General features: G+C 68.0%; 87 protein-coding genes, 1 tRNA gene and 4 pseudogenes (1 of these 92 running past the window's edge). 50 read left to right on the top strand and 42 right to left on the bottom strand.

Going from position 1 to position 106840, the window contains the following annotated elements; all coding sequences use genetic code 11:
- Positions 1-819: 819 nt before the first annotated feature.
- Positions 820-1863 (bottom strand): serine/threonine-protein kinase, encoded by a 1044-nt coding sequence (locus AC5Y5V_RS13920; protein WP_499935845.1) that lies wholly within the window; start codon positions 1861-1863, stop codon positions 820-822.
- 202 nt (positions 1864-2065) lie between these two features.
- Between AC5Y5V_RS13920 and AC5Y5V_RS13915 the strand changes: the two genes are divergently transcribed.
- Together AC5Y5V_RS13915 and AC5Y5V_RS13910 are read left to right on the top strand one after the other, a co-directional pair.
- Complete coding sequence (locus tag AC5Y5V_RS13915) at positions 2066-3052, top strand: NAD-dependent epimerase/dehydratase family protein (RefSeq protein WP_499935843.1); 987 nt, start codon at positions 2066-2068, stop codon at positions 3050-3052.
- 118 nt (positions 3053-3170) lie between these two features.
- Positions 3171-4211: an NAD(P)-dependent alcohol dehydrogenase gene (locus AC5Y5V_RS13910; protein WP_499935841.1), complete on the top strand. Its 1041-nt coding sequence runs from the start codon at positions 3171-3173 to the stop codon at positions 4209-4211.
- On the opposite strand, the gene AC5Y5V_RS13905 is transcribed toward AC5Y5V_RS13910, so the two are convergent.
- A complete protein-coding gene (locus tag AC5Y5V_RS13905; RefSeq protein WP_499935839.1) occupies positions 4200-4616 on the bottom strand; it encodes a DUF3349 domain-containing protein in 417 nt (138 codons plus the stop codon). The genes AC5Y5V_RS13910 and AC5Y5V_RS13905 overlap by 12 nt on opposite strands.
- A gap of 116 nt (positions 4617-4732) precedes the next feature.
- On the opposite strand from AC5Y5V_RS13905, the gene AC5Y5V_RS13900 reads away from it, so the two are divergent.
- Entirely contained in the window at positions 4733-5269 is a 537-nt protein-coding gene (locus tag AC5Y5V_RS13900) for a restriction endonuclease (RefSeq protein ID WP_499935837.1), read from the top strand.
- Here the strand turns inward: AC5Y5V_RS13900 and AC5Y5V_RS13895 are convergent.
- Complete coding sequence (locus AC5Y5V_RS13895; protein WP_499935835.1) at positions 5266-6540, bottom strand: glycosyltransferase; 1275 nt, start codon at positions 6538-6540, stop codon at positions 5266-5268. The genes AC5Y5V_RS13900 and AC5Y5V_RS13895 overlap by 4 nt on opposite strands.
- A 169-nt stretch (positions 6541-6709) precedes the next feature.
- On the opposite strand from AC5Y5V_RS13895, the gene AC5Y5V_RS13890 reads away from it, so the two are divergent.
- Positions 6710-7333, top strand: coding sequence for a DUF732 domain-containing protein (locus AC5Y5V_RS13890; protein WP_499935832.1), 624 nt, complete (start codon positions 6710-6712; stop codon positions 7331-7333).
- 6 nt (positions 7334-7339) lie between these two features.
- Here AC5Y5V_RS13890 and AC5Y5V_RS13885 read toward each other — a convergent pair whose 3' ends face one another.
- On the bottom strand, positions 7340-7639 hold the full coding sequence (locus tag AC5Y5V_RS13885) for a hypothetical protein (RefSeq protein WP_499935830.1): 300 nt from the start codon (positions 7637-7639) through the stop codon (positions 7340-7342).
- 354 nt (positions 7640-7993) lie between these two features.
- Between AC5Y5V_RS13885 and AC5Y5V_RS13880 the strand changes: the two genes are divergently transcribed.
- Positions 7994-8278 (top strand): hypothetical protein, encoded by a 285-nt coding sequence (locus AC5Y5V_RS13880; protein ID WP_499935828.1) that lies wholly within the window; start codon positions 7994-7996, stop codon positions 8276-8278.
- Positions 8279-8348: 70 nt separating this feature from the next.
- Here the strand turns inward: AC5Y5V_RS13880 and nrdF are convergent, their stop codons facing one another.
- Together nrdF and AC5Y5V_RS13870 are read right to left on the bottom strand one after the other, a co-directional pair.
- Complete coding sequence (gene nrdF, locus AC5Y5V_RS13875; protein ID WP_499935826.1) at positions 8349-9323, bottom strand: class 1b ribonucleoside-diphosphate reductase subunit beta; 975 nt, start codon at positions 9321-9323, stop codon at positions 8349-8351.
- 245 nt (positions 9324-9568) lie between these two features.
- The gene (locus AC5Y5V_RS13870; RefSeq protein WP_499935824.1) at positions 9569-9976 is read right to left on the bottom strand and encodes a GlcG/HbpS family heme-binding protein; all 408 of its coding nucleotides are present in this window, start codon (positions 9974-9976) and stop codon (positions 9569-9571) included.
- On the opposite strand from AC5Y5V_RS13870, the pseudogene AC5Y5V_RS13865 reads away from it, so the two are divergent.
- Positions 9885-10364: pseudogene (locus AC5Y5V_RS13865) on the top strand (hypothetical protein); the annotation flags it as partial. The gene AC5Y5V_RS13870 and the pseudogene AC5Y5V_RS13865 sit on opposite strands and share 92 nt — an antisense overlap.
- Before the next feature lie 153 nt (positions 10365-10517).
- Positions 10518-10997 (top strand): annotated as a pseudogene (locus AC5Y5V_RS13860) (NHL repeat-containing protein); the annotation flags it as partial.
- Positions 10998-11018: 21 nt separating this feature from the next.
- Here AC5Y5V_RS13860 and AC5Y5V_RS13855 read toward each other — a convergent pair.
- Positions 11019-12581 carry a flavin-containing monooxygenase gene (locus AC5Y5V_RS13855; RefSeq protein ID WP_499935822.1) on the bottom strand — a complete coding sequence of 521 codons (1563 nt, stop codon included), beginning with the start codon at positions 12579-12581 and terminating at the stop codon, positions 11019-11021.
- Between the two features lie 118 nt (positions 12582-12699).
- Positions 12700-13443: a TetR/AcrR family transcriptional regulator gene (locus AC5Y5V_RS13850; RefSeq protein WP_499935820.1), complete on the bottom strand. Its 744-nt coding sequence runs from the start codon at positions 13441-13443 to the stop codon at positions 12700-12702.
- A gap of 163 nt (positions 13444-13606) precedes the next feature.
- Here AC5Y5V_RS13850 and AC5Y5V_RS13845 point away from each other — a divergent pair.
- Both AC5Y5V_RS13845 and AC5Y5V_RS13840 read left to right on the top strand, forming a co-directional pair.
- A pseudogene (locus AC5Y5V_RS13845) lies at positions 13607-14479 on the top strand (PPE family protein); the annotation flags it as partial.
- Between the two features lie 188 nt (positions 14480-14667).
- Positions 14668-15063, top strand: a complete 396-nt coding sequence (locus tag AC5Y5V_RS13840) for a VOC family protein (protein WP_499935819.1) — start codon at positions 14668-14670, stop codon at positions 15061-15063.
- Positions 15064-15081: 18 nt separating this feature from the next.
- Here the strand turns inward: AC5Y5V_RS13840 and nrdE are convergent, their stop codons facing one another.
- From nrdE to AC5Y5V_RS13820, 4 genes are all read right to left on the bottom strand, one after another.
- Positions 15082-17247 carry a class 1b ribonucleoside-diphosphate reductase subunit alpha gene (nrdE, locus tag AC5Y5V_RS13835; protein WP_499935818.1) on the bottom strand — a complete coding sequence of 722 codons (2166 nt, stop codon included), beginning with the start codon at positions 17245-17247 and terminating at the stop codon, positions 15082-15084.
- Positions 17217-17708 (bottom strand): class Ib ribonucleoside-diphosphate reductase assembly flavoprotein NrdI, encoded by a 492-nt coding sequence (gene nrdI / locus AC5Y5V_RS13830; protein WP_499935896.1) that lies wholly within the window; start codon positions 17706-17708, stop codon positions 17217-17219. Before nrdI ends, nrdE begins: the two co-directional genes overlap by 31 nt.
- A gap of 73 nt (positions 17709-17781) precedes the next feature.
- Complete coding sequence (locus AC5Y5V_RS13825; RefSeq protein ID WP_499935816.1) at positions 17782-18021, bottom strand: redoxin NrdH; 240 nt, start codon at positions 18019-18021, stop codon at positions 17782-17784.
- Between the two features lie 518 nt (positions 18022-18539).
- Positions 18540-25490, bottom strand: a complete 6951-nt coding sequence (locus tag AC5Y5V_RS13820; RefSeq protein WP_499935814.1) for a PE family protein — start codon at positions 25488-25490, stop codon at positions 18540-18542.
- An 833-nt stretch (positions 25491-26323) separates the two neighbouring features.
- On the opposite strand from AC5Y5V_RS13820, the pseudogene AC5Y5V_RS13815 reads away from it, so the two are divergent.
- Positions 26324-27457, top strand: a pseudogene (locus AC5Y5V_RS13815) (PPE family protein); the annotation flags it as partial.
- Between the two features lie 24 nt (positions 27458-27481).
- Positions 27482-30631 carry a beta strand repeat-containing protein gene (locus AC5Y5V_RS13810; protein WP_499935892.1) on the top strand — a complete coding sequence of 1050 codons (3150 nt, stop codon included), beginning with the start codon at positions 27482-27484 and terminating at the stop codon, positions 30629-30631.
- A gap of 87 nt (positions 30632-30718) precedes the next feature.
- Here the strand turns inward: AC5Y5V_RS13810 and AC5Y5V_RS13805 are convergent, their stop codons facing one another.
- The gene (locus tag AC5Y5V_RS13805; RefSeq protein WP_499935811.1) at positions 30719-31279 is read right to left on the bottom strand and encodes an NAD(P)H-dependent oxidoreductase; all 561 of its coding nucleotides are present in this window, start codon (positions 31277-31279) and stop codon (positions 30719-30721) included.
- 81 nt (positions 31280-31360) lie between these two features.
- Between AC5Y5V_RS13805 and AC5Y5V_RS13800 the strand changes: the two genes are divergently transcribed.
- Together AC5Y5V_RS13800 and AC5Y5V_RS13795 are read left to right on the top strand one after the other, a co-directional pair.
- The gene (locus tag AC5Y5V_RS13800; protein WP_499935889.1) at positions 31361-31963 is read left to right on the top strand and encodes a TetR/AcrR family transcriptional regulator; all 603 of its coding nucleotides are present in this window, start codon (positions 31361-31363) and stop codon (positions 31961-31963) included.
- An 18-nt stretch (positions 31964-31981) separates the two neighbouring features.
- On the top strand, positions 31982-33052 hold the full coding sequence (locus AC5Y5V_RS13795) for a DNA polymerase IV (RefSeq protein WP_499935809.1): 1071 nt from the start codon (positions 31982-31984) through the stop codon (positions 33050-33052).
- On the opposite strand, the gene AC5Y5V_RS13790 is transcribed toward AC5Y5V_RS13795, so the two are convergent.
- Positions 33015-33878: an SDR family oxidoreductase gene (locus AC5Y5V_RS13790; protein WP_499935807.1), complete on the bottom strand. Its 864-nt coding sequence runs from the start codon at positions 33876-33878 to the stop codon at positions 33015-33017. The genes AC5Y5V_RS13795 and AC5Y5V_RS13790 overlap by 38 nt on opposite strands.
- A gap of 52 nt (positions 33879-33930) precedes the next feature.
- Entirely contained in the window at positions 33931-34584 is a 654-nt protein-coding gene (locus AC5Y5V_RS13785; protein ID WP_499935804.1) for a TetR/AcrR family transcriptional regulator, read from the bottom strand.
- A gap of 116 nt (positions 34585-34700) precedes the next feature.
- Between AC5Y5V_RS13785 and AC5Y5V_RS13780 the strand changes: the two genes are divergently transcribed.
- Positions 34701-36182: a cytochrome P450 gene (locus AC5Y5V_RS13780; RefSeq protein WP_499935800.1), complete on the top strand. Its 1482-nt coding sequence runs from the start codon at positions 34701-34703 to the stop codon at positions 36180-36182.
- Between the two features lie 192 nt (positions 36183-36374).
- The gene (locus AC5Y5V_RS13775; RefSeq protein ID WP_499935884.1) at positions 36375-38165 is read left to right on the top strand and encodes a CocE/NonD family hydrolase; all 1791 of its coding nucleotides are present in this window, start codon (positions 36375-36377) and stop codon (positions 38163-38165) included.
- A 20-nt stretch (positions 38166-38185) separates the two neighbouring features.
- On the opposite strand, the gene AC5Y5V_RS13770 is transcribed toward AC5Y5V_RS13775, so the two are convergent.
- The 5 genes from AC5Y5V_RS13770 to AC5Y5V_RS13750 form a co-directional block, all read right to left on the bottom strand.
- On the bottom strand, positions 38186-38674 hold the full coding sequence (locus AC5Y5V_RS13770) for a homocitrate synthase (protein ID WP_499935796.1): 489 nt from the start codon (positions 38672-38674) through the stop codon (positions 38186-38188).
- A gap of 174 nt (positions 38675-38848) precedes the next feature.
- Positions 38849-39253 (bottom strand): DUF302 domain-containing protein, encoded by a 405-nt coding sequence (locus AC5Y5V_RS13765; RefSeq protein ID WP_499935794.1) that lies wholly within the window; start codon positions 39251-39253, stop codon positions 38849-38851.
- Between the two features lie 364 nt (positions 39254-39617).
- Positions 39618-40598 (bottom strand): anti-sigma factor RsbA family regulatory protein, encoded by a 981-nt coding sequence (locus AC5Y5V_RS13760; protein WP_499935792.1) that lies wholly within the window; start codon positions 40596-40598, stop codon positions 39618-39620.
- Between the two features lie 143 nt (positions 40599-40741).
- Positions 40742-42205 (bottom strand): FadR/GntR family transcriptional regulator, encoded by a 1464-nt coding sequence (locus AC5Y5V_RS13755; protein ID WP_499935790.1) that lies wholly within the window; start codon positions 42203-42205, stop codon positions 40742-40744.
- Positions 42206-42212: 7 nt separating this feature from the next.
- Entirely contained in the window at positions 42213-43406 is a 1194-nt protein-coding gene (locus AC5Y5V_RS13750) for a thiolase family protein (RefSeq protein ID WP_499935788.1), read from the bottom strand.
- A 66-nt stretch (positions 43407-43472) separates the two neighbouring features.
- Between AC5Y5V_RS13750 and AC5Y5V_RS13745 the strand changes: the two genes are divergently transcribed.
- Complete coding sequence (locus AC5Y5V_RS13745; RefSeq protein ID WP_499935786.1) at positions 43473-43817, top strand: Zn-ribbon domain-containing OB-fold protein; 345 nt, start codon at positions 43473-43475, stop codon at positions 43815-43817.
- Between the two features lie 23 nt (positions 43818-43840).
- On the opposite strand, the gene AC5Y5V_RS13740 is transcribed toward AC5Y5V_RS13745, so the two are convergent.
- Positions 43841-44677 carry a class I SAM-dependent methyltransferase gene (locus AC5Y5V_RS13740; protein WP_499935784.1) on the bottom strand — a complete coding sequence of 279 codons (837 nt, stop codon included), beginning with the start codon at positions 44675-44677 and terminating at the stop codon, positions 43841-43843.
- A gap of 112 nt (positions 44678-44789) precedes the next feature.
- On the opposite strand from AC5Y5V_RS13740, the gene AC5Y5V_RS13735 reads away from it, so the two are divergent.
- On the top strand, positions 44790-45473 hold the full coding sequence (locus AC5Y5V_RS13735; RefSeq protein WP_499935782.1) for a winged helix-turn-helix transcriptional regulator: 684 nt from the start codon (positions 44790-44792) through the stop codon (positions 45471-45473).
- A gap of 66 nt (positions 45474-45539) precedes the next feature.
- Here the strand turns inward: AC5Y5V_RS13735 and AC5Y5V_RS13730 are convergent, their stop codons facing one another.
- From AC5Y5V_RS13730 to AC5Y5V_RS13720, 3 genes are all read right to left on the bottom strand, one after another.
- Positions 45540-47714, bottom strand: a complete 2175-nt coding sequence (locus AC5Y5V_RS13730) for an acyl-CoA dehydrogenase family protein (protein ID WP_499935779.1) — start codon at positions 47712-47714, stop codon at positions 45540-45542.
- A 75-nt stretch (positions 47715-47789) separates the two neighbouring features.
- A complete protein-coding gene (locus AC5Y5V_RS13725) occupies positions 47790-48548 on the bottom strand; it encodes an SDR family NAD(P)-dependent oxidoreductase (protein ID WP_499935777.1) in 759 nt (252 codons plus the stop codon).
- A 122-nt stretch (positions 48549-48670) separates the two neighbouring features.
- Complete coding sequence (locus AC5Y5V_RS13720) at positions 48671-49312, bottom strand: chemotaxis protein CheB (protein WP_499935775.1); 642 nt, start codon at positions 49310-49312, stop codon at positions 48671-48673.
- Positions 49313-49406: 94 nt separating this feature from the next.
- Between AC5Y5V_RS13720 and AC5Y5V_RS13715 the strand changes: the two genes are divergently transcribed.
- From AC5Y5V_RS13715 to AC5Y5V_RS13690, 6 genes are all read left to right on the top strand, one after another.
- On the top strand, positions 49407-50114 hold the full coding sequence (locus tag AC5Y5V_RS13715) for a Crp/Fnr family transcriptional regulator (protein WP_499935773.1): 708 nt from the start codon (positions 49407-49409) through the stop codon (positions 50112-50114).
- Between the two features lie 53 nt (positions 50115-50167).
- Positions 50168-51709 (top strand): ATP-dependent DNA ligase, encoded by a 1542-nt coding sequence (locus AC5Y5V_RS13710; RefSeq protein ID WP_499935882.1) that lies wholly within the window; start codon positions 50168-50170, stop codon positions 51707-51709.
- A 78-nt stretch (positions 51710-51787) separates the two neighbouring features.
- A complete protein-coding gene (locus AC5Y5V_RS13705; protein WP_499935771.1) occupies positions 51788-54004 on the top strand; it encodes a carbon starvation CstA family protein in 2217 nt (738 codons plus the stop codon).
- Positions 54005-54113: 109 nt separating this feature from the next.
- Positions 54114-54407 (top strand): hypothetical protein, encoded by a 294-nt coding sequence (locus AC5Y5V_RS13700; RefSeq protein WP_499935769.1) that lies wholly within the window; start codon positions 54114-54116, stop codon positions 54405-54407.
- Between the two features lie 152 nt (positions 54408-54559).
- A complete protein-coding gene (locus tag AC5Y5V_RS13695) occupies positions 54560-56086 on the top strand; it encodes an Hsp70 family protein (RefSeq protein WP_499935767.1) in 1527 nt (508 codons plus the stop codon).
- Positions 56073-56738: a nitroreductase family protein gene (locus tag AC5Y5V_RS13690; protein ID WP_499935765.1), complete on the top strand. Its 666-nt coding sequence runs from the start codon at positions 56073-56075 to the stop codon at positions 56736-56738. Before AC5Y5V_RS13695 ends, AC5Y5V_RS13690 begins: the two co-directional genes overlap by 14 nt.
- On the opposite strand, the gene AC5Y5V_RS13685 is transcribed toward AC5Y5V_RS13690, so the two are convergent.
- Entirely contained in the window at positions 56735-57211 is a 477-nt protein-coding gene (locus AC5Y5V_RS13685) for a 2,4'-dihydroxyacetophenone dioxygenase family protein (RefSeq protein ID WP_499935763.1), read from the bottom strand. The two genes, AC5Y5V_RS13690 and AC5Y5V_RS13685, sit on opposite strands and share 4 nt — an antisense overlap.
- 115 nt (positions 57212-57326) lie before the next feature.
- Positions 57327-58619 carry a PucR family transcriptional regulator gene (locus AC5Y5V_RS13680; RefSeq protein WP_499935761.1) on the bottom strand — a complete coding sequence of 431 codons (1293 nt, stop codon included), beginning with the start codon at positions 58617-58619 and terminating at the stop codon, positions 57327-57329.
- A 73-nt stretch (positions 58620-58692) separates the two neighbouring features.
- On the opposite strand from AC5Y5V_RS13680, the gene AC5Y5V_RS13675 reads away from it, so the two are divergent.
- Positions 58693-59523, top strand: coding sequence for an oxidoreductase (locus AC5Y5V_RS13675; RefSeq protein ID WP_499935759.1), 831 nt, complete (start codon positions 58693-58695; stop codon positions 59521-59523).
- A 165-nt stretch (positions 59524-59688) separates the two neighbouring features.
- On the opposite strand, the gene AC5Y5V_RS13670 is transcribed toward AC5Y5V_RS13675, so the two are convergent.
- Positions 59689-62418 carry a PE family protein gene (locus AC5Y5V_RS13670; protein ID WP_499935757.1) on the bottom strand — a complete coding sequence of 910 codons (2730 nt, stop codon included), beginning with the start codon at positions 62416-62418 and terminating at the stop codon, positions 59689-59691.
- Between the two features lie 284 nt (positions 62419-62702).
- Here AC5Y5V_RS13670 and AC5Y5V_RS13665 point away from each other — a divergent pair, with 284 nt between their 5' ends.
- On the top strand, positions 62703-63479 hold the full coding sequence (locus AC5Y5V_RS13665; protein WP_499935755.1) for an enoyl-CoA hydratase/isomerase family protein: 777 nt from the start codon (positions 62703-62705) through the stop codon (positions 63477-63479).
- Between the two features lie 16 nt (positions 63480-63495).
- Positions 63496-64788, top strand: coding sequence for an acyl-CoA dehydrogenase family protein (locus AC5Y5V_RS13660; RefSeq protein ID WP_499935753.1), 1293 nt, complete (start codon positions 63496-63498; stop codon positions 64786-64788).
- A gap of 26 nt (positions 64789-64814) precedes the next feature.
- On the opposite strand, the gene AC5Y5V_RS13655 is transcribed toward AC5Y5V_RS13660, so the two are convergent.
- Positions 64815-65519 (bottom strand): MspA family porin, encoded by a 705-nt coding sequence (locus AC5Y5V_RS13655; protein ID WP_499935880.1) that lies wholly within the window; start codon positions 65517-65519, stop codon positions 64815-64817.
- 129 nt (positions 65520-65648) lie between these two features.
- On the opposite strand from AC5Y5V_RS13655, the gene AC5Y5V_RS13650 reads away from it, so the two are divergent.
- Positions 65649-65954 (top strand): hypothetical protein, encoded by a 306-nt coding sequence (locus tag AC5Y5V_RS13650; protein WP_499935750.1) that lies wholly within the window; start codon positions 65649-65651, stop codon positions 65952-65954.
- Here AC5Y5V_RS13650 and AC5Y5V_RS13645 read toward each other — a convergent pair.
- Genes AC5Y5V_RS13645 through AC5Y5V_RS13635 form a run of 3 tightly spaced genes read right to left on the bottom strand, consistent with a single transcriptional unit; the run spans position 65951 to position 68141 of the window.
- Positions 65951-66892, bottom strand: a complete 942-nt coding sequence (locus AC5Y5V_RS13645) for a phosphotransferase family protein (RefSeq protein WP_499935748.1) — start codon at positions 66890-66892, stop codon at positions 65951-65953. The two genes, AC5Y5V_RS13650 and AC5Y5V_RS13645, sit on opposite strands and share 4 nt — an antisense overlap.
- A gap of 10 nt (positions 66893-66902) precedes the next feature.
- Entirely contained in the window at positions 66903-67703 is an 801-nt protein-coding gene (locus tag AC5Y5V_RS13640) for an SDR family NAD(P)-dependent oxidoreductase (RefSeq protein ID WP_499935745.1), read from the bottom strand.
- A 12-nt stretch (positions 67704-67715) separates the two neighbouring features.
- Complete coding sequence (locus AC5Y5V_RS13635; RefSeq protein ID WP_499935743.1) at positions 67716-68141, bottom strand: DoxX family protein; 426 nt, start codon at positions 68139-68141, stop codon at positions 67716-67718.
- A 145-nt stretch (positions 68142-68286) separates the two neighbouring features.
- On the opposite strand from AC5Y5V_RS13635, the gene AC5Y5V_RS13630 reads away from it, so the two are divergent.
- From AC5Y5V_RS13630 to AC5Y5V_RS13620, 3 genes are all read left to right on the top strand, one after another.
- Entirely contained in the window at positions 68287-69009 is a 723-nt protein-coding gene (locus AC5Y5V_RS13630; RefSeq protein WP_499935740.1) for a C39 family peptidase, read from the top strand.
- A 129-nt stretch (positions 69010-69138) separates the two neighbouring features.
- On the top strand, positions 69139-69552 hold the full coding sequence (locus AC5Y5V_RS13625; protein WP_499935736.1) for a hypothetical protein: 414 nt from the start codon (positions 69139-69141) through the stop codon (positions 69550-69552).
- 173 nt (positions 69553-69725) lie between these two features.
- Positions 69726-72233 (top strand): glycogen/starch/alpha-glucan phosphorylase, encoded by a 2508-nt coding sequence (locus AC5Y5V_RS13620; protein WP_499935733.1) that lies wholly within the window; start codon positions 69726-69728, stop codon positions 72231-72233.
- A gap of 17 nt (positions 72234-72250) precedes the next feature.
- Here AC5Y5V_RS13620 and AC5Y5V_RS13615 read toward each other — a convergent pair whose 3' ends face one another.
- On the bottom strand, positions 72251-72457 hold the full coding sequence (locus AC5Y5V_RS13615; protein WP_499935729.1) for a long chain fatty acid-CoA synthetase Faa4p: 207 nt from the start codon (positions 72455-72457) through the stop codon (positions 72251-72253).
- Between the two features lie 393 nt (positions 72458-72850).
- Here AC5Y5V_RS13615 and AC5Y5V_RS13610 point away from each other — a divergent pair, with 393 nt between their 5' ends.
- Together AC5Y5V_RS13610 and AC5Y5V_RS13605 are read left to right on the top strand one after the other, a co-directional pair.
- Entirely contained in the window at positions 72851-73465 is a 615-nt protein-coding gene (locus AC5Y5V_RS13610) for a TetR/AcrR family transcriptional regulator (protein WP_499935726.1), read from the top strand.
- Positions 73462-74130: a response regulator transcription factor gene (locus tag AC5Y5V_RS13605; RefSeq protein ID WP_499935723.1), complete on the top strand. Its 669-nt coding sequence runs from the start codon at positions 73462-73464 to the stop codon at positions 74128-74130. The genes AC5Y5V_RS13610 and AC5Y5V_RS13605 overlap by 4 nt, the downstream gene beginning before the upstream one ends.
- Here AC5Y5V_RS13605 and AC5Y5V_RS13600 read toward each other — a convergent pair.
- Complete coding sequence (locus AC5Y5V_RS13600) at positions 74112-75464, bottom strand: HAMP domain-containing sensor histidine kinase (protein WP_499935721.1); 1353 nt, start codon at positions 75462-75464, stop codon at positions 74112-74114. The genes AC5Y5V_RS13605 and AC5Y5V_RS13600 overlap by 19 nt on opposite strands.
- 85 nt (positions 75465-75549) lie before the next feature.
- Between AC5Y5V_RS13600 and eno the strand changes: the two genes are divergently transcribed.
- On the top strand, positions 75550-76824 hold the full coding sequence (gene eno / locus AC5Y5V_RS13595; RefSeq protein WP_499935718.1) for a phosphopyruvate hydratase: 1275 nt from the start codon (positions 75550-75552) through the stop codon (positions 76822-76824).
- A 21-nt stretch (positions 76825-76845) separates the two neighbouring features.
- Here the strand turns inward: eno and AC5Y5V_RS13590 are convergent, their stop codons facing one another.
- On the bottom strand, positions 76846-79635 hold the full coding sequence (locus AC5Y5V_RS13590) for a DUF2232 domain-containing protein (RefSeq protein WP_499935715.1): 2790 nt from the start codon (positions 79633-79635) through the stop codon (positions 76846-76848).
- Positions 79636-79869: 234 nt separating this feature from the next.
- Between AC5Y5V_RS13590 and AC5Y5V_RS13585 the strand changes: the two genes are divergently transcribed.
- From AC5Y5V_RS13585 to AC5Y5V_RS13540, 10 genes are all read left to right on the top strand, one after another.
- The gene (locus AC5Y5V_RS13585; RefSeq protein ID WP_499935712.1) at positions 79870-80304 is read left to right on the top strand and encodes a hypothetical protein; all 435 of its coding nucleotides are present in this window, start codon (positions 79870-79872) and stop codon (positions 80302-80304) included.
- Between the two features lie 12 nt (positions 80305-80316).
- Positions 80317-80760, top strand: a complete 444-nt coding sequence (locus tag AC5Y5V_RS13580; RefSeq protein WP_499935710.1) for an MmpS family transport accessory protein — start codon at positions 80317-80319, stop codon at positions 80758-80760.
- A 35-nt stretch (positions 80761-80795) separates the two neighbouring features.
- Positions 80796-83570 carry an MMPL/RND family transporter gene (locus tag AC5Y5V_RS13575; RefSeq protein WP_499935705.1) on the top strand — a complete coding sequence of 925 codons (2775 nt, stop codon included), beginning with the start codon at positions 80796-80798 and terminating at the stop codon, positions 83568-83570.
- 39 nt (positions 83571-83609) lie between these two features.
- Positions 83610-83999, top strand: coding sequence for a DUF7882 family protein (locus AC5Y5V_RS13570; RefSeq protein WP_499935701.1), 390 nt, complete (start codon positions 83610-83612; stop codon positions 83997-83999).
- Positions 84000-84049: 50 nt separating this feature from the next.
- Positions 84050-85405, top strand: a complete 1356-nt coding sequence (locus AC5Y5V_RS13565; RefSeq protein WP_499935697.1) for a WS/DGAT/MGAT family O-acyltransferase — start codon at positions 84050-84052, stop codon at positions 85403-85405.
- A gap of 45 nt (positions 85406-85450) precedes the next feature.
- Positions 85451-86458, top strand: a complete 1008-nt coding sequence (locus AC5Y5V_RS13560) for a glycoside hydrolase family 6 protein (RefSeq protein WP_499935694.1) — start codon at positions 85451-85453, stop codon at positions 86456-86458.
- Positions 86459-86628: 170 nt separating this feature from the next.
- Entirely contained in the window at positions 86629-89808 is a 3180-nt protein-coding gene (locus AC5Y5V_RS13555; RefSeq protein ID WP_499935691.1) for an AAA family ATPase, read from the top strand.
- Positions 89809-89870: 62 nt separating this feature from the next.
- Positions 89871-91457, top strand: a complete 1587-nt coding sequence (locus tag AC5Y5V_RS13550; protein ID WP_499935877.1) for a pyruvate, phosphate dikinase — start codon at positions 89871-89873, stop codon at positions 91455-91457.
- Positions 91450-92058, top strand: coding sequence for a winged helix DNA-binding protein (locus AC5Y5V_RS13545; RefSeq protein WP_499935687.1), 609 nt, complete (start codon positions 91450-91452; stop codon positions 92056-92058). Before AC5Y5V_RS13550 ends, AC5Y5V_RS13545 begins: the two co-directional genes overlap by 8 nt.
- Before the next feature lie 61 nt (positions 92059-92119).
- Entirely contained in the window at positions 92120-92755 is a 636-nt protein-coding gene (locus AC5Y5V_RS13540; RefSeq protein WP_499935684.1) for a TetR/AcrR family transcriptional regulator, read from the top strand.
- Positions 92756-92763: 8 nt separating this feature from the next.
- On the opposite strand, the gene AC5Y5V_RS13535 is transcribed toward AC5Y5V_RS13540, so the two are convergent.
- The 3 genes from AC5Y5V_RS13535 to AC5Y5V_RS13525 all read right to left on the bottom strand — a co-directional run bounded on the left by AC5Y5V_RS13535 (position 92764) and on the right by AC5Y5V_RS13525 (position 96297).
- Positions 92764-93819, bottom strand: coding sequence for a hypothetical protein (locus tag AC5Y5V_RS13535; RefSeq protein WP_499935682.1), 1056 nt, complete (start codon positions 93817-93819; stop codon positions 92764-92766).
- Positions 93820-94342: 523 nt separating this feature from the next.
- The gene (locus AC5Y5V_RS13530) at positions 94343-95257 is read right to left on the bottom strand and encodes an alpha/beta hydrolase (protein ID WP_499935680.1); all 915 of its coding nucleotides are present in this window, start codon (positions 95255-95257) and stop codon (positions 94343-94345) included.
- 425 nt (positions 95258-95682) lie between these two features.
- Positions 95683-96297 (bottom strand): TetR/AcrR family transcriptional regulator, encoded by a 615-nt coding sequence (locus tag AC5Y5V_RS13525; RefSeq protein ID WP_499935677.1) that lies wholly within the window; start codon positions 96295-96297, stop codon positions 95683-95685.
- Positions 96298-96484: 187 nt separating this feature from the next.
- Between AC5Y5V_RS13525 and AC5Y5V_RS13520 the strand changes: the two genes are divergently transcribed.
- The gene (locus tag AC5Y5V_RS13520) at positions 96485-97051 is read left to right on the top strand and encodes a nuclear transport factor 2 family protein (RefSeq protein ID WP_499935673.1); all 567 of its coding nucleotides are present in this window, start codon (positions 96485-96487) and stop codon (positions 97049-97051) included.
- Between the two features lie 158 nt (positions 97052-97209).
- Here the strand turns inward: AC5Y5V_RS13520 and AC5Y5V_RS13515 are convergent, their stop codons facing one another.
- Positions 97210-98238: a hypothetical protein gene (locus tag AC5Y5V_RS13515; protein ID WP_499935669.1), complete on the bottom strand. Its 1029-nt coding sequence runs from the start codon at positions 98236-98238 to the stop codon at positions 97210-97212.
- 667 nt (positions 98239-98905) lie between these two features.
- On the opposite strand from AC5Y5V_RS13515, the gene AC5Y5V_RS13510 reads away from it, so the two are divergent.
- Together AC5Y5V_RS13510 and AC5Y5V_RS13505 are read left to right on the top strand one after the other, a co-directional pair.
- Positions 98906-99082: a hypothetical protein gene (locus AC5Y5V_RS13510; RefSeq protein ID WP_499935665.1), complete on the top strand. Its 177-nt coding sequence runs from the start codon at positions 98906-98908 to the stop codon at positions 99080-99082.
- Positions 99083-99204: 122 nt separating this feature from the next.
- A complete protein-coding gene (locus tag AC5Y5V_RS13505; RefSeq protein ID WP_499935662.1) occupies positions 99205-100458 on the top strand; it encodes a flavin-containing monooxygenase in 1254 nt (417 codons plus the stop codon).
- A 577-nt stretch (positions 100459-101035) separates the two neighbouring features.
- Here the strand turns inward: AC5Y5V_RS13505 and AC5Y5V_RS13500 are convergent.
- The 3 genes from AC5Y5V_RS13500 to pgm all read right to left on the bottom strand — a co-directional run bounded on the left by AC5Y5V_RS13500 (position 101036) and on the right by pgm (position 104049).
- A complete protein-coding gene (locus AC5Y5V_RS13500) occupies positions 101036-101698 on the bottom strand; it encodes an LLM class flavin-dependent oxidoreductase (RefSeq protein ID WP_499935659.1) in 663 nt (220 codons plus the stop codon).
- Between the two features lie 512 nt (positions 101699-102210).
- A tRNA-Ala gene (locus AC5Y5V_RS13495) sits at positions 102211-102283 on the bottom strand.
- Between the two features lie 137 nt (positions 102284-102420).
- Complete coding sequence (gene pgm / locus AC5Y5V_RS13490; RefSeq protein ID WP_499935656.1) at positions 102421-104049, bottom strand: phosphoglucomutase (alpha-D-glucose-1,6-bisphosphate-dependent); 1629 nt, start codon at positions 104047-104049, stop codon at positions 102421-102423.
- Positions 104050-104130: 81 nt separating this feature from the next.
- Here pgm and crcB (AC5Y5V_RS13485) point away from each other — a divergent pair, with 81 nt between their 5' ends.
- The 3 genes from crcB (AC5Y5V_RS13485) to AC5Y5V_RS13475 are packed head-to-tail and all read left to right on the top strand — an operon-like array spanning position 104131 to position 105991.
- Complete coding sequence (crcB, locus tag AC5Y5V_RS13485) at positions 104131-104529, top strand: fluoride efflux transporter CrcB (RefSeq protein ID WP_499935651.1); 399 nt, start codon at positions 104131-104133, stop codon at positions 104527-104529.
- A complete protein-coding gene (gene crcB, locus AC5Y5V_RS13480) occupies positions 104526-104900 on the top strand; it encodes a fluoride efflux transporter CrcB (RefSeq protein ID WP_499935647.1) in 375 nt (124 codons plus the stop codon). Before crcB (AC5Y5V_RS13485) ends, crcB (AC5Y5V_RS13480) begins: the two co-directional genes overlap by 4 nt.
- Entirely contained in the window at positions 104897-105991 is a 1095-nt protein-coding gene (locus AC5Y5V_RS13475) for a DUF190 domain-containing protein (protein WP_499935643.1), read from the top strand. Before crcB (AC5Y5V_RS13480) ends, AC5Y5V_RS13475 begins: the two co-directional genes overlap by 4 nt.
- Positions 105992-106061: 70 nt before the next feature.
- Here AC5Y5V_RS13475 and AC5Y5V_RS13470 read toward each other — a convergent pair whose 3' ends face one another.
- Positions 106062-106661 carry a TetR/AcrR family transcriptional regulator gene (locus AC5Y5V_RS13470; protein WP_499935639.1) on the bottom strand — a complete coding sequence of 200 codons (600 nt, stop codon included), beginning with the start codon at positions 106659-106661 and terminating at the stop codon, positions 106062-106064.
- Positions 106662-106767: 106 nt separating this feature from the next.
- Between AC5Y5V_RS13470 and AC5Y5V_RS13465 the strand changes: the two genes are divergently transcribed.
- Positions 106768-106840 carry the 5' end (the start) of a phosphotransferase gene (locus tag AC5Y5V_RS13465; RefSeq protein WP_499935873.1) on the top strand. It continues 947 nt past the right edge of the window, so 73 of the gene's 1020 nt are visible here — the first part of the coding sequence; the start codon lies at positions 106768-106770; its stop codon lies off the right edge, out of view.

Genomic DNA, 106840 nt, shown 5'->3' with positions numbered 1-106840 from the left:
TCGAGAAGCATGCGCGGTCAGCGCAGAATCAACGGGCTCGCGCGGCCTGGCCGCGCTGCCGCATCGCCGACTCTGCGTCCACTGCGCAAAAGTTCGAGAAGCATGCGCGCTCAGCGCAGAATCAACGAGCTCGCGGTGCCTGGCCGCGCTGCCGCATCGCTGACTCTGCGTCCACTGCGCAAAAGCTCGAGAAGCATGCGCGCTCAACGCAGAATCAACGAGCTCGCGCGGCCTGGCCGCGCTGCCGCATCGCCGACTCTGCGTCCACTGCGCAAAAGCTCGAGAAGCATGCGCGCTCAGCGCAGAATCAACGGGCCGGTAGCACCGGCGCTAGTGCAATCGCGAAAGCCTTGCTCAACGTCGCGGGGACACGCGAATGCCGGCGTCCATTCGCGTCCGGCACATGGCAATCCCGAGGATTAAGAGTGGGATCAGCCAAAGGCATCCGAGAAGGTGGAATCTCGAATAGGTGTGGTACCGCATTGCGTATGCATAAGAAAATGCCCCAAATGGCAGAAGAACTCCTAAAGAAAAGAGTAATCCCGCAGCAACTGCCGGAACTGACCACCACCATCCGAACGGCCGGCGTGCGGCAATTCCGAACGCGATGAGCGCCAGAAACGTGGGGGCCAGCACCACCCGCGCCACCATGAGGCTCGGAGCCAGCAATACCGCTGCTCCACCTAGCAGTGTGGCTACGCACGCCAGCAAAGCTGTGATCGCCACCGGCCGCACACTGCCCCAGCAGCGCTTGGCGAGAATGCCGAACGCGGTCGCGAAGATGACCCACGACAGCGCAGGGAAAATCGGGATCAACAATTACACCACCCCAAAAGACATTGCGTAAAGTATGCTGAGCACCACAAAAATGATGACAAGAATTCCTGGCGCAATAAAATTCGTCGGCCGCGGTAATTGCTGGTCGCGGAACTGCATTGCGGCCGGATTCGCAGGCGCCTGCCCGACGAATGCCGGCACGGCCTGCTGCGTCGCCGCCACCTGCGTCGGCGCGACCTGCGTCGGCCCCAGCCGTTGCACGGTCGGACGGGGTTGATGATCCAGGGCCGCCCGCGCCCCTTCCGCCAAGGCCAGCACCGTGGGGTACCGCTCGCGCGGCCCCTTGGCCAGCCCTTTGCCGATAACAGCGTCGAAAGTCAACGGCACACCCGCCACGGCCAGCGACGGACGCGGCGGCGGCTTGGATAAGTGCCCGACGATCTGCTGCTGCAGGCTGTCGCCGGGGAAGGGCAACGCGCCGGTCAGGCATTCATACAGCACACAGGCCAGCGAATAGATGTCCGACGACGGCCCGCCCTGCCCGGTGTCGATCCGCTCCGGCGCCATGTAGGCGAACGTCCCGATCGCCATCCCCGTGCGGGTGATCCGAGTGGCATTGACGTCCTGCGCGATCCCGAAGTCGATGAGGTACACGAAATCCCGTCGTCCCAGCAGGATGTTCGACGGCTTGATGTCGCGGTGCACCAGGTTTATGGCGTGCGCCGCGTCCAGCGCGTCGGCGACCTGCTCGATAATCCCGACGGCCCGGGCGGGCGCCATCGGTCCCGACTCCGCCAGCACCGATGCCAAGTCACGTCCGGCGATCAGCCGCATGTCCACGTACAACTTGCCGTCGATCTCGCCGTAGCTGTGGATCGGCACGACGTGCGGCTCGCTCATGCGCGCCGCAATATGCGCCTCACGCCGGAATCGCTGCTCGAACGACGGGTCCTGCGCGACGTGGGGCGCCAGCACCTTGAGCGCCACTTCCCGATCGTGGACGGTGTCGTAGGCCCGGAACACCTGACCCATCCCGCCCTGCCCTAGGGATTCCAGCAGCCGGTAGGGACCGAACTCCGCTTCCACTGCATCAACTCCCCACACCGGCCGCATACGTGTTCCATAGGTTACGGGCTCGCGCGGCCGGACATGGATAGTCGTCAAGACTCGTCATCAGCCGGTGCACGCCCCCCGGGCGCGAGAGTTGTTCCGGGCCAAGCGGGCGAGCTCCGCGTGAACGCACCGACCCAGGTGTTTCGCGCGCCACAGGCCGGGAACTGCACGATTCATGTCGTTGCGCATCGCCGTCACCGGGCCCACAGGTGAGATTGGCATTTCGGCAATCGAGGCACTCGAGGCTCATCCCGACGTGACGCACATCGTCGGCATGGCGCGACGACCGTTTGATCCGGCGGAACAGGGCTGGTCAAAGACGGTTTACCGGCAGGGCGACATCCTTGATCGCGAGGCCGTCGACGCGCTGGTCGGCGATGCCGACGTGGTCGTGCACCTGGCCTTCATCATCATGGGCTCGCGAGAGGAAAGCGCACGGGTCAATCTGGAGGGCACCCGCAATGTCTTCCAGGCGTGCGTCGACGCGACCCTGGCCGCCGGCCGTCCGCGACGGCTGGTGTACACATCGTCGGTTGCCGCCTACGGCTATCACTCGGACAATCCGAGTCCGATCACCGAGGATGTTCCGGCGCGCGGGTCCCCCGAGCACTATTACTCCGAGCAGAAGGCCGCGTGTGAGGCGGCGCTGGCCGAGATCACCGCGGGCTCCTCGCTCGAGGTCTTCGTGCTGCGCCCCTGCATTGTCGCCGGACCCAAAGCCCCGGCCCTGGCCGACGCGATGCCGTGGAATCAGCTTCCCCCGCCGGTCCGCCGAATCGCGCAAATCGTCAAACCGCCGTTCCCGGACCCGGGGACACCATTACAACTGATCCACCACGACGACGTCGCGGCCGCGATCGCGTTGGCGGCCACCACGTCGGCGCCGGCGGGCACATACAACATCGCCGGCGACGGCGTGCTGTCGATCTCTGAGCTGGCCGCAGCACTGGGAGGCAGGCCGGTGAAGGTGCCGCGCGCCGCGGCGGTGGTCACTTCGGAGGTGATCTCCCGGCTGCCCTTCGTCCCGTCGGCGCTGGAGTGGCTGCACGCTGCGCGGGCCGCGGTGGTGATGGACACCACCAAGGCCAGGAGCCAGCTCGGGTGGGAGCCTAAATATTCTGCGGCGCAAACTCTTTCGGCACTGGCCGACAGTCTGAAATGACCGGGCTCCGTTCGCCATAAGCTGATGGTTACGTCACTTCCGACGCGCCCGGCTGGAAAAATAACTTTAACCTAACTAAACTTTTCGAAGACTGTCGAGATCGAAGAGGAATCACAAGATGAGCACTGTTAATGCCTATGCCGCCACCTCGGCGACCGCGCCCCTGACCAAGACCACCATCGAGCGCCGCGACCCCGGCCCGCACGACGTCGCGATCGACATCAAGTTCGCCGGCATCTGCCACTCCGACATCCACACCGTCAAGGCCGAGTGGGGTGTCCCCAACTACCCCGTCGTACCGGGCCACGAGATCGCCGGCGTGGTGAGCGCCGTCGGCTCCGAGGTCACCAAGCACAAGGTGGGCGACCACGTCGGCGTCGGCTGCATGGTCAACTCGTGCGGCCACTGCACCAGCTGTGCGGCCGGGCTGCAGCAGTACTGCAAGAACGGCGCGACGTTCACCTACAACTCCATCGACAAGGACGGCACCCCGACCCAGGGCGGGTACAGCCAGGCGGTCGTCGTGAACGAGCACTTCGTCCTGCACATCCCCGACGCGCTGCCGCTGGACAAGGCCGCTCCCCTACTGTGCGCGGGCATCACACTGTTCTCTCCGCTGCGGCACTGGAAGGCCGGCGAGGGCACGCGGCTGGGCATCATCGGCCTCGGCGGCCTGGGCCACATGGGCGTCAAGCTGGGCGCGGCGATGGGCGCCGAGGTCAGCGTGCTGTCGCAGTCGCTGAAGAAGATGGAAGACGGGCTTCGCCTGGGCGCGAGCAACTACTACGCGACCTCCGACCCGAGCACCTTCAAGAAGCTGCGCAGCAGCTACGACCTCATCCTGAACACCGTCTCGGCCAACCTGGATCTGGGCCAGTACCTGAACCTGCTCGACGTCGACGGCACCATGGTCGAACTGGGCATTCCTGAGCACCCGATGGAGGTGCCGGCGTTCGGGCTGGCGCTCGCGCGGCGCAGCCTGTCCGGATCCAACATCGGCGGCATTCCCGAAACCCAGGAGATGCTGGATTTCTGCGCCGAACATGACGTCACACCCGAAATCGAGGTCATCGAAGCCGACTACGTCAACGAGGCCTACGAGCGGGTGCTGGCCAGCGACGTGCGCTACCGGTTCGTGATCGACATCTCAAGCCTGTGAGGTAACCCGCGACTGCCAGGCGACTTCTTCGGCGGCCTCGCCGTCTTCGTCACCGGGAATCACCTCGCTCACGTCGATACCGGCCAACGGCCACCCGGCGGCGGCCAGCGTGGCGGCGACCCGTCGCACGTTCTCCGGGCCGGGGTCGCGGTGGGTCAGCTCGGCGATGGACTCGGCGATCTCGTTGCCGTCGATCACGCCGTCGGTAACCGCGGGCGAGTCGCTGGCGGTGAGGTTCTTGACCACTTCCTTGAGCTGATCGCTGCTCAGCGGCGTGCTGCGGAGCAGCGCCAGCAGGGGCACCCGATCGGGCCCGGGCACACCCTCGGGGTAGCCGGCCTGCAACCAGCGGATCACCGACCGCAGGAAGTGCGGGTGATTGCAATCAGAACGGTCTTTCGTCACCCCCACAGTGTCGTGGCTCGGCGATCACCCGCGCTATCCGCGGCGTCACACCGACCCCACTATTCATGTGGAGTTCAACGCCTCGACTTGTCAGACCTCGTCCCTATCATCGGCTCGTGCTCCTGGTCGCGCTCATCGTCCTGCCGCTCGTCTGTGCGGTGGTCGTCGGCATCGTCAGGCACAGCGTCGGGGCCGGCTTCATGGCGTTCTACCTGCTCTTGCTGTTCGAGGTCCTCGTGGGATGGGCGACCAGGCGGCGGTGGCCGCGCGGCGGACGGTTCGACGACAGCATGATGGCGATCGACGCCATGGACGGTGTCGAGTTTGAGGGCTACGTCGCGGGCCGCCTCGGACGGGCGGGCTGGCAGGTCAAGTTCACTCCGCCAGTGGGTGATTACGGCGTCGACCTGATCGCCGAAAAGGACGGCCAGTGTGTGGCGATCCAGTGCAAGCGCTACGGCAAACCCGTCGGCGTCGCGGCCGTCCAGCAGGTGGTCGCCGGCGCTCGGCACCACGGCTGCACCAGAAGCGTCGTGTTCAGCAACCAGGAATTCACTTCCGCCGCAAAGCAATTGGCGGGCACACACCGTTGCCAATTGATCGGTCGCAAAGTCTTGGAGAACTGGGTGCAGCCGCCGCAGCGTCCGCCTTAGGCGATCAGGCCTGTCGGCGACGGCGCGCTTCCGGCGACGAGGCCCAGCCCACTCTCCAGGTGCTGGGCAAGTCCCGCGAAGTCGCGTGCGTAGGCTTCGGCGAGTCGCTGCGCGGCCCGACGGTAGTCGGGCTGGTTGATCGCCCGCATGACGGCGTCCGTCACCCGGCGGTTGTTGAGCCAGTCCGTGCGCAGCAGGATGCCGGCGCCGGCCCGCTCGATGGCCTCCATGTTCAGGTGCTGATCCAGGTTCGAGGCGACGCCGACCACCGGCACTCCGGCGACGAACGCCTGTTGCGTCGACAGGCTGCCGCCGTTGCAGACGACGACGGCGGAGCGGGCCGCGGCGGCCTCGCCCGGCAGGTAGTCGGCGACAAAGGCGTTGGCGGGAATGTTCGTCAGGTCGCTGCGGTCCGCGGTGGCCGCGATCACGGTCACCGGCTGGTCGGCCAGCGCGTCGAGCACCAGCTGCAACAGGTTGCGCCCGCCGGAGGTGCCCAGGGTCGCGTAGACGATCGGCCGGTCAGTCGGCAACGAGTCCCACCAGTCGGGCAACTCCACCGCCGGCGACCACAGCACCGGGCCGAGATACTGATGGTTGGCCGGTCGGTCGTACGTCGGCATCAACTCCGGCACGTCGGCATACAACGTGTAGTCGCCGTCGGTGAAGATGCGGCAGAGGTCCCAGCCCAGAATGGGCAATCCGCGCCGCCAGCGCAGCCAGTTCAGCGGGAGGCACTGCATCGCGAACAGCAACGGGCGCTCGAAGCGGAACATGAAACGCACGAAGCGGACGCCAAAGATCTTGTTCCACAGCACTTCCGGCAGCGGAAAGCGGCGACGCGCGTACGGGCTCCAGTAGGCGTTGGCGACAGCCACGTAGGGAACACCGGCCAGTCGGGCGCTGGCGGACAGCGAGATGCGCAGGTCGCCGACGACGACGTCGGGCGCGACTTGGGCCAGCATCTGCCGGTCCTCGTCGATGTATCGGCGCAACGCGCGTCTGCTGAAGAAGAAGAAAAGCCGCGGCCCGGACATCCTGCCGAGGAACTCCTCGCTGGGAATGCTGTGGATCGGATGGTGCTGGAACGGGATGGGGCCGAGCAGCTTGTTGAACCGGGGGTCGCAGGCAAAGTGCACCTCGTAGCGGCTCGGGTCCAGCGATTTGGCCAGCACGAACGGGCGCACGACGTGGGCCAGCGTCACCGCTTCCGCGATGAACAGGACGCGCAGCCTGCGGGGGGGCTCCTGCGCGTCGGGTGCGGTGCTCATGCCGGCGTCCCTTCTCACGTCGCGGGCAAACTTAACCGACTACGCCCGCTTGCGAGCCGGGATTGGCCGATATTCATCGGCGAAACTGGCGTGCGCTCACGCCCACCAAACATGTCGGTGCCCGGGCAGATACTCGCCATGAAGAAGCACACAACAAAGCGAGCGAACCATGAACGACACCCACACCGACACCCACGCCGCCTGGTCGATGGAGAGCGACGACGAGCCGACGGGATGCGCGCCGACGATGGCGGCCGCGGCAGCCTGGTCGGACGAATTACCTTGGGCCGCAGGCCCGCAGCGGTCCTGGGCGCCGGCGTACGCCGCGGCCGCGGTACTGGTTGCGGGAGCACTCATCCTGCTCGCCGCGGTGGGCGTCGGCGGGTGGTTGGCGCGCTCGGAGCAGCCGCCGCGAGCGGCCACCGTCCCCGCGGCGGCGGCGCCCTCCCCCAGCGTCGTTGCGCCGCCGGTGCAGACGTCGACGGTGACGGTCACTGCCGAACCCGCGCCGCCGGTCACGCGCACGGTGACGGTTCAACCGTCGTCGGCGTCGGTGCCGACGCCCTCGACGGACGACCTATTTCTGGCCACGCTGCGGGCGCGGCAGATCGTCGTCTACGACCCGCAACAGGCGGTGCGGGGCGCGCACTACGTCTGCGCGGAGCTCTCCGCGGGCAAGACGCGGTCGCAGATCTTCGCGGAGGCGAAGGCCCAGAACCCGGCGATGACCGACATCGGGATCTGGGATTTCATCAAGGCATCAGTGTTGTTCTACTGTCGCGAATACCAGTGAATGTCCCTACGCCGTGGGCACTTTGGCGGCGATCTGATGCGCGATGATCGCCGCGGGGGCGGACTGGTTGCCGGCTTCATCGGCCTCGTAGACCGGGATGATGTGCGGCTCCGTCAACCGCGCGGCTGTATATGCCTCGCGCTGAAACCGTTCTCGATACCCCGGCTCGGTGGCCAGCTCTGCCGGGAGCAGCTTGATGGCCACATCGCGCCGCATCTTGTCGTCATGAGCCCGATACACCTTGCCCAGGCCGCCCTCGCCGACCAGGTCGATCAGCCGGTAGCGACCGAACTTCATCTCGTCCACGGGCAGCTAGCCGCGTCACGGTGAGGATGGCTAGTGATCGACTCTGACCTGCGCAGTCGCCTCGCGATATCCCAGCCAACCGCCAGGCAAGGGGGGCCCGGGTGCGACTCGACGAGGGCAACGGGCTTCTCTAGGACATGATTGCCTAATAGGCTGCGGCAAGGTTCACCACCGGGCAAAGGAGGGTGATGCGCCATGTCTCACCCACCCCCGCCGCACGGGCCCTGGCCCCCCACGCCGCCAACGTCAGGCCCTTGGCAACCGCCTCCGCCTGGGATGCCTTTGTGGCCCCCACCCGCCAGACATACGGGCGGTAACGCCGCAACGATTGCGCTTGCCGTTCTACATTTCGTCATGGTGGCCGCAACGGCGCTGCTGACTCTGGCCGTCGTATTCGTCAGCCTGGACGATCCACACGATCAGTGCAAATACCACAATTTGCACTGCGATCGAGGTGCGCACCTGCACGAAGCTGTGTTGACCAGCGCGGTTGGTAGTGGCGTCCTGATCATCCTCGACATCGTCCTGACGATCCTCCTCAGGCGGAAGCGTCCAGGACTGGCCTTCGTCGTGCCACTCGTGTGTTGCATGGGCCAGCTCATCGTCGCCGGCGCCGTTGTCTCACACGGGGCCTCCTAATTCGTAAAGCCATGGGTGAGCTGACCGAACACGAGGTGGCCGACGTGGTTCGCAGCAACCTGCCAGGGCGTTAGAAGTCCCAGTCCTCGTCCTCGGTGACGACGGCCTTGCCGATGACGTAGCTCGACCCGGACCCGGAGAAGAAGTCGTGGTTCTCGTCGGCGTTGGGTGACAGCGCGGACAGGATCGCGGGGTTGACGTCGGTCTCGTCGCGCGGGAACAGGGCCTCGTACCCAAGGTTCATCAGCGCCTTGTTCGCGTTGTAGCGCAGGAACTTCTTGACGTCCTCGGTCAGCCCGACCTCGTCGTAGAGGTCCTGCGTGTATTCGACCTCGTTGTCGTACAGGTCGAACAGCAGCTCGTAGGTGTAGTCCTTGAGCTCGGCGCGCTTGGCCTCGTCGACCAGCTGCAGCCCGCGCTGGAACTTGTAGCCGATGTAGTAGCCGTGCACGGCCTCGTCGCGGATGATCAGCCGGATCATGTCGGCTGTGTTGGTCAGCTTGGCCCGGCTAGACCAGTACATGGGCAGGTAGAAGCCGGAGTAGAAGAGGAAGCTTTCCAGCAGCGTGGAGGCGACCTTGCGCTTCAGCGGCTCGTCGCCGCGGTAGTACTTGAGCACGATCTCGGCCTTGCGCTGCAGGTTGGGGTTCTCCTCCGACCAGCGGAACGCGTCGTCGATCTCGGCGGTCGAGCACAGGGTGGAGAAGATCTGGCTGTAGCTCTTGGCGTGCACCGACTCCATGAACGCGATGTTGGTGTAGACGGCTTCCTCATGCGGGGTGAGCGCGTCGGGGATCAGGCTGACCGCGCCCACGGTGCCCTGAATGGTGTCCAGCATCGTCAGGCCCGTGAAGACGCGCATGGTCAGCTGCTTCTCGCTGGCGTTGAGCGTGCCCCACGACGGGATGTCGTTGGACACCGGCACCTTCTCGGGCAGCCAGAAGTTTCCGGTCAGCCGATCCCAGACCTCGGCATCCTTCTCGTCTTGCAGCCGGTTCCAGTTGATCGCCGAGACACGGTCGATCAGCTTCATGTTTTCGGTCACCGAAACCCCACTTCACCTGCTCGATTTGGCTGCTGGACTGGTTGTCGCGCTTGGACTTCAAACACTACCCCTGGGGTCTGACAAGCCGGGGCAACACAAGACGTTGTGTTTTGCGTGTCGTGCGGGCCCGCTGCCGATCGTGACTCACTGCGAAAAATCGCGGGTTGTTTCGCAGTGTATTCACTTTCGATGCCCCCGGCCCGCCGATGCGCCCGTGCCGCACCGGCTGAACCGCATTCGCGCGCTCAAAGCGCGGCGGCGCCGGCCTCGGCCACGGTCTGGTCCTGGTCGGCGTCGCCGCCGCTCACACCCACCGCACCGACGACGCGGCCGTCCCGGGTCAGCGGGATTCCGCCGGCGAAGATCATCACCCGCCCGCCGTTGCTGGCGTGGATGCCGAAAAGGTCTCCCCCGGACTGACTGTCGTCCTTGAGCGCCTTGGTCTCCATGTCGAACGCGCGGGCCGTCCAGGCCTTGTTGATGCTGATGTCGATGCTGCCGATCCACGCGCCGTCCATGCGCGCATGGGCCACCAGGTTTCCGCCGTCGTCGACCACGGCGATGTTCTGCGGCTGCCCGATCTCGGCGGCGCGCTTCTCGGCGCCGGCGATGACCCGGCGGGCGTCGTCGAGGGTTATCGTCTCGTTCGTCATCGCTATCCCTTCTCCGGGTGCAGGACCACCTGGGTCCGCATACCCGTGTCGCGCGGATCAAACCGCCCGCCCTTGCGCAACATGCCCCTACAGTTGGGCCATGACCGAGACACCGCCGCTGCCGGAACATCCGCAGTTGCGTGGACTGGCACGGGCTTTGGCGAACCCCGAGCCCTCGGCCCCTGCCCCCCGCCGCCGCACCGCGATACTGGCCGCGGTCGCCGCGATCGTGGTCGCTGCCGTCGCTGCCGTCGCTGCCGTCGTCGTCATCAACCGTCACCACCCACCGAGCCCGGTGAGCGACGTGCCTTTCACCGGCCTCCGTGAACCGCAGGACGTCGCCGTCGACCACACCGGCGCGGTCTACGTCACCGACAGCGGCGACAACCGGGTCCTCAAGATGGCCGCCGGGTCCAGCACGCAGACGCAGGTACCGTTCACCGGCCTGGAGTACTCCAACGGCGTGGCGGTCGACGGCAGCGGAGCCGTCTACGTCAGCGAGGGCCGCGGGTTCGTGATCAAGCTGGCCGGCTCCGGCGAGCAGACGCAGCTGCCGTTCAGCGGCTTCAACAGCCCCGGTGGTGTGGCGGTCGACGGCACCGGCGCGGTGTACGTCAGCGACTTCGGCAACGCCCGGGTGCTCGAGCTGCCCGCCGGCTCCGGCGAGCAGACGGTGGTGCCATTCACCGGCCTCAACCAGCCCAACGGGGTCGCCGTCGACGGCGCCGGGTCGGTGTACATCACCGACAGCGGAAACAACCTCGTCATCAAGCTCGCCGCCGGCACCGGCAAGCAGACGCTGCTGCCGTTCAGCGGGCTGAGCAGTCCTCGGGATGTTGCGGTCGACGGCAGCGGGGCCGTGTACGTCACCGACAACGGCAACAAGCGCGTGGTCAAGCTGGCGCCCGGAGCTCGCAGCCAGACCGTGCTGCCGTTCACCGGCCTGAGCTATCTGCGGGGCATCACGGTGGACCGGGTCGGCAGCGTCTACGTCGTCGACCACCACCGCGTCGTCAAATTGGCCCAGCGCTAACGCCGAGCGCTAACTGGCGAGCAGCCTGCGTCGGCGGGGCTTGGCGCCCTTGCCCACCCCGAAGAACTGGTACTCCGCGGGCTTGACATCGCGCGTCGCAAGCCAGTACTGCCAGGTGTAACCGCCCCACAGCACGGTGTTCTTGCCGTGCTCGTCGAGGTACCAGCTGGCGCAGCCGCCGCTGTTCCACACCGAGTGGCTCAGCTTCTCCTGCAGCTCGTCGTTGAACCGGTCCTGCGCCGCGCGCGTCGGGGCCAGCGCCTGCGCGCCCAGCTTGTCGCACTTGGCGATCGCGTCTGCGACGTAGTGGATCTGCGATTCGATCATGAACACCACGGAGTTGTGGCCCAACCCGGTGTTGGGTCCCAGCAGGAAGAACAGGTTCGGCATGCCGGCGACGGTGATCCCGCGGTGCGCACCGATGCCCTCCCGGTTCCAGCGGTCCACCAGGTCCTCGCCGTGGCTGCCCTTGATCTGGACGTAGGTGTAGGAGTCGGTGACATGGAAGCCGGTGGCGTAGACGATCACGTCGACCTTGTGCTCGGTTCCGTCCGCCGTGACGATCCCGTCGCGCGTGATCCGGGTGATGCCGTCGGTGATCAGCCGCGTCTTGGGGTCCGCCACCGCGCGGTAGTAGGTGGACGAGTTCAGGATCCGCTTGCAGCCGATGCGGTACTTCGGGGTCAGCTTGCGGCGCAGCTCGCGGTCCTTCACCGAGCGCCGGATGTTGTATTTGCAGTACGCCTCGATGAATTTCAGCGCGTTCGGCCGCTTGGTCATGCCGATGGCCAGCGCCTCCTGGGCCCAGTAGATGCCCAGCCGCGTCAGCGACCGCAAGCCGGGCACGTTGGCCATGGCCCGGCGCAGCGCCACCGGGATGTCCGGGTTGGAACGCGGCACCACCCACGGCGGGGTGCGCTGATAGAGCTGCAGCTCGGCGACCTGCCCGACGATCTCGGGCACGATCTGGATGGCGCTGGCGCCGGTCCCGATGATCGCCACCCGCTTGCCCGTCACGTCGACGCTGTGGTCCCACTCCGCGGAATGGAAAGCGGGACCGGCAAATTCGTCGCGGCCCTCGATCTCGGGGAACGACGGCACATGCAGCGCGCCCGCACCAGAGACCAGGAACTGGGCGACGTACTCGCGACCGTCGGTGGTGAACACGTGCCAGCGGTACTCGTCGTCGTCCCAGTGTCCCCGGTCGACCAGCGAGTTGAACTCGATGTGGCGGCGCAGCCCGTACTTCTCGGTGATGCCCTTGAGGTAGTCCCAGATCTCCGGCTGGTAGGAGAACGGGTTCTTCCAGTCCGGCTTGGGCTCGAACGAGTAGGAGTACAGGTGCGACGGGATGTCGCACGCGCAGCCCGGGTAGCTGTTGTCCCGCCAGGTGCCGCCGACGTCGTCGGCCTTCTCCAGAATGACGAAGTCCACGCCCTGCCTCTGCAGCGCGATGGCCATACCCAAACCGGAGAATCCGGTCCCGATGATCAGGGCGCGGGTGTGCACCGGCTCGGGCGCCGGGTTGATGGTCGCCTCGGTGCCAGTCGCGGCGGTCGCGGTGTCCGTCATTGGTCGATCTTCCTATCTAGGCCGGCGTTCGCCTGGCCTGGCAAATACCCAGTACCGAGGGTATCGGATAGAACGAGTGTCATCGACACCCGCAGCGATGTCAACGGGACGAAAGTCCCTAACTCACGACGGGGTTGGCCGGTACCACGCTGTGGATCGGCTGTTCAGGGTCCATCGTGATGCCGAGCGTCTCGGCCGTGCCGACGATGACGCCCATCATGATCGTCGTCAGGTGCGCGACGAACTGATCGGCCGGGATGCGCCGCGGACTCTCCGGTTCGGGGCCCAGCCACCACTCCGTCGCCGACGCCGCCGACCCGAACGCGGCAAACGCGGCCAGCTCCAACGCCTCGCGGCTGAGGTCCATCTCGCGCAGCTCGTTGTTGAACAGCTCGGCGATGGCCAGGGTGATCTCGCGGCCCTCGTTGAGGGTGCGCACCGCCGCCTCGGACTGGGCCATGAACCGGCCCTGAATGAAGACCCGCAGCACGTTGGGGTGCTTGTCGACCAGGTTGGTGTACTCCTCGACGCTGCGCCGGATGACCTCGCGGGCCGAGTCGCGGGCCAGGTCGATGTTCGGGAAGATCGCCGCCCACAGCATGTCGCGCAGGCGCTCCCCGATCGCCTCGAACAGGTCGGACTTGTCGTGGAAGTGGCGGTAGATCTTGGGTTTGGCGGTGCCGGCCTCTTCGGCGATCTCGCGCACACTCACTTCGGGGCCCTGGCGTTCGATCGCACGGAACGCCGCTTCGACGATCTCGCCGCGCACCTTCTTGCGGTGTTCGCGCCAGCGTTCGCTGCGCGCGTCGACCTTGCGCCCAGGCTTCACGCTGGGATGCGGAGGTCGCGGAATTCTCACCACGTCAAGCACCTTACCGCGCGGGCGTCGCCGAGCAGGCCGACCAGGCATTCTGGGGCGATTTGCGTCTGTGAACCCGCGTATTCTGCCCGAACCGCCCGAGCCAGCGCCGCAATGGCCCTAATATCCCGCACTAACCGGGGTGGATCAGGAAGGACTGTTTGCGATGTTGGGCAATTTTTCGGTGTTGCCGCCGGAGATCAATTCTTTGCTGATGTACTCCGGCGCCGGATCGGGACCGATGCTCGAGGCGGCGACGGCCTGGGAGGGGCTGGCTTCGGAGCTGGCGGAGGCGGCGGCATCGTTCGGTTCGGTGACCTCGGGGTTGACGACGGCCGCGTGGCAGGGCCCGGCCTCGACGGCGATGGCGGCCGCCGCCGCGCCCTATGCGGGCTGGCTGAGCGCCGTCGCAACGCAGGCCCGGGGAGCGGCCGGTCAGGCCCGCGCGGTGGCCGGCGCGTTCGAGACGGCGCTGATGGGCACCGTGCACCCGGCCGCGGTCGCCGGCAACCGCAACCGGCTGGTGTCGCTGGTGCTGTCGAACCTGTTCGGGCAGAACGCCCCCGCGATCGCCGAGACCGAGTGCAACTACGAGCGGATGTGGGCCCAGGACGTGGGCGCGCTGTTCGGCTATCACACCGAGGCGTCGACGGCGGCCGCCGCGCTGTCGCCGTGGCGAGGGCCGCTCAGCGCGGCAAGCAAAGCGGTGGCCGGCCTGGCGATCCCGCTGCCGGGCAACAACGGGAACCTCGGACTGGGCAATACCGGCCTGGGCAACACCGGCTTCGGCAATAACGGCAACGCCAACTTCGGCTTCGGGAACACGGGTTCGTCGAACTTCGGCATCGGAAACTCGGGCAACTCGAACATCGGCATCGGGCTGTCGGGCAACAGCCAGTTCGGCATCGGCAAGCTGAACACCGGCACCGGCAATATCGGGCTCTTCAACTCGGGCACCGGCAACATCGGCTTCGGGAACTCCGGGACCAACAACCGCGGCCTGTTCAACTCCGGCACGGGCATCGTCGGCATCTTCAACATGTCGCTGCTGGGCTGATCCTTCGGCTTCCCCTGCGCCGAGCGTGCGGCCAGCCGCACGTTGGGTGGCGAATGTGCGGCCAGCCGCAGTCGGCGGCGCGGATTCGCCACGATGACTTCCGGCGACGCGCCCGGTCCAACCCTGTGACGGCGGCCCATGATGGGCGCCGCGGATCACAGGAGCCAGAGTTGCACACCACCATCTTCGTGAACCTGCCCGTCGCCGACATCGAGCGAACGCGGACGTTCTTCACCGACCTCGGCTACACCTTCAACGAGGAGTTCTGCGACGAAAAAGCCCTCGCAGTGCGGCTCGGCGAGAACCAGTTCGCCATGCTGACGCAGACGGATTTCTTCGACTCTTTCCACCCCGTCGACACCGCGGACGCCTCGAAGGTGAAGGAATGCGTCGTCTGCCTGAGCGTCGACAGTCGAGACGACGTCGATGTGTTGGTGGACCGCGCCATCGCTGTCGGTGGCACGGCCGGGGACACCGAGGACCACGGCTTCATGTACGGCCGCAGCTACGACGACCCCGACGGCCACTCCTGGCAGATCTTCTGGATGGACTCGACCGCCGCGTAGGCGGTTTGATCCCTCTCGTCAGAGCATGCAGGACACGCAGCCCTCGACCTCGGTGCCTTCGAGCGCCATCTGCCGCAGCCGGATGTAGTACAGCGTCTTGATGCCCTTACGCCACGCGTAGATCTGCGCCTTGTTCACGTCGCGGGTGGTGGCGGTGTCCTTGAAGAACAGCGTCAGACTCAGCCCCTGGTCCACGTGCTGCGTGGCCGCCGCGTAGGTGTCGATGATCTTCTCGTAGCCGATCTCGTAGGCATCCTGGTAGTACTCCAGGTTCTCGTTGGTCATGTACGGCGCCGGGTAGTAGACGCGGCCGATCTTGCCTTCCTTGCGGATCTCGACCTTCGACACGATCGGGTGGATCGAGCTCGTCGAGTGGTTGATGTAGGAGATCGACCCCGTCGGCGGCACCGCTTGCAGGTTCTGGTTGTAGATGCCGTGCTGCTGCACCGATTCCTTGAGCCGCTTCCAGTCGTCCTGCGTCGGGATGCGGATGTCCGCGTCGGCGAACAACTGACGCACCTTCTCGGTCTGCGGCTCCCACACCTGGTCGGTGTACTTGTCGAAGAACTCACCCGACGCGTACTTGGACTTTTCGAAGCCCTTGAAGTGCGTGCCGCGCTCGATCGCGATGCGGTTCGACGCCCGCAGCGCGTGATACAGCACCGCATAGAAGTAGATGTTGGTGAAGTCGATGCCTTCTTCGGAGCCATAGAAGACACCCTCACGGGCCAGGTAGCCGTGCAGGTTCATCTGCCCGAGCCCGATAGCGTGCGAGTCGTTGTTGCCCTGCTCGATCGACGGCACCGACGTGATGTGGGTCTGGTCGCTCACCGCGGTCAGCGCGCGGATCGCCACCTCGATGGTCTGGGCGAAGTCCGGCGAGTCCATCGTTTTGGCGATGTTCAGCGATCCCAGGTTGCACGAGATGTCCTTGCCCACTTTGGCGTAGGACAGGTCGTCGTTGAACAGCGACGGTGTGGATACCTGCAGGATCTCCGAGCACAGGTTGGAGTGGGTGATCTTGCCCTCGATGGGGTTGGCCCGGTTCACCGTGTCCTCGAACATGATGTACGGGTAGCCCGACTCGAACTGCAGCTCGGCCAGCGTCTGGAAGAACTCGCGTGCCTTGATCTTGGTCTTGCGGATGCGCGCGTCGTCGACCATTTCGTAGTACTTCTCGGTCACCGAGATGTCGGCGAACGGCAGGCCGTAGACCCGCTCGACGTCGTACGGCGAGAACAGGTACATGTCGTCGTTCTTCTTCGCCAACTCGAAGGTGATGTCGGGGATCACCACGCCCAGGCTCAGCGTCTTGATTCGGATCTTCTCGTCGGCGTTCTCCCGCTTGGTGTCCAGGAAGCGGTAGATGTCGGGGTGGTGGGCGTTGAGGTAGACCGCCCCGGCGCCCTGACGCGCGCCCAGCTGGTTGGCGTAAGAGAACGAGTCCTCGAGCAGCTTCATGATCGGGATGACGCCGGAGCTCTGGTTCTCGATGTTCTTGATCGGCGCGCCGTGCTCGCGAATGTTGCTCAGCAGCAGCGCGACTCCCCCACCGCGCTTGGACAGCTGCAGCGCGGAGTTGATCGAGCGGCCGATGGACTCCATGTTGTCCTCGATGCGCAGGAGAAAGCACGAAACTGGCTCTCCCCGTTGCTTTTTCCCAGAATTCAGAAACGTCGGAGTGGCCGGCTGGAACCGGCCTTCGATGATCTCGTCGACCAGCTTCTCCGCCAGCGCGGTGTCACCGGCGGCGAGCGTCAGCGACACCATCACGACCCGGTCCTCGAAGCGCTCCAGGTAGCGCTTCCCGTCGAAGGTCTTCAGCGTGTAGGAGGTGTAGTACTTGAACGCGCCGAGGAACGTCGGGAACCGGAACTTCTTGGCGTAGGCGCGGTCCAGCAGCGTCTTGACGAAGTTGCGCGAGTACTGGTCGAGGACCTCACGCTCGTAGTAGTTCTTCTGGATCAGGTAGTCGAGCTTCTCGTCCTGGTTGTGGAAGAAGACGGTGTTCTGGTTGACGTGCTGCAGGAAGTACTGGTGGGCGGCTTGCCGGTCCTTCTCGAACTGGATCTTGCCGTCCGCGTCGTACAGGTTCAGCCGCGCGTTGAGCGCGTGGTAGTCCGTCTCGTCCTGCCCGCCGGGAGCGTGGACGGTTACAGGCTCTGCAGTGACGGTTGGTGGCACGTCTGTTCCTTCCAGAATTCAGCCCAAAAATTAGCGAGACCTGCGCGAACGGCGTCCACGTCGTCCGGAGTACCCATCAGTTCGAAGCGGTAGAGGTACGGCACGCCACACTTGGCGGAGATCACGTTGCCCGCGTAGGCGAATTCGGTGCCGAAGTTGTTGTTGCCCGCGGCGATGACGCCGCGGATCAACGACCGGTTGTGCTCGTTGTTCAAAAAGGCGATGACCTGCTTGGGGACGTAGCCCCCGTCATTGATGTTCGGGGTGGCCCGCCCGCCGCCGTACGTGGGCAGTATCAGCACGTACGGCTCGTCGACCTCGATGCGGCCGTGCAGCGGTATCCGCGTGGCGGGAACACCCAGCTTCTGCACGAAGCGGTGGGTGTTCTCCGACACCGACGAGAAGTAGACGAGTGACGATCGCAAGCGCGGCGCAGCCGGGCGCAGCGGGTCGCCACTCATCCGATCCAGGTTGCGTCCCGCGATGGCCTCTATATTCATGGCGCCGCAACCTCCTTACTGAATCCTCGCGCGATTACGCGGTCAGGACCGCCGCGGTGAGCGCCTTGATGCGGTCCGGACGAAAGCCCGACCAGTGGTCGTCGCCGGCAACCACGACGGGTGCCTGCAGGTAGCCCAGCGCCATGACGTAGTCCCGCGCCTCCGGGTCCAGGCTGATGTCGACCGTGTCGTAGGCGATGCCCTGCTTGTCCAGCGCTTTGTAGGTGGCGCTGCACTGCACGCATGCGGGCTTGGTGTAGACGGTGATGCTCATGGCGATGCCGCTCCTTTGCGGAAGATGGAGTGCTTGACACGAACTGGCAACTACTGGGGTTGGTACGTCTGTGCTGTATTCAGCGTCCCGTCGAGCGCCCGAATTCCCGTCCTACGGCTGTCAGTCCGAATGTCCTGGTTCGAGACGATCAAGCCGATTCCGGGAGGTCCACCAGCCTGGCTGACGTGGTGTTCCTGGGTTCTGCCGGTGCTGCCAAACACTACACCTAGTGGGTGACAAGTTGTCGAGATACAAGATGTTCTGAATAACATTTCTGAAATTCCCTGGTCGTAAGCCGTGTGTCGCGTGTCGTCCGGCGTGTCGCAGGTCACAACATCCGGTATCAACGACATGTCGCACTGTCTACCAGTGGCCACCGACAACTTTGGCGCGTCGGCATGCGGCCGACGCGGCCGAGCGACCGTCAGCAAACTCGCCGACAGCGAATGCGCCGAGGCAGGCCTGATACCTGCCGGTGTGGCGGCGGTCACAGCGAAGCGCGGCCGCCCCGGTGTGGCTCAGCCGTGGGCGCCCGCAGACCCCGAACCGCCGGAGCCACCGGTGTCACCAGTGGCGCCGACGCCACCGGCCACGCCGTCATGCGCAAAGGTGAAGCTTCCCGCGTTGAAGCCGACGCCGGCTGCCCCGCCGGCCCCGCCACCACCACCGAAGCCGCCGCCACCGCCCACGCCGGCGGCACCGCCGTCGGCGGCGCCGGCAGAGGTGCCGTTCACGCCCAAGCCGCCCTGGCCGCCGTTGCCGCCCGTTCCACCGGTACCGCCGGTGCCGCCCTTGCCCCCGCTACCGCCGTTGCCGCCATAGCCGCCGCTGAAGGCGTTGCCATTACCGCCGGCGCCACCACTGCCACCGGTCGCGCCGGCACCACCCGACCCGCCGGTCCCGCCGGCACCGCCGAGGCCGCCGGTCGCGTCACCGGAGCCGTATCCGGCGTTGCCGCCGGCGCCTCCTGCGCCGCCCAGACCTCCGGTACCGCCAGTGGTCCCCTGGCCGCCGCTGCCGCCAGTGCCGCCAGTGCTGCCGTAGCTGGGGTCACCGGAATTGGCGCCCGCCGTGGCGTAGCCGCTGTTGCCGCCGTTACCGCCGTTGCCGCCTCCGGCGCCGCCGCTGCCGCCATTGCCGCCGTTGCCGGGGAAGATATCGCTGAGGCCGGCGCTGAAGACCGAGCCGCCGGCGCCGCCGTTTCCGCCGTTTGCGCCGTACCCGCCGTCACCGCCTCTGCCGCCGACGCCGCCGGTGGCGGTCTCCGGGGGAATTGACGAGTCTTGGGACGCGGTGCCACCCTGACCGCCGTTACCGCCGTTGCCCTGGTACCCGCCGCTGCCGCCGCTTCCGCCGCTGCCGCCGTACGCGTCACCCATGCCTGCGGTTCGGCCGTCGTAGCCGCCCTGGCCGCCGTTGCCGCCGGTCTGTCCGTAGCCGCCGGCGTTGGTGCCGTTTCCGCCGGAGATGCCGGGGTGGCTGTCGTTGGCCGAGTTGTCCTGCCCGTCGGTCGCCCGCCCGTTCTGTGGGTTGACGGCTCCGGGGTTCACCCCCGACGCGCCCGTCCCGCCGGTGCCGCCTGACCCGCCGGCCCCGCCGCTCCCGGCGGCGCCCAGGCCGCCGGCGCTGGCATCGGCGCTCCCGGCCTCCCCACCGGTCCCGCCGTTGCCACCGTTGCCGCCGACGCCGCCGGCTCCGCCGGTTCCGCCCCCGTTGACGCCCGAGCCGCCGTTGCCGCCCCCGCCGCCGCCGCCGGCCGCGCCGCCGTTTCCGCCGTTTCCGCCGCCGGTCGTGAAGCCGGTCGCTGGTGCGCCGCCCTTGCCGCCGTTGCCGCCGTTTCCGCCGGCCCCGCCGTTTCCGCCGCCGGCTCCGCTGTTGGCGGCGCCGCTCGCCCCGGTGACGCCGGCGCCGCCGGTGCCGCCGCCGCCTCCGGCTCCGCCCGTACCCACACCGCCCGTGGTGCCGCCGGTACCGCCGGCGAGCCCCGCGGCGCCGGCCTGACCACCCTGACCGCCGTCGCCGCCGCTGCCGCCCTTCCCGAGGTTGACACCCGCATTGCCGCTGCCGCCGGTGCCGCCGGTGCCGCCACCACCACCGACGCCGCCGTCGCCGCCGTTTCCGCCGCCCGTGGTGGCGCCGGCAGCGAGCGCACCGCCCTGGCCGCCCTGCCCGCCGAGCCCGCCGACACCACCGGTGCTGCCCGCGAGGCCGGTATTGGCGGCGCCGTTGGCGCCGACCGCGCCGGTGCCCCCCGCTCCGCCGTTCCCGCCGGTGCCACCGGTGCCCGCGCTGCCCGCGCTGCCGCCGGTGCCACCCGCGGCACCACCCTGGCCGGCGGTCCCGCCCGTTCCGCCGGTGCCACCGGCACCGCCGGTGCCGCCGGTACCGCTGCCGACCACGCCCGAACCGCCCGCGCCGCCGAGACCACCGGTGCCGCCACTGCCGCCACTGCCGCCGCTGCCGCCGCCGGTGGTGGCGCCGACGGCCGGCGCGCCGCCTTGTCCGCCGTGCCCGCCGGCACCCCCGGTGCCGCCGATGCTGCCGGCAACCCCGGTGCCGGACCCGCCGGCGCCTCCGACGGCCCCGGTGCCGCCTCCTCCGCCGGCCCCACCGGTCCCGCCGGTGCCCACGCTGCCCGCGCCGCCGCCGGCCCCGCCGGAGAGTCCGGCCGCGCCGGCTTGTCCACCGCGCCCGCCTTGTCCGCCGTCGCCGCCGGCCCCGCTGTTGAATGTGGCGACGCCCGTGGCGCCCTTGCCGCCGACGCCACCCGTACCGCCGGCGCCGCCGTTGCCTCCGGTGCCGCCGCCCGTCGCGGCGCCGACCGCGGGCGCGCCGCCCTGACCACCCTGACCGCCCTCCCCGCCGGCGCCGCCGCCGATGCCCGCAGCACCGCCCGTGGGACCCGCCGCTCCGGCGACGCCCGTGCCGCCTGTTCCGCCATTTCCGCCGGTGCCGCCGGTACCCACGGCGCCGGCAGCGCCGCCAGCCCCGCCCGACAGCCCGGCCGCGCCGGCCTGACCGCCCGCGCCGCCTTGCCCACCGCCCCCGCCGACGCCGCTGTTGACGCTGAGGACGCCATTGCCGCCGTTCCCGCCGACGCCACCCGTGCCGCCGTTGCCACCGGCCCCGCCGCTTCCGCCGCCGGTCGGGGCGCCGAGAGCGGTCGCGCCGCCCTGGCCGCCCTGACCACCGGCCCCGCCGACGCCCCCGGGAGTGCCGGTAGCACCGCTGTCGGGGGCACCATTGCCGCCCGCGGCACCATTCCCGCCGCCGCCGCCGGCACCGCCGGTGCCGCCACTTCCCACGTTGCCGAGGCTGCCCCCGGCTCCGCCGGAAAGCCCGGCCCCACCGGCCTGGCCGCCGCCGCCGCCGTTGCCGCCTTGCCCGCCGGCGCCGTCGTTGACGCCGGCGGCACCCGCGCCGCCCTTTCCGCCGACGCCACCGGTCCCGCCGGCCCCGCCGTTGCCACCGGTGCCGCCGCCCGTCACGGCGCCGGCCGCGGGCGCGCCGCCCTGGCCGCCGGAGCCGCCCGCGCCGCCGACACCGCCGTCGGTGCCGGCCACCCCGTTGCCCGCGCCGGCCGTGCCCGCCGCACCGGCGCCGCCGGTGCCACCGTTGCCCCCGGAGCCGCCGGTCCCCACCACCCCGGTCGATCCCCCGGCTTGACCGCCGGCACCGCCGCCACCCCCGGTGCCGCCGGCACCGTTGTTGACACCCGTCACGCCTGCCGCACCCGTCCCGCCCGCACCGCCGGCACCGCCATTGCCGCCGGCGCCCGCAGTGGCCGTACTGCCGCCCGCCCCGGCGACGCCGGCCACGCCGGCCTGACCGCCGTTCCCGCCGACACCGCCGGTGCCGCCGGTGCCGCTGTTGTTGCCGCTGACGCCGACGCCGCCGGTCCCACCGACACCGCCGAGGCCGCCATTGCCGCCCATTCCCGCGTTTCCGCCGACGGCCCCGCTGGTGACGGGTGCCGCTCCGTTGCCGCCGGCGCCGCCGCCGGCGCCGTTGCCACCGTTGCCGCCGTCGAGCCCGGCGCCACCGGCGATCCCGGCCGTGCCGGTGCCACCGTTACCGCCCGTGCCGCCTGCGCCGCCGACACCCGCACCACCAGCGAGGGCCGTCGAGCTGCCGGCGGCGCCGCCGAGACCGGCGGTCCCGCCGTTGCCGCCGATGCCGCCGTTAGCAGCGCCGGCGAAGCCCGCGAGACCGTCGGCGCCGGTGCCGCCGACGCCGCCGGTGCCACCGTTCCCGCCGTTTCCCCCGTTGCCGCCGCCGGTGGCACCGGGCACCGCGGGCGCCCCGCCGGCGCCGCCGGCGCCGCCGGTTCCGCCGGTCATGCCCTGACCGCCGACGACCCCGCTGCCTGCGAGGCCGCTGGCACCGGGTGTGCCCGCGCCGCCGTTTCCGCCGACACCGCCCGTGCCGCCGGTGCCCGCGAATCCCGCGAGCCCGAAGGAGCCCCCGGCGGCACCGCCGAGGCCGGCCTTTCCGCCGGTGCCGCCTACACCGCCGTTGGCGGCCTGCGCGCCGCCGATCACCCCGGCCGCGCCCGTCCCGCCGTTGCCGCCGTTTCCGCCGAACCCGCCGTTTCCGCCGTCGCCGCCGCCAGTCCCGCCGAGGACGGCCGGTGCGCCGCCGACGCCGCCCGCACCACCGACACCACCGCTTCCGCCGGCGCCGCCGACGTTGCCGCTGCCCGCGACGCTGGCGGCGCCGGTCCCACCGTTGCCGCCGACGCCACCGCGTCCGCCGTTGCCCCCGACGCCCGCCTTGCCGGCTGCGGCATCGGAACTGCCCGCAACACCGGCTCCGCCGGCCTGGCCACCTGATCCGCCGGCGCCGCCGGCGCCACCCGCACCGCCGGCGCCGTTGCTGATACCGGCCACCCCGGCGACGCCGGATCCGCCCATGCCGCCGGCCCCGCCGGCCCCTCCGTTTCCGCCGTTTCCGCCATCCCCGCCGCCGGTGCCCCCGGGCACGCCTGGGGCGCCGCCGGCACCGCCCGCGCCGCCGCGCCCGCCCGCGAAGCCGGCGGTACCCGCGGCACCACTGCCCGCCGCACCGTTGGCGGCGGCCGTCGCCGCCCCACCATTGCCGCCGTTGCCGCCGTCGCCGCCGAGGCCCGCGGTGCCCGCGTGCCCGCCCGAACCTGCGGCACCGGCGGCGCCCGCGGCGCCGCCCGCGCCGCCGTTTCCGCCGGCGCCACCCGCGCTGCCAGTGGCCAGGCCCGAACCGCCGTAGCCGCCATCGCCACCGTGTCCGCCGTCCCCGCCCTGGCCACCGTTGCCGCCGTGGGCACCGCCGGCACCGCCGCCACCGCCGGCGCCGCCCGCGAAGCCCTGCGTACCGGCGAGGCCGGTGCCCGGCGCGGCGTCGGGAGCGGCGGTGGCCTTGCCGCCGTTACCGCCATCGCCGCCGTTGCCGCCGTTGCCCTGGTTGCCCGCGTGTCCGCCGGCGCCGCCGGACAGACCCGCGGCGCCGGGCGCGCCGCCGTTACCACCCACGCCGCCCTGCCCGCCGGCGCTGCCGGCGGCTGTGCCCGAACCGCCGTCCCCGCCGAGACCGCCGTTACCGCCGTTCCCCCCGTTGCCGCCGATGCCCCCGCCCGTCGTCGCGCCCACCGCCGCCGCGCCACCCGCTCCACCAGCCCCACCGGCCCCGCCCGCGAAGCCCGGCGTGCCCGCGGCGCCGCTACCCGCCGCGGCGCTGGGGGCAGTGGTGGCGTCTCCGCCATCGCCGCCGTTACCGCCGCGCCCGCCGGCGCCCGCCGCGCCCGCATGGCCGCCCGGTCCGCCGGCGCCGCCGGCACCCGCCGCGCCTCCGGCGCCGCCTATCGCGCCGGCTCCGCCCGCGCTGCCGCCAGCCAGACCCGAACCGCCGCTGCCGCCCGTCCCGCCTGCGCCCCCGTTTCCGCCGTTGCCGCCGGTTCCTCCGCTGCCGCCGGCGGCCCCGCCGGTGCCCCCGGCCCCGCCCGTAAAGCCCGGTGTACCCGCGGCACCGCTGCCCGCGGCTGCGTCGGGCGCGGCCGTGGCGTCTCCGCCGTTACCGCCGGCTCCGCCGGTGCCGCCCACGCCCAGTCCGCCCGCGTGGCCTCCGGTGCCGCCGGAAAGGCCGCCGGCGCCCGCCACGCCGCCGGCTCCCCCGGTGCCGCCCGCGCCGCCCGCGCCGCCAGCCGCGACGCCCGAAGCGCCGTCCCCACCGCTGCCGCCCGTGCCGCCGGTCCCGCCGACGCCGCCGTTTCCTGCCGCACCGCCGGGCACGGCGGCCCCACCCTGGCCGCCCTGACCACCCTGACCGCCCGCGATGCCGGTGCCTCCGGCGGCGCCGGTGCCCGCAACGCCGGCGACGCCCGCCGCGCCCTTGCCGCCGGTCCCGCCGATCCCGCCGGTACCGCCCGCGCCCGCGCCGCCCGCCACGCCCGCGGCGGTGAACGTCTGCCCCGCGCCCCCGGCACCGCCCTGGCCCGCGGTGCCGCCGGTACCACCCGTGCCACCGGCACCGGGCGCCACACCGTCGCCGCCACTCCCGCCGGTCCCGCCCGTGCCACCAGCCCCGCCGACGCCGCCGGCGCCGCCGTGGCCGATCAGCAGCGGGGCCCGACCCCCGGCCCCGCCGTCACCGCCGAGGCCGCCGGTACCGCCGAGACCGCCGGCTTGGTCCACCGGACCGGTCGAACCGATCCCGCCCATGCCGCCGATACCGCCGGCGCCGCCGGCACCACCGTTGGTGAACAGCCCTCCGGCGCCACCGGTGCCGCCGTGTCCGCCTGATTCACCCATTCCCCCTGCGGCGCCCGCCGTGCCCGCACCGCCGACGCCGCCGACCCCGCCGGCACCGAACAGGCCGCCGACCCCGCCGGTACCACCGGTGCCGCCGCCGACGCCGCCGGCTCCGCCGACCCCGCCCGCGCCGGCGATCCATCCGCCCGCACCGCCATTGCCACCGCTGCCCCCGCCGATTCCACCTACGCCACCGGCCCCGCCGGCGCCGAATAGCCCCGCGTCCCCGCCGGCCCCGCCGGCCTGGCCCGGCAACCCGGCACCGCCGTTGCCGCCGCGGCCGAACAGCAACCCGCCGGGTCCACCAGCCTGACCCGGTGCGCCGTCGGTGCCCGGGCCGACCAGCGGACGCCCCAGCAGCGACTCGGCGGGAGCATTCACCACGCCGAGCAGAAGTTGTTCCACATTCGAGGCTTCGGCCGCCGCGTACGACTTGGCGCCGGCACCCAGGTTCTGGACGAACTGCTCGTAGATCGTCGTGGCCCGCGCGGCTGCCACCTGGTAGTCCGCGGCCTGCCGGTGAAACAGCGCGGTGACGGCCTCCGACACCTCGTCCCGGGCCGCAGCGACGATGACGGTGGTCGCCGGGCCCGCCGCGGCGTTCGCCGCGCTCAGGCCGGATCCAAGGGCAGCCAAATCGGCCGTGGTCGCCGTCAACAGCTCCGGCAAAGCGATCACAAACGACATCTACGTCTCACTCTCACGATGCGGCCCTGACAGACCGTCAATAACGACGTGGGCGGCTCGGCAGGTGGCGAGGTCGTGCGCGATTATCGTGCCGCATAACTGGCCCTGCCCTCTTTCGAGTAGGGGTGGAGTCTATTAATTCCGCGTGCAACGTAACGTACGGTCGGAACGGCGCATTAATATCGTTATATAACTGTGATCTTCGGCCGATGGTGTGTCAAATATCTTTACAAGCGGCTTTGACGAATCACCATAACTCGCCCGACCGACAGCCGCGGGTCAGGAAAATTACCTAAGCTTTGTTAACAATTTATGAGCCCTGTAATTGGGCCGGACGAGGCGGCGACTCACGACGGTGCGCGGGCGGGGACATGCCGGGCGGGCTACCCCCATCACGGGCCGGCCGCCGGCCTCCGCGGTGTCCAAAACCGTACGCTAGTACAGAAAACACGAGCTTAAACGTTGTTTGCGGGTGTCCTGGGACATGACGTGTTGTCGCGGGACCTCGGCCGTCCGTGCGCCAGCGACCGGACGCCGACCACTGGACGAGTGGGCGCGGGTCAGCGAGCCACCGCGCCAAGGATTTGGACGCTCAATTGATCGTCAACTACCCAGGGATCGCGATGTAAAAAATGTGGACAATACTCGCGCGCTAATATCTCATTAATATAACGCTAAGATAACGTTTCAATAAAGGCCGTGACCTTTTAAGGCTACAGTCGTATCGTCTTGCGCTACCGCATCGAGGGCTCAAGGCCCAGCCGTCACCGGTTTTCGGCGGCTGGTAATTGACGGGCGGCCACCAAAAGGACACCCGTGGAAGGGCCGTGACGATGAACTTTTCGGTATTGGCGCCGGAAATCAACTCAGCAAGGATGTTCACCGGGGCGGGCTCGGGTCCCACGCTGGCCGCGGCGACGGCGTGGGACCAACTGGCAACGGAGTTGGGTTCCGCGGCGAGCTCATTCGAGTCGACGGTCTCGGGACTGGTCGGTGGGCCGTGGCAGGGCCCGGCGTCGCAGGCGATGGTCGCCGCGGCGGCCCCCTACGCCGGGTGGTTGACCGCGGCGACGGCGGAGGCCGAGCAGGCGGCCACGCAGGCCCGCACGCTGGCGGGGGCGTTCGAGGCCGCGCTGGCGGCGACGGTGCATCCCGAGATCGTCGGGGCCAATCGGATGCAGCTGGTGCGACTGGTGGGGACGAACCTGTTCGGCCAGAACGCCCCTGCGATCGCCGCCGCCGAGGCCGTCTACGAACAGATGTGGGCCCAGGACGTCGCCGCGATGTTCGGTTATTACGCCGACTCGTCGGCGGTGGCCTCGGCATTGACGCCGTTCACCACGCTGCTGCAGGGGCTGACACGCGTGCCGGCGCAGGCGTCGGCATCCATCGCGGCCACCCTGGCCACCGCGAACGTCGGCCTGGGGAACGTCGGCAGCAACAACATCGGCTTCGGCAACACGGGCAGCGGGAACTTCGGCTTCGGCAACAGCGGCAACGGAAACCTTGGCATCGGGCTCACCGGCAACAATCAGACGGGGTTCGGCGGCTGGAACTCGGGCACCGGCAACATCGGGCTGTTCAACTCTGGCACCGGAAACATCGGGATCGGTAACTCGGGCACCGGAAACTGGGGCTTCGGCAACTCGGGCAGCTACAACACCGGCATCGGCAACACCGGCAGCACCAACCTGGGCCTGTTCAACTCGGGCATCGCGAATACCGGCACCGGCAATGCGGGCAACTACAACACCGGCAGCTACAACGTGGGCAGCACCAACACGGGCAGCTTCAACCCCGGCAGCCACAACACCGGCTTCTTCAACAGCGGAAACTACAACACCGGCATTGCGAACTCCGGCAATGTCGACACCGGCGCCTTCATCTCGGGCAGCTACAGCAACGGCTTTTTCTGGCGGGGTGATCACCAGGGTCTGATCGGCTTCTCGGGATCGATCAGCATTCCCCAGATCCCCCTGAACCTCGGATCGATGGGCGGTATCGGTCCCATCACCGTTCCACCGATCACCATTCCCAACATCAATCTCGGCCTCGGCGGCACCAACGGCTACGTCGGCCCCATCAGCATCCCGCCGATCACCATTCCCGACATCCCCCTGGGTATCCACGGTCTCGGCGGGCTCGGCCCGATCAACATACCGGCGATCAGCATTCCCGATATCACCTTGGGGCTCAAGGGAACTGACGGCATGATCGGCCCCATCAACATCCCGGCGATCAGCATTCCCGACATCACCCTGGGCATCAAGGGCACCGACGGCGTGATCGGGCCCATCTCGATCCCGTCCATCAGCATTCCCGGAATCCAGGCCAACCTCGCGAGCGGCCAGATCCTGATTCCGCTGACCACCAACACAATTCCGGTGGTTGTCGCCGGCTTCAGCGGGTTTATCGGACCCGTGCCACTGGTGGTGAGCCTGGGTCCCATCACGGTCAGCCTCGGCCTCGGCCCCGCCACCGTCTTCCCGAACGGCTTCAACCTCGCCGCGATTCCGCTGAACATCGCGGCGACGGCCGATATCGGACCGTTCACCGTCTTTCCGAACGGCTTCAACATTCCCGAGATTCCCCTGAACATCGCGGCGTTCGGGGATATCGGTCCGTTCACGGTATTCCCGGACGGCTACCAGATTCCAAAGATTCCGATCAACGTCGACATCGCCGGCGGCGTCGGGTCGTTCACGGTGTTCCCGAACGGCTACACCATTCCCGCGATTCCACTCGGCGTCAACGTCTCCGGCGGCATCGGCCCGGTCACCCTGTTCCCGGACGGCTTTACCATTCCCAAGATTCCGCTCGGCATCGACATCGCCGGTGGCGTCGGCCCGATCAACATCCCGCTCGACATCCCGGCCACGACGGGCTTCGGCAACACGACCACGGCGCCGTCGTCGGGCTTCTTCAACGCCGGCACGGGCAGCGCATCCGGCTTCGGCAACGTCGGGCCCGGCAGCTCGGGCTTCATGAACTTCGTCTCTGGAACCCTGGGGAACTCGGGCCTCCTCAACGTCGGCCAGCTGCAATCGGGCGCGGGCAACTTCGGCAACACCGTCGCGGGCTTCTTCAACACCAGCACGCTGGACCTGTCGACGGCGGGCCACGTGTCGGGGGTGCAGAACGTCGGCGCCAACCTGGCCGGCCTGTTGCGCGACGGCGCTTCCGGCACGACGGCGAACCTGGGCTTCGCCAACCACGGCGGCCTGAATGTGGGCAGCGCGAACGTCGGCGACAACAATGTCGGCGGCGGAAACGCCGGCAACGCCAATGTGGGCTCCGGAAACGTCGGGAACAATAACTTCGGCTCCGGGAATATCGGTGCCGGCAACCTCGGCTTCGGAAATGTCGGCAACGGCAATATCGGGTTCGGAAACACCGGTCCGGGTCTGACGGCGGCCCTGAACAACATCGGTTTCGGGAACACCGGTAGTAGCAACGTCGGCCTTGGCAATACCGGCGACGGGAACTTCGGCTTCGGCAATAGCGGTCACGGAAACATCGGTATCGGGCTGAGCGGGGATAACCAATTCGGGTTCGGCGGCCTGAATTCGGGCGCCGGCAACATCGGCTTCGGGAATTCAGGCAACGGCAACATCGGACTGTTCAACTCGGGCAACGGAAACTTCGGCATCGGAAACTCGGGCAGCCACAACACCGGATTCGGTAATGCCGGCGACACCAACACGGGTCTATTCAACTCCGGCGCCACCAACACCGGCGTCGGCAACGCCGGCAGCACCAACGCCGGCAACTTCAACGCCGGCAGCCTCAACACCGGCAGCATCAACCCGGGCAACTCCAACACCGGCCTCTTCAACACCGGCGACCTGAACACCGGCGTCGGCAACACCGGCGACGTCAACACCGGCGCACTGATCTCCGGCGGCTACAGCAACGGGATGCTGTGGCGCGGCGGCTACCAGGGCCTGATCCAGCTTTCCGAGACGATCACGCTTCCGCCAATTCCCTTGAGCCTGCACGTGACCGGCGGTGTCGGCCCCATTACCGTGCCCAACATCCCGGTGCCCGAAATCCCGATTCGGGTCAACGTTTCCGGCGGCGTCGGCGCGATCACGGTGCCCGGCATCTCCATTCCGTCGATCCCGCTGACCATCGACGTGGGCGGTGGCGTCGGCGCCATCCACGTACCGAACATCCCCATCCCGGGTATCCCGCTGGCGATCAACGTGTCGGGCGGCGTCGGCGCCATCACCGTGCCCAACATCCCCATCCCCAGGATTCCGTTGGCGATCAACCTGTCGGGCGGCGTCGGGGCCATCAATGTGCCCGCTATTCCCATTCCCGGGTTGCCGATCATTGCCAATCTGAAGATTCCGCTCGCGGTAACCGCGCAGAAATTCAATTTCGCGCTCACCGCGCTGCTGCAGGGCACCATCGGGCCCATCAACATCGCTCAGCAGGACATCATCATCGGGCTGAGCGGCGCGAGCCTGCCATTCAGCATCGGCGGCTTCAGCATTCCGCAATTCGGGCTGAGCATCAACCCGTCGGGCAGCATCAATCCGTTCACCATCGGCGGGTTCAGCATTCCGCAATTCGTGCTGGGCATCGATACGTCGGGCACCACCAATCCCTTTACGATCGGCGGCTTCGACATTCCCCAATTCGGGCTCGGCATCAACACATCCGGCAGCACCGACGCCTTCATCATCGGCGGGTTCAGCATTCCGCAATTCGGGTTGGGCATCAATACCGCCGGCAGCACCGACGCCTTCACCATCAACGGGATCACCCTGCCCCGGTTCGGCCTGGATATCGACATCGACGGCGGCCTCGGTCCGATCAAGATCCCGCTCGACTTTCCGGGCACCCCGGGCGTCGGCAACATGACCGCCGCCCCGTCGTCGGGCTTCTTCAACACCGGCCCCGGCCACACGTCAGGCTGGAGGAATTTCGGGATCGGCAGTTCCGGCGGTTGGAACTTCGCCTCCGGGCAGTCAGGCTTCCAAAATTGGGGCGCGCTGCAATCGGGATGGGCGAACCTGGGCAACACCATGTCGGGCATCTTCAACACCAGCACCGTCGGCCAACTGGTGTCGGCGTTCGACTCCGGCGTCGCGAACATCGGCGAACAGCTCGCCGGCTTCTTCCGCACGGGCTAAGACGGCCGGATCCCGCTCGCGGAGTGTGGGGGTTATGGACGCTTCCCGCCTCGGGAATCCGTCCATAAGCCCCACGGTCGAGGCGCCTCAGCCGACCTCGGCGGCCAACTTCCCGACGATGTCGCGCACGGTTGCCGACAGCTCGGCATTGTCGGCGGGCGCAGCGCCGCCCAAGCTCTGGAACGGCACCGAGAGCTTGAGGTCCTCGACCACGCGCGCGCCGGCGATGCCGAACGACTTGCGGGTCTCGTCGTGCGCCCACACCCCGCCGTAGCGACCCATCGCACCGCCGACCACCGCCAGCGGCTTGTCCTTCAAAGCGCCGTTGCCGAACGGCCGCGACAGCCAGTCGATCGCGTTCTTGACGACGGCGGGAATGGTGCCGTTGTACTCCGGGGTGACCACCAGAGCCGCGTCCGCGTCGGCTGCGGCGGCGCGCAGCGCAGCCGCCACGGCCGGCGCCTCCGTGACCTCGGGGTTCATCGCGGGGTCGACGTCCTCGTTGTAGAACGGCAGCTCCCCCAGCCCCTCGAATACGGTGACGGCGACGCCGTTGGGGGCCACCGCGGCCGCCAGCTCGGCGATCTGACGGTTGATCGAGGCGGCCCGCAGGCTACCCACCAGCGCCAGCACTTTGATGTCGGACATCTCCGATTCCCTTCGGTTGTTGGTCTACATCCTTGCACGGGCCAACCGGACCATAGTCCGCTTTATTCCGTGCGCGTTAAAGTGCAGGGTGTGAGCGAGCTACCGGTCTCCGCTCCGCAGGAGCCTCAAGAGCGCGGCGACGCGGCGCGCAACCGCGCGCTCTTGCTGCAGGCGGCCCGCGACCTGGTCGCCAAGCGCGGCGCCGACGCCGTCACCATGGACGACATCGCCGCGGCCGCCGGGGTCGGCAAGGGGACGGTGTTCCGCCGCTTCGGCAGCCGGGCCGGCCTGATGATGGTGCTGCTGGACGAGGACGAACGGGCCAACCAGCAGGCGTTTTTGTTCGGCCCGCCGCCGCTCGGCCCCGACGCGCCGCCGCTGGATCGGCTGGTGGCGTTCGGCCGGCAACGCATCTGTTTCGCCCACGCGCATCACGCGTTGTTGTCCGAGGCCAACCGCGACCCGCACACCCGTTACGGAGCACCCGCCGCGGTGAACCGCACCCACGTCAGGGTCCTCCTGCAGTCGGCGCGGACCAGTGGTGACCTGGACGCCCAGACCGACGCGCTGCTGGCGCTGCTCGACGCCGACTACGTCGAGCACCAACTCACCCACCGCGGCCACACCCTCGACACGCTCGGCGACGCCTGGGAGAGCCTGGCGCGCAAGCTGTGCGGGCAGTGAAGCGGGCGAGAATCGGCCATGAACTGGGTCCTGCACGTCGACCTCGACCAGTTCCTGGCGTCGGTCGAACTGCGCCGCCACCCCGAGCTGGTCGGGCTGCCCGTCATCGTCGGCGGCAGCGGCGACCCGACCGAGCCGCGCAAGGTCGTCACCTGCGCCTCCTACGAGGCCCGCACGTTCGGAGTGCACGCGGGCATGCCGCTGCGCCAGGCCGCTCGGCGCTGCCCGGAGGCGACGTTCCTGCCGTCGGATCCCGACGCCTACGACGAGGCGTCCGATCAGGTGATGGGGCTGCTGCGCGACCTGGGCTACCCGGTCGAGGTGTGGGGCTGGGACGAGGCGTACCTCGGCGTGCCGGCGCAGGGCGACCCGGCGTCCGTCGCCGAGCGGATCCGCGCCGTCGTCGCCACCGAAACCGGCTTGTCCTGCTCGGTGGGCATCAGTGACAACAAGCAGCGGGCCAAGGTGGCCACGGGCTTCGCGAAACCGGCGGGCATCTTCACGCTCACCGACGCGAACTGGATGGACCTGATGGCCAACCGGCCGGTCGACGCGCTGTGGGGCGTCGGTCCGAAGACGGCGAAAAAGCTTGCGGCCCTGGGGATCGACACCGTGCGGCAGCTCGCGCACAGCGACGCCGAGGAGCTGACGGCCACGTTCGGGCCGAGCACCGGACTCTCGTTGCTGCTGCTCGCCAAGGGCGGCGGCGACACCGAGGTCAGCGCGCAGCCGTGGGTGCCGCGCTCGCGCAGCCACGTCGTCACGTTCCCGCACGACCTCACCGACCGTGCCGAAATGGACTCGGCCGTCACGGAATTGGCCCGACGGGCGCTGCACGAGGTGACGGCGGCGGGTCGCATCGTCACGCGGGTGGCGGTGACCGTGCGCACCGCGACGTTCTACACCCGCACCAAGATCCGCAAGCTGGCGGCGCCGTCCACCGATCCCGACGTCATCGTCGCGACCGCGCTGGCGGTCTTGGACCTGTTCGAGCTGGACCGGCCGGTGCGGCTGCTGGGCGTGCGGCTGGAACTGCAGATGCCCGGGCCGCTCAGCGCGTCGGCGGGCCCGGCCGCAGCGCGCGGCTGAACACCACGTTGACCTGGCGCATCGCCACGCTGTAGGGCCACCACGCCAGCCGTTTGAACGCGTACAGCGCCCGGATATCCGGCGACGTGTAGATCAGGTACCGGTTCTTCGCGACGCCGGCCACGATCTTCTCGGCCGCGCGTTCCGGAGAGACCGCGTGCCCGGCGAACCGGTTGACCCACCGGTCGACGCTGGGATCGCCGCGGTCGACACCGGCGATCTCGACGGTGTTGACCAGCGGGGTCTTCACCGCGCCGGGGACCACGACGGACACCCCGATGCGGTGCCGGGCCAGGTCGAAGCGCAGCACCTCGGACAGCCCGCGCAGTCCGTACTTGCTGGCGCTGTAGGCGGCGTGCCACGGCAGCGCGACCAGCCCCGCCGCCGACGACACGTTGACCAGATGCCCGCCCACGCCGGCCGCCACCATCGGCGGCAGGAACGTCTCGATGACGTGGATGGGGCCCATCAGGTTGATCGAGACCATCTTTTTCCACTGCGCGTGGCTGAGCCGGTCGACGGTACCCCACGCCGAGACGCCGGCGATGTTCATCACCACGTCCATGCTGGGGTGGGCGGCGTGGATGTCGGCCCCGAACGCGGCCACCGCGTCGTAGTCGGAGACGTCCAGCGCCCGGTGCGCGGGCACGTCGGCGCCCAGGGCGCGCGCGTCGGCCACCGTCTGGGCCAGGCCGTCCGCGTCGCGGTCGGTGAGGTAGAGCTCAGCGCCCTGAGCGGCCAGCCGTAGGGCCGTCGCGCGCCCAATCCCGCTGGCCGCACCGGTGATGAAGCACCGCTTTCCCGCGAAATACTGCCCTGCCGTCATGCCGGTGACGATACCGGCGGTACCAAGTGCGCCTGCTGAGGCCCAAGTCGGTCTAAGCCGGCCCGCCCCACAGCGCGGCGAGCCACAGCTGTTCGAGCACGCGCAGCCGGCGTTCCACGTCGGTGTCGCGGTCGACCAGGATGTGATCGCCGGTCAGGGCCAGCGCGGTGGTGCCCGCCAGGGTGCGGATCAGCGTCGGCAGGTCGTCGCTGATCGGGTGCGCGGTCCCGGCCTTCACCTCGGTGTCGATGACGGCGACGATCTCGCGCAGCACGATCTGGAACTGCTGCTCGAGGATGTCGCGGATCTCGATGTCGCTGTGCCGGGCGGCATTACAGGCCGTCATCACCGGATCGTTGTGCGAATAGACGGCGGCGGCGCTGCCCACCATCCGCTTGGCGAACTGCGGCGGCGATTCGCCCGGCTGCCGCGGGGCGAAGTACTGGGTGAGTTCCTCGAGTTCCTCGGCGGCCTCGGCCAGGATCTGCGCGAGCACCGAGTACTTGGAGTCGAAGTAGAAGTAGAAACCGGACCGGGCGACGCCGGCCCGCAGGCTGATCGTGCTGACCGACAGCTCCGCGAACGGCCGTTCCTCGAGCAACTCGCGCACCGCCTGCAGGATCGCCTGACGCTGCTTGTCGCCGCGCCGGCGCAGCGCGGGCGCGCCGTCCTCGCCGGCGGCGTCGTGATTGGCAGCGCTAGTCACATCCTGACCTTGCACCACAGCGACCGAAAAGGAAACTTGACAGCCGTCAAGTTCACCCGAAGTATGAATACTCAGTGACCCCGCTCACGTTGTCGTGGGCCCGCAAAGGAGCGTGAATGGCCGCCACCATCAGCACCCCGCACTACCTGCTCGACCAGGCGCGCCGCCGATTCACCCCGTCAGTCAACAACCTGCCCGGGATGGGCATGCTCGAACGGCGGCTGCGCAACACCGAGTTCCCGGAGAAGAAGCTCGCCGACCCGCCGCCGGGCAGCGAACTGAACCCCGTGGTCGGTGACGCCGGGCTGCCGATCATCAGCCACATGATCGAGATGCTGCGCGGCGGCCCCGACTATCTTCAGTTCCTCTACGAGAGAAAGGGTCCGGTCTTCTACGGCGACTCGCCGGTGCTGCCGTTCGTCATCGCGCTGGGTCCCGACGCCGCGCAGGTCATCTACTCCAACCGCAACAAGGACTACTCCCAGCAGGGCTGGACGCCGGTCATCGGGCCGTTCTTCCGCCGCGGGCTGATGCTGCTCGATTTCGAGGAGCACATGTTCCACCGGCGGATCATGCAGGAAGCGTTCGTGCGCTCCCGGCTGGTCGGCTACGTCGAGCAGATGGACAAGGTGGTGTCGCAGGTGACCGCCGACGACTGGGTCGTCGACGACGCGCGCTTCCTGCTCTATCCGGCGATGAAGGAACTCACCCTCGACATCGCGTCGATGGTGTTCATGGGCCACGAACCCGGCACCGACCGCGAGCTGGTCACGAAGATCAACAGCGCCTTCACCATGACCGTGCGGGCCGGCAACGCGGTCATCCGCACCGCCGTGCCGCCGTTCACCTGGTGGCGCGGCCTCAAGGCGCGCAAGCTGCTGGAAGACTACTTCGCCGAGCGCGTCAAGGAGCAGCGCGGCAAGGAAGGCAACGACCTGCTGTCGGTGCTGTGCCAGTCCGAAGACGAGGACGGCAACCGGTTCTCCGACGGGGACATCGTCAACCACATGATCTTCCTGATGATGGCCGCCCACGACACGTCGACCACGACGGCGACGCACATGGTCTACCAGCTGGCCGCCAACCCGCAGTGGCAGGAACGCTGCCGCGACGAGTCCGACCGGCTGGGCGACGGGCCGCTGGACATCGAGTCGCTGGAGAAGCTGGAGACGCTCGACCTGGTGATGAACGAGGCGATCCGGCTCGTGTCGCCCGTGCAGTGGGCGATGCGGCGCACCGTGCGCGACACCGAACTGTTGGGCTTCTACCTGCCCGCCGGCACCAATGTCACCGCGTTTCCCGGGCTGAACCATCGCCTGCCGGAGATCTGGACGGACCCGCTGAAGTTCGACCCGGATCGCTTCACCGAGCCCCGCAACGAGCACAAGAAGCACCGCTACGCGTTCACGCCGTTCGGCGGCGGCGCGCACAAGTGCATCGGCATGACGTTCGGGCAGCTGGAGATCAAGACCATCATGCATCGCCTGCTGCGGCGCTACCGGCTGGAATTGCCGCGGCCAGGGTACGAGGCGAAGTGGGACTACCGCACGATCCCGATCCCGATGGACGGCATGCCGATCGTGCTACGCCCGCTGTAGGGTTTGCGCGAGCAGTCGCAAATGCCCCTGTCTGGCACCGCATTTGGGGGCTTTCACGTCTGCTCGCGATAGGGAGGGACCACCATGACGACGTTGCGACCCCGGCTGTTATCGAAGCGCAAAACCCGCCCGCGCAAGACGAATCCGTCCCCGTTCACCCCGGACTGGACGCCGCGGCCGGCGACGTACGGCGTGGGCGTGCGGCACAACGTCGCGGTGCCGATGAGCGACGGCGTCGTCCTGCGCGCCGACGTCCACTACCCCACCGATCCCGACACCCGTCGACCCGCGGCCGGGCCCTTCCCGGTGCTGCTGTCGATCACGCCGTACGGCAAGAAGGCCCCGCCGCCGGCCGCGCAGATCGGCGGCGGCGCGGCTCCCTACCTGGTCAAACGCGGCTACATCGAGGTGATGGTGGACGTCCGGGGCACGGGCGCTTCGGACGGTGCATTCCAGATGTTCGGCGACCGGCAGGCGCAGGACGGGGCGGAGCTGGTGCAGTGGGCGGCGCGACTGCCGGACGGCAACGGCCGCGTCGGCATGCTCGGGATCTCCTATCTGGCGATCAACCAGCTGTTCACCGCGGCCGCCGTCGGTCCCGGCTCACCGCTGAAGGCGATCTTCCCGGTGATGGCGGCCCGCGACTTCTACCGCGACGCCGCCGCGATGGGCGGGGTGCCGCACCTGCGCACGATCCGCGCGTACGGCGGCGTCTACCGGCTGCTCAACGTGGTCAACCCGACGCTGGAGCTGTTCACCCGCGGCGGGCACACGCGGCCACGGTCCGGTGGCCTGGCCGCCGTCCGGCAGCGCGGACGCGACCAGCGGGGGTACTTCCGCCCGCTCATCGCCGACGCCGTCGCCGGGGGCGAAACCGCCTGTGACGGGCCCTTCTGGGATGCGATGCGACCCGGCCTGGTGCTGCCGAAGATCGCCGACAACGGCGTCGCCGTCCTCCTCGTCGGCGGCTGGCACGACGCGTTCCAGCGCGGCGCGCCGCTGAACTTCGCCGCGCTGCAGAACGCGTCGGCCGGCCGCCACCACGAGGCGCCGATGCAGCCCGGCCAGCCGCTGTCGGACCGGGTGCGGCTGATGATGGGCCCCTGGTATCACGTCTCGGACTTCGGCGGCCTGCACCTGCACGCGCTGCAGCTGCGCTGGTTCGACCACTGGCTCAACGACCGGCCCGACGCGGCAATGTCCGGGTCGCCGTTGGCTTTTCAGGCGATCGGGAGCTCACGGTGGTTCCGCGCCGACCACTATCCGCTGCCCGAGGCCACACCCACCCGCCTCTATCTGGCCGACGCGAACCGGCTCACCGAGGACAGCGCGCCCGACACGACCACGGCGGCCCTCGACTACGTGGCGAAGGGCCCGCTGTCGGGTCGCAGCCTGGAGCAGTGGACGCTGGGCATGAACAGCTTCATGTTCGCCAGCCGCGGCCGGGCCATCCGCTACGACCAGGACAACCGGCGACTGCAGCGCGACGCCCTGACCTACACCACCGAGCCGTTCGCCGACGCGAAACTGGTCGCCGGGCCCATCACGCTGACCATTCACGCGACGGCCAGCACCACCGAGACGCTATGGGTCGCCCACCTCGACGACGTGGCTCCCGACGGCGCCAGCCGCCCGCTCACCCAGGGGGCGCTGCTGGGCTCGCATCGGGAGCTGGACCCCGACCGCACCTGGTATCTGCCCGACGGCACCGTGTTGCGGCCGCATCACCACTGCACCAGCTCGGCCGTGCGGCCCGTCGTCCCCGGCGAGCTCACTCGCTATGACCTCGAGATCTTCCCGACGGCCGCGCTGATCGCCCCAGGCCACCGGCTGCGGCTGACGGTCACCACCTACGACTTTCCGCATCTGGTGCCCACCAAGCCCGCCCGTCGCGCCCTTGCCGGGGGTCGCTACCAGCTGCACCAGGGCGGGCCCACCCCGTCGCACCTCGTCGTTCCCCTCGCCGACCCGGACGCGCTGTAGCCAGCGAGCCGGCGCCACCGTCAGGTGAGCAGCCGGTTGGCGCAGGCGATCACCGCCCGCAGCGCCGACTGCGTCGGATCCGCCGACCAGCCCATCGCCCACTCCGCCCGGACCCCGTCCGTGCCGCAGAGGAACGTCGCGGTGTCGGCGCCGGACCGTAGCTGATGGAACTTCAGGGTCTCGATGGTGACCCCGCGGTCATGCAGCATCGCGGTCAGCGCCGCGACGGGTCCGCTCGCCGACGCCGTCGAGGTACTGATCCGGTCGCCGACGGCGATCATGGCCCGGAAGTGGCGCGCCTGCGGACCCAGCCGCCCGGCCGGCCGCTCGTCGTCGGTGCAAGACCACTGCCCCAGCCGCAGCGGGCCGGTGGCCTGGCCGTACGTCGCGACGAAGGTCTCCCACGACATCGAACCGGCCTGCTCGCGCAGACCGCGCGGCATCGCGGCGCCGAAATGCTGGCCGAACCACGTCGCGCTCGGGGTGAGATCAAAAGTAAGTGTTGTCATGATGCCGGTCTCTGATCAAAGGAGTGACCGACGGGCAGTAGCTTCCGACCCACAGCGGGGGGTCGGTCTGGATCAGACCCCGCTGCGGGTGCTGGCTACTACTGCCATGGTGATGGCACGCTCACGACGCACGAGGCCCGACCTTAGTTCGCCTCTGCCGGCGATGCAAGCGCTTTACGCGCCCGCGGCGACTTCATCGAGCGCCTGCGTGAGCAACCCGCGCACCTCGTCGGCGATCTGCGCCAATCCCGGCTCATTGGTCACGTCGGCCATCAACTTCGGGTCCATCGCGTCGACAATTACCGCGTCCGCCGAGTCCGGATCTTTACGGACGACGACGTTGCAGGGCAAAAGCACGCCGATCGGCCGGTAGATATTGACCGCCTTCTGCGCGAACGACGGATTGCACGCCCCGAGAATCAGGTAGTCCTCCATGTCCGCCCCGAGCTTGGCCTTCAGCGTCGCCTTCATGTCGATCTCGGTCAGCACGCCGAAGCCTTGCCGGGCAAGGGCTTTGCGCATTCGCTCGACGGCGTCGTCGAACGACGTGTGCAATGTCCTCGACAGCGAAACGTCCATTGTTCAGTCCCTTCTCGCGGCGGGGCCGGGCGCACCCCGACTTTATTGAATCCATTGTGCTTTGGCTTTGCCCAGGAAGAATCAAAACGCCTCGCGTCCCAGGGTGGCGGCGATAACATCTGCTGGTGGTCGTCGCAGACCGCGAAATAACTCAAACCGAAAGGCGCTACCGATGAGCGCGAGGAAGACAAGCACGAGGACGCGGACCGTTCGGGCGATCGCCGGAATACTGGCGCTGTTCGCCCTCGCCGCCGTGGGTTGCAGCGCGCACTCCGACCGTCCCGGCCAGGAGATGTTCAGGATCTCGCACAGCGTTCGCTAGCGGTATCCCCGCTGGCGGCGTGCGGGCCCGGCCCGCCGTGAGTTATCCGGTAGGCCCGGGCGACGGTTCGAATCGCAGATAAGCCCGGATCGTCGTCCCGGTCGTGGTGGTGTGTGTGCGGACCAGGTCGGCCATGGCGTTGACCAGGAACAGCCCGCGGCTCGCGGTGCCGCCGCCGCCCGGCTGCCGGTGTCCGACCAACCGATTTTCGAAATTTCCGCTGTCGCGGGCCTCGCATACCAAGTGGTCGTCATGTCGCCAGAAGGCCAGCTGGCAGGCCCCGTGGGTGTACATCAGGCTGTTGGTGGCCAATTCGGTGGCGATCATCTGCAGGTCCTCGGTGCCGTCGCGGGACAGGCCGACCCAGTCCGCGTAGTCGACGGCGAATGAGCGCGCCGGACGCAGGTCCGCGCTCCCCCTGACCGTGTACGTGACGGCCCCCGGGTTCGCCGGCAGCGGCTGATTGCACCGCGCCAGCACCTCGTCGGGCGCGTAGTCGGCACTGCGATGCGCCGATCCGCACCGCCACAGCACGGGATGCGTGGCGCGCGCGCCCGCCAGCACGTCGACGTCCAACTGCCGCGCGTCGTAGAGGCACAGCGCCGTGATCTGGTCGTTCGCCAGGGCGTCGTTGACCAGCGCCTCGTGCTGGATGCAGGCCGTCCGCTCGTCCGCGCTGCGGCCGGGCCAGGCGACCTGGCTGACGATCCGCACCCGCCTGTCCGAATATTCCGCGGCGAACGAACTCGCCAAGGCCATAAACCGGCTCGGGTTACGCGCGACGTCGGTGATGTCGGTCAAGCGCAGATCGGCGGGTAGCCCGTCGCAGGCGCGCCACAGGGTGCCGGCCAGCAACGCCAGTTCCTCCCCGGGCACGGCGACCAGCACCGGCTCACCCATCGTCAACCCGTCGGCGACGAAACCCACGACGAAGTCCACGAATTCGCGCTGCGTGTGGTACAGCAGTGCGGAATGGACGAAGCCTCGTTGCTCGGTGTCCATGGTCTCCATGCTCAGCGTCATGTGCGCTTACTCGCTCTCGATTTCCCCGCAGGTCCAACGCTGGACCGCCCTTGCTGAGTGCACATACCCCGCGAAAGCGTTTCGTATACGTACACCCCCCAAGAATCACACCGATTCGTTACCTGCCCTGCTCTCGACACGCGCTACAACCACCACGACGCGGCCGCATCCAGATGCCGACGCATGCGGTACCGGGCAAGGCTGTCGTCACCGGCGCCGATCGCCTCGCGAATGCGCGCGTGCGCGTGCTCGACGGCGGCCAGATCGTCCCGGGTCGGCTTCGACGCCGGTAACCCCTGCTCGGTGCTGGACCAATGCCGGCGGAACAACTCGACGATGATGCGCAGAAAGAGGTCCAGCACCGCGTTGCCGGCCAGGTGGGACAGCCCGCCGTGGAATCGGTATTCGGCGACGGCGGCGGCGCGGCCATCGGCAGGCGATTCGGCGCCGGGCCGGCCGTCCGTCGCCAGAAAGGCCGCCACCTCACGGTGACGTTTGGCCGCCATCGTGGTGACCTTCGAGACGTTGTCGATCTCGATCGCATCGCGGAGACAGCGCAGGTCCGCGCGGGCCGGCTGGCGGTACTGCAGGTAGAGCGCGATGGTGTCGATGCTGGCCTGCGCCTGCGGCCTGGTGACCACCAGGCCGCCGCCGGGGCCGCGGCGCATGCGGGCGATGGCGTGGTATTCCAGCAGGCGCACCGCTTCCCGGAACACCGCGCGGCTGACCCGGTAGCGCTCCAACAGCGCCGCCTCGGTCCCGAACACCGAGCCGATCCGCCAGCCGTCCGCGGCGATCTCGTCGCCAATGGTGGCGGCGAGTACCTCGGCCAGCTTGCCGCGCGGCGCCTCGTTGACCGGCCGACGGGGCCGCCGCGCCGCCGCGCCGTCGTGCGCGTCGCGCTGCCTCTGCAACCACCGGGTCACCGCCTTGACGTGCTGCTCGCTGAGCGCCTTGGCCCGCGCGGCATCGCCGGCGGTGACGGCGGCGACGATCTCGGAATGCTCCCTGTGCATTCGGTCGACCGCCTCGACGGCCTCGTCGGGCGAGCCGGCGCGGGAGTTGCGCAGGTAGCGCCGGGTCAGGCGCATCAGGACATCGATAAACAGCTGCAGGACAGGATTTTTCGACTGTTCGGCGAGCGCGATGTGGAATTCGTCGCGGATCGGCGGCGACCCGGGCTCCCAGCCCGCCTCGGCACTCAGGACCGCGCGCAGGCGCTCGATGCCGACCTCGTCGATGTGTTCGGCGGCGAGCGAGGCGGCCAGCGGCTCGAGCACCAGCCGCGCGTTGAGCAGGTCGGCCAGCGTGGTGCCCAGGTATTCGAGGTAGATGACGACGGCGCGGCTCGCGGGACCGGCGTCGGGCTCGCAGATCAGCAGCCCGCCGCCCGGTCCGCGCCGCATCCGCGCGACCTGGTGGTGCTCGACGAGGCGGACGGCCTCCCGCAGCACCGAGCGGCTTACGCCGTAGCGCTCCCGCAGGGCGTCCTCGGATCCCAGCGATTCGCCGACGGTCCAGCCGCGGCGCACGATGTCCGCCTCGATGCGCCGCGCGATCCGCGAGGCGCGTTTGTCCGCCCGGTCGGCGACCGGCTGAACGCTCAATGCCGGCTCAGCACGTGAGCAACATGCAGCCCGCGACGGGACCACCGCCCACCGACACCACGCCGACCTCCGGCCGCCGCGCCACCTGCCGCTCCCCCGCGTCGCCCCGCAACTGCAGACAACCCTCGTGCAGCGCCCAGTAGCCGTGCATGCGCCCGGCGGACAGCTGACCGCCGTAGGTGTTCAGCGGCAATTGGCCGTCGCGGGCGATCCGCGCACCACCCTCGACGAACGGGCCGGCCTCGCCGTCGCCGCAGATGCCGAGGGCTTCCAGCCAGGCCAGCGTCAGGTAGGTGAACCCGTCGTACAACTCGGCGACCTGCACGTCCGCCGGTGTCAGCTGCGTGCGCGACCACATCTGCGCCGTCGCATCCGACATGGCCATCTTGGGGTAGTCGTCGCGGTGGAACCAGCCGCCGGCGCCGTCGGACCCGCCGACCGCCTCCACGGCCACCGCGCGGTGCGGGCAGTCGCGGGCGTACTCCGCGTGGGACACCACCACCGCGACCGACCCGTCGATCGGGACGTCGCAATCCAGCAGCCCGAACGGCGTCGACACCGGGCGCGCGCCCAGGTAGTCGGCCATCGTCATCGGTTCGCGGTAGACGGCAAGGGGATTCAGCGCGGCGTTGCGCCTGCCGTTGAGAGCCACCCAACCCAGCTGCTCCTTGGTGGTCCCGTACAGCTGCATGTGCCGGCGGCAGTTCAGCGCCAGCCAGTTCGCGGCGGAATACGCCTGGGCGGCGACGAGATCGTTGACGTCGTCCATTGCGCCGACGGCAGGACGCGGCGCGCCCTCGGGCGTCTCGAACATGCGCGCCAGCGGCGGGGCGGGCGCGTTCTCGTCCTGCTTCACCGGCACCGTGCCGCCGAGCATCTGAATCGTCCGGTAGATGACCACGTGGTGGGCGCGCCGCTCGGCGACCGCACGGCACGCCGACATCACCGGGCTGAGCAGGCCGCCGGTGCCGAATCCACTGCCGCAGTCCGCGGCGTCGATCTGCAGGGCCGCGTTGACCTCGCCCGGCGGGGTGTCCCCTAGGGTCGCGATGCCGTCGATGTCGCCGGCGCTCAGCCCCGCGTCGGCGATCGCGGACCGCACTGCCTCCATCGTCAGGTCGAACCCGGGGATGCCGGTGCGACGGCCGATCCGCGAGATGCCGAGACCGGAAATGATCGCGTCTTTTTCGAAGTAGCTCATCTGTTCCCGCCCGTGAGACCGAACCCGCCGCATGCACCCGAACGAAAAGAGTGTACTGTATTGCTCGTGTCAGCCGAGTCGGGGTCCGCACTGCTCATCGAACACTGCGAGGAATGCGCACGCTGGGTGCATCCGCCCGCAGGCGAGTGCCGCGGCTGCGGCGGCACCTTGGCGGCCCGGCCGGTGTCGGGGCGCGGCACGGTGTTCACCTACACCGTCAACCATCACCCCTACAACCCGGAGATCCCGACGCCCTATGTGATCGCCATCGTCGAGCTCGCCGAACAGAGCGGGCTGCGCGTGGCGGCGAATATCGTTGACTGCGAGCCAGATTCGGTAACGTGCGGGATGACGGTGACGGCCCTGCCGGAGCGCGGCGCCGGCGGCGCGCCGTTGTTCTCACCCAGTTAGCGCGAGCAGACGCCAAGCCCGCGCTACCTCACGCGGGTGGTGACCAGCAGGTACTCCCAGTCCATCGTCGACGTCCCGGCCAGGTACCGGTCGCCGAGTTCGGCCAGCGCCGCGTCCAGCGCGGCGACGCTCTCCGGCTCGTCGGCGATCCCGCGATAGGTGGCGACGGTCGGCCCGTAGTTCGCCTTGAAGTAGTCGCGGAAGGACACCCCGTCGGCGAAGTAGTCCACCCGCAACCCCCGGCGTTGCGCGCCGAAGTCGGTGACTCGCTCGCCCAGCAGGGCCCGCACGTGATTCTCGTTGCCCCACAGCGGAGCCGGCCGGGCGCCCGGCGGCGGAGCGGCCATAAACGGCTTCATTGTCGAGAACATCTGGCCAACAAATCCTTCCGGCGTCCAGCTGATCAGGCCGATGGTCCCGCCGGGCCGGCACACCCGAACCATCTCGTCGGCGGAGTCCTGGTGGTGCGGCGCAAACATCACGCCGATGCAGGAGATCACCGCGTCGAACTCGTCGTCGCCGAACGGAAGCGCCTCGGCGTTGGCCTCCCGCCAGTGCAGGCTGACGCCGCGGGTCTGCGCGATCGCCCGGCCCCGCTCCAGCAGATCCGGGCACAGGTCACTGGCGACCACGTCGGCGCCGGCCAGCGCCGCGGGAATCGACGCATTGCCGGATCCGGCGGCGACGTCGAGCACGCGATCGCCCGCACCGATTCCGCTGGCCTGCACCAACACCGGGCCCAGCGGTGCCACCACGTCGGTCGCCACGTTGGTGTAGTCGCCCAGCGCCCACAGGGCCCGGTGCTTGCTTTCGTATCCGCGATCGGCGGTCGCGGGGTCCGTTCCTGTCACAGCGGTCATCGTGTCGCCCCTTCCCGGCTCGTCATTGCCTCAATTGCACCGCCAGAACTGAACCGGTAAAAGTTCAACATCTGTACTAGTCAATCCCGCCGCCCCGGCGTCTACTGATGGGGTGTCCACATATAGCCAGTTCTGCCCGATGGCCAAGGCGATGGAGCTGCTCGACGAACGCTGGACGTTGCTCGTCGTGCGCGAGTTGCTCAAGGGCAGTTCGCATTTCAACGAGCTACGGCGCGGGCTGCCCAAGATGTCGCCGGCGCTGCTGTCCAAGCGACTGAAGTCGCTCGACCGCGCCGGCGTCGTCGAGCGCACCGAGCTCGATGGCCGCACGTCCTATGCGTTGACGCCCTGCGGCCAGGAACTCGCGCCCGTGGTGAACGCGCTCGGCGAGTGGGGTGTGCGTTGGATTCCCGAGATCGGCGACGACGAACTCGATCCGCACCTGCTGATGTGGGACATCCGCCGCACCGTGCCCGTCGACGCCTGGCCGCGGGCGCGCACCGTGGTGGCGTTCCGGTTGACCGGCGTCGCCGCCAAGGCCGCCGGCTGGTGGTTGGTGGTTTCCGACGGGCCCGAAAGATCTGCGGACATCTGCGATTTCGATCCGGGTTACGAGGTGGCCGCGACGGTCGAGACCAGCCTGCGCACGCTGACGGAGCTGTGGCGCGGCGACGTGTCGTGGTCGCGGGCGCTGCTCAACGGCAGCGTGACCGTGCACGGCGTCGGCGATGCGCGTCGGGCCGTGCCGCGCTGGCTCGGTCAGTCGACCCTGGCCGCTGTCCCGCGCCCGGCCTGACCGCGAGCAGACACAAAAGCACCCGCACGCCGGCCAAAAGGGGGCTTTTGCGTCTGCTCGCGAGGGTCAGTTGATCAGCGGGTCGCGAGGCATGCCCAGGATCCGCTCGGCGATCTGGTTGCGGGCCACCTCCGAGGTTCCGCCGGCGATCGCCATGCCGCGGGCACCCATGACGAGCCGCCCGGCGACCGCGCCGGGCCCGTCCAGCAGCGCGGTCTCGGCCCCGGCCAGCGCCGTCGAGATGGCGGCGCCCTCGATCATGTGCTCGGCGAGCTTCAGCTTGGTGACGTTGCCTTCGGGCCCCGGACCCGCTCCCTCGACGCTGCGCGCGGCGCGGCGCAGGTTCAGCAGACGCAGCGCGTTTTCCTCGGCGAGGTAGAAGCCGACGCGAATCGGCGCCCCCGCCAAGCGATCCGAAGGCTGCTGCGCCAGCTTCACGAGCTCCGGCGCGAGGGCCTCGTAGAAGGACCCGCTGCCGCCGATGCTGACGCGCTCGTTGCCCAGCGTCGCGCGCGCCACCGTCCAGCCGGAGTTGGGCGCCCCGACGACGTCCTCGTCCGGAACGAACAGGTCGTTGAAGAACACCTCGTTGAATTCCGAGCCGCCGGTGATTTGCCGCAGCGGCCGCACCTCGACCTCGGGCGCCTTCATGTCGACGATCACCGTGGTGATGCCGGCGTGCTTGGGGACGTTGGGGTCGGTGCGGACGGTCGCCAGACCGCGCGCGCAGTACTGCGCCCCGCTGGTCCACACCTTCTGCCCGTTGATCTTCCAGCCGCCGTCCACCCGGGTGGCCTTGGTCTTGACGGAGGCGGCGTCCGAGCCGGCGTCGGGCTCGGAGAACAGCTGGCACCAGATCTCGTCCTTGCGCAGCGCCTTCTCTACGAATCTTTCGATCTGCCAAGGTGTTCCGTGCTGGATCAGGGTGAGGATGACCCACCCGGTGATGCCGTAGTCGGGACGCCTGATGCCCGCGGCGCGGAACTCCTCCTCGGTCACCAGCTGCTCCACCGCGTCGGCGGCGCGGCCCCACGGCTTGGGCCAGTGCGGCATCACGTAGCCGGTCTCGATCAGCTTGTCCCGCTGCGCCTCCTTGCCCAGCACGGCGATCTCGGCGGCGTCGGCGCGGATCCGGGTGCGCAGTTCCTCGGCCTCCGGCGGCAGGTCCAGGCTGTTGTCCCGCGCGACGCCGGCCGCGGTGAAGTCGAAGACGTCCCGGGCCGGTGCCTCCCCGCCGAACAGCGCCGCGATCACCAGCGCCCGGCGCAGGTGCAGGTGCGCGTCGTGCTCCCAGGTGTAACCGATTCCGCCGTGCACCTGGATGTTCAGTTCGGCGTTGCGCGCGTAGGCCGGGAATGCCAGCGCCGCCGCCACCGCGGCCGCCAACCGGAACTGCTGCTCGTCCTCCGTGGCCGCCCGCGACGCGTCCCACACCGCCGCGACCGCCGATTCGGAAGCCACCACCATGTTCGCGCAATGATGCTTTATCGCCTGGAAAGTGGCGATGGTGCGCCCGAACTGCTGGCGCACCTTGGCGTATTCCACCGCGGACTCGACGCAGTCCGTCGTGCCGCCCACGGCCTCGGCGGCCAGCAGCGTCCGCGCCCGGGCCAGCAGCGACGGCGCCGCCCCCGGCAGGACGTCCTCGGCCGTCACGCGGACGTTGCGCAGGCGGACGCGCCCGGAGCGCCGGGTCGGATCGTAGTTCTCCGGTACCTCCACCGACACGCCGTCGCGACCGCGTTCCAGCACCAGGACGTCGTCGCCGGCGACGACCAGCAACAGCTCGGCCAGCCCGGCGCCCAGCACGATCCCCGCGTCGCCGTCCGCTGTGCCATCCGGACCGTCGGCGACGCTCGCCGAGCCGCCCAGCCCGATGCCCGCGGTGACGGTCCCGTCGATCAGTCCCGGCAGCAGCCGCGACTTCTGCTCGGCGGTACCGTCTTTGGCGATCACTGCCGAGGCGATCACCGTCGGCACGAACGGCCCCGGTGCCACCGCGCGTCCCAGCTCCTCGATCACCACCACCAGCTCGGGCAGCCCGTAGCCCGATCCGCCGTACTCCTCGTCGATGTGCAGGCCGAGCCAGCCGAGGTCGACCAGCCCGCCCCAGAAGCCCGGCCGCTGCTCCTCGGGCACATCCAGCAGGGATCGCGCGGCCGCCCGTGCCTTTTGCGAGGTCAGGAACCCGCGGGCTACCTCGGCAAGTTCGCGATGGTCGTCGGTCAGTGCGATACCCATCTGGGCCCTCCTCGCAGCGCTGCTGATTCCCTAAAGAGTGTACTTATTTGCGCGCGGCGGCCCCGACGGGGTCGATCACTTGGGCGCGAAGCGCTGTCCCGCGTCCAGCCGCAGACACTGACCGTTGAGCATGGGGTTGTCCACGATCGCGGCGACCAGCTTCGCGTACTCGACGGGCCGGCCCATCCGCTTGGGGAAGGCGGCATCGCGGGTCAGCATGGCCGCCATCTCGTCGGGCACCATCTGCGTCAGGCCGGTCAGGAACAGGCTCGGGGCAATAGCCAGCACCCGGATGCCCAGCGAGCCCAGGTCACGCGCCATCGTCAGGCACATTCCGGCGATGCCCGCCTTGGCGGCGGTGTAGGCGACCTGCCCGATCTGGCCCTCGAACGCCGCGATCGAGGCGGTGTTGATGATGACGCCGCGCTCCTCGTCTTCGGGCTCGTTCTTGCTCATGTGCGCCGCGGCCAGCCGGCTGATGTTGAAGGTGGCGATCAGGTTGAGGTCGATGACGGACTGGAAGGACTCGAGGTCGTGCGGGCCGGACTTGGTCATCGTCCGCTTGGCGATGCCCCCGCCCGCGGTCGTCACGATGACGTGCAGGCCGCCCAGGTCGTCGACCGCGCTCTGCAGCGTCTCCTCGGTGCCGGTGAAGTCGGTGACGTCGACGGGGTAGAACTTGCCGCCAATCCCTTCGGCAACGACCTTGCCGTCCGAGTTCTCCCGATCGAGCACGGCGACCTGCGCGCCACGCTCGTGCAGGAGTTCGGCGCTGGCCCGCCCCATCCCCGAGGCGCCGCCGATGACGACGACCTTCTTTCCGCTGATCTCCATCCGGACCTCCCATGTGTGGCTTGTCAGAATCCTGGCGATTTGTAACGTCAACTAGGCACGCTAGCCTGTCCGCTTCAGCGGGTCGTCACCGAGCCATGCCCCACGCCACATCCATGCCGTGACTACGAGGTCAGTTGGGCCCAATGCGGTAGCGGTACGGTCAGCAGCTCGGCTGCCCCCGGTGCGGTTGTCAAGGCCAGCAGCGCAGTCGAAATGCGATGCAAGGGCAACACGAAGTCGGCGCAGCCGGTGGCCAGGGCGCTGGAGGGCATGCTTGCGGCCCGCGCGCACGACGGGTCTTGAACCAGCACGCGGCCACCGTGGGCCTTCACGGCGCGGCAGCCTTGGCTGCCGTCGGCCTGATACCCGGTCAGCACCACCGCGATCGTCGCCCCCGCCTGCGCCGAGCTGATCAGCAAGGCATCGCCGGGCAAGACGTCCCGGGATGATCGCCGCAGTAGCCATAACCGGTTCTCGTCGATGGTTGCCGTCGTGGCGCCGGGAACCACGGTCACCCCGGGCTGCAGCGCGGTCGACCCGTTTTCGGCAACTCGCACCGTCAGCTCGGTCTTGCGAGCGAGTACGGTGACCAGCGCATCGGGAGCAAACGTCTGGGAACGGTGTTGCACGACCACGACCGGCACCGGAAACCATGACGGCAGACCGGCGAGCACCGCACTGATGGCATCCATTCCGCCCAGCGAGGCCACCAGGACTACGCAGGAAAAATTCGGCTTCCCTGCCATCTGTCGGGTGGCGGACACATGGGCCAGCGTAGACGTTCTGTCGGCTTGCTGACATAAGCCGCCGAAACGCGGGTAGCCAGCGGACAGCACGACTCGATCAAGGAACCGACCTGTGACTGCTGATGATTTCCGGCGCAACGCCATCCTGGCGCAACTGCCGGACGGTGAATATTTCCGGCTCGAAACGCACCTGAGGCTGCAAAAGTCGGAGCTAAGAAGTACGGCTTACGAGCCAGGCGTGCCGATCGCCGACGTCTACTTTCCACTGACTTCGGTGTATTCACTGATCGCTATGGTCGACCGCCGAAGCAGCGTTGAGGTGGCGACCATCGGCTACGAAGGCATGGTGGGACTTCCGGTGTTTCTGGGCGCATCGAGCAGTCCGCAGTCGGCGTTTTGTCAGGTTCCCGGCGAGACCGCCCGGATAAGCGTCGTTGAATTTCGCAACGCGCTGAGCCGCGACGGTGCGCTGCACTCCCTGCTGAACCGCTTCACTCAGGCCACCATGGTTCAGGTCGCGCAGAACGTCGTGTGCAACCGTAGTCACTCCGCCGAAGCCCGCATGGCTCGCTGGTTGTTGACGACTCAGGACCGTGTCCGCAGCGACGAGCTGCGACTAACCCAGCAATTCCTCTCCCAAATGCTGGGGGTGCATCGTCCCACCGTCTCCGAAATCGCTCGACGCATCCAAGATCAAGGGCTGATTTGGTACAGCCGGGGCATTGTCACCATCACCGATCGCGAGCAGCTCGAACGCAAGGCGTGCGAGTGCTACTCCGTCGTCAAGGCCGAGTTCGACGCGATCGTCAAGGACACCTGATCCGCGGCGCCCGCCTCGCAAACATGTCAGCGTGCCGTGCCAAGCTCGGCGATGTGTTCCTTCTCGATGTGGCAACCACGTCTGTTGACGTCGGCGGCACTTCGTCGCGGCTGACCAAGGTCGCCCGCATCGCCGAGCTGCTGCAACGCGCGGCGGTGAACCCCGCGCTGGTCGCGATCCTGGTGTCGTGGCTGTCCGGTGAGCTGCCGCAACGGACCATCGGCGTCGGCTGGGCGGCACTGAAGTCACTGCCGCCGGCCGCCGAGGCCGCCACGCTGACGGTCACCGGCGTCGACGCCACGTTCTCCGAGATCGGCGCGGTGTCCGGCAAGGGTTCCCAGGCGCGCCGCGCGGAGCTGGTGGCCGCGTTGTTCACCGCCGCCACCGACACCGAGCAGACCTTTCTGCTGCGGCTGCTCGGCGGAGAGCTGCGTCAGGGCGCGCTCGCCGGGATCATGGCCGACGCTGTCGCCAAGGCCGCGGGAATCCCCGGCGCCGTCGTGCAGCGCGCGGCGATGCTGGGTGGGAACCTGCCGGCGGTCGCGGCGGCGGCGCTGTCCGGCCCCTTGGCCGGGACGGCGGCGGCGCTGGACGCCTTCACGCTGCAGGTCGGCCGACCGGTCGGCCCGATGCTGGCGCAGACCGCCACCAGCGTCCACGATGCGCTCGAACGCCATGGCGGCGCAGCCATTTTCGAGGCCAAGCTGGACGGCGCCCGGGTACAGATCCACCGCAGCGGCGACACCGTCGCCGTCTACACCCGCAGCCTCGACGACGTCACCGCCCGGCTGCCGGAGGTGGTGGAGGCGACGCTGGCGCTGCCGGTGCACACCCTGGTCGCCGACGGTGAGGCGATCGCGCTGCGGCCGGACCGCCGCCCGCACCGATTCCAGGTCACCGCCTCGCGGTTCGGGAGGTCCGTCGACGTCGCGGCGGCCCTTGCGCAACAACCGCTTTCGGTGTTCTTCTTCGACATCCTGCACCGCGACGGCGTCGACCTGCTGGACGCGCCGACCACCGACCGGCTGGCCGCGCTGGACGACCTGGTGCCCGCTCACCAACGCGTCGACCGGCTGGCCACGTCCGACGCGTCGGCCGCCGCCGACTTCCTGGCCGCGACGCTGGCCGCCGGCCACGAGGGCGTCATGGCCAAGTCGCCGACGGCGCAGTATCAGGCGGGCCGCCGCGGCGCCGGCTGGCTGAAGGTCAAGCCGGTGCACACCCTCGACCTGGTGGTGCTCGCCGTCGAGTGGGGCTCGGGACGCCGCCGCGGCAAGCTCTCCAACATCCACCTGGGCGCGCGCGATCCGGCCAGCGGCGAATTCATCATGGTGGGAAAGACTTTCAAGGGCATGACGGACGCGATGCTGGACTGGCAGACCACCCGGTTCACCGAACTGGCCGTCGCGGGCACCGACGGATACGTCGTGCAGCTGCGGCCCGAGCAGGTCGTCGAGATCGCGCTGGACGGAGTGCAGGCCTCCACGCGCTACCCCGGCGGCCTGGCGCTGCGGTTCGCCCGGGTGGTGCGCTACCGCGACGACAAGGGCCCGGCCGAGGCCGACACCATCGACGCCGTGCGCGCGCTGTACTGAGGGCACGCACGCCGCGACACAGCGCAGCGGCGTCGGTAGATTCACACTCGCCAGCGACGCGGCAATGGAGAGGCGCCGGTGAAAGAGCACGTCAGCTACATCCGCACCGACGCCGACCTGCCTCCGGTGGCGATTGTCGACCGCTCCCCCATCGGCGTGACGCAGCGGATCGCCTTCGGCGTCATCGCCGCCGTCGGCGCCGTCGCGTGGGCGGTCGTGGCGTTCGTTCGCGGCGAATCGGTGAACGCGGTCTGGATCGTGGTCGCCGCGGCCTGTACCTACCTGATCGCGTTCCGCTTCTACGCGCGCCTGATCGAACGCACGATCGTCCACCCGCGCGACGACCACGCCACTCCCGCCGAATACCTCGAGGACGGCACCGACTACGTGCCGACCGACCGGCGCGTGGTGTTCGGCCACCACTTCGCCGCCATCGCCGGCGCCGGCCCGCTGGTCGGCCCGGTCCTGGCCGCCCAGATGGGCTACCTGCCATGTTCGCTGTGGATCGTCATCGGCGCGGTACTCGCGGGCTGCGTGCAGGACTACCTGGTGCTGTGGCTGTCCACCCGCAGGCGGGGACGTTCGCTGGGCCAGATGGTTCGCGACGAACTCGGCGCCACCGCCGGGGCCGCCGCGCTGATCGGCATACCGGCGATCATCACGATCCTGATCGCGGTGCTCGCGCTGGTGGTGGTGCGGGCGCTGGCGAAGAGTCCGTGGGGCGTGTTCTCCATCGCGATGACCATCCCGATCGCCCTGTTCATGGGCTGCTACCTGCGTTATCTGCGTCCCGGACGGGTTGCCGAGGTGTCGGCGATCGGCGCCGCCCTGCTGCTGCTCGCCGTCGTCTCCGGCAATTGGGTCGCCGAGACGTCCTGGGGTGCGGCGTGGTTCACACTGTCGCCGGTCACGCTGTCCTGGCTGCTGATCTGCTACGGGTTCGCGGCGTCGGTGCTGCCGGTGTGGCTGTTGCTGGCACCACGCGACTACCTGTCGACGTTCATGAAGGTCGGGACCGTCACGCTGCTGGCCGTCGGCATCTGCATCGCCCACCCGGCCCTCGCGGCGCCGGCGATCTCGCAATTCGCCGGCAGGGGCAACGGGCCGGCGTTCGCCGGGTCGCTGTTCCCGTTCCTGTTCATCACTATCGCGTGCGGCGCGCTGTCGGGCTTCCACGCGCTGGTCTCCTCCGGCACCACCCCGAAGATGCTGGAGAAGGAAGGCCAGATGCGGCTGATCGGCTACGGCGGCATGATGACCGAGTCCTTCGTGGCCGTCATGGCGCTGCTGACCGCGGCAATCCTGGACCAGCACCTGTACTTCACCCTCAACGCGCCCGCCACGCAGACGCACGAGACCGCGGCCACCGCCGCGCGCTACGTCAACGGGCTCGGCCTGGGCGGAACGCCGGTGAGCGCGGACCAGATCAACCAGGCCGCGGCCGGCGTCGGCGAGCAGTCGATCGTGTCCCGCACCGGCGGCGCGCCCACGCTGGCCTTTGGCATGTCCGAGATGCTGCACCGGGTTTTCGGCGGCGCCGGCCTCAAGGCGTTCTGGTACCACTTCGCGATCATGTTCGAGGCGCTGTTCATCCTGACCACCCTTGACGCCGGCACCCGGGTCGCGCGGTTCATCGTCGCCGACGCGCTGGGCAACCTCGGCGGCCCGCTGCGCGCGCTGCGCAACCCGAGCTGGCGGCCCGGCGCGTGGCTGTGCAGCCTGGCCGTCGTCGCGGGGTGGGGCGGGGTTCTGCTGCTCGGCGTGACCGATCCGCTGGGCGGCATCAACACCCTGTTTCCGCTGTTCGGAATCGCCAACCAACTGCTCGCCGGGATCGCGCTGACGGTCATCACCGTCGTCGTCATCAAGAAGGGCCAGCTGAAGTGGTCCTGGATCCCCGGAATCCCGCTGCTGTGGGATCTGGTGGTCACGCTCACCGCGTCATGGCAGAAGATCTTCTCCGCCGACCCCGCCGTCGGCTACTGGACCCAGCACGCCCAGTACCTGACGGCGAAAAACGCGGGCAAGACGAAGTTCGGCGCGGCCGCCGACGCCCACCAGCTCGACGAGGTCATCCGGAACACGTTCGTCCAGGGCACGCTGTCGGTCGTCTTCGCGATCGTCGTCGTCATCGTGTTCGTCGCGGGAATCGTCGTCGCGCTCAAAGCGATTCGCGGTCCGGCGACCCTGAGCGAGGACGATCCGGTGCCGTCCAGGCGGTTCGCACCGGCCGGGATGCTGCCGACGGCCGCCGAGCGCGAACTGCAGAAGCAGTGGGACACGCGTAGTACCTGACAAAGGCAGGTAGTCGACTACGCATCCCAAGGCGCGGCGGTCGAACCTACGTTGAATCCACTGACACGGTCGACTCTCCCGGTCGCCGCATTTCCTGGAGGTAACCGACATGACCATTTCACCGGCCGAAATCGCCACGACCACCACGATCGAGTTCGCCGACGAGCGCGCGACGCAACCGCATCCCGTCGCGACGCAGGCCACCGAGGTCCTGATCACCACCGAACAGGTGCTCTTCAGCACGGCAGCCGCGCGCGGCGTGCGCCGTGAGCGCCCCCGCGGTGCGCTGCGGCGCTTCTTCTTCCCCGCCACCGACGTCTCGCGCCCGCGGGAACGCAACGTGGCCCGGCGCTACGCGTTCCTGGAGAACTCCGTCATGTCGCGCGAAATGGATCGGCTATGAACGTCGTGATCACGCTCGGGTCCGTCGTGACGATGGGCATGGCCGCGTCGGGCATCTACCGACTGCAGGGCTGGCTCGAGCGCGTCGACTACCAGCGCCACTTCGAGGACTGACCGGCCAACTCCCGCCGCATGCTACTAAGATCGGGCGGGATGAAAGTCGGTATCGACTTCGGCACCACCCACACTGTCGTCGCGACCGTCGACAGAGGCAACTACCCCGTCGTCTCGTTCGACGGCGCGGATGCATGGCCGTCGCTGATCGCCGCCAACACCAAGGGCGAGTTGCGTTTCGGGCCCGACGCGGCCGCCGTCCGCCACGATCCGGGCTGGTCGGTCCTGCGGTCGTTCAAGCGCCTGCTCAACGACGCCGGTCCGCAGACCGAGGTGCAACTGGCCGGCCGCGGCTACCCGCTGACCGAGCTTCTCGCGGGCTTCCTGGCCGCGCTCAAGGACGACCTGCACCAGCGCTCCAACGCCTGCCTGCGGCCGGGCGAGGCCATCGACGCCGCGATCGGCGTGCCCGCCAATGCGTCCAGTGCGCAGCGTCTGCTGACGCTGGATGCGTTCGCGGCGGCCGGATTCCGCGTCGTCGCGATGCTCAACGAGCCGTCGGCCGCGGGCCTCGAATACGCCCACCGGTACCGCTCAACCATCACCGCCAAACGCGAGTACGTCCTGATCTACGACCTGGGCGGGGGCACGTTCGACGCCTCGTTGCTCAAAATGACCGGACAGCTCAACGAGGTCGTCCTCAGCGAGGGCATCCAGCGCCTCGGCGGCGACGACTTCGACGACGCGATCGTGCGGATGGTCCTGGCCGCGCTGAAGCTGGACCATGTAGACGCGGCCACCCGTGATCTCCTGCGCGACGAGTGCGCCGCCCGCAAGGAGGCCGTCGGGCCGCAGACCCGCCGCTTCCTGGTCGACCTGAGCGCGGTTGACCGGCCGCCATACTCCTGCGGCATCGACGACGTGTACGCGGTGTGCGCGCCGCTGGTCGACGACACCATCGCGCTGCTGGACCGCGTGCTGCACGACCCGGCCCAGGGCGGGCGCGACATCTCGTGGTCAGAGGTCGCCGGCATCTACGTGGTGGGCGGGGCCGGCGGCTTCCCGCTGGTGTCGCGGATGCTGCGCACGGCGTTCGGCGAAAAGCGGGTGAAACGCTCGCCGTACCCGTTCGCCGCGACGGCGATCGGCCTGGCGGTCTTCCTCGACCACGAGGCCGGTTTCCAGCTGTCCGAACGCTTTTCGCGTCATCTCGGGGTGTTCCGCGAGGCGCAGGCCGGCGCCGACGTCGTCTTCGACCCGATCGTGCCCAAGGACGCCTCGCTGCCCGCGGACGGCCTCAGCCCGCTGGTCGTGCGGCGCCGCTACCGCGCCGCGCATAACATCGGGCACTTCCGATTCGTGGAGTGCAGCCGCCTGGTCAACGGCCGGCCCGATGGCGACGTGACACCCTACGATCCGGTGCTGTTCCCCTTCGACCCGGCGCTGCACGACTCGCAGGACCTCGGGCGCCAGCCCATCGGCCGGTACCACGACGCGCAGGACGGACCCGACGTCGAGGAGCGCTACGTCGTCGCCCCCAGCGGCGCCGTCGAGGTGACCCTGACGACGCAGCCGGCCGGCTTCGAGCGCACGTTCCGGCTGGAACGGGCGCATGGAGCTCTATGACGTGATGCGAACGACGTTCGCGGCACGGGAGTTCACCGACGACGACCTGCCCGACGACGTGCTGTTGCGCATCTTCGACAACGCGCGGTTCGCCCCGAGCGGCGGCAACCGACAAGGTGCCCACATCACCGTGGTGCGTGACGCCGACGTCCGCCGCCGGCTCGCCGACATCGGGGCGCCCACCGCGCAGCGCTACTTCGCCCAGCTGTCGGCGGGTGAAAACCCTTGGAATTCGCTGCATCCCAGCTCCGTCCCGCAGGAAGTCATCGACGCGACACAGATCCCTGACTCTTTCGTGGCGCCGTTCCTGCGGGCGCCGGTGGTGCTCGTCGTCTCCGTCGACCTCGGCGTGGTCGCAGCCGTGGATCAGGACCTGGACCGCGTCGGCGTCGCGGCCGGCGCGTCGGTGTACCCCCTGGTGTGGAACATCCTGCTGGCCGCGCGGGCCGAGGGCTACGGCGGCACCATGACGACGATGGCCATCGCCCAGGAGGCGCAGGTCCGGCAATTACTGGGCATTCCGGACGCTCATGCCGTCGCGGCCTTGGTTCCGTTGGGCAAACCGACGCGTCGGCTGACCAAGTTGCGGCGCCGCCCGGTCGGCGAGTTCGTCACCCGTGACCGGTTCGACGGCGCCGCATTCGACGGCTAGCTAGCGCTCGGCATCCCAACTGTCAGGTCGCGGGCGGGAATGCCGTTGTCCGCGCAGTAACGCGTGTAGCGGGCGATGGACGTCTTGTGGTTTTCCTGCCACAGGATCTTGTTGTCCTGATCGAGGAACAGCAATTCACCGATCATGTAGAAGAAAATCTCTGTGTCCGCGAAGCTTTCGGGAGTGTGTGAGGACCCGGCAACCTCGTACAGGGTGTCGCCGGCGCGCGAGACCCAGTCACTCTCCTTATAGCGCCACGCTCCGCTGAGGGTGTGCCCCACCACAATGCCGGTGTGGTAGTGCGTGCCCAGTTCAATGCCCGGCGGTATCTTCATCGAGACGATGATCTCGGCGCGAACCGGATCGACCTTCCAGTACTTCAAGAACACCTGGTCGCTGAGAGGCGTGAACGGTACCCATGGGTTGTCCGCGCCGTTGACGTAGTTGACGTCGAGCTCTTCGAGAGTTTGCACGCCTCGCTCCTCGTCTCGATGTGGTCCTTGAAGGGCTGAACCCAGACGTTAGGAGACTCAGCGGGCATTCCGCTTGGGGCGCGACGACAGGGTTAGGCGACGGATTGTGTTGGCGTCACAGTGCAACACCGCCGCGGCGGGTCAGTCCGCGGATCGCGGGCAGCAGCGCAAGCGCAACCGACAACTCGAGGGTGTTGGTGTCAATCGTCCGACCGAGAAGTTGTTCAGCCTGATGAACCCGATAGCTGACGGTATTGGGGTGCACCGTGAGCCGTTGCGCGGCTTTGGCGGGGCTGCGGTTTTCGTCGAGGTACACGGCGAGACTGGTGGCAATACGGTACGTCGCTTCGTCATCGGCGGCCAACGGACCCAGGATGCGTTCAACGAACGCCACCGCGTGCTCGCCGTCCGCGCTCGCGAGCGCCGAGACTGCCACCTGGCGATAGCGCGTCACACTGGATGCGCGATCGCCGAGGAACAACGCGACCCGACGAGCGTGTGACGCCTCGATGTGAGTACGCCGGAAGCCGACGATCCCCCACCCCGGCTCGCCCATCGCCACCCGAACCCCTTCCGGCAAGTGGGCGTTGGAACAAATGCGCGTTACCTCCAGCTCGGTGGCGGTAAACGGCTGCGGTCGGCTGAGCCAGGCCGCGATAGCCATGGAACCGGCCGGGTGGACCATCGAGCTTTGCGTGGAGACGGCACCGGCGAGCTGCCTCAGCGCCTCGGCGAGGGCCGTTTGCGTCTCAACCTCGTCGCCCGTCGCGTCCAGCCATGCGCTGACGCCGACATGATTGCGGTTGACGTCGTAGCGCATCCGTGTCGACGCCCGCTGCGGGTCCTCCTCGCGTTCGGCGAGGATGTCGTCAACGGCCGCCGCGCGTGCGGCGCCGGCACCCCGCAGCCATGCCTCCCGTTCGATCTCGTACAGATGCTCACCCCGAACCAAGAGTGCATCGCAATAGGCGAACAACAAGTTGGTCGCGAGGCTGAGTGCCCTGTCCCGTTCGCCCGCCTGCGAGGCCGTCACCCGTTCGAACAACCACTGCCAGGTGTGCTGCTGCCCCACACGTACGGAACGAAGGATTTTGTTGAGCGGAATATTTCGTTGCACGCCAGAGCGGGCGATGACAGCGCTTGGCGGCGCAAGGTCGAATCGGCGCGGATCGTCGCCGATTTCGATGCACTGGGCGATTTGGCGGAGAATCGCTTCGACGCTGGCGAGCTGTTCGGCCACAGCCGTGGCGTCGGGAAATATCTCCGGCAGGTCGGCCTGCAAATGCTCGACTATGCGAGCCGCCAATTGCGGTGCGCACGTTTGCAACTGAGTGGCGACGGGCTTCAGCACCTCGGTCCATGCCCTCTGGGCGATCGGCTCCTGAAGGGGAGGCCAGCGCGGCTCCATGTCGGCAAAATCTAATCTGGTTGTGACGCGGGCACAATGACTGCGAATGCGTCGAGTGGAAGGACTGGCACCTATGTCCACCTGGCTCATCACCGGTTGCTCGACCGGACTGGGGCGCGCGCTCGCCAAAACCGTGATCGGCGCGGGGCACAACGCCGTCGTCACCGCGCGCGACGTCGGCCGGGTCGCCGATCTGGCTGACGCGACGCCCGACCGCGTGCTCGCCGTCGCGCTGGACGTCACCGATGCGGGCCAGGTCACCGCTGCGGCGCGACAGGCCGAGGAGCGGTTCGGCGGCGTGGACGTACTGGTCAACAACGCCGGATACGGCTACCGCGCCGCGGTCGAAGAGGGCGACGACGCACAGGTCCGCGAGCTGTTCGAAACCCACTTCTTCGGGACCGTCGCGATGATCAAGGCGGTCCTGCCGGGCATGCGGGCGCGGCGCGCGGGCGCGATCGTGAACATCTCGTCGATCGGGGTGCAGCTGACTCCGGTGGGTTCGGGCTACTACGCGGCCGCCAAGGCCGCCATCGAGGGCCTCAGCGGGGCCCTGCACGGAGAACTCAAACCGCTCGGGATCTCGGTGACGGTCGTCGAGCCGGGCGCATTCCGGACCGACTTCGCCGGACGCAGCCTGGTGGAGTCACCGACCAGGATCGACGACTACGCGGACACCGCGGGCAGGCGTCGCAAGGAGAACGACACGATGCACGGCAACCAGGCCGGTGACCCCGCCAAGGCCGGCGCCGCGATCATCGCCGCCGTCGAAGCGAGCGATCCGCCCAGGTTCCTGCTGCTGGGTCCCGACGCGCTGGCCGGCTACCGCTACATCGCGGACAACCGCGCCGCCGACATCGCAGCATCCGAACACCTGTCCGCCAGCACAAATTTCGACTCCTGAAAGAAGCTTCGCTTTATGGGAGAAGCTTATTCTTCATCGCCGAGAGACGCGCTACGGTTGGTTTGATGTCAGATTACAAAGATATGTCGGACGACAGCTAACTAACGCCCAGCCCGGCTCACCCACCACGCGACGCAGCCCTTCTGAAACAAACGTGGGTAACCGTCACACAGTCGGTGTACTACCAGCGTTGCCATCGATGTGGCTTCCGATTCCGCCGGCGGTGATCGTTGCAGCACCGCCGCCACCGCCATGGCCTAAACGCAGAAGATACGCAGCTAGCTCCTCGGGCCAATGCGCAGGGTCGTCGCTAAGAAGCAGCGGGGCAGTGCCGCCCCCATCACCGCCATCGCCGCCGTAGGCGTTACCCACTCCGCCGGTGCTGGCCTGACCCCCGTCCCCGCCCCAGCCACCGCGGTCGCTGCCGTAGGTGCCATCACCGCCATCGCCGCCACGGGCATCACCCGTTCCGCTGGCAGCCATGCCGCCGCGACCGCCGTCTCCGCCCGCACCTACCGCCCGGCCGCCGTCTCCAGCACTCGCACCCCAGGCGTCTCCGGCTCCGCTAGTTGCCGCGTAACCGCCGTACCCTCCGGCACCGCCGTCTCCGCTTAGCGAGCCACTATTACCGCCGGTTCCGCCTACACCTCCAACGGCGCTGCCTGTAGAAGCACTGTTATAGATGTACGCGTCTCCACCCGAACCGCCGTTGCCGCCGTCTCCAGCGATGCCGGTGGCACTGCCACCGGCCGCGCCGGCACCACCAGTGGCCGCCCCAGTTCCGTAGGTATATCCATCGCCGCCCGAACCGCCGTTACCGCCGTCTCCATCGATACCAGTGGCACTGCCACCGGCCGCGCCGGCACCACCAGTGGCCGCCCCAGTTCCGTAGGTGTACCCATCGCCGCCCGAACCGCCGTTGCCGCCTCCGCCAGCGCCAAAGCCAGCCGCTCCGCCAGGAGCCCCGATGGCATTAACGGTCGAGTCGCTGTTGTCGATGTGCGCGCTGCCGCCGGCGCCACCGTTGCCGCCGCTCTCGGCGGAGCCGCTGCCGCCGGGCCCACCGGGCCCGGGGGTGACCTGTCCGGTTCCCTGGGTGGTCGCAGAGCCGCCGTTGCCGCCGCTCCCGCCGAAGACGCCGTCGGTGCCGGCCCCGCCACGGCCACCGGTGGCCGTCGCCGCTGAAACGCTGTTATCGATCCACCCTTCACCGCCGGCACCACCACCGCCGCCGCCAGCCGCGCCGTCCCTACCAGCAGCACCGGTGGCATTCCCAAGCCCGGAGGTATACGCGTTCCCGCCGTCGCCGCCTTTGCCGCCGCCACCAACCCCGGTACCCCCGGCCCCACCGGAACCACCCACCACATCCACCGTAGAAGCACTATTGCCGATCGACGCATCACCGCCGACACCGCCATTACCGCCCTGATAAATGGTCCCGATGCCGCCATCACCACCGTGACCAGCGGTGACCTGACCGGTCCCGGCGGTGAAAGCCCAACCGCCGCCACCACCGTTCCCACCGACACCGCCGGCACCGCCAGCCCCACCGGCGCCGCCGCTGGCGGCCGCCGACGAAGCACCATTCTCGATGACCGCACCCCCGCCAAAGCCACCAGAACCACCCGCGCCGTTAGGAGCGGAGCCGCCGCGTCCCCCGTCGCCACCAGCGACGTTTCCGGTTCCTGAGGTGTGCGCTGAGCCACCGTTACCCCCATTGCCGCCGCGGCCACCGTCGCCGCCATTACCGCCGGTCCCGCCGGCGCCTCCGTTGCCATATTGACCGGCGTTGCCGCCGCGGCCGCCATTACCGCCGCTTGCGCCCGCGGCGTTCGTGCTGTAGCCAGCGCCCCCGGTACCGCCGTTGCCGCCACTGGTGACCGGGGCGCCAGCCGCGCCTGTGGTGCCATCAGTTGCGCCGCCACCGCCAGCCGCGCCACCGTTACCTCCCGCGCCCACGCTGCCGGGATCACCTCCGTCACCACCCGTGCCACCGTCAGGATGGGAGGTAGTGCCGGCCGCGCCTGCTCCGCCTGTGCCACCTGCCCCGGCGGCACCTCCGGTACCGCCTTCCCCGCCGTTACCGGCGGCACCCGCGTGCCCGCCGAAAGGTCCAGCGGCCTGGCCACCAACTCCGCCCACGCCGCCGTTGCCGCCGTTGCCGCCGTTGCCGCCGTTACCGCCGTTACCGCCGTTACCGCCGTTGGCACCGGAAACACCGACCGCGCCGTCGCTGCCAGCACCGCCGATGCCGCCAACGCCCCCCTGCCCCCCGGCACCGCCATCGCCGGACAACAGCCCACCATGACCGCCTGCCCCGCCCGCACCACCGGTGCCGCCGCCATCGCCGCGCGCGGTGCCAGCCACGCCTGTCCCCCCGGCCCCCCCTTTGCCACCGTTGCCGAACAGCCCGGCGTCACCACCCTTACCGCCACCCTGTCCGAACGTGCCCGAGCCGCCATTGCCACCGTTGCCGATCAGCCAACCGCCGTCGCCGCCGGGCGCGCCGCTGCCGGCCGCCCCATCTGCGCCATTACCGATCAGCGGGCGCCCAGTTAGCGTCACCCACGGTGACGATGCTGCAAACTGCTCAAGGCCCTGAAGTGGTGACGCGTTGCCAGCCTCAGCGGCGGCGTACGCTCCCGCGTCGCGCGTCAAAAACTGTACGAACTGCGCGTGAAACGCGGCCGCCTTAACGCCCAGTGCTCGATATTCGGCCGCATGAGCGACGAACAACGTCGCGATTGCCGCAGACACCTCATCGGCGCCCGCCGGCAACAGATGTGTTGTCGAGCACGCCGCCGCGGTGGCCGTCTTGAGAGCCGACCCGATACCGCTCAAGTCCGCCGATGCTGCCGCCAATAGCTCTGGCTCAACAATCACAAAAGACGACACCAGCAGTCTCCCCTCAAGCGGCCAGACGCGACTGAGGGTCAGTATTCATCGATAGTCGACAGATTATCTGCGGTTAGCCAAGAATTTCAGTGGCAAAATTCGATACTCATACGCAATTCATCGTCGACGTCAATATTCTAGTGACAGTTGATGCGATGATGAATGACTGCATACCACCTGGTCTACTTACGATGTAACAGCACCAATTTCAAGTCTGAGCGAGGCATCGCTTTCTGGGAGAAGACTATTCTCCGTAGGCGAGAGACGCATTACGATCGGTCCTGATGTCCGACACCCTGGAAGTCGACCGCCCGCGCGACGGCGTCGCCGTGCTCAGGCTGAACCGCCCGCAGCGCCTCAACGCGATCAACGAAACCCTGCAGACCGAATTGCGGCAGACCCTCAGCGATTTGGCCGCCGACAGCGACGTCCGCGCAGTCGTCCTCACCGGTACGGGCCGCGGCTTCTGCGCCGGCATCGACCTGCGCGACTTCGGCCCCAGCGTACCTGCGGCCACCGCCCCGGCGATAGACCGGATGAGCTTCCAGGAGAGCATGGCGGCGCTGCCTGAAGCGGTACGCGCGCTGCCGCAGCCCGTCGTCGCGGCGGTGAACGGTCCGTGCGTCGGCGCCGGATTCGCATTGTGCCTCGCCTCCGACATCCGGATCTGTTCGACGGCAGCATCTTTCGGCAATGCGGCCATCCTGCTCGGGCTATCGGGCGCGGAGATGGGGATGAGCTACCACCTGCCGCGGATCGTCGGCACCAGCGTGGCCGCGGACTGGATGCTCACCGGCCGCACGGTCTCTGCCGAGGAAGCGGACCGCCGCGGCCTGGTCAGCGAGATCGTCGAACCCGATCGGCTGATCGCGCGCGCCGTGGAGTTGGCGACGCTGATCGCGGATCTCGCCCCGTTGGGGGTGCGGCTGACCAAGCGTGCCCTTCAGGTCAACACCGACGCGCCCGGCCTGTCGGCGGCGCTGGAGCTGGAGAACCGCAACCAGGTGATCGCCCACGCCACCGACGAGTCGGCGGCCCGTCGCGGCAAGTGGTCGACGTAGCGCGAAAGGACAGCAGATGCCGTGGGATTTCTCCACCGACCCGCAGTGGGCGCAGCAACTGGAATGGGTCGAAGATTTCGTGCGCACCGAATGCGAGCCGATCGACCTGATCGTCAAGGAATCCCACGACCTGAACGACCCGGTGCGTCAGGCCCTGATCCCGCCGCTGCAGGAGATCGTCAAGGAGCGCGGCCTGTGGGCCACCCACCTGGGGCCGCATCTGGGCGGGCCGGGCTACGGGCAGGTGAAACTGGCGCTGCTCAACGAGATTCTGGGTCGCTCGGAGTGCGCGCCCATCGTCTTCGGTTCGCAGGCACCCGATTCCGGCAACAGCGAGATCCTGGCCCACTACGGCACACCGGAACTCAAGCAGCGCTACCTCGAACCGCTGCTGGACAACCGCATCGTGTCCTGCTTCTCGATGACCGAGCCGCAGGGCGGCGCCGACCCGAAGGTGTTCCGCACCACCGCGGTCGAGGACGGCAATCACTGGATCATCAACGGCGAGAAGTGGTTCTCGTCGTTTGCCTCGATGGCGTCGTTCATCATCGTGATGGCGATGACGGATCCGGAAGCCCCGCCCTATCAGCGGTATTCGATGTTCGTCGTGCCCGGCGACACCCCGGGCATCAACGTGCTGCGCGACGTCGGGCTGGGGTATCAGGCGCCGGGCGGCGGGCGCGAGGGCTACGTCCGCTACGAAAATGTCCGGGTGCCCGCCGATCACATGCTCGGGCCGCGCGGCGGGGCGTTCGTCGTCGCCCAGACCCGCCTGGGCGGCGGCCGCATCCACCACGCGATGCGCACGGTCGGTCTGGTCCGGCGCATCTTCGACATGATCTGCGAACGCGCGGTGTCGCGCTACACGCAAGGCGAGGTGCTGGCCAACAAGCAGCTGGTGCAGGAGATGGTCGCCGACTCCTGGATGGAGATCGAGGCATTCCGGCTGCTGACGCTGCAAACCGCCTGGAAGATCGACCAATTCAACGATTACAAGGCGGTGCGGGCGGACATCTCGGCGGTCAAGGCGATGATGCAGAAGGTGCTGCACGACGTGTCCTCGCGCGCGCTGCAGTTGCATGGATCGCTGGGCACCACGCACGAGATGCCTTTTGTGCAGTACCTGGTCGAGTCGTTCGTGCTCGGCCTGGCCGACGGCCCGACCGAGGTGCACAAGGTGACGTTGGCCCGCATGCTGCTCAAGGACCGGCCCCCGTCGCCCGACCTCTTTCCTTCCGAACACCTGCTGCGGCTGCGCGCGGCGGCGGAGGCGAAGTTTGCCGACAAGCTGGCCGGGATCCCGCGCTGAGCCCCGGCGGGCGGACGCAACCTACTTCAGACGGCTTTGGTGTTGCCGACGAAGGACAGCACGACGTCGGATTCGTCGGTGATGCGGGTCAGCGTCGCGTAGGAGCGGACAAACGACTGCCCGACGCACCCGTCGATCTTCATGTGGAAGTCGCTGATCATGATCCACGGATTCGAACCCTTGAACTCTTTCCTCACCACCGGCACCACGACGACGAACCCGGGCTTGAGCCCGACGCTCACGACGTTGTTGTACGGCGCAGTGACCAGCGGTAGTAGCTGCAGCGGCTCCCCCGGCCCAAATGGCAGCACCGCGCCGAGGGACGGCGCGACGCCGGCGCTGTTCGCCATGGTGACGCCGTTGGCAGTGCTCATGTCGATCCCGCAGCCGATCTCGAAACCGACCTCGAGGAGGCCCCGGGGAGGCGGTTCGGGTCCGGTGAGCGAAGCGACAAAGATACCGGTGGACAGGTATTCGCGAGACGACAGCGCAGTGGTCAGCGGCGGGATGGGAACATGCCTTTCGTCCTTGGCGCCCAGCGCCAGCGTCCAGCCGTCGGGTGTGTTCAGCCGGACAGGCTTGGCCGGGGGGACGGCGCCCTCGGGTGGGGCCGCCACCGCACCGGAGGCGGGTTCCGCAGCGGGATCCGCGCCGACCGGCGGCGCCGTCATCGATGCGACGAGGCATACCGCGAGAGCCGCAGCACGCCAAACGACCGCGCGAATACGCATCACGGGCTAAACGTAGGCACGTCGAGCTGCGGTGCCGGTGTTTGCTGGCCGACGAACGGTCAGTTGTTGCGCGTTTGTAGCCGGTTTGCGACGAAGGCGAGGCACGCTGGAGCAAACGGAGTAGGCTTGATGGTTGCCGATGATTTTGGCGGACAGCGGGGAGGGCGACCGATGAGCCTTCGAAAATTGCTTCTGGGGCTAGGCGCCGGCGTGCTGGGGGCGGCTGCTGTCGTGACTGGCGCCGGCACAGCCGCCGCGGACCCGGATGATGCGGTGCCTCCGGTCATCGACGATTTGATCATCATCAACCAGGGGTTGATGCAGGACCCGCGCTCGGCGGACACGCCCAACAATTTCGGCACCCCACGTGACTGGGGCGGCATCGGCATGATCTGCCAGAACCGAAACGTGAAGTGCAACAAGGGAGGGTTCTAGCCCAGCATTGACCGGGCGCGCGCCAGCAGCGTCGGCAGCACGGGCACCATCTCTTCCAATTCCGCCCGCGGAGAGCGTCTTCGGCGATTGTGCTTGACGATCAGCGACCAGGTGGCCGCGGATTTGAAGCAGGCCAAGGCGACAAACCAATCCAGCTCGGTGACCTGGGCGCCCATGGCGTCCCGATAGATGTCGGCGAGCTCGGCAACCACCGGCGCCGCACCGGCGGGAACCCGCCGATAGGTGTCCGGGTCGGAGTTGATCAAGAACCAGCCGGCGTCGATCCGCGGGTCGCCGACCGACCAGATCTCCCAGTCGATCACCGCGGTGATGTGGGCGTCGACGGCGAGCAGGTTGCCCAACCGGAAGTCGCCGTGCACCACGCTGGGCCGTAGGGCCCGTGGCGCACGCGTCAGCAGCGCGTCCCGCACGTCGGGCCAGTCCGGCACCAGCGCGGCATCCACGGTCTCCAACGTGGCGCACCACCGCCGGACTTCCGCGACCGGGTCGATGACGGGCTCGTCCCCCAGGCCGAGGTCGGCCGGTGACAGGCTGTGCAGTGCGGCCAGCACCCGGCAGGCGTTGCGGTAGCGGTCGCCCACGACCGCGTCCGGCGCAGGGCCGTCGAACAGCGGCTCCACACACTCGCCGGCAACGCGCGACATTACGAACAGCGGGGGCTGCACGGCGTCCTCCCACAGCACGTCGGGTACCGGAACTCCCTTCGCGGCAAGCGCTTTGATGATGCGCGCCTGACGCAGTACGTCGCGGTGCGCCACCGGCGCCACCCCCGGCGGGGCGACCTTGACCACCACGTCGCGACCGTCGCGCACACCTTGGAAGGTCAGGCTGGACGCGCCACCGGCGAGCGGGCTGACGTCGCCGATGCCGCCCGCAGCGAGCCGCCGTCGCAGGTCGTCGAGGTCGATCTCAACCACGGCGGGCCGGCTACCGGGCCGGCGCAGACCAGCCGGCCTCGGCCAGGAAGGACTGGGTGTGTGCGATGCGCCCGGTCAGCGTCTTCGGGTCCCCCGTGCACAACCGCAGCGCGGTCTCGGTGATCAACTCGATGTCCTCCGTGTCGGTCTTGGCGAGGTCGAGGGTGCCGGCGCCGGGGGTGGCCACCGGGTTGGTCGGCGCGGCGGCGTTGACGGCGATGCCATCGTCGAAGAGTTCGGCGGCAAGGCTTTTCGTCAACCGGTTGAGCGCGGCCTTGGCCGTTCCGTAGACGCCGAATCCGGCGGTGCGGTCGAAATCGGAGAACGGCGGCCCGGGCGGCAGGTCGCCGCCGACCGAGGTCACGTTCAGGATCCAGCCCCGGCCGCGGTCGCGCATGGCGGGAATCGCCAACTGGCTCAGGTGCAGCGGGCCGAACAGATGCATCTCCATCATCAGCCGCACCCGTCGGTCCGGGAAATCGTCGAGGGGCCGCAGGAACGTCACCGCCGCGTTGTTGACCAGGATGTCGGGCGCCCCGACGGCGCTCACCACGTCGGCGAAGAGCCGTTCGCGCTCTTCGGGTTTGGACAGGTCCGCCGGGATCGCGACGGCCCGGCCACCGGCGGCGGCGATCTCGTCGCGGGTCTGGCTGAGCGACCCCTGGTACCTGGGGTCGGGGTCGGCGGTGCGCGCGGTCAACGCCACCGTCGCTCCCCGCGCGGCCAGGCGCGCCGCGATCGCCTTGCCCAGCCCCCGGCTGCTGCCGGTGACCAGTGCCACCTTCCCGTCACATCGATGATCCGCGCTCATCCGTCGGCCTCCTCATCTCTTCCGGGCGCGTAGCGCGTCGAGCGAAACGCTTCCCCCGCCGATGAAGACGAGCAGGAAGAAGCCGAAGCAGAACAGGATCGCCAGCGCCCCGCCGTTGGCCGCCGGCGGATCACCGACGGGCCACAGCGCTCGCGGCTGATGAATCCAGAAGTAGGCGACCGCCATCTGTCCCGAGGCGACGAACGCCGCGGCCCGGGTGAACAGCCCGGTCGCGATCAGTAAACCGGCGACCAGCTGGATCACCCCGGCATACCACCCGGGCCAGGATCCGACTTCCGCCACATATTTCGACGGGACGGGCCAGCCGAACAACGAGTTGCAGCCGGACATAACGAACAGCAGGCCGTAGACGAACCGGAACAGACTCAGCACCGCCGGCGCGTGGCGGCCGAGGCGAGAATCGAGGTTCTGCATCACGACAACGTTACGGGTTGCGACATTTGCCGAATCAAGCCCGTGAATCCCCCGCCGCTCCGTAAACTCCCTCTAACTTTCATCGGGATCGGACAGCGAAACCCCTGCGCCAGCCATTCCATCCCCGCGGCAGCGACGAGGACACAGCATGATCGGCACCCGCATCGCGATCGGCGCGACCGCGCTCGCAGTGGGACTGGCGCTCGGCCCGGCGGTCGCCGAAACCCCAGAGGCCAAAGCCACGCCCTTCCCGCCCGAGGTGACCAGCGCCGAGGCCGTCTACGGCGATCCCATTGCGGCCGCCCGGTTCTGGCACCGCCAGCAGTACGACGACGACTGCGTGCCGATGGCGATCGCCGACGTGGTCGGTGAGCTGACGGGCGACCAGCCCTCGGAGCGGGCCATCGTCGCCCTGGCCGAGTCGACCCCCAGCACCGTGCACAAGGGACCCGTGTACACCAGGCCCGGGAAACGCAAAGGGGGCGAAGGCTCTTCGGGCACCTCGTTCGCCGACGAACCGGTGCTGCTTGCGCACTACGGCATCCACGCCGTGAACTCCTACCAGAAGGACGGCCCGAAGGGCGACGCCCCGACCGGCATGGACCTGCTGGAGCAGGCGCTGGCCAAGGGCCACAAGGTAATCGTCGGGGTCAATGCCGAACTCATCTGGCAGCAGCCGGTCAGGGACAAAACGCCGGCGGGCGGCCCGCAGGCCAACCACGCCGTCGTGGTGACGGGCGTCGACGCCAAGGCGGGTCTCGTGCACCTCAACGACAGCGGCAGCGCCAGGGGACGTGACGAACAGGTACCGATCGACGTCTTCGCGCGGTCCTGGGCGACCAGCCGCAGCCAGATGACCGTCACCGACTGAACCTGACGAGGCCGCCGGGCGACCGTCGGAGTTCCCATGTTTGGGTTTGCTCTGTAACGTCAAATCCCTGCCGAGGCGGCAGCCAATCCCGCCGTCACCCGCCTCGCGCCGCAGGTAAAGGAGTCAACAATGAGCAACCCAGCCGCAGACACCCCCGCCGGCGCAGGTTGGCTGACGTCACGGGCACCACGGTCCCGGGCCCTGGCCGGCGTGCTCGCGGCAGCCGCGATTGCGGTCGCGCCGCAGGTGTTGCCGCCGACGGCCGCGGCCGACGTGACCCACCAGGTCACCTTCCAGATCACCGGCCACGGCGACGCGTTCTCCATCATCCCCGACCCCGGGACCTCGGTGTATCCGGCGAACACCAACACCTGGGTTCCCCTGCCGTGGTCGCAGACGGTCACGGTGACCGGCAGTCCGTACCTGGCGCTGAACTGGACCGACCACAGCGGCCACCACGACTGCAAGATCCTGGTGGACGGCAAGGCCGTCCCGCTCACCGAGCACTCCCCCGGCCGGTGCGCGTATCAGATTCCCGGATAGCGCCTGACGCTTTCGGCATCCGCACCCGGTGCCACCGGGTGATCGATCGGCACCTTCCTTAGACGTTCACGCTTCGGACGGCAATTCCCGCCCAGGTGTGCAAATATCGCTGCCAGACTGTCTGCCTGCTTGCCGCCGTGCACACCCGCGATCTCTAGGGAGTAGGACCCACGATGACCGACGTCCAACAGACGCCCGCCGACGGACCACCGCGCGCCGACCTCGTCGAGCCGGCCCGCACGGGCATGCAGGCTCCCGCGCTGCAGCGCGCGATCACCGACCACCTGCGGTATTCGATCGGACGGCCGGCGGCCGCACTTCGGCCCGTGCACTACTACCGGGCGCTGGCTCTGGCCGTGCGGGACCGCATGCAGGACCGCCGGGTCGCGTCGACGCAGGTCTCGCTCGACCTGGGCCGCAAGGTGACCTGTTACCTGTCGGCCGAATTCCTGATGGGCCCGCAGCTGGGCAACAACCTGCTCAACCTGCGCATGGAGCGGGCCGCCAAGACCGCGCTGGCCGCGATGGGCCAGAACTACGACGAGGTGCTGGCCTGCGAGGAGGAACCGGGGCTGGGCAACGGCGGCCTGGGCCGGCTCGCCGCGTGCTACCTGGACTCGCTGGCCACGCTGGAACGCCCGGCCATCGGCTACGGCATCCGCTACGAATTCGGCATTTTCGACCAGGAGATCCACGACGGCTGGCAGGTCGAGCAGACCGACAACTGGCTGGACAGCGGAAACCCCTGGGAAATCGCCAAACCCGACGTCAACTATCTGGTCAAGTGGGGCGGCTACGTCGAGCGCTACACCGATGACGCCGGCCGCGACCGCGCCCGCTGGGTGCCCGGGCTGATGCTCAAGGGCGTCGCGTACGACACGCCCATCCAGGGTTACGGCGTCAACACCTGCAACGTGCTGACACTGTGGAGCGCGCGGGCGGTCAAGTCCTTTGCGTTGGAAGCCTTCAACACCGGTGACTACTACAAGGCGGTCGAGGACGAGGTCACCTCGGAGACGGTCACCAAGGTGCTCTACCCCAACGACGAGCCGGAGGCCGGCAAGCGGCTGCGCCTGCTGCAGCAGCACTTCTTCGTGTCCTGCTCGCTGCAGCACGTCCTGCACATCATGGACGACCTGGCCGACGTCTCCGTGCGCGAGCTCCCGCAACGGTTCGCGCTGCAGCTCAACGACACTCACCCGTCGATCGGCGTCGCCGAACTGATGCGGCTGCTGCTCGACGAGCGCCAGCTGGAGTGGGAAGAAGCGTGGGAGATCACCGTCGCGACGTTCGCCTATACCAACCACACGCTGCTGCCGGAGGCCCTCGAAACCTGGCCGCTGGAGATGTTCGGCGAGTCGCTGCCCCGCCACCTCGAGATCATCTACGAGATCAACCGCCGGTTCCTCGACGAGGTGCGGGTCAAGTTCCTCGGCGACGCGGACCGCGTCCGCCGGATGTCGCTGATCGGCGAGGACGGCCGCAAGAACGTCCGGATGGCGCACCTGGCCACCGTCGGCAGCCACGCCATCAACGGTGTGGCCGCGCTGCACACCGAGCTGCTGAAAGACAGTGTGCTCAAAGACTTCTACGAGATGTGGCCGGAGCGGTTCAGCAACAAGACCAACGGCGTGACCCCGCGCCGCTTCCTGGCGCTGGCCAACCCGGGGCTGCGGGAACTGTTGGACCGCAGCATCGGCGAGGGCTGGCTGACCGATCTGGGGCGGCTGCGCGGGCTGGAGGCGTTCGTCGACGACTCCTCCTTCCGGGCGCAGTGGCGGGACATCAAGCGCAACAACAAGGCCCGCCTGGCCACCTTCATCCGTTCCGCTACCGGGGTCGACCTGAACCCGGAGTGGATTTTCGACATCCAGGTCAAGCGCATTCACGAGTACAAGCGCCAGCATCTCAACGTCCTGCACATCATCGCGCTCTACTACCGCCTCAAGCAGAACCCCGGACTCTCGATTCCACCGCGCGCCTTCATCTTCGGCGGCAAGGCGGCGCCCGGCTACTTCCTGGCCAAGCGAATCATCAAGCTGATCAACGCCGTCGCGGAGACGATCAACGCCGACCCGGACGTCAACAAGTGCCTGAAGGTGGCGTTCATCCCGAACTTCAACGTGCAGAACGCGCACCTGATCTACCCGGCGGCCAACGTCTCCGAGCAGATCTCTACCGCGGGCAAGGAAGCGTCGGGCACCGGGAACATGAAGTTCATGATCAACGGCGCGTTAACGGTCGGCACCCTGGACGGCGCCAACGTGGAGATCCGCGAAGAGGCCGGAGCGGAGAACTTCTTCCTGTTCGGCCTGACCGTGGACGAGGTCGAAGCGCTCAAGGCGAGCGGTTACCGCCCGGCCGACTACATCGACAGCAACGAAGAGCTCAGCGCGGTGCTCGATCTGATTGCCGGCGGGACGTTCTCGCACGGCGACCCCGAGGTGTTCCAGCCGCTGGTGGACAACCTGCGCTACCACGACTCATTCCTCGTGTGCGCGGACTTCGCGTCCTACGTGCAATGCCAGGAGCGGGTGAGCGCGGCGTGGCAGGACCGGGACGCCTGGACGAAGATGTCGATCCTCAATACGGCACGCAGCGGCAAGTTTTCGTCGGATCGCGCCATCGCCGAATACTGCGACGACATCTGGAAAGTCTGGCCGCTGACCGTCAAGGTCTGAGCCGGGCGGCTGTGCCGCTAGCCGATCTCGCTTGCGACGTACACGGCGACGTAGCCGATGGGGATGCCGGTCCGGTTGGCGATGCATTTGCGCGCCGCCGTCTCCACCGCGGCCCGACGGCTGGCGCGGGCGACGCCGCCGACCTCGGGTATCCGGATCAGCCATCCGTCCGCATCGCGAGTCACTTCGATCTCGAAGCACTGGCCGACCGTTAGGTAGTTCACACGCTGAGCGAGTCGCTGGGTACTGCGCAACGAACGCGGGCGCCGCAAAGTGGGCTGAATAGGCATTTGAGTGTGTTCCTGAGTCGTTGACGAACCGCGCGCAAGAATACTGCGACTCGGAGCGAAAACCTAATTTCGTCGCGACGCGCGGCGGTGCTGCGCCATGATCCCCGGCAGGCCGTCGCCACGCGCACCACGTCGTCGACGGCGGGCACGGTGCCGTCCGGAAACGTGGCGGTGGCCAAGCCGGTCAGCACGTCGTCCGCGGTACTCGCGGCGGCGGTCCACGGCAACTCCCTCGCTATACGATCGTCCAGGAATTGCTGGACGAACGTATAGGAAACTACTGGACGATCGACCAGCTATTGTGAGATGCACACCGACCGGAGCACCATGACCAGCGCCCTCCCCGAAGCCATGGACGGCACCGCCGACGCCCACACCCGCGAACGCCTGCTCGCGGCGGCGGTCGAGCTGTTCAATCGGCACAGCTACGCGGGCACATCGCTGCAGATGATCGCCGACGAGCTGGGCTTCACCAAGGGCGCGATCTACCACCACTTCCGCACCCGCGAGGACCTGTTGCGGGCCATCGTCGGCCCGGTGCTGAAGCACCTGCAGACCGTCATCGAGGAGGCCGGAACGCGCCGCTCGGCGTCCGCGCGCGCCGAGCACATGCTCACCGGCTACGCCGCACACATCGTCGCCAACCGTCGGGTGGCCGCCGTGCTGGCGCTGGACCCCGGAGTCGTGGAGGTGCTCAGGATCAACCCCGAGTGGGAGCGCCTGATCGGCCGGCAGATCGCCCTGCTCGCCGGCGTGAGCCCGGGCCCGACGGGTCAGGTGAAGGCCTCGATGGTGTTGGCCGGGCTGGCCGCCGCCGCGGACCCCGGGGTCGCCGACATCGACGACGCGGCGCTGTACCGGGTGCTCGTCGAAAGCGGCCGCCGCACGTTGGGTTTACGCTCACCCCGGGGCAGGGCCGATGCGGAGGGGCGCTCGACGTGAGGGTATTGCTGGTCGAGGACGAACCGAGATTGTCGGCGACCCTGGCCAAGGGGCTGAAGGCCGAGGGCTTCGTCGTCGTCGCCGTCGGCACGGGGATCGAGGGCTTGCACGAGGCCGTCGAAAACCGCTTCGACGTCGCGGTTCTCGACATCATGCTGCCGGGCCTGAGCGGGTATGAGGTGTTGCGCCGCATGCGCAAACAGAACGTCTGGACACCGGTGCTCATGCTCACGGCCAAGGACGGCGAGTACGACCAGACCGACGCGTTCGACCTCGGCGCCGATGACTATCTGACCAAACCGTTTTCATTCCGGGTGCTGGTGGCGCGACTGCGAGCGCTGGCGCGGCGCGGCGCCCCCGAGCGGCCGGTGGTGTTGGCCGCCGGTTCGCTGTCACTGGATCCCACCCGGCACACGGTCCACCGCGACTCGACGCCGATAACCTTGACGCCCCGCGAGTACGGACTGCTGGAATTCCTGCTACAGAACAAGGACGCGGTGGTGACCAAAGCCCAGATACTGCACAACGTCTGGGACGCGCACTACGAGGGTCCGGACAACGTCGTCGAGGTCTACGTGGGCTATCTGCGCCGTAAGATCGATGTTCCGTTCGGTACCAACACCATTGAGACGGTTCGCGGCGTGGGCTACCGGTTGGTGGACTGAGGGAACATCACCGTCATTCTGGTCCCGCCGCCGGGCCGGTCGTCGACATCGATCGTGCCGCCGTGCGCGGCGACGACCTCCGCCACGATCGCCAAACCCAGGCCGGTGCCACCGCCGCCCCGGGAGCGGTCGGAATCCAGACGCACGAAACGCTCGAATATCCGGCTGCGCTCGGCGGGGGCGATGCCGGGTCCGTCGTCGCTGATGGTGACGGTGGCCGAGCCTGCCCGGCTGCCGACTTCGATGCCGACGCGCGAGTTCGCATGGCGCACAGCGTTGTCCACGAGGTTACGCAGTACCCGCGATATGGCCGCGGGGTCGCCGCTCAGCCGTGTCGGGGAGACGTCGGTCTCCACCACGCACCGCGCGTCCCGCCGCACCCGGGCAGCCTCGGTCCAGGCCAGCTCGTCCAGGGCAATCTCCTGTCTGCGCAGCACCAGGCTTTGTTCGTCGGCGCGGGCCAACAGCAGTAGGTCGTCGATCAGCGCCTGCATGCGCCGCGCCTCGGGCAGCAGGGTCTCGACCGCGAGCTCGGTGTCCAGCAGCTCGGGATGAACCTCGACGAGTTCCAGGCCGGAAATGATGGTTGCCAGCGGACTTCGGAGCTCGTGGGACGCATCGCTGACGAATCGCTGCTGCGCGCGGTGGCCGGCTTCGATGCGTGACAGCATCTCGTTCATGGTGACCGCCAGCGCCGCGATCTCGTCGCGACCGCCGGGCACGGGAACCCGTTCGGCCAGATCGGACGTGGATATCTCGGCCACCCTGCCCCGGATCGCGTCCACGGACTGCAGCGAACGCCTGACCAGCCGGTAGGTCGCCCCGGCCGCGACCGCGACGATGATCGGCGCGCCGCAGGCCAGCAGCAGCGCCACCGTCCGTGCGCTCGCCTCGACCGCCTCACTCCCGCCACCGACGAGCACCGTGTAGTCACCCGTCGGGGTGTGCACCCGCTGACCGCTCACCCGCATATCGTCATCGGCCACCGCGTCGTCGGGCAGGCCGCGGCGCAGCATGAAGCCGAAGCCGGCGATGGGTACCAGCGGGGTGTTGGGTGCGGATCCGGACCGCGCGACCACTCTGCCGTCCGCGGCGACCAGTTGGATCGCCACCACATGCTGGTCGGTGGTCAACAGAGCGCTGTCGAGGGCCTCGGGCGAATTGGATTGCAGCGCTGCGCAAATGTGGCGAACCCGGCCGGCCGCGGCGTCGTCAACGCCCGCCAGCAGCGAACGGTAGAGGATCGCGACCAGGCCCGCCCCCGCCACCGTGAAGGCGACCAGTACGACGATCGCCGACGCTGCGGCCGAGCGAGCCGAGATACCCATCCGCATAGTCTGATTGTCCAGGGCTGAAGATCGGCTGAGAACACGGCTACTCAGCGGATTCTCAGCGGCCCGCCGCTACGCTGACGCTGCCATGAGGATCGCGTCGATCGTCGCCCGCCAACTGCTGGACTGCAAGGCACGTCCGCTGGTGGAGGTTGAAATCACCACCGACACAGGACATACCGGACGTGGCGCGGCGCCCACCGGCAGTTCGGTCGGCGTGCACGAGGCGTTCGTCCTGCGCGACGGAAACCGGGCCGAATACGACGGACTGAGCGTGCGTCGGGCCGTCTCCGCGGTCAACGACCAGATCGCCCCCGCCCTGCTCGGCGCCGAACTCGACGACCCACGGACGCTGGACCGCGTCATGATCGACCTCGACGGCACGCCGGACAAACACCGGCTCGGCGGCAACGCGATCTACTCCACCTCGGTCGCGCTGCTGCGCGCGGCGGCCGCGGCGGCGGGCGTACCCACCTACGCGTATGTCGGCGCCCTGGTGGGACGTCCACTGCCCGACACCGTGCCGGTGCCCAGCTTCAACATGATCAACGGCGGCCGCTGCGGGGACGTCTGCCAGACGTTCAACGAATTCCTCGCGGTGCCTTATCGCGCCGACTCTATCGAGTCCGCCATCGAAAACGGTGTGCGGCTGTTCAACGTGCTCGGCGATGTGCTCGCCAAGCGGTTCGGTCGCACCCCGCATCTGGCGCCGTCGTACGGGTACGTCGCCCCCGCCAGCGACCCGCGGGTGGTCCTGGAGATCCTGGCCGAGGCCGCCGAGCGCGCCGGCTGCGCCGATGTGATGGCTTTCGCGCTGGACTGCGCCTCCAGCGCGGTGTACGAACCGGCCACGCGCATGTACGCGCTCAACGGCGAGCGGGTGAGCGCGGAGGCGCTGGTCGACTATGCCCGGGCGCTGTCAGAGGACTTCCCGATGGTGTTCATCGAGGACCTGCTCGACGCGGACGACTGGGACGGCTTCGCGAAGGCGGCGCGCAGTATCGACCGCTCGCTCATCCTCGGCGACGATCTGATCGTCACCCGCCGCGACCGCCTGCAGCGGGCGGTCGAACTGTCGGCCGTCGACGGCTTCGTCCTGAAACCGAACCAGGTGGGCACCATCGCCGAGGCACTTGACTGCGTCGAATACGGCTGGCAGAACGGCATTCTGGCGATGCCGTCGGGCCGATCGGGCGGGGTCATCGACGATGTCGTGATGGATCTGGCGTTGGGACTGGGCGCGCCGCTGCAGAAGAACGGCGCGCCGCGGTCCGGCGAGCGCATCGAGAAGCTGAATTTCCTGCTGCGCGCCGCCGAACGCATCCCGGACTGCGCGCTGGCGAACGTGCCGGTGCGGTTCTGACCAGCTCACACAGCCGGCCACTCAGCCCACCGACAACGCGACCACGCACACCGCCGCCACGATCGAAAGCGCGATCCAGTCGGCGCGTTTCGGCCGCGACGGCGCCGCGGAGAACTGGCCGGCCCCGCCTCGCGCGGTGATCGCATCGCCCATCTCGTCGGCGCGCCGTAGCGTCACCGTCAGGACCGCGACCATCAGGTCGGTCACGTCGGCCCCCAATTGCCTCAGCCGCCGAATGTGGTTGCGCGGGCGGTGTTTGGGCCGCAACCGGCGGGCGGCGTGGAGCGCGCGGAATTCCTCCATCAGCATCGGAAAGGTGCGCAGCGCGAGCGCCAACGCGACCGACCAGTCATCGACCGGGATCCGCAACGGCCGCAGCCGGCGGCCCAAAGTGGCCAGCGCCGGAGCGATTTCGGCGACGTTCGTCGTCCATGACACCAGCCCGCCCAGGCCGAGCAGCACGGCGGAGAGCGCGGTGATGCGCAGGAAATCCAGCAGACCGCCGACCCCGCCGAAGAGCGCCATGCCGCCGACGACGGCCAGCAGGATCCACAGCCACCGCGGTGCCGACGGCAGCGCACCGCGCGGAATGCGCGCCACCCGCGCCGTCGTCAGGGCCAACGCGGCCGCCAGCCCGATCGGCACCCATCCGGGGTCTAAGGTCAGCAGCAACGAAACGGCAAACACGGCAGCCAGTTTGGTGCCGGCCCACAGCTCATGGATGGCCGAACGCCCGGGCACCGGGCGCAGCAAGACGACGGGGCGACGCGGGCGGCGACTCGGGCCAGTCGGGCGGTTGACCGCAGGTGCGGCGGGCACCGGTTCCAGCCGTCCGTCGCGCAGGTGCAGGGTGCGCGGGCACAGCTCCTCAAGCCCGGCGAAGTCATGCGAAATGACCACCACGGTCAGGCCTGTGGCGCGGCGGCGTTCGGTAAGCAGCCGCACCAGCCCGCGCCGGCTGGCGGCGTCCAGCCCCGCCAGCGGCTCGTCGAGGATCAACACGCGCGGAGACCGCGCCAGGATCCCGGCCAGCACCACGCGGCGCATCTGGCCGCCGCTGAGCTGATCGATGCGCCGCTGCGCAAGCTCGGCGCCCAGGCCGACGGCGGCCAGCGCCGCGGCCACCCGGGGCCGATCGTCCGGCGAGAAGCCGGCCGCCGACGCCACTTCGAGATCGACGCGGCTGCGCATCAGCTGCAGCCGCGCGGCCTGAAACTGCAGCGCTACCGCGCCGACTTGCTCCGACGCGGGCCGCCCGTCGAGCAGGCAGGTGCCCGCGGTCGGTGCCGTCAACCCGGCCATGATCCACGCCAGCGTGGACTTGCCCGAGCCGTTGCCGCCGTGGATGAGCAGCCCGTCGCCCTCGCAGACGACAAAGCTGACGTCGCGCAGGGCGGCCTGTGCCCACGGGGTGCCGCCGCCGTACACATGGCCGACGCCGGCGAGTTCGAGCACCGGCAGGTGGGCCCGGTGACCGGTCGCCGTGACGGTCGGTGCGGGCACGGTGTCGACCATCGATGTCGGCGCACCGGCGTTGTCCCGCGAGGCCCGCAGGTCAATGACGCGGTCGGCGTATGCGGCCTCGTTGTCGTAGTGCGTGACGTGCACCACCGCGGTCTCGTGGCAGTCGGCAAGACCGGACAGCACGCCCAACAACGCCTCGCGCCCGCGCTGGTCGACCATGCTCGTGATCTCGTCGGCGATGAGCAGCGCCGGCTCGCGGGCCAGCGCGGCGGCCACGGCCAGGCGTTGCAGTTCACCGCCGGACAGGCCGCCGGTATCGCGCTCGGCGAGGCCCGCCAGCCCGACTTCGGTGAGCAACCGGTCGACATCGGTGGTCGTGCCCGGGGGCAGACCCCAAACCACGTCGTCGGCGACCCGGGTGCCCAGCACCTGGCTCTCCGGGTGCTGCATGATCACCGCGGTGCCGCCGAGCTGCCCGAGACCCACCGCGCCGGGTCGGTCGACCGTGCCCGAGGTCGGTTCGCGGCCGGCGAGGACCATCATCAGCGTGGTCTTGCCCGAGCCGTTGGCACCGGTGACCGCGACGTGTTCGCCCGCGCGTACCTCCAGGCTGACCGCCCGCAGCGCGTCGCGATCGGTGTGCGGATAGCGCAACCGCACCTCGTCCAGCCGCACCGGCACCGGCCCGATCGGCCCGGCGCCGGCGGGCGTGTCCAATTTGTGCACGTCGGGGATGCCGCGCAGCCGCGTCAGGACTCGAGACAGCGCCCACCAGCCGATCAGCGAGGTCACCACGATCGCCACGACGGCGTATCCCACGACGAGCCACTGCCAATGCGTCAACGCGTCGGCAAAGAACCGGTCGAGCTGCCGCGCGGCCGGCTGCAGGTGCGGCACGCGCGCCAGGGCCGCCGTCGCCCCGTCCACCGTGGCGGTGATCGTATGGAACACCAACTGCCGCAGCCGCGCCAGGACGGTCAGCGCGCCGACGGCGGCGACTCCGGCCACGACACCGGCGGCGACGGACGCGGCGATCACCGTCGGCGCGCCCCGACGGCGCCGCTTCACGATTCCGGCCAGCCCCCCGACGTAGGCGCAGAGCGCGACCGCCCCGAGGCCGCTCAACCCGACCACCAGAAAGCCGATCACGGCGGCGGCGACGACCGCGGTGGCCACGACGCGGATCCGATGGCGGTAGGCCAGCAGCCCGATCGGCACGGCGCCCAGCAGACCCAGGCCCCCGGCGTGCGGCAGCACAACGGTGACGATCGCGATCGCTGCGCACAGCGCGCCCAGCACCGACGCCTGCGCCAATTCCCGTGGGCGCAGCGACCGGGAACCCGTCATAGCCGTACGACAATCTTCTCCGCCGCGATTGTGAAGCCGAATCATGTTGTACTGCAACTCATTCCATATGATTGCCCGCATCTCCCGCGAGCGTGTCGACCTGGCCTTACGTTGGACCGCCAGCGTATTGAGGGGGCGCTGAGAAGTCGCTGAGTAAGTCGCGAGCCGCCGTCCGCAAGAGGTAGCGTCTGGACTGTCTTCGATCGTTCGACGACGGCACGGAGGACCGACATCGTGGATTCACGCCTGTATGCCCCGCTGACCCTGATCGCCTTCGCGCTGGTGCTGGTCCTGGCATGCTTTGCCTCCGTCTTCGTCAGACGAATGGAGCGGCGCGGGCCCACGCCGATCAGCGAAGAAATCGGCAGCACCAAGGCGGTGATGAACAAGCTGCGCAGGCGGGAGCCGATGTCGGCGGAGGAGGTGGATTTCGCGCGGCGCGTCGTCGGCGACCGCACGTCGTTGCTGGCCTTCTGCATCCCCGGCACCCTGTTCATGCTGGGCTGCTATTACGTGTTCGGCAGCCTCGAACACCTGCACGGCGCGCGGCCTTCGGAGCGCACGTTCCTGGGGCTGATCCCGATGCTGACTTCCACAAACCTCGCGATCCGGTTACTCAGCAGCGCGCGATTGAAAAGGCGCCTGCCCAAGCCGGCGCCCAAAGCCTGAAGAGGTGATCGAGTGAGCCCTCGCTCAGTCGGCAGGACCTTTCTGGGGCGAGCGTGGATGCCGTTGGTCGCCGTCGTGGTGATCGGCGTGGGCGGGCTGTGCATGTGGAAGGTGCACGAGTTTTCCGCGCCCGGCCCCGTCATCACCGTCAACGGCCCACAGGCACCCGAGCAGACCACCCCCAAGCGGCTCACCTACGAATTGACCGGTTCCATCGGGGACGGCGGGATGCTCGTCTACGTGGACATCGACGGCCATCCGCATCGGGTCGACCTGACGACGCTGCCGTGGTCGCACACCGAAACGACCACGCTCACCGTGGTGTCGGGCAGTGTCTCGGCGCAGGTCCGCGGCGGTCGGGTGGGCTGCCGCATACTGGTGAACGGCGTCGTCCGCGACGACCAGTCCGACAACCATCAGGACGCGCACGTCACTTGCAGGGTGAAATCCGCATGATCGCGCGCCCAGCGAATCGCCCGCTTGTCCCGAGAATGGTTCGCGCGCTGGCGATACCGATCATCGTCTTCTGGGCCGTGCTCGCGGTGACGACGAATACCTTTGTGCCCCAAGTAGAGCGGGTCGCGGAGGAACTCGCGGGACCAATGGTCCCGCATTACGCACCGTCGCAGCGGGCGATGCTGCGCATCGGCGAAAAGTTCCACGAGTCCACGTCGACCAGCATGACCATGGTCGTGTTCGAGGCCGATCGGCCGTTGGGCGATGCGGACCACCGCTATTACGACGACCTGATGCGCCGGCTCAAGCAGGACACCAGGCACGTGCAGTACGTCATGGACTTGTGGGGCAAGCCGATCACGGCGGCGGGCGCGCAAAGCGTCGACGGCAAGGCCGCATTCGTGCTGTTGCGGCTCGCCGGCGACATCGGCCAGATGCAGGCGAACCAGTCCGTCGACGCCGTCCGGGACATCGTCGCGAAGGACACCCCGCCGGCCGGTCTTAAGGTGTACGTCAGCGGCGCGGCCCCGCTCGCCTCGGACACGGTGGCCATTGCCAATTCGAGCCTGAACGACATCACGATCGTCACGATCATCCTCATCGTCGTGATGCTGTTGCTGGTCTACCGCTCGGTTTCCACCCTGCTGGTGCCCCTGGCCGGCGTCCTGATCGAGATGCTGGTCGCCAAGGGCGTGGTCGCGACGCTCGGGCATCTCGGGTACATCGAGCTGTCGTCGTTCGCCGTGAACATCGTCGTCGCGTTAACCCTGGGCGCGGGAACGGATTACGGCATCTTCCTGATGGGCCGCTACCACGAGGCCCGACAGGACGGCGAAAGCCGCGAGGAGGCGTTCTACACCGCATACCGGGGCGTCACGCCGATCATCATCGGCTCCGGGCTGACGATCGCGGGAGCGTGCTACTGCCTGTCCTTCGCGCGGCTCAACTACTTCCACACCATGGGCCCGGCCGTCGCCATCGCCATGCTGTTCACCATCGTGGCGGCGCTGACGCTCGGTCCGGCCCTGCTGACCGTGGGCAGCCTGTTCGGGCTCTTCGACCCGAGACAACAGGTCAAGGCGCACCTGTACCGGCGGATCGGGACTAGCGTGGTGCGCTGGCCGGTGCCGATCCTGGCGGCCAGCACCGCCGTCGTCATGATCGGGGCGGTCTTCGTGCCGACCTACCGGGTGAACTACGACGACCGTCAGTACCAACCGGCCGACGCGCCCGCCAACCGGGGTTTCGCTGCGGCGGATCACCACTTCTCGAAGAGCAAGCTGTTTTCCGAGATGCTGATGGTCGAGACGGACCACGACATGCGGAACTCGGCCGATTTCGTCTCGTTGGATCGGGTCGCGAAGAGTCTGATTCGCCTTCCGGGCGTCGCGATGGTGCAAAGCATCACCCGGCCCCTGGGCCGGCCGCTGGAACACGCCACCCTGCCCTACCTGTTCACCACGCAGGGCAGCGGCAACGGTCAACAGCTTCCGTTCAACAGGCAGCAGAACGCCAATACCAATGAGCAGGCACAGATCCAGGAACACACCGTCGCGGTCCTGGACAGGTTGGTCGGCCTTTTCCAGCACATGTCGGACGAGATGCACAAGACCGTCGTCACCATGGAAGACATGCAAAGGGTCACACAGCAGTTGGACGAGGAGATATCCAACCTCGACGACTTCTTCCGGCCGATCCGCAGCTATTTCTACTGGGAGCGGCACTGTTTCGACATCCCGGTGTGCTGGGCTTTCCGATCGGTGTTCGATGCGCTCGACGGCATCGACCACCTGGCCGCCGACATCAAGAACGCCGTCGGCTCTCTGGAGGTCATCGACAAACTGCTGCCACAGATGGTCACGCAGTTCAAACTCATGCGCGACGACACGGCGGCGCTGCAGTCACTGCTGATCAACACCTACGGGTCCGCGGATCTGCAGTCCATCCAGACCGACCAGACCTTCGATGACCTGATCAACGTGGGGCTCGACTTCGACCGCGCCCGCAGCGACGACTTCTTCTACATCCCCCGGGAAGGTTTCGACAACGAAGACGTCAAAACCGGTATGACGCTGATGATGTCGCCCGACGGCAAGGCCGCCCGGTTCATCGTCACCCACGAAGGCAACGCCATGGGCCCCGAAGGGGTCCAACACGTCGAGGCGTTCCCGACGGCCATCACGACGGCGCTGAAGGAGACCTCGTTGGCCGGCGCTCGCGTCTATATCGGCGGCTCGGGCTCGAACAACAAGGACATCAAGCAGTACGCCGCATCCGACCTGCTGATCGCGGCGATCGCCGCCTTCGTGCTGATCTTCCTGATCATGATGTTCCTCACGCGAAGCCTGGTCGCCGCGCTGGTAATCCCTGGCACAGTAGCCTTTTCGTACGCCGGCGCGTTCGGGCTCTCCGTGCTCGTCTGGCAGCATCTGATCGGCCTGCACCTGCATTGGCTGGTGTTGCCGCTGACGTTCATCATCCTGGTGGCGGTGGGTTCGGACTACAACCTGCTGCTGATCGCCCGCGTCAAAGAGGAGATTCACGCCGGACTCAACACCGGTCTCATCCGCGCGCTCGGCAGCACCGGTGGCGTGGTGACGTCGGCGGGCCTGGTGTTCGCCTTCACCATGCTCGCGATGCTCACCAGCGATCTGCGGACGATCGGCCAAGTGGGCTCCACCGTGTGCATCGGACTGCTGCTCGACACGCTGATCGTGCGCTCGTTCGTCGTGCCGTGCATCCTGCGGATCCTGGGACCGTGGTTCTGGTGGCCTACGTTCGTACGTGCCCGACCGCTCCGGCAGCGTTAAGACAGCGTCAGCCCGCACACGACAACCAGGGGTGAACATATGGCGGTTCTGCTCTACGGACCGAGTCAGGTCCGGCTCTCGTTCGGCGACGAGAACCACTTCCTGGCCCATCTGCACGCCGCGACGCGGCGCCGGTTTGCCGATGGCCGCGGGTACTTCCTGACCATCGCCGGCCACAACGATTCCGGACAAGAGGTCTGCATCTCCTACTGGATTCATCCCACGATTCCGCTGCTGTTCTGCTACGAGACCCAGGACCCGGCCACCGGCGAGCCACCGCGAACGGTCGAGGTCAGCGACGAGGACGTCGAAACGCTGGTCACCGTCATGGACCGGCCGATAGGCGTGCTGTGGGGATTTTCCGCGGAGCAGGGGCGATACCTGCCCTTCACCGACAGCGAGAGCCCCTCACCCGTCGGCGAGAGCTGAATCAGGCACCGATTTGCTGCGCTTGGCCGCGGGCGCGGTCTAATGAATACATGGAACTGATGGTGCCGACCGACTCGCTGTACCTGATTGCCGAATCACGCGAGCACCCGATGCACGTGGGCGCCCTGTCGTTGTTCACGCCGCCGGAGGGCGCGGGACCGGACTTCGTCCGCAACTTCGCCGACGCACTGGTTGCCGACGACCAAGTCCAGCCCACCTTCCGCAAGCGCCCCGCCAGGATCGTCGCCGGATCCGACCTGCTCGCCTGGACCCACGACGACGAGATCGACATCGACTACCACGTCCGGCACCTGGCGCTGCCGGCACCGGGCCGGCTGCTCGACCTCTTCGAGCTGACCTCGCGCCTGCACACCAACCTGCTCGACCGCCATCGTCCGCTGTGGGACGCGTACGTGATCGAAGGGCTGGACGACGGCCGGTTTGCCCTGTACATCAGGGTGCACCATTCGCTGATCGACGGCGCCGCGGCGGCCAAGCTGCTCGAACGCGCGATGTCGGTCGACCCGAGCGACACCGAGGTGCGGGCGTTGTGGAGCGTGCCCCAACTCGAGCGGCCGGCCCCGCAGAACTCGTCCCTGCTCGGTTCGCTGACCAAGTTCGCGGGAGCCGTTGCGGGCCTGCCCTCCTCGACGTTGAAGCTGGCCCGCGGGGCGCTGGTCGAGCAGCAACTGACCCTGCCCTTCCGGGCGCCGCGCACGATGTTCAACGTGAAGATCAGCGGCGCCCGGCGGTTCGCCGCCGAGTCGTGGTCACTGGACCGGATCCTGCGGGTCAAGAAGGCCGCCGGGGTGAGCTTCAACGACGCGGTACTGGCGATGTGTGCCGGCGCGCTGCGCTACTACCTGCTCGAACAGGATGCCCTGCCGGACGCGCCGCTGATCGCGCTGGTTCCGGTGAGCCTGCGCCCGGCGGCCGACGACGGCAGCGGCGGCAACAAGGTCGGTGCCATCCTGTGCAATCTGGCCACCGAGGTCGAGGACCCCGCGGAACGGCTCGACATCATCAGCGCCGCCATGCGGGGCAACAAGGACGTCCTCGCCGAGCTGCCGCGCGCACAGGTGGTCGCGTTGTCGGCGATGAGCATCGTTCCGCTCGGCTTCTCGGATGTGCCGGGTTTCGTGTCGTCGACGCCGCCGCCGTTCAACCTCGTCATCTCGAATGTGCCGGGACCGGCCGAGCAGATGTACTACGGCGGCGCGCGCATGGACGGCAGCTACCCGCTGTCTCACATCACCCACGGGCAGGCGCTCAACATCACTTTCATCAACAACGCGGGCAAACTCGATTTCGGTGTGGTGGCGTGCCAGCAGGTCCCGCACGTGCAGCGACTGCTCGGGCACCTGGAGACCTCGCTAACGGATCTGGAACGCGCCGTCGGTGCCTGACGCCGACGATTGGCGCTCGATGCTCCGGTTCGCTAATTTCCTGGGGTGATGTTCTCAGCTGCTGGTGCAGTCGCGCGCTGGATCGCCCCATTCCTCACGGTCGTGGCCCTTGCCGGGCTCGGCCTTCTCGCCGCCCCGGCGCACGTCGGGCCCGCCCGGGCTGTGCGCCTGGCCGCCGGCGACGGCAACCCGCTGGCCGCCATGCCCTTCTACGTCAATCCCGCCTCGGCGGCCATGCGCGCCTCGCAGCATGCCAATCCGCCGAGCCCCGAGCTGAACACCATCGCCAATACGCCGCAGGCGTACTGGATCGTCCCGGGTTCGTCGGCGGCCACGGTCGCGAAGTACACCGGCGACGCGGCGGCCGCCGGCGCCCTGCCGGTGTTCACGCTCTACGGAATTCCGCACCGCGACTGCGGCAGCTACGCCGCGGGCGGGTTCGGGTCGGGCGCGGAATACCGCGGCTGGATCGACGGCATCGCGGCTCAGCTGGGCTCTTCACCGGCGGCGGTCATCGTCGAACCCGACGCGCTCGCCATGGCCGACTGCCTGTCGGGTGATCAGCGCCAGGAGCGCTTCGACCTGATCCGCTACGCCGTCGACACCCTGACGCACGATCCGGCCGCCGCCGTGTACGTCGACGCCGGTCACCTGCGCTGGCACAGCCCCGAGGACATGGCCGGCAGGCTCAACCAGGCCGGTATCGGCCACGCGCGCGGTTTCAGCGTCAACACCGCGAACTTCTATACGACCGATGACGAAATCGGTTACGGCGAAGCGATTTCGGGGCTTACGGGCGGCGCGCACTACGTGGTCGACACGTCCCGCAACGGCGCCGGGCCGGCGCCCGACCCCGACCACAACTGGTGCAACCCCGGCGGCCGCGCACTGGGTGCTCCCCCGACGGCGGCCACCGCCGGCGCGCACGCGGACGCCTACCTGTGGATCAAGCGTCCCGGCGAATCCGACGGGTCATGCGGCAAGGGGGACCCGCCGGCGGGCACTTTCGTGGACCAGTACGCCATCGACCTGGCCCGCAAGGGCGGCCAGTAGCGGCGGGTTCGGCCTTCCCCGAGCTGGGGCAGCGCACCCGTCGCCACCGCGATCACAACGTCCAGTGCGGCGGCATTGACGTGGACGTTCGGGTAGGCATCCGCGCCGAACACCGAGTCAGTTCTCGACGTCCACGACCCGCCGGGCGTGCACGATGACACAATGTCGGCGTGAGCGACGCTCATGGTTTGGTGTGCAGGTCGTGCGGGGCGGAACTCTCGTCGAGCGCGAAGTTCTGCAGCGAGTGCGGCGCCGCCGTCGCGGCAGTCCCGAGTCCGGCCGAATACAAACAAGTGACCGTGCTGTTCGCCGACGTGGTGCGCTCGATGGACATCGCCGCCGCACTGGACGTCGAGCGCTTTCGCGACATCATTACGGAGTTGGTGGAGCGGACGGCGGCGGTAGTGCGCCGCTACAACGGCACGGTGGAGTACTACGGCGACGGCGTGATGGGACTGTTCGGCGCCCCAGTTGCCTTGGAAGATCACGCTTTTCGCGCTTGCCTTGCCGCCACGGCCATCCACGACGAGGCCAGTCGGTTGACGCGCGAGGTGGCACGCAGCGATGGCGTGACGTTGCGATTGCGGGTGGGCCTGAATTCAGGCCGGGTGATCGCCGGTGAGATCGCTTCGGGGTCACCGAGGTACACGGCGACCGGCGAGGCGGTCGGGTTCGCGGAACGGATGCAGTCAGTGGCGCCGCCCGGCGGGGTGATGCTGTCGGAGCCGACGGCACGGCTGGTCGAGAACGCCGTGACGCTGGCCGAGCCGGAGTGGGTGCACATCAAGGGCGCCGACGAGCCGGTGCGCGCGTACCGGCTGCTGGCGACCAGCCCGCCGGACGGGCCGGTAGGCAGGGCCGAGGCGAGCCTGGTCGGTCGGGGCTGGGAGATGGCGGCGCTCGACGCCATGGTGGACCGCGCGATCGGCGGCCGCGGTGGTGTCGTCACGGTGATCGGCCCGCCGGGCATTGGCAAGAGCCGGGTGGCCCGCGAGGCCGCGGCATTGGCTGCCGGTCGCGGGGTCGAGGTCGTCTGGGCCTTCTGCGAATCGCACGCCCACGACGTTTCCTTCGGCGTCATCGCGGGCCTGCTGCGAACCGGCTGCGGGGTGGCGGACCTCGACGGCGCAGCCGCCCGCACACGGTTGCGGGCCTTGGTGCCTTCCGATGCCGACCCGGAGGATCTGCTGCTGCTCGATGACCTGCTCGGTGTCGCCGATCCCGAGATACCGCTGCCCCCGATCAACCCCGATGCGCGACGGCGTCGGCTCGCCGCACTGATCAACACCGTGTCGCTGGCGCGCACCGCACCGGCGCTCTATGTCGTCGAGGACGCGCATTGGATCGACGCGGTCAGCGAATCGATGCTGGCCGAATTGCTGACGGTGATTCCGCGCACCAAGGTGATGGTGCTGATCACCGCCCGTCCCGAGTACGCGGGAACGCTGACGCACACGCCCGGGTCCCAGACGATAGCCCTCGCCGCACTGGGCGGTTCGGACACCGCAGCCCTGATATGCGAGCTGCTGGGTCCGGACCCGTCGGTCGGCGAGCTGGCGACGATCATCGCCGAGCGCGCCGCGGGAAATCCGTTTTTCGCCGAGGAGATGGTGCGCGAGTTGGTGCAGCGCGGCGTACTGACCGGCCAGCACGGCGACTACGCGTGCGATACGAACGTGGCCGACGTCAGCGTGCCGGCCACCGTGCAGGCGGCCATCGAGGCGCGCATCGACCGGCTGCCCACACCGGCCAAGCGGACGCTGAACGCGGCCTCTGTGATCGGGGCGCGCTTCGACGCGGGCCTGCTGGCCGCGCTGGGGATCGATACGGGTTTCGACGAGCTGCTCGCCGCCGAGCTGATCGATCAGGTGAGGTCCATCCCGAGCCCCGAATACGCCTTCCGTCATCCGCTGATCCGCGCGGTGGCCTACGAATCACAGCTGAAGTCCGATCGCGCCGAATGGCACCGACGCCTGGCCGCCGCAATACAAGACTCGGCGCCGGGATCCGTGGACGAGAATGGAGCGCTGATCGCCGAGCATCTCGAGTCGGCGGGCGAACTGGTCGCGGCGTACGGGTGGCACATGCGCGCCGCCACCTGGTCGACCAACCGTGACCTCACCGCTGCCCGTGTCAGCTGGGAACGGGCACGCCTGATCGCCGACGCATTGCCCGCCGACGACGCCGACCACTTGTCGATGCGCATCGCTCCGCGCACCATGCTGTGCGCCACCGACTGGCAGGGCCGGCCAATACAGGAAAGCCAGGGCCGCTTCGCGGAGTTGCGGCAACTGTGCACCGCGGCCGGGGATAACGTCTCGCTGGCCATCGGGATGACCAGGCTGGCCACCGAGCTCCTCTACGCAAGGTCCCGCGATGGTTCCCGGTTGGCATCCGAACAGATGGCATTGCTGGCGTCGATCGGCGACCCCGATCTGACGATCGGGCTGGCATTCATCGCGTTTGCGAACTGGTTCAATACCGGCGAGTTCGACGAGATCTTGCGGTGGTCGCAGACCATCGTCGACCTGGCCGCGGGCGACGCCACCAAGGGCGCCGGCTTCGGAATGGGGTCGCCGGTGGCAATCGCGGTGGGTTTTCGCGGCATCGCACGGTGGTGGCTGGGCCGCCCCGGCTGGCGACAGGATCTCGACGACGCCGTCGCGATGGCCCGGGACAATGACCCGTCAACCCTCGGCGTCGTCATCCCCTGGACCTACGGATTGGCGATTCGCTACGGGGTCCTGCGCGCCGACGATTCCGTGCTGCGCACGATCGAAGAGGCGGTGCAGGCTGCCCTGCGGGCCAGCAGCGACATCGCGGTGCTCTTCACCGAATACACGTTGGGCGTCGCCTTGTTGTGTCGGGACACCGAAGCGGACCGTCGCCGCGGTCTTGAGCTCGCGACGCAAGCCCTCGAGTGGCAGCACGCGCGGATGCCGTCCCTGGTGCCGACCAACACGGTGGTGATCAACCATGAGAGGGCCAAGCACGGCGACCGTGACGCCGCTATTGTGGCCATGCGCCACGCCTGCGATGAGCTCGCCGAAGACGGGCGGGTCGGTTACGGAGTTTGGGGCACCGGCCTGCTGGTGGAGACGCTGCTTGAGCGTCGCACCGAAAGCGACCTGGTCCAAGCCCGCGCGGCAATCAACCGTTTGGTGAAGGTGTCTCCAGATTCGGCCATAGCCGAGATCACGCTGTTGCGGCTGCGCGCGCTGCTGGCCCGCGCCTGCAGCGACGATGTCGCCTACCGGGATTCGGTGAGTCGCTATCGCGCGCTGGCGGAATCGCTTGGCTTCGAAGGACATATCGTCTGGGCCGCGGCGATGGACAATGGTCGCAAGTGAGAAGCTCGCTGTCGCCTGCGGGCCGAAATTCGAGGGAGGGGCCGATGATCCGCACCGCGCCAGTGGTTCGGCTGTCGGGTGAAACCGCGCTTCCTCGTGAGTTGCTGGGCAACAAGGGCTACGGCATCGACGTCATGCGCCGTCATGGGCTGCCCGTGCCATCGGCGTTTTGTATCACCACCGAGGTGTGCCAACTGTATTTCGCGGACCCCGAACACACCATCGGCGCGATCTGGAATGACGTTCTGTCGGGCCTGCGGTGGCTGGAAAACGAGGCCGGGCGCACGTTCGGGGCCGGCCCACGTCCACTGCTGGTCAGTGTGCGCAGCGGTGCGGCACAGTCGATGCCGGGCATGCTGGACACGGTATTGAACGTGGGCATCGACGACGCGGTTCACGACGCCCTGGCGCGCAATTTCACCCGTGGCTTTGCCAACGACACCCGCGAGCGCCTCTGCGGTCTGTATCGCCGCATCGTGGCCGCCGATGTGCCCGACGACCCGTACGCTCAGCTGCGGGGTTCGATCGAGGCCGTCTTCCGATCGTGGAATTCGCCGAGGGCCCAGGCCTATCGGCGCCACCACGGCCTCGATGACACAGGCGGCACCGCGGTCGTGGTGCAAACCATGGTGTTCGGCAACGTGGATCCAGCCGACTCGGGAACCGGGGTTGTGTTCTCCCGCAACACAATTACCGGCGCCGACGAACCGTTCGGGGAGTGGCTCGCCGGCGGGCAGGGTGAGGACGTCGTCTCCGGCGCGGCGGACTGCGAACCGCTCAGTGCGCTGCGCGCAATCCACCCTGGCGTGTACGACGAACTGCTCAGGGCCACAGCGACGCTGGAGCGGCTCGGCCGCGACGTGCAGGACATCGAGTTCACCGTCGAAAACGGCCGGTTGTGGCTGCTACAGACCCGTACCGCCAAACGCTCAGCGCAGGCCGCTGTCCGGCTGGCCCTCAAGCTGCACGACGAGGGCCTCATCGAGGCCGCCGACGCCCTGCGTCGCGTCACGCCCGCTCACGTGGAAACCCTGTTGCTGCCGTCGCTGCAGCCCGAAACACGGTTGAACGCAGCGCTGCTCGCCAAGGGACTGCCCGCCTGCCCCGGTGTCGCATCGGGGCGGGCCTACTGCGACGTCGATGCGGCGCTCGACGCCGCCGACAACGGCGAAGACGTCATCCTGGTCCGCCCCGCCACCAGTCCTGACGACGTCGCCGCCATGCTCGCGGCACGCGCGATCGTCACCGAAGTGGGCGGTGCGACCTCGCACGCGGCGGTCGTGAGCCGCGAGATTGCCCGTCCTGCGGTCGTCGGCTGCGGCGTAGGGGTCACTACCGCCCTGAACGGCACGCTGATCACCGTCGACGGTACCGAAGGCGAAGTCCGCCAAGGCGCCTTGGAGCTGCGCGCCTGGTCGTTGACCGACTCGCCCGACCTCAAGCGACTGGCCGACCTGGCGCGGCAGGTCAGCCCGTTGCGCGCCCACCTCGACGGGGAATACCCTCGGCTGCCTGACAATTCCAATGCCGCCGTGCAGGATGCCGTGACCGCCGGTCACACCGACGTCGTCTCCGCTAATCCACTGCTGACCATGCTGGCCGCACTGCGGTTGTGCGGCGCCGCGGACGAGGGAGCCACCCGTGCTTGAGTTGAAAGTGCTTCAAGCCGTGCGGCTCAAGGGCAGAGTCGCCCCTGCAGATCTCGCCGCAACGATCGACGAGGACCAAGCGGCAATCTCTGAAACCGTTGATTCGCTGTGTGATTCAGGCCTACTGGTGACGGGCAAGTCGGCGGTGCGCCTGTCGGCAGCGGGCCGTGAGCGGCTCGCCGCGTTGCTCGCTGAAGAACGGTCCTCCGCGGACGCCGCCGTCATCGCGGCCGGCCACGACCAATTCCGTAGCGTCAATGCGGAATTCAAGGCATTGGTGGCGGACTGGCAACTCAAGGACGGCGAGCCCAACGACCACCGGGACACCGAATACGACGGCCGGGTGCTACGGCGGCTGGACGACGTACACGCCAAGGTGATGCCGATCATCGCCACCGTCGCGGGCCAGCTTCCCCGACTTGGTTTCTACGGCGACAAATTGGACAGGTCCTACGAGAAGGTCCGTAGCGGCGAGACGGGTTGGCTGACTCGGCCGCTCGTCGACTCCTATCACACCGTGTGGTTCGAGCTGCACGAAGAACTGATCGTCGCAGCGGGACTCACCCGCGAAGGCGAAGCGGCGGCCGGCCACGCGCAATAGCCGCAGCGCATAACCGCAAATCGCTCTTCTGCCGCGGGGTATGTGATGGCACACTCTACTAATGGCTCCTACGGCAGGTCGCCGACCGGGTCGTCCACCCGCAGCAAAGGCCGACGAGACGCGAATGCGAATTCTGCACGCGGCTCGTGAAGTATTCAGCGAGTGCGGCTACGACGGTGCGACGTTTCAAGCCATTGCCGTGCGAGCCGATCTGACCCGCCCGGCGATCAATCATTACTTCTCCAGCAAACGGGCGTTGTACCGCGCAGTAGCGGACCACGCCACTGGGCTTTTCATCGTCGCGGGCATCGAGCGGGCGCGCGCCGAAAACGGCACGGTTGACCGATTGGGGACCTTCATCGCGGCCGGCAGGGAGGCCGAGCTGGAAAACTCGTCGATGTACGCATTTTTGGTCGCCTCGGTGATGGAGGCACAACGCCATCCGGAGTTGGCCCGGCCCGGAAGTGATCCGGTGGAAATGAGTCGCGAATTCCTGACCTCGAGCGCCAACGACGCGATCGAACGCGGTGAGCTCCCCGCCGATGCCGACGTCCCCGCATTGGTCGAGGCATTTCTGGTCGTGCTTTGTGGCGTGGGACTCTATGCCGGCTATCTGCGCGGCGACCGGCCGATGGAGACGATTACCGCGGCGCTGCAGCAGCTGCTCGGTGGCCAGCTCTGGCGCAAAGACACCTGAGCAGCACTTCAAATACGTTCTTTGCCTTCAGTATTCGTTACCAGACCGAGTTTCTCAGTCAACGCAAGCCAGTCCGCCGCCGATACCACATAGGCAGGGGGTTCATCGCTCACGGGCACATCACCGCCCCACGTAAATCGCCGCTTCGGCCCGGTGAAATCGCGACATCCGACACTAAGTGGCTGCTGCGCGCCCGGAACGGTCAGAGTGACGGTGGGCATCGTTGAAAAATACTCTCCCCCAACATCGCTCATAAGATAGCCGGAATGGTAGGTGGCCGGAGCCGCGATCACCTGCGACAGCGGGGCCGAGCTAATCGGCGCGCCGTTGTTCGCGTCGATCACGCGGATCATGTCGGCGTCGACGTCGACAAACAGCTGCGGTTGCCAAAGTGTTTGCGTCAGGCGCTGTTTCTTCGCGAACGCGAACGGACCCATCTGTCCGGTCAATAGTGAGTTGGGATACATCACACACCGAACCGCTTCCCCGGCCGGGGGTCCGCCCGCGGAGCGGCCGCCACAGGAGAGAAGCGCGTCGAAGTCAGCCTGCCACAACCAGCCGTCGACCAGCGCCACGGGCGGCGCGTCCAAAGGTGTCACCGGACCGACCCGACACTCCCGCCCGCCCAGAAGAAAGCGGTGACGGCCCCGCTGCAGGTGCAGGGCCACCCCGTGGTTTACCCACAGGCCCAGCGATGCGTCGACCAGGGAATAGGTTTCACCGCGCCGCCGGTCGATGACGAGCTGATCACCGGTGAAGATAATCGGATACTTGCGGCGCCATCGCCACAGGAAGTTGGCGCCGATGGCCAGTCCCAAGAGCGCCGGCAGCGCCAGCCAGCCGTAGGCGATCACCCGCCCTGGGACATGCGGCAAAAGGTGGACGCCGAACGTCGGTCCGGCAATCTCCAGCACGAAGAGCAACACAATCGCCCAAAAAACCATCTGTATGTATAGGGCGCCTCGCTTCCCGGCTGCGACAGCCCATTTCGGCGAAAAGATCGAGCAGGACGCCACAAACTGGCGCGACAACGCATCGGTGGTGTTGGGCTGCCGGACCGTCATGTCAGGGGGTCCCCGAACACATGAAGGGAAACCCGCACGGCGGCTTATTCGTCGCCTCGGGCGGTGGCGGGTCAGGTCCGTCCCAAACCGAGGGCCCAACGTTTCCGTGCCCCCAAAGGACGCTCCACCACGTGTGGCAGTGACTCATGTCCCATTCGGTGCCTGGTGGAGGCGATCCGCGCCCGGTCCTTGTGTGTATGGCACCGTCCATCGGATCTCCTGGGCACCATGTCCACGGGCCACCGGCCAACGGGGGGTGTATCGGCTGCGCGTCAGCGATGCCTGCGCCCGGGCCTAGACCGGTGGCCGCGATGCTGCCTGACAACAGCGCCCCAGCGATAAGCAACCTCGTTGTGTAGCTAGGTGACATGGCCTCGCGCCTTTCGTGGACGCTGTGAATTGCACTCGACTCAATACCCAGCAGTGTGCGCCGGCCGCCAGCCACGTTCCATAAGGCGTTTTACCTATTTCATCGACGACGCGGGTTTCATTCGGTCATCGACCAAGGGAGTCCCTGCCTCAGTCACCGCCGGGTGGCGGTCAGGACTTGATCGACGATACGAGCGTAGGAGCGCCGGGTCGCCTCCAACGCATCGCTCATGATGTTGTAGCCGTGGTCTACATCAGGGACTTCGTAGTACTCGATCAGCGCGCCAGCCTCGTCGAGCTTCTCTGCGTACCGGCGGCCTTCGTCGCGCAGCCGATCCTGCTCGGCGGTGATGATCAGCGCCGGTGCGATGCCGTCGAGTCGGTCCGCGTTTGTCCCCCATGCCGGCGAAGCCAAGGGATCGCGCCGCTTCATCGGGTCGGGGATGTACGCGGTATCGAATACCTCTCCCATCCACGGCTTCATGATCGCGCGGTCACCCACGGTCGATTTCTTATCCCGGGTCGGGGTCACCAGATCCAGCGGCGCGTAGTGCAACATCTGGAGCGCAATCGCCGGACCGCCGTTGGCTAACGCCATCCGAGCCGCTGCGGCGCTCAGGTTGCCACCTGCACTCTGACCGCCGACACACAACCTGCCGCCGTCCCACTCTCGCTCGGGATTCGCCGCCCAACAGACAATATCGTAAATCTGTTGCGGCGCAGCGGGAAATCGATATCGCGGTGCCAGTACGTAGTCGGGATTGAGCACCACCACACCCGCCTGAGTGGCCAGATATCGACACCACGGGTCGTCCTGTTCGGGATGGCCGACGACGAAGCCACCGCCGTGCACATTGACGTACACGGCCGCACCGGATAGATCACCGTTCGACGTTGGCGGGTGGTAGACGGTCGCACACACCTGGCCGTGGCGTGTCGGAATGCGTTGACTCGCCATCCGACAGGACAGCTCGGAAAAACTGACAGATGACTTGGCGGCAGGTTTGATCGCAGCGGCGACTGCACGCGCGACCGCGTCCGCTACCAAGGGACGGGAAAGAATCGACATCAGACCCATTCAATTTCAGTGAGCGTGCAGCGTCTCACGCCGTCGGCGACCGGCGCAAGCCGGAACGTCGGCGTCCCAGTCGTAGCGGACGCTTGCTACGAGGTGGGGGTGGTGCTCAGATCGCGGCCCAGCCATGGGCGCACACGTGCACGACAAAATGCCTCCTGCTGCATCGGCGTGCTGGGCAATGTAGCGCTCGAACGCGGGCGCGGCGAAGCTAATTGCGTTGCACAGCTCGAGAGATCGGAGTTTGCCGACTGCCACAGATACGGCGCCGAACCCTCGGCGAATCCGACCGGCGGTTTGCGGATCTTAAGCGCGCTCATCTCGGGCTGGTGGGTGAATGTCGATCGGAGATCGACACACCGCGATGCGACAATCTTGATTTCCGTCTCATACAGCAGACCCGAGGTGTCGTTGCCCCATCAAGGGCGGCGCCGCGCTCCGCGCTCAGGGAGCTGCTCGCACTGCGGTTTGATCAACGGAAAGACCGCGTAGCGTTTGAGCATCGCGAGGCGGTGCTCGCGGGGATGCGCCGCGAACGCGGGCGCCAATAGGCCCAGCAGGATGCCCATCAGCCACTCGACCGCGTCGTGAAGGTCGACGTCCTCACGCAGGTGCCGGGAATCAACATACTCGTACAGCAGTGTCTGAATCAGCGGAGAGATCGCTGCGCCCATAGCCGCAAGCCCGCCGCCAATCCGCGCGAGTGGGTATGAGCCGTCACCGTCATTTTGCAGTGCTTTGAACCAACTTTCAGAGCGCAGCGCGTCGGCGAATAGGAGCATGCCCTGTGCGATGCGCTCGGTCGGATCGGAGATGCCTTCGATCTGGTGGGCTACGATCCCCGCCATCACCGTGGTTCTGGCGACAATCACCTCGCGCACCAGTTCGTCCTTATCGGCGGCGTAACGGTAGAGCGTGGCCCGTGAGCATCGTGCACGTTCGGCGATCTCGTCGACGCGCACACCCAAGGGCCCGCGCTGCTCGATCAGTTCGGCAGTGGCAGCGATCAACCGCGCGCGTAAATCGTCTGGCATGTCGGTCCTCCATCCGCCACGGACCTGCATCTTCGGGTCTCACGGTAACAGACAGAAATTGGATTCTTTGACGGATAGAGATATCTATGAAACGATCCTGTGAAACGTCTCAGCGCCGCGGCTGTCTCAAGGCCGTTGAGGCGGGTCTCCTCCGTCAATGTCGAAACGAGGATAAGAGGTAACTGGCATGGCATTTGACCGCGAAGATTTCGACGCCTTCTGGCAAGACTGGCTTGAGATCAACCGTGAGGCGCAGCGCTTAGGGGACTGGGGCATCATGGCCGACTTTTATGAGCCCGACGCGACCTATGGCTACACCTATTCAGCCGAGGACCAGTACATGAACGTGGGCCGCGAAGAGATTCGAGCCGGAGTCCTCGGGTTGGAAATGCTGGGATTTCAAGGATGGATCTACCCCTATCAGGCGGTGATCTTCGACGATCGATCTGGCCAAGCGTTCGGATTTTGGAGGCAGTTGACGACGTTCAATGCGCCGAACGGCCGACCGTACGAGATCAAGGGTCTGGGTGGGAGCTGGTTTCAGTACAGCGGCAACCGCAGCTGGTCGTGGCAACGCGATATGTTTGACGTCGGCGTCGCTACTACCGCGATGCTTGAGGTACTGCGAGACGGCAACAACTCTCCGCAACTCGACGAGCGAATGAAACTCATTGCTGAGGGCAGCATGCCGGGGCACTCCACTTTCGACGAGATGCGCGCGCCGCTTTGGCCGGTACCACTTATATCGGAATGACGACGACCGGCGAGTAGGCCAGCTGTTGTCGTACAAGCATGTCTCAAGGCTGCAACGTAGTCGGCCGGGGACTCATTTACCGTCAACTCGCTCACCCCGCAGGCCGCTCCCGTCGAATACGCCCGCGCTCAGTGCAATGACGGCGAGCGTGAACCCACTCAGTTCGAGTGCTGCGCGCGTTGCGCTTTCGCCGCGACGGAGTCGCCGGCTTCGGAATGCTGTTGGGACCACACGGGGAAGGTCGCCAGGGCGGTGACACCGATCAATCCGACGGTCTGCACGACCATGTATGCGGTGATCCCGTGCTCATGCACCGCGTCGGCAATGACCATCGCCCCGAACGTTCCGACATAGGCGACAACGACGCCGAGGGTCACGCCCTCGATGCGCCGCGACGGGGGGCGCGCGGAGCGCAACGCCGTCACCGTCACGACCAGATAACCAGCCACCAGCACCGCCAGCACCGGCCAGTCCCGCCCGATCGTGGCCTTTGCCAGGAGAAGCGGCGCGAACAACGCGCGCCCCAGAACTTGCACAGCGACGGCCACTAAGGGGGCCCACAGCCCCAGCGCCTTTGCCGTCGACCAGCGCTGCGCTGATGCGGGACCGTCGATGTGAGTACGCGCTCGGAGCACAAGATAGAAAAACAGTGTGCCCCAAGTCATCTGCCAGTACATGTCCACGAGCGGCCAATCCAAGAAAAACTGCAGCATCGGATTGCCATGCCACATGAACCACCGAACATTGCTGAGTCCGCCCTGAATCACATATGGCGCCTCCTGACAGACCAGGAAAAAGCCACCGGCAACGGCGGCCTTCCACCGCGTGGCGATGCCCAGTCCCTCGACCACTTTGAAGCCCGTCATAAGAATCACCGGGTAGTAGATGCTGACGTAGAGCGGCATTGCAGTGGTGCCCTCGAACAGCGGGATGACCGGGAAGTTCAGCATCACGGTGAACTGCCCTTGGGTGTAGAAGTTGAATGTCGCCATCCCGATCAGTTCCAGCGACATGCCGTAGATCAGCGAGGCCACCATCACGAACGCGTAGATGCGGTTATTGCGGCGGAACTGGACGATCGAATACCACGCGAATCCCACGAACAGTCCCAGATCCAACGCGTCCACCGCGTTGGTTTGCCAGCCTAGGTGCAGAGGATTGTTGAAAATGAGCAGGCTGGTCGACATCGATAGTCCTTCACCGCGGGCAATCTTCTGATCCAGTCAGACACTATGTCAGATCTGTATGCCCATGACAAGTGCGCCTCCGTAGGTCGATGCCGTCGGAGCGAAATAGGTTTCTATACACAGTTTTACGTGGGATTAGAGGCAGCGGGAGTCCGCGTCCGATGTCACCGGACTGGCGCGCATGGCCATACGCTCAGCGGCCAAGGTATAGGTATCGACCTGGAAAGTGAGCGCGAACACCGCGCTCAGGGCAGAGATCGGCTGCCTTGATCGCCATCAAACAACACGATTTGCGAGTTACGTCTGCATCGACCGACGGTGAGCCCACGCCGGGCTGTAGCTTCGGCGACGGTGTGACACTGGGCGCGAGACCGCTTTGCCGGGCGTCGCGTCGGGGCGGAGAGGACCAGTTATCTACCCATACAGCCGAATTAGCCTTGGCACCTGAGAACTTCACGCGTCGAGGCGTCAAAAGCCCAAGGGTCTCGACACCATGTGAACCATACACTATCGTGATTATGTATGATCGTACTGGCGTCGAAGGAAACCGGGCACGACCACCCGACGCATACGGACCAGCGGAGGTAGCCATGGCAGGGATTTGGCGCCGTTGTGCGGCAGAGCTGCCGCTTTTGGGTCTCGGTCTCGACCTTGATGGATCTTACGCATGACCGTCGTTGACGGCGGGCATAAACTCGACGCCGAGGTGTTGATCATCGGCGCTGGACTGGGCGGTATCACGGCGGCCTATCGCTTGCGCAGCAAGGGAATCACCGACCTTAGATCCTCGAACGCGCCTCGAGCATCGGCGGCACCTGGCGCGACAACCACTACCCGGGCCTAGAAGTCGACATCCCCTCGCTGTGGTACCAGTTCGCCTTCGCGCCCAACCCGAACTGGTCGAGGTTCTTCGCTCCGGGAGAGGAGGTGTACGACTACTTGACTCGGACCGTCGACGAGTTGGGCTTGACGCCGTCCATACGCACCGAATCCGAGGTGGTGCAACAGATCTGGGATGACCAGTCCGGCACCTGGACACTGCGTCTGCGCGGCGGGCAGACGCTGCGTTCGCGGTATGTGATCAATGCGATGGGCGGGTACCTCAACGCGAAGGCGTCGATGGACCTCGAGGGCTTGTCCGATTTCGCGGGGACTATTTTGCGGCCGAACGCCTGGGACAACGGGTATGACCTGACTGACAAGAAAGTTGCGATTATCGGCACCGGCTCCAGCGGCGCGCAGATCGCTGGCGCGATCTCGGGCAAGGTCGATTCGCTGTGGGTCTTTCAGCGCACCCCGACCTGGGTGCTGCCGAAGATCAACTTCGCCATGCCCCGCTGGCTGCACGGGCTGCTGCGGGTGCCGGGTGTCCTGCGTGCCATCGTCGCCATCGGCGACTTCGCGATGGATGCCCAGTTCTTCCCGGTCTTCCACATCATGCCCCGGCTGCCGGAGTCGATCACCCGCAGAGTTATGTCGCTCTACGACAGCTGGTACCGGCTCCTGTTCCGGTTGTGGTTGCTGCTGGCGTTGCGAGACAAGGCGACTCGCAAAGCGCTGGTGCCAAAGTCCGGCCTGTATGCCAAACGCCCCGTCATCTGCACCGAGTACGTGCGGGCGTTCAACCACCCGACCACACACCTAATTACCACCGCGGTCGACCGCGTCACCGCTAACGGCGTTCGGACCGTGGACGGCACCGAGTACCCCGCCGATCTCGTGGTCACAGCGACCGGTTACGACCTGTTCATCGACCCGGAGAGCTACCTCCCTGGCACCACCATCGGCCGCCACGGCTTCGACCTCTCCGAAGAATACCGGCGCAATGGCATACGGTCGTACAACGGAAGCGCGCATCCGGAGTTGCCCAATCGGTGGGATCTCGTTGGCGCCCTTGGCTACCAAGGGATCGCCTGGTTTCAGTGGGCCGACGCGATCACCACTCACGTCGTCCGGATCATCACCGAGGCCAGGTCGCGAAACGCAGCCGTCACCTCGGTAACGCGCGCAGCCTTCGATCGTTGGAACCAAGAGACCGAACGTCGCGGCAAGGCCGTGCGGCTCTACTTCGATCTGGAACAGAACCGCAAGTCGAATTCCAGGACCTATTTCATCAATTCCCAGGGAGAGGCGCTGTTCTACCGGCCTCAAACCATGGCGGGCACACGCCGATTCTGCCGTCGCTCGCCCATTGCCGATTACTGCTTTGACTACCTCTGAAGCCTTTGTCTCCGCACACCCCGTGCGGCGGCGTCGTCGTAGTGACCTCCTTACCCCACCGCCGGGTATCAACGCTCGCGGTCAGGTCCAGGTGGATCCGCTCGCAGAACGGACCGAGCACTGCATTGGCTGCGCCCACGACGAGCGGGTGCGTGACGACCGGGCGACACTGCGGGCTCTGCGCGACGAGGCCACCCGTGCGCTTGATCTCGCGCCCAGCCCACTCGTCACCGCACGGTTCAATTCAGTCGATGACTGGGTCAGGTCCTCGTCGAGCATGCCGGCGTTTCGGGCAAGGGACGTTACGCACGATGCAGGCGCCGTCGCGCTCGATAGCCGCGACGGTGTCGTAGGCATCGCAGCTAGGTTCCAAGATTCATGGAAGTCTTTTACTCCTAGCGGTTTCCGCCTACGCAGTCGGCTCAGATACCGAGCACCTCACGGGCCCGATCGATTTCGTCGGGGTCAGCAGTAGTCGGCACGAGCCTGAGCTCGTCAAGGCCTGCATCGCGCGCGCCTTTCACGGCGGCAAGGAGCCCGGAGGCTCCGCAATTCAATGTCCCTGCGGCCGGCGCCGTCAGGTACGAGGACTCAGCTCCGGTGAGGTCAAGGTCTTGGACCCAGAAATCCTGTACGTGCTCCCGGAGTTGGTTCTCCGGGTCGGGACCGAGTGCGAACCAGATCGGTGCGGAGAAGTGGGGTCGTTCCGTCCTGCCGGCCGCCCGCCATGCTTGTACGACCCGCTCCCGCTGCGCGTGCCAGCGCCTTCGGCCCGATCACGCCGGCCACGAGTGGGATGCCCCCAACCTGGACTGGTGTGGGCCCCACGGGATGGTGCCCTGCAACGGGAGGGTCCTGAGCCCAGACCTTGCATCACCGCCACGGCCTCATCCATGCGTTGACGCTTCCGATCAAGCGCACTGTCGACCGCCAGGTAGTCCTCATCCCAGGCGCCGATACCGATCCCGAGCGTAAGACGACCGCCCGACAGGACATCCACGGTCGCAATGTCTTTGGCGAACAACACCGGGTTCCGCATCGGCAGCGCGACGACATCGGTCCAGAGGCGCACGCGCTCAGTGACCGCAGCCGCAGCGGCAAGCTGAGGGACAACCGACCAGCTGTCGGGATAGAGCACCCGTTCATAGGTGACGAGGCCGTCCCACGGCCCTTCATCGATCTTGCGATACCACGTAAGCTCCGTCTCGCGATCGTGTGGGAAGAGGGTCGGAAGACCCATGCTTATGTGCATCGGAGAGTACGTCCCTTTCCGAGAGATTCTGGCGGCCAACGTAATAGTGGGTCCCGTTGTCGACCTTGTCCGGCCGCCGGTGTCAGTTGATCAGATTGTTTGCGTTAAAGCCGTGCCGTCCGCCCACTCAGTGGGAGGCGGTGACTCACGACCCTGGCGTCGTGGTAGGAATGCGGTGCCGGTGTCGTCATACGGTCTCGACGGCGTGTCAAACATTCACGCATCGCACGCAACGCCACGCCGCTCTGTCGGCGTTGCTCGCCGGGCCGCGCGCCGGCCCGGTCACGCAAGGCCGGCCAGCTTTAAGGCCAACCGCCCCGCGCGGGTGGCCCCGCCGGCATCGGCTTCTACCTCAACCACGGACGGTTGCATGTCGGGGCGGATCAGACCGCGGCCGATGTGGCGTATGCGGCGTGAGCCGCCGACCGGCGGCCGGGCGTGATTCCCCACCGCGTATTGACGGGAAAATCGCTGGAAACGCCCTGCCTGCGGTTTTTCGGTGGAGCTAAGGGGACTCGAACCCCTGACCCCCACACTGCCAGTGTGGTGCGCTACCAGCTGCGCCATAGCCCCGAAAAGTTGTGCCAATCGAAGCTACACCACTGGCAACACGGGTTCAAAGTCCCTGGTAGGGAGCCTGGTCAGGGCCGCGTTCGGTCCGGACAGTGGCTGGTGTGGCTATGTGACGCCGACGACGCCGAAGCCGTGGTCTACTCGATGACCGAATTGACCACTTCACGGGCCATCTTCTGCACCTCGGCCAGATGCTCGGGGCCGTTGAAGGACTCCGCGTAGATCTTGTACACGTCCTCGGTGCCCGACGGGCGCGCGGCGAACCACGCATTGGCCGTCGTCACCTTGAGGCCGCCCAGCGGCGCGCCGTTGCCCGGCGCGGTCGTCAGCTTCGCCACGATCGGCTCCCCGGCCAGCTCTACCGCGCTCACCTGATTCGCCGACAATTGCGACAGCCGGGCCTTCTGGTCGCGATCGGCGGGGGCGTTGATCCGCGCGTAGAACGGCGTGCCGTACTGGCCTTCCAGTGCCCGATACCGCTGCGACGGCGTCTCCCCCGTGACGGCCAGTATCTCGGCGGCAAGCAGCGCCATGATGATGCCATCTTTGTCGGTGGTCCACACGGATCCGTCGCGCCGCAGGAACGACGCCCCGGCCGACTCCTCGCCGCCGAAGCCGATCGTCCCGCCGATCAGGCCGTCGACGAACCACTTGAATCCGACCGGCACCTCGACGAGCCGTCGGCCGATGCCGGCCACCACGCGGTCGATGATCGAGGAACTGACCACGGTCTTGCCCACCGCGATGCCGTCCGGCCACGACGGCCGGTGTGTGTACAGGTAGTCGATGGCCACGGCCAGGTAGTGGTTCGGATTCAGCAGGCCCCCGTCGGGGGTGACGATCCCGTGCCGGTCGGCGTCGGCGTCGTTGCCGGTGGCGATCTGGTAGTGGTCCCGGTTGGCGATCAGCGAGGCCATCGCGTCCGGCGAACTGCAGTCCATCCGGATCTTGCCGTCGGTGTCGAGCGTCATGAACCGCCACGTCGCATCCACCAGCGGATTGACGACGGTCAGCTCGAGACCGTGCCGCCACGCGATCGCACCCCAGTAATCGACGCTGGCCCCGCCCAGCGGGTCGGCACCGATCCGCACGCCGGCTTCGCGGATCGCGGCGATGTCGACCACCTTGGGCAGGTCCTCGACGTAGTTGCCCATGTAGTCGTGGCGCTCGGCGGCCGCCAGCGCCCGGGTAAACGGCACCCGCTTCACACCCGACCCGACACGCAGGATCTCGTTTGCGCGCCGGGCGATCGCATTGGTCACGTCGGTGTCCGCCGGGCCTCCGTTGGGCGGGTTGTACTTGAAACCGCCGTCCGAGGGCGGATTGTGCGACGGCGTCACGACGATCCCGTCCGCGAGCCCGTCGGTACGACCGTGGTTGTGGGTGAGGATGGCGTGGCTGATCGCCGGGGTCGGGGTGTAGCGGCCGGCTGCGTCGATCATCACCGCGACGTCGTTGGCGGCCAGCACCTCCAGCGCCGACACCCACGCCGGTTCCGAAAGGCCATGCGTGTCACGGCCGATGAACAACGGTCCCGTGATGCCATGGGCGGCCCGGTGCTCCACGATGGCCTGGGTGATGGCCAGGATGTGCGGCTCGTTGAACGCCCCGTTCAGCGCCGAACCGCGGTGGCCCGAGGTGCCGAACGCAACCTGCTGGGCGGGGTCGTCGGGGTCGGGCTGTATCGAGTAGTAGGCCGTGACGAGGTGCGGTAGATCGACGAGGTCTTCGGGCTGGGCCGGCTGACCGGCTCGGGAATAGGCCATGTCGCCAATTCTGCCCGCTGCACCCTTCACCGTCCCGCTACGCTGCGAAGCGTTCACCGGCATATCGAAAGGATTTGACCAGTGGCGAACCACGACTATCGGGAGCTGGCCGCGATTTTCGCTGGCGGAGCGCTCGGTTCTGCGGCCCGTGCCGGGCTGGCGACCCTCGCCGTCCCCGATCCGGCGCGTTGGCCCTGGCCGACGTTCGTCGTCAACATCGTCGGCGCCTTCCTGGTCGGCTATTTCACCACCCGGTTGCTGGAGCGGCTGCCATTGTCGAGCTACCGGCGTCCGTTGCTCGGCACCGGACTCTGCGGCGGGCTGACGACCTTCTCGACAATGCAGGTCGAGACCGTGAAGATGATCCAGCACCACCACTGGTTGCTGGCCGCGAGCTACACCGTGGTCAGCATCGTGCTGGGATTGCTGGCGGCGCACCTGGCGACGGCTCTCGTTCGCCGGGTGCGGGTCCGCTCATGACGGCGACGACGGTCCTGGTTTGGCTGGGTGTCTTTGTCGTCGGCGGAATCGGCTCGGTGTGCCGCTTCCTGGTGGACCGCGCCGTCGCCCGCCGGATGGCGCGGTCATTTCCGTTCGGCACGCTGACGGTGAACATCACCGGCGCCACGCTGCTCGGCTTCGTGGGCGGCCTGGCGCTGAGTAAGGACGCGGCCCTGCTGGCCGGCACGGCGTTCGTCGGCGCCTACACCACGTTTTCCACCTGGATGCTCGAAACCCAGCGACTCGGCGAGGAACGGCAGGTGTGGCTGGCAGTCGCCAACATCGCCGTCAGCGTCGTGCTCGGTCTTTCGGCCGCGCTACTCGGACAATGGTTGGCGGGGCAGCTATGAACCAGCCGTGCCTGAAGTTGACGACGTACTTCGCCGAGCGGCAACGCGCGGTAGGTCACCGCAGCGCGTTTCTCGCCGATGCGATACTGGATCTGTTCGGCGCCAGCGGCGTCGCGACGAGCGTAATGCTGCGGGGCATAGCCAGTTTCGGGCCGAACCACGAGCTACGCAGCGACGCATCACTGAGCCTGTCCGAGGATCCGGCGGTGGCGGTCGCGGCCGTGGACGTCGAGCCGAAGATCCGCTCGCTGGTCGGCGACGTGACCGCCCTGACCGACAGCGGGTTGGTAACCCTCGAGCGCGCGCGGCTGGTCACCCCCGAACTGCGCAACTTGGACGCCTTCGGCGGTGGCCAGAGCGAAGACGGCGCCAAACTGACCGTCTACGTAGGGCGTCAGGAACGGGTCGGCGGGAAGCTGGCGTACCTCGCGGTCTGCGATCTGTTGCATCGGCTCGGATTCGCCGGCGCCATGGTGCTCTTGGGTGTCGACGGCACGGCGCACGGCGATCGCCGTCGGGCCCTGTTCTTCGGCCGCAACGTCAACGTCCCGCTGATGATCATCGGCATCGGCTCGGCCGCTCAAGTGCATTCCGCCGCATCGGAACTCGTCAACGTGGTGCCTAACCCGCTGCTAACGGTCGAGCGGGTACGGCTCTGCAAGCGCGACGGCGATCTGTTCGCGCGACCGCAGGAACTCCCGACGACCGACGACCAGGGCCGAGCGTTGTGGCAGAAGTTGATGGTGTACACCGCCGAGACGACCCGGCACGACGGACTGCCGATTCATCGAGCGATCGTCCAACAACTGCTGCGGTCGCAAACGGCCCGCGGCGCGACCGTGCTACGCGGCATCTGGGGATTCCACGGCAACCATGAACCGCACGGCGACAAGCTTTTTCAGGTCGCACGCAGGGTGCCGGTGACCACCATCATCGTCGACACGCCGGAGTCCATCGCGCGCAGTTTCGACGTCGTCGACGAGCTCACGAAGGACCACGGCCTGGTGACCAGTGAGATGGTTCCGGCGGCGCTGTCGCTCGACCGGACGCAGCGCGTCGGGGACATCACGCTGGCGCAGTACGACTACTGACGCCTCTTACCCCGAGCAGACGCAAAAGCGCCACTTCGGTCGGCGTGTCGGGTACGTTTGCGTCTGCTCGTCACGGATTGCCGACGCCGTCGACCAGCGCGTCCACCAATCCGTCGAAAGGTGCCGCAGAACCGGGCCGCGCCAATGCGTGGAAGAGCAAGGTCCCGATCAGCGCGTCGGCGACCGCGCCGAGGTCGGCGCCAACCCTGATCTGCCCCGCCTCGGCGGCCCGGCGAAGTCGCGTCATCAAACCGGCATGCTGAGGCGCGCTAAGTTGCTGGTAGAGGGCCGCGCCATCGGCCGAACTGGCCGCCGCGGCCGCGACCAGGGCCCGCACCAAAGCGGCGTTGGGCGGCTCGGCCAAAAAGTCGGCGTGCTCGTCGAGCCACGACCGCAGGTCCGCACGGATGTCGCCGGTCTCGGCGACGGGGAAAGATCCCGATCCCCCGTAGGCCTGTAGGACCGCTGCGGCGACCAGTGGGGCTTTCGATGACCAGCGCCGATATAAGGTCTTCTTCCCTACACCGGCGTGGGCCGCGACGCTTTCCATCGACAGTTCGGCATAACTGCCGGCCGCCAGGAGATCGCGGGTGGCGGCCAGGATCGCGTGATCCAGTTGGGCATCGCGCGGCCTTCCGACCTGGCTCTCACCCGGTTGCGTTACCCTCACTTAGGAAACGATACGTGCCGTTTCTTAACCGCTGCGAGAGGACCCGCCGGTGACCACCACCGCCCCGTCAGTGCCGAAGACCTGGGAGGACATCACCCCCGAATGGATGTCGGCAGCGCTGGCCGCGGATCATCCGGGCGCCACGGTCGAGTCGGTGAGCGTTGCGGGCCGAGACGACG

This window comes from Mycobacterium sp. NGS68, assembly GCF_059812195.1.
This window is presented reverse-complemented; position numbering and strand designations above follow the sequence as displayed.

Bases quoted from the DNA above. Each gene is read 5' to 3' on its own strand.
- AC5Y5V_RS13825 (WP_499935816.1), bottom strand. From the start codon at position 18,021: ATGAGCATCACCGTCTACACCAAGCCCGCATGCGTGCAGTGCAGCGCC.
- AC5Y5V_RS13660 (WP_499935753.1), top strand. From the start codon at position 63,496: ATGCCGTGGGATTTCTCCACCGACCCGCAGTGGGCGCAGCAACTGGAA.
- AC5Y5V_RS13795 (WP_499935809.1), top strand. From the start codon at position 31,982: ATGAACTGGGTCCTGCACGTCGACCTCGACCAGTTCCTGGCGTCGGTC.
- AC5Y5V_RS13820 (WP_499935814.1), bottom strand. From the start codon at position 25,490: ATGTCGTTTGTGATCGCTTTGCCGGAGCTGTTGACGGCGACCACGGCC.
- AC5Y5V_RS13765 (WP_499935794.1), bottom strand. From the start codon at position 39,253: ATGGACGTTTCGCTGTCGAGGACATTGCACACGTCGTTCGACGACGCC.
- AC5Y5V_RS13525 (WP_499935677.1), bottom strand. From the start codon at position 96,297: ATGCCAGACGATTTACGCGCGCGGTTGATCGCTGCCACTGCCGAACTG.
- AC5Y5V_RS13625 (WP_499935736.1), top strand. From the start codon at position 69,139: ATGAGCAACCCAGCCGCAGACACCCCCGCCGGCGCAGGTTGGCTGACG.
- AC5Y5V_RS13880 (WP_499935828.1), top strand. From the start codon at position 7,994: ATGGTGGCCGCAACGGCGCTGCTGACTCTGGCCGTCGTATTCGTCAGC.
- AC5Y5V_RS13770 (WP_499935796.1), bottom strand. From the start codon at position 38,674: ATGACAACACTTACTTTTGATCTCACCCCGAGCGCGACGTGGTTCGGC.
- AC5Y5V_RS13870 (WP_499935824.1), bottom strand. From the start codon at position 9,976: ATGACGAACGAGACGATAACCCTCGACGACGCCCGCCGGGTCATCGCC.
- AC5Y5V_RS13700 (WP_499935769.1), top strand. From the start codon at position 54,114: ATGACCATTTCACCGGCCGAAATCGCCACGACCACCACGATCGAGTTC.
- AC5Y5V_RS13750 (WP_499935788.1), bottom strand. From the start codon at position 43,406: ATGAGCTACTTCGAAAAAGACGCGATCATTTCCGGTCTCGGCATCTCG.
- AC5Y5V_RS13570 (WP_499935701.1), top strand. From the start codon at position 83,610: ATGGCGGTTCTGCTCTACGGACCGAGTCAGGTCCGGCTCTCGTTCGGC.
- AC5Y5V_RS13610 (WP_499935726.1), top strand. From the start codon at position 72,851: ATGACCAGCGCCCTCCCCGAAGCCATGGACGGCACCGCCGACGCCCAC.
- AC5Y5V_RS13530 (WP_499935680.1), bottom strand. From the start codon at position 95,257: ATGTCGATTCTTTCCCGTCCCTTGGTAGCGGACGCGGTCGCGCGTGCA.
- AC5Y5V_RS13640 (WP_499935745.1), bottom strand. From the start codon at position 67,703: ATGAGCGCGGATCATCGATGTGACGGGAAGGTGGCACTGGTCACCGGC.
- AC5Y5V_RS13910 (WP_499935841.1), top strand. From the start codon at position 3,171: ATGAGCACTGTTAATGCCTATGCCGCCACCTCGGCGACCGCGCCCCTG.
- AC5Y5V_RS13575 (WP_499935705.1), top strand. From the start codon at position 80,796: ATGGTTCGCGCGCTGGCGATACCGATCATCGTCTTCTGGGCCGTGCTC.
- AC5Y5V_RS13890 (WP_499935832.1), top strand. From the start codon at position 6,710: ATGAACGACACCCACACCGACACCCACGCCGCCTGGTCGATGGAGAGC.
- AC5Y5V_RS13740 (WP_499935784.1), bottom strand. From the start codon at position 44,677: ATGACCGCTGTGACAGGAACGGACCCCGCGACCGCCGATCGCGGATAC.
- AC5Y5V_RS13790 (WP_499935807.1), bottom strand. From the start codon at position 33,878: ATGACGGCAGGGCAGTATTTCGCGGGAAAGCGGTGCTTCATCACCGGT.
- AC5Y5V_RS13535 (WP_499935682.1), bottom strand. From the start codon at position 93,819: ATGACGGTCCGGCAGCCCAACACCACCGATGCGTTGTCGCGCCAGTTT.
- AC5Y5V_RS13565 (WP_499935697.1), top strand. From the start codon at position 84,050: ATGGAACTGATGGTGCCGACCGACTCGCTGTACCTGATTGCCGAATCA.
- AC5Y5V_RS13600 (WP_499935721.1), bottom strand. From the start codon at position 75,464: ATGCGGATGGGTATCTCGGCTCGCTCGGCCGCAGCGTCGGCGATCGTC.
- AC5Y5V_RS13500 (WP_499935659.1), bottom strand. From the start codon at position 101,698: ATGGGTCTTCCGACCCTCTTCCCACACGATCGCGAGACGGAGCTTACG.
- AC5Y5V_RS13855 (WP_499935822.1), bottom strand. From the start codon at position 12,581: ATGACGGACACCGCGACCGCCGCGACTGGCACCGAGGCGACCATCAAC.
- AC5Y5V_RS13805 (WP_499935811.1), bottom strand. From the start codon at position 31,279: ATGTCCGACATCAAAGTGCTGGCGCTGGTGGGTAGCCTGCGGGCCGCC.
- AC5Y5V_RS13540 (WP_499935684.1), top strand. From the start codon at position 92,120: ATGGCTCCTACGGCAGGTCGCCGACCGGGTCGTCCACCCGCAGCAAAG.
- AC5Y5V_RS13590 (WP_499935715.1), bottom strand. From the start codon at position 79,635: ATGACGGGTTCCCGGTCGCTGCGCCCACGGGAATTGGCGCAGGCGTCG.
- AC5Y5V_RS13650 (WP_499935750.1), top strand. From the start codon at position 65,649: ATGGTTGCCGATGATTTTGGCGGACAGCGGGGAGGGCGACCGATGAGC.
- AC5Y5V_RS13915 (WP_499935843.1), top strand. From the start codon at position 2,066: ATGTCGTTGCGCATCGCCGTCACCGGGCCCACAGGTGAGATTGGCATT.
- AC5Y5V_RS13695 (WP_499935767.1), top strand. From the start codon at position 54,560: ATGAAAGTCGGTATCGACTTCGGCACCACCCACACTGTCGTCGCGACC.
- AC5Y5V_RS13780 (WP_499935800.1), top strand. From the start codon at position 34,701: ATGGCCGCCACCATCAGCACCCCGCACTACCTGCTCGACCAGGCGCGC.
- AC5Y5V_RS13730 (WP_499935779.1), bottom strand. From the start codon at position 47,714: ATGGGTATCGCACTGACCGACGACCATCGCGAACTTGCCGAGGTAGCC.
- AC5Y5V_RS13665 (WP_499935755.1), top strand. From the start codon at position 62,703: ATGTCCGACACCCTGGAAGTCGACCGCCCGCGCGACGGCGTCGCCGTG.
- AC5Y5V_RS13810 (WP_499935892.1), top strand. From the start codon at position 27,482: ATGGGCGGTATCGGTCCCATCACCGTTCCACCGATCACCATTCCCAAC.
- AC5Y5V_RS13725 (WP_499935777.1), bottom strand. From the start codon at position 48,548: ATGGAGATCAGCGGAAAGAAGGTCGTCGTCATCGGCGGCGCCTCGGGG.
- AC5Y5V_RS13520 (WP_499935673.1), top strand. From the start codon at position 96,485: ATGGCATTTGACCGCGAAGATTTCGACGCCTTCTGGCAAGACTGGCTT.
- AC5Y5V_RS13630 (WP_499935740.1), top strand. From the start codon at position 68,287: ATGATCGGCACCCGCATCGCGATCGGCGCGACCGCGCTCGCAGTGGGA.
- nrdI (WP_499935896.1), bottom strand. From the start codon at position 17,708: ATGAGTGGCGACCCGCTGCGCCCGGCTGCGCCGCGCTTGCGATCGTCA.
- AC5Y5V_RS13655 (WP_499935880.1), bottom strand. From the start codon at position 65,519: ATGCGTATTCGCGCGGTCGTTTGGCGTGCTGCGGCTCTCGCGGTATGC.
- eno (WP_499935718.1), top strand. From the start codon at position 75,550: ATGAGGATCGCGTCGATCGTCGCCCGCCAACTGCTGGACTGCAAGGCA.
- AC5Y5V_RS13675 (WP_499935759.1), top strand. From the start codon at position 58,693: ATGTCCACCTGGCTCATCACCGGTTGCTCGACCGGACTGGGGCGCGCG.
- crcB (WP_499935647.1), top strand. From the start codon at position 104,526: ATGACGGCGACGACGGTCCTGGTTTGGCTGGGTGTCTTTGTCGTCGGC.
- AC5Y5V_RS13690 (WP_499935765.1), top strand. From the start codon at position 56,073: ATGGAGCTCTATGACGTGATGCGAACGACGTTCGCGGCACGGGAGTTC.
- AC5Y5V_RS13620 (WP_499935733.1), top strand. From the start codon at position 69,726: ATGACCGACGTCCAACAGACGCCCGCCGACGGACCACCGCGCGCCGAC.
- AC5Y5V_RS13475 (WP_499935643.1), top strand. From the start codon at position 104,897: ATGAACCAGCCGTGCCTGAAGTTGACGACGTACTTCGCCGAGCGGCAA.
- AC5Y5V_RS13895 (WP_499935835.1), bottom strand. From the start codon at position 6,540: ATGAGCACCGCACCCGACGCGCAGGAGCCCCCCCGCAGGCTGCGCGTC.
- AC5Y5V_RS13510 (WP_499935665.1), top strand. From the start codon at position 98,906: ATGACCGTCGTTGACGGCGGGCATAAACTCGACGCCGAGGTGTTGATC.
- AC5Y5V_RS13760 (WP_499935792.1), bottom strand. From the start codon at position 40,598: ATGACGCTGAGCATGGAGACCATGGACACCGAGCAACGAGGCTTCGTC.
- AC5Y5V_RS13680 (WP_499935761.1), bottom strand. From the start codon at position 58,619: ATGGAGCCGCGCTGGCCTCCCCTTCAGGAGCCGATCGCCCAGAGGGCA.
- pgm (WP_499935656.1), bottom strand. From the start codon at position 104,049: ATGGCCTATTCCCGAGCCGGTCAGCCGGCCCAGCCCGAAGACCTCGTC.
- AC5Y5V_RS13515 (WP_499935669.1), bottom strand. From the start codon at position 98,238: ATGTCGACCAGCCTGCTCATTTTCAACAATCCTCTGCACCTAGGCTGG.